The following is a 115,343-nucleotide window of genomic DNA, read 5'->3' as shown; positions in this document are numbered from 1 at the left end:
CATTGGAAAGGGATATTGCGGAAAGGCGAAATGCAGCGGATCGACGGCCACATTCATGCAACGGGTAAGAAGACATTGCAAATACGTTACGCAGGCCAGACGCTCGACAGCGTAATCCTGAACGCGGGCAGGAACAATTTCAGGCTCACGTTTCCCGCATTCAGCGAAGGCCGTACGACGACGACCTTGCATCTTGACGGGGAAGCCATCGACACCCTCCGCTTTTTCGCGCAGCCCGAACAGAAACTGACCATTCGCTTCCTCCTCGATAACCCTGATTTTGAAACGCGTAACCTGGCAACCTGGTTGGGTAAGCAAGGCCATGCCGTGCTGTATGAATCCTTACTGTCAAAAAATATCCGCACCAGACTCACGATCAATCGGGCCGCCGAACCTGACCTGCTCGTAACAACGGCTTCAAACGCTGCCGATGCGACTGTGAAGAAGGCGGTGAATGCGGGGAAAAGTGTACTTTTTATCCAGCTGGGCGACCCGGCTACCGAACTCCGGGCGATCAACAACGCATTGGACACGCGTTTTCAGGCGATGAAAATTGCTAATGAGGAATCGGTTGCCGTATCCAATTCCCTGACTGCATTACCTTTCCGCTTCGAGCTGCACAGTTTGCAGGTACGTGCGCCGCATTACCCGGTGGCAACTGAAGAGATGACCGGCAAAGTCGCGGTGAGCTTGTTGAATGAGACGTTTCCAATGCAGCTATCGGGCGATAGCATTGCTTATGGCAAGATTTGGAACGAAATCCTCGCATACGTGCGTCCACCGCAGGGAGGGCTGATCGAATGCGGTGCTCCGGTTTTTCAAAATGTGCCGGCTGAAATGCATTTGAACAACTTTCTGCCAGTTCGGCAATTCCTGACGATCGGTCAGGACACCGTTTCGACGACTACTTCCGCATTGAACGATCGCTCGGCAGTTGCTCATTTTTTACCGGTGCGTAGCGGCTGGCAATCGCTTCATGATTCAGCGGGTACCGAATTGTACGTACAGAACTACTCAGCGTTGCGATATGCCTCCCGCATGCAGCATTTTATTCAATCCACACAAAAAAATACCCCCAATCCCAATCCGAAAGGAGAGGCTGTCCCAACGAAAAAACTCCCTGGATGGGCTTGGTTCTCCTGGTTGATGCTCTGTCTGGCCGCGGTTTGGATCGAGCCGAAGCTGTGACAGTGTCGCCTCGCCAAGTTATTCTGATTTCAATGATTGTGTAGGGTTGGTTAGTGCCGCGCGGACGGATTGGAAACTGATGGTAGCTAGCGTAATAGCGATTGTTGCCAGCCCAGCCCCGATGAAGATGCCTGCCCCGATGGTGGTGCGATAAGCAAAATGATCGAGCCAGCGCGCCGTGAGCCACCATGCCAGCGGACAGCCAACAGCAATCGCGACCGCGACAAGCACGAGAAATTCACGCGAGAGCATCGTTACTACGCTGCCGGTGGTGGCGCCTAATACCTTTCGCACCCCGATTTCCTTGCGGCGACGTTCGGCCGTGAATGCGGCCAGACCGAATAGTCCCAAACAGGAGATCAATATCGCCAGAACGGCAAAATACCTGGCCAGTTGCGCCACAAGCTGCTCCGACGCATATTGAATCTGATAGTCGCGGTCGAGAAACGCATAGTCGAATGCGTAGCCGGGATTGAAGTTCGCGTAAAAGTCCTTCATTCGCGCAATGGTGGCGGGTACCTGTCCGGCCTGAATTTTGACGGTGGCGAGCATGGTTTCCTGCGGCGATAGCCTGAAAATGAAAGGCTTGATGGCTTCGTGCAATGAGTTGAAATGAAAGTCCTGGGCTACGCCAACAATATGGGTTTTTGAACCGTCGACCATAATCTGTTTGCCGATCGGATCGGTGATGCCCATCTGCCGCACGGCGGTTTCATTTAATACCACAGCCGCTGTATCCGATCCGAAATCCTTCGAAAAGCTCCTGCCGGCGATCATACGGATGCCCAGCGTTTCGGTCAGGCCGTAGTTGACGGGCATTTTATAGAAACGGATCTCGTCTTTCTGGTTTTTGCCGTCCCAGCGCACACCGGCCGACGGCAGGAATGCCGGCAGGATGATTTTTTGCTGGATACTCGACGCATTCACGATACCGGGCAGTGTTTTAAGCCTTGCCAGAAATGCCTCCGTTTGCGTTGCTGCGCGCCCTTCCATTTCAAAGTACACGATATTGTCCTTTTCGTAACCCGGGTTTTTGGACTGCACGTAATCGATTTGCTTGTATACGACCACAACCGAAATAATGAAGATCACCGAAACCGCAAACTGGAACACTACCAGCCCTTTCCTCACCCAGAGCTCGCCCATGCCATGCAATAGTTTGCCTTTTAAAGTGAGGGCGGGATTAAATCGGGACAGGTACAATGCCGGGTAGCTGCCGGCGATCAGGCCGGTGAGGAGCAGGATAATGGCCAATGCAGCGATAAACTGCCCGCTGAAATGTAAGGTCAGCTGTTTGTTAGTGATTGTATTAAAATAAGGTAATACTAGCCAAACAGCCCCCAGCGCGATGATCAATGTTATAAAACTCATCAGGATCGACTCGCCGAGGAACTGGAAGATAAGCGTTGCACGTCCGGCGCCCAATGCTTTTTTGACACCTACCTCTTTTACCCTTACGGATGCCTTGGCCGTAGAGAGGTTCATGAAATTGATGCAGGCAATGATCAGAATGAATACCGCAATCGCGCTGAACAGCCGTACATACTCGATCCGCCCGCCCGACTGCACGCCATTCTCATACTGGCCGTAGAGGTAGCCATCGGCGTATTTTTGGAGGAATAATATCGCATTGGGGTCATTGAAGCGCTTTTGGGCGTAATCCGCCAGTTTTGCTTCCAGCAGATGCTCGTCGGCGCCGGGTTTCAACACGAGGAAGTTACGGAACGGGCCGGTGGCGGTGTTGGGCATGCTGCCCTGGGGCAATATGTCGTCCCAGGCGCTCAGGGGAATCAGCAGCTCAGACTTTTCGCTGGAATTATGCGGCTGGTCCTGGAAGACACCGGTCACCAGGCATTTGCGGGAAAATGCCTGCCATTTCCATTCCACAACCTGGCTCATCGCTTTTTCGGCGGACCCGAACAGGCGTACGGCCATTTGCCGGGAAATCGTCACTGTGTTTTTGTCGGTGAGTACCGATCGGGCATCGCCTTGTATCAAGGGGAAGGAAAATGCTTTGAAATAATCGGGGCTTACGAAATTCCCCTCCGCGCTCACGGTGCGCCCGTCCGCTGAAAGGCTGAATTTCTGAAACCAGGCGGGAGGCGTTGTACAAACAGCCATTTCCACTTCGGGCATATCCCCGGGAAGGAATTCCCTCAGTATCCCACCGGTACCGTCGGAGGTTACCAGCTTGTCACCACTTTTTTCGTGGACCATCACTTTATAAAGGCGGGCTCCTTTTTCGTGAAATTGGTCGAAAGCGAGCTCATCGGCTACCCAGAGGTAAATAAGCAATGTGCACATGAGGCCGGTAGTCAGCCCGACGGCATTCAGGAATGTGAACTGGCGGTTTTTGGCAAAATGCCGCCAGGCATAGGTAAGGTAGTGGTTCAGCATGGCAGGACTCAGGTTGGAAACAGTCGGGTATGGGCCGGGACTTTTTTTCGTGAAATAGGGGGTGAGATGTCGCAGGGCCGCCCACGCATACTCGCGTCGCGCCCGCGCTACGCCCGCCTCATGTGCGCGGCGCAGGAAGATTTCTTCCAGGTTGCCCTGAATATCTTCCAGGAAACGCGGATTTACAAACTTTTCGAGCAGGTAATCTGCCCAGCGGGGCGGACGATGTGCAGGCATTTGAAAATTTTTTGAAATGATCCGATGGTTTGCGACAGCAATAAGGCACTATTCCGATCTCAGGCTACGGATAGGGTTTGTCGTAGCGGCTTTGATGGCTTGAAAACTGACCGTTAGCAGGGTGATCAGCAGCGTGCCGAGGCCCGTCAGCGCGAATATCCACCACGAAATGTTGGTACGGTAGTCGTACTTCTCCAGCCAGCCATTCAGGAAATAATAGGCGACTGGTGTCGCGAGGAGGAATGCAATGCAAACGAGTATGACAAAATCGCGCGATAGCAGGCCCCATACGCTCATTACCGTCGCTCCAAGCACTTTCCTGACGCCGATTTCCTTCGTACGCTGCTCGGCGATGAACGATGCCACGCCGAACAGGCCGAGGCAGCTGATCAGCACAGCCAGTACCGAAAAGAAAGTAGTGAGCTTGCCGATACGTACTTCGTCGGAGAATTTGCGGGCATACCTTTCATCTACAAATTCGTATTCGAACGGGGAGCCCGGATCGTATTTCTCAAAAATCGTTTTGATCTTTTCCAGGGACACCGACGGGCCCACCGCGGGGTTGAGGCGAATGTTGACCAGGCTTCCCTGACCGGCTGAAAGGCAGAAAAATTGCGGCCTGGCAGGTTGGTAAGGCGAGTTTACGACAATGTCTTTGATTACTCCGACGATCTTGTAGGGCTTTTTGAACCAGGTCAGCGGCTCGTCGACGGGATGCTGCAAGCCCATGAACTTGACGGCCGCCTCGTTGACGACCAAAGCCACCGAATCAGTCGCAAACTCCCGGGAAAAATCACGGCCCTGGGTGAACTGCCAGCCAACGGTTTTCCCGTAATCATAGGAAACCTCGTCGAAGGAGAAGTCGACAGACTGTTCCGGATCCTTGCCTTTCCATTCGAAACCGCTTGTGGATGACCACGTTTCGGTAGCAGGGCTGCCCGATTCGGCCATTTCAGTGATGGCGCCACTGCTTTTTAGTTCATGACGGACGGCTTCGAAATGCTTGTGAATATCGTCTGTCGCCATGAAGACGGATATGAGCCCGTCGCGGCTGTAACCTACCGGACGGTTCTTGGCAAACTGGATCTGGCGGAATACCACGGCTGTTCCGATGATCAGGATGATCGATACCGTAAATTGTATTACTACCAGTACTTTTCTTGGGATGGAGGCGAAACGACCGGCGCGGAAAGTGCCTTTCAATACCTTCACAGGCTGGAACGAAGAGAGGTACAATGCAGGATAGCTGCCTGCGATCACAGCCGTGACAATACTGAAACCGATGCCTGCCAGCCAGAATTCCGGCCGCGACCACGGCATAACGATTTTCTTATCGGCCACTTCGTTGAAAAACGGCAGGCACAGTACTACGAGCGCAATCGAAAACACGAATGCGAGGCCGACTACGAGAAAGGATTCGGAGAAAAACTGCGTGATCAGCTGGTTGCGCACTGATCCCACGGCCTTGCGGATACCTACTTCCTTCGCACGTTTTTCGGAACGGGCGGTGCTCAGATTCATGAAATTGATGCAAGCCAGTAATAAAACGAATAAGCCGATGGTGCCGAAAAGCCACACAAACTCAATGCGCCCGCCGACGCGATGGCCTTCCTTGAACTCCGAGTAGAGATGCCAGTCGCCCATCGGATTCAGGAACACGTCCGGTTTGTATTTCAATTGTTCTTTGTTGATATTTCTTTTCTTAATATCCCTGATGCGCGCAGTAGCCTGGTCGATATCGGCGTTGTCGATCAGCTGTACAAAGGTCTGGTAGGCGTTGGGACGCCAGGGGTCTTCCATGGTTTTAAGCCACGGATTGGCGATGATCATCAGTTGCCAGGGCATCATGAACGACATTTCGCGGAAAGTCGTATTGTTCGGAAAATCGGCGTAAACGCCTGTGACTTTCACATTCAGGTTGTTGTCTATCTTGATGGTCTTGTCGAGCGGATTGATATCGCCGAAATAGGCCTTCGCAACCGATTCGGAAAGCATGATCGAATAGGGGTCTTTCAAACCTGCCCTTGTGCCGTGGATCATACGCAAGCTTAGCATTTCGGGCGCATCGGGCTCGATATAGGCCCCGTTTTTATTAAATTTCCGATCGCCGGTAGCCAGAATATGTTTGCTGTTCGAGGAAGTCATGATCACGTATTTGAAATCGGCACCGTAATTGCGCCTGATCTCGTCACCGATGGGAAAGGGGAGGGAGGTTTGGGTACCAACGTGACCGTTGAACGTCTGATGCTGCCAGACCTGGGCAATGCGGTCGTGGTTTTCGAAATGCTTGTCAAACGAAAGTTCGTCGTAGATCCACAGGCCGATCAGGATAGCCACGGCCATTCCCATAGCCAGGCCAGTGATGTTGATGAAGCTGTAAGCCTTGTTTTTGCCCAGCGTGCGGAGCGAGATTTTGAGATAGTTTCTGATCATGGCAGGACTGAAAATATAAGTGGGGGAATAGGTACGGGGTTTACGTTTCATGAAATACGGGCGTAAGTAGCGCACAGAGGCAAGCAGGTACCGCAGGCGCGCCTTGCGTGTGCTTTCCTGCCGCGCCCGCGCCGCATACACTTCGTGCAGGTCGCCCAGGATGTCTTCCAGGAAATGCGGAGCGATGATGATTGTCAGCAGCCGGTCGACCCATCGGGGCGGACTGTTGTGTTTCGGCGTCTTTTCCATATCATGAAAAGCTGAGTTTGGGTTGCAGCTTTTCCGCTGGTATCGCCTGCCAAAGCTGCTGGCGGATCTCGTTGATCTCCTGTAATGCGCGGTTGCCATAATTGGTAATGCTGAAAAAGCGCTTGCGCCGGCCGCCGCGTTCGGCTGTGGCGCCGCCCATCTCGGAAGTAAGGAATCCTTTTTCTTCGAGACGGTATAAAGTGGCATGCACCGCGCTCAGCGAAATGGAGCGGCCCGTGTATTCCTGCACGCGCTCCCAGATCGTCACCCCGTAGGCTTCTTCGCTGCAACCGGCGACGACCAGCAGGACGATTTCTTCAAATTCTCCGAGAAAAGTTCTTTTCATAACCAGGCTGCTTATTAGTTATAATAATGCAAAACAAATACTTTGCCAGCGCTCAAAAACGCTCCTGTACCCCTTTGCGCCGCGTTTTAACGTGGCGACCCGTGTCCGATACCGGACAACAATGTTCGGAAATAAAATTTTTTTCGTAAATCCTGTAACGTTTCCGGAAGCCGGTCGTCTATGCCATTGAATATGGATTTACAAGCCTTCAACCAACGCATTCTGCCCGTTCAGGGGCGCCTGTTCCGACTGGCGCAAATGTTTCTTCGCAACCGCGAAGAGGCAGAGGATGCCATTCAGGACGTGTTCCTGAGACTTTGGACCAACCGGCAGCAGCTGGAAAGTTACCAGAGCGTGGAGGCGCTGGCGGTGCAAATGACTAAAAATCTTTGCCTGGATCGGTTGAAATCCCATCATAAGCAGAAAACGAGTCACGAAACGGATATGGTAACCATGCAGGCAGCGGACGTGTCGCCTTACCGGCAGGTCGAAAACAGCGACAGCGCGGGCCTGATGCACCGGCTCATCGGCGAACTGCCGGAGCAGCAGAAATTGGTATTGCACCTGCGCGACGTGGAGGAGTATACTTTGGAAGAGATCGAGGAGGTAACCGGGCTGAGCAATGCGAATATCCGCACGATCCTTTCGCGGGCACGGCAGAAGTTGCGCGAGAATTATTTAAAAGCAGAGAATTATGGCACTGGATATTGAAAAACTATTAGAAAGATATTACGACGGTGAAACGTCGTTGGACGAAGAGCGTGCATTGAAGCAGTTTTTCCAGAGCGGCGACGTGCCGGAGCACTTGCAGAGCCATGCGGCGCAGTTTGGCTATTTTGCCCAGGCACGAAAGGAGCAGCCTTCATTGAATTTTAACCATGAACTGGCATTAATGCTCGACCCGCCTAAGCAAGGTCCGGTGCGGCGGATCGGAACGTGGTTGTTGCGCATTGCAGCGGGCCTCGCGTTGCTGATCATTGGGTTTGGTGCAGGATGGGTATTTCAATCCCAATCTGAAAGCGGATCTGTAATGGCTGGTCTGGACGGCAAAGAGGCCGGTCAGGTGGCGGAGATGAAAAAGGTGCTTGCGTTCGAACAAATGAACAACACCTCAGCGAGCGAACGGATTCAGGCAGTGAACCATAGTTACGAGATTCCGGATGCAGACCAGGATATTACGCAGCTGCTGATTAATACCCTCAATTTCGACCCGAACGTGAATGTCCGGCTCGCAGCTTGCCAGGCATTAGCGCATTTTGCTGATGAAACGGAGGTGAAGGAAGCGTTGATCCAGTCGCTGGCGATCCAGACGGACCCTAATATTCAGATCTCGCTGATTGAAACACTGGTGGCGATTAAGGAAAAACGTGCGGTAGACCAGTTGCAGCAACTCGCCCGCAATCAGGAGGTGCTCGACGTGGTGCGGCTGAAAGCGACCGAAGGTATGGACCGTTTGAAAACCGACGTCTGAAAATGCCCTTTTTCCAGGGAATAAATTCCCAGGCCGGAAATGGTTCGGGCCGCTGGCCCTCCGCACAAATGTATTTTGGTCAGGGATTTCAATCCCTGGTTTTTGAAAAGCAAACAGTTAAAATGATATTTTAACCAGGGGTTTCAACCTCTGGGCCAACCAAGTAAATAAATCCTAATAATAAATAACCATGAAAAAAGTACTGTTAATCAGTGCGGGCTTCCTTTGGGGCCTGAGCATTGCGTGCGCCCAAAATCTCGAATACAAGGCCAAACTGGCCAATTCGAAGGATAAAAAAGTGGTGTTCGAACTTTCTTCGAGCACGGTCAAAATAGAAGGGTACAATGGCGACGAGGTGATTATCCAGGCGTCGTCGGGCTACGAAGCGCCGCCCGACCGCGCGAAGGGGCTGAAACCGCTCTATTACTCGGCTGTCGACAACTCCGGTATCGGGCTGTCGGTAACGCCCGACGCTTCGGGGCTGAAAATCGAGAAAGCGACGCGCAAGTCGGTCAAATACACGGTTAAACTGCCCCGGCAGGTAGCGGTGAAGTTTGTGGAAACCAACTGGCAGGGGGGATCAGGACTGTCGATCTCGAATATGGATGGCGACCTGGAAATCAAAACCAACAACTCGAATATTGTCCTGACCAACATCACCGGGCCTGTGGTAGCCAATACTACCAGCGGTGAAATAACCGCTACCTTCTCGAACCTCGCGCAAGGCAAGCCTACGGCCATTTCGTCGATCAGCGGGGATGTCGATATTACTTTGCCCGCGGCTGCGAAGTCGAACCTGAAACTGCGGTCGATCAACGGTGAAATGTACACGGATTTCGATCTCGGCGTGAAAAATACCAAGGATGGCATGTCGAAAGTCGGCGGGATGGCCAATGTCGACGGGGCGATCAATGGCGGGGGCGTGGAAATGACCCTGAACACGATCAGCAGCAATATTTATATCCGCAAGCAGAAATAACACCTAAACCTGCATCTATTACCATGAAAAAGCTATTGTTATCAGCCATTCTGGGCGTGATATGCGCGTCCGCTTTTGCCCAGAAAATCATCGATAAAAGCCTGCCGTACCAGCCGGGCAAGACTGTGAACCTCAATTTACGCTTCGGCGACAGCATTCGGGTGCGTTATTGGGACAAGCAGGAAGTGTCGGTGCGAATGTCCGTGAAAATCAATCAGAACAAACTGAATGACGCATTTCGGGTTACCGACATGACTACCGCCGACGAAATTGTCATTAAAACCGACATCGACAAGGAAAAGATAAAGGAGGGCAAAGGCGAGGATTGTCCGGGAGAGAAAAGCACGTGGAGCAGCGACGACGGCAAGAACCGCTATTACGTCTGCAGCGAGATCAATTACCAGGTAAACCTGCCCCGCCAGGCCAAGTTGAAACTCGAAACCATCAATGGGAATATCGATATTCAGGGCGCTACTGCCGCCGTGGCTGCCAAAACGATTAGCGGGTTTGTGGACATGAGCTGGCCGAAATCCAAAGGTGCCAATGTGGCCGTGAAAACCATTACCGGTGAAGTGTATTCCGACCTCGACATCGATTTCGGGAACAAAAAGGAAAAGAACCCGATTGTGGGCTATTTGCTCGAAGGAAAAATCAACGGCGGCGGGCCGGACGTGAAGCTGGAATCGATCAGCAACAATGTATACCTGCGCAGGAAAGACTAGTAAGGCTCGATCATGTTGTAGTATTTGAGAAGCGCTACCGGATTCCGGTGGCGCTTTTTTGGGTCGGGTGTGGTCTGGTCAGGTGTTGTCAGGTGTGGTCAGGTTTAGTCATGTGTGGGCGGATAGTGTCAGGTGTTGCTAGGCGCGTTTGATATATTATTTCAACTATTTTATAAAAATCATAATTATACTAATCTATTTGATAAAATGGCGAAATTAATCGTGCATCAAATTATAAAATCTTGAAATTTTAATGAATATGTACCTAAATTAGGGAAACAATATTTGGCGGTATAAAAGACAACCTCAACGATGGACGCGCTCGAAGAAACTGTTTTGCTGAAAGACCTGGCGTCGGGAGACAGCAAGGCTTTCGACGAGGTGTACCGTCATTACCAGGGGGAAATCAGCCGTTACGTTTTCAAATTTGTCAAATCCGCCGAGCATACCGAAGACCTCTGCCAGGAGATCTTCCTGAAAGTATGGGAAAAGCGGGAGACGCTCGCCAATCTCCAATCGTTCAGGGCTTATCTTTTCACGGTGTCCAAAAACCGTGTCCTCGATTTCCTGCGTCATGCCGCCACCGAGCGGTCGGTGCGGGAGGAGGTGATCCGCGCGTCGCTGCAACATGCCAGCCACGTGGAAGAAGCATTGCAAGCGGAAGAATACCAGCATTATCTGCAAAAAATACTCCACCAACTTTCCCCGCGCGACCAGGAGGTGTTTCGCCTTTGCCGGGAAATGGAACATTCCTATGACGAAGCCGCCGAAGTACTCGGTGTGTCGCGCAATGCGATCAAAAAGCACATGGTCAAGGCCATCAAATTCATCAAGTATTCTGCACACAAGAACTTTGGATTGTCTTTCAATTCGCTGGTTTTGTGCGTTGTTGCGGTTTGGTGAACTTAGCGGTCATGTATTGTCATTTGTGGTCATGTGTTGTGCGAAATGGGGCGAAGGTTCCCTTCGTGACTCTTTATTCGCAGGCCTCCGGCCGATTGATATCGCATGGTCGCCCTTGCCGTATGGATCGGCCGGAGGCCTGCGAATAGTGTGTGTGGATCAAGAGATTTGCACGAACGAGCAACAAATGACAACACCTGACTAAAATGACAAAGAATTTTTGACCGAGGGGGTACCCTAAAATCCGTATCGCCCGTCTTCACAATAAATAGCCGGAAAAATGGAGGACAAGAGATTCCTGGAAGAACTCGTCAAACGTTACGTCGCCAATGCATTGAGCAGGGAGGAGCTGGATATTTTCTTCCGTTTGCTGGCCGAAGGTAAACTCGACGAACCGCTTGCCAGCCAACTTGATGAAGAAGCCGCGCCGAAAACAGAAGGCGTGAAACCATTGCCGCAAAGGCCGTGGATGGCTGTTTCCCGGACATTCCGCATTGCTGCTTCGATACTGTTGGTAATGGGCATCGGGTTCTACGTCTGGAAACACCACGCCTCCGCAATCTTTGGAAATACCGTTTCTGTGATCACAGGGAAGGGCGAAAGAAAGGAAATAAGGTTACCCGACGGTTCGACGGTTTGGCTCAACGAATCGAGCAAAATGGAGTATCCCTGGCATTTCGCGGAACGTCAGCGGAAGGTCGTGTTGCTGGATGGCGAGGCTTATTTCGACATCAAACGGGACGAGGCAAAGCCGTTTTTCGTGGAAGCTTCCGGTACGACTACCCGTGTGTTGGGAACGGCATTCAATATCCGGTCGTATCATTTTTTGAAAAGTATATTGGTTACCGTTACTCGCGGGAAAGTAGAAGTGGAACGAGCGGATGGTGCAGCGGGACCGGAACGGAAGATATTGTTACCCAATGAGCAGGTGTCTTACGATGTTGGCACCCGCGAGATTAAAAAAGTAAATGTGAACAGCGCCAATGCCGTGGCGTGGAAGGAGGGCAGACTGCTGTTCGACAATGAGAGCTTCGCCAACGTAATCGCGATTCTGGAAAATAAATTCGATGTAAAAATTCAGGCAGAGGAATCGATACGGGAATACCACATGTCTGCCGAATTTGCCTCAACCGACTCCCTCCCCCGCATACTCGATCTGCTATCGCTTGCCAACAACCTGGAATACCATTTGGAAGACCATCAAATAACGCTCAGCAAAAAAAGAAGACCCATTTTGAACCCGGTGCCTATGTAATGAACGACTGCCCTTCAATGCAAAAAAATCCGGCAAGCCGAAGCCTGCCGGACTGAGTGATAGTGAAAATCAGAACGTAACGCCAATCACTGACTGATCTTGCTATCCGGAAGCTGGAATTCATGTTTCACGATTAACCCCAACTCATTCAAAGGTATGAAAAATTGTACCAGAAGTTTACTGTCCATACACAAATGGACATGCCTGACCACGTTCTTCTTACTTTTCGTGCTGCTGGTAACGCTGCCCTCCGTCCGGGCGGGAGCGGATGCCGGGCAGAGTCTTCAGGAAGTGACGATCGACCTCACGCTCCGCGACCGGAGCCTGAAAGAGGCGTTCAACCTGATCAAGAAAAAGACCGGCTTCAAGTTTGTGTATAATGAAGAACTCGTAGCGCCGTATCGCGTCAACATCGACGTGAGCCGCAAGCCGGTGGACGAGGTGCTCGACGAACTGCTCGGCCCCACGCGCCTCGACTACCGCGAGCAACGGGGCACGGTTGTAATCGTTGAAAAAGAGATCAAAACAACGGGCCAGATTCAGAAAACGGAAATCCTGCTGGCGTCGCTCGTGCGCCCGGCGGACCGTGAAATATCAGGTGTCGTGACCGACAATGACAATGGCGAGGCATTACCGGGCGTGGCGGTGCTTGTGAAAGGCACCTCGACCGGCACGATTACCGACATGAACGGCAAGTACATCATTAAGGTATCCGATTCCGGCGCGCCGGTGCTCGTGTTTTCGTATGTGGGCTATGTGGCGCAGGAAGTAGCGGTAGGCGGGCAGTCGGCGATCAGCATCAAGCTGGCGAGCAGTACGAAGCAGCTGAACGAGCTGATGGTCGTGGGATACGGTACGCAATCCAAGGAGGAGTTTACGGGTTCAGCGGCGCGGGTTTCGGGAGACAAATTGAAGGATATGCCGGTACAGAGTTTCGACCAGGGACTGGCCGGGCGTGCTACGGGGGTGAGTATCGGCCAGCCGAACGGCGTGCTGAACAACCCGCCCGTCATCCGCATACGAGGCATTAACTCGATCTCGCTCAGTTCGTTTCCATTGATCGTGGTGGATGGTATTCCTATTAATACGGGTGATGTTTCGGCCAACTCTACGGTGGCCAATAACCCGCTGGGCGACATTAACCCCGCGGATATCGAGTCGATTGACGTGCTGAAAGATGCCGCGTCGACGTCCATTTACGGGTCGCGCGCGGCGGCGGGCGTGCTCCTGATCACGACCAAAAGCGGTAAAACAGGCAAGGCGAAGGTGACTTATGAAGGCTGGACAGGTATGACCAAAGCTACCCGGTTGCCTACGATGCTGAACGCGCAGCAGTTTATGGATATCAAAAATGAGGGTGTGATGAATGCCAAGATCCTGGGCGGCAATGCGAACAACGACGCCGTGGCATCGGCGCTATTCTTTCCGATTATCCAGGAGGACGGCTCCATTGTGAACACGAACTGGTACGACAAGGTGTACCAGACCGGCGTTTCGCAAAACCACAGCATCAGCGTTTCCGGCGGTTCGGAATCAACGAAATATTACTTTTCCACGAATTACAGCAACCAGAAAGGGATTCTCAAAACCAATCAGTTTACGAGGAAAGCGGCCCGCTTCAATATCGATCACAAGCTGAATTCGTGGTTGTCGTTTTCAGGAAATATCAATTACAATACCAGCCTGAATGCGTCGCCCAACACCGGTTCGCTGAGCGGCAACGCGTTTGGATTGGTGGGTTCGGCGCGCCTGGCGTGGCTTTCCGCTCCGAACGTGTACGCGGTAAATCCCGACGGCTCCTACAACCTCAGCTCTTCCAACACGCTGGGCATGGGCAACAACAAAGTGGCGAGTAACTTTTACAATCCGGTCCCATTGCTGGATTTGAATAAGTATACCTCTGAAAACGATCGCATTATCGCGAATTTCGGTACGACGGTGAAGCTGTTCAAAGGCCTGCAATACAAGATGAGCTATGCGATGGACCGCCTGAAAGTCGAGAATGTGAGCTTCAACAGCCCCGTGCATGGCCCCGGCAATTCGTCCAACGGCAGCGCGACGAACAGCAGCAGGCTGATCAGCAACTGGAACTGGACAAATACTTTGAACTACCAGACCACCTTTGCGACCAAACATAACATTTCATTGCTGGCCGGCTATGATGTGCAGAAATTCGGTACATCGAGCTGGGGAGCGACCCGTACGCAGCTTTCGGACCCGTTCTTCGATGAGTTTCAGGGAAGTTACGGGCAAATCTCGCCGACCGCGAATGTGTTGACGGAGAGTGCGCTGGTGTCGGTATTTTCCCGGTTCACCTATGATTTTAGCAAAAAATATTTTTTCACCCTCAACTACCGTCGCGACGGTAACTCGGCGCTGGGAAGTGGCAAAAAATACGGAAACTTCGGAGGCGTTTCCGGCGGTTGGAGTGTTTCGGAGGAGGATTTTTACAAGAATTCCAAACTGGCCGACATCATGAGCAGTGTGAAGCTACGTGCCAGTTGGGGGCGTGTGGGTAACTCGGGCGTGAGCGCATATGGTTCGCTCGCGCTGTACGAATCGAACCTTTACGCTGCCGTGCCTACATGGAATTTCAGCCAGGGCGGCAACCCGGACCTGGGTTGGGAAACGAGTAACCAGACCAACGTAGGTGCCGATATCAGCTTCCTGAACGACCGCATTACACTCGAAGCTACTTACTATGCCAACAGCGTCAATGGATTGATCCTTAATGTGCCTCAGTCGCCCTCCAAAGGTATCCCTGGCGATGCGATATTCATGAACATCGGCGCGATGTATAACCACGGTATCGAACTGGGTGTGAATGCCAATATCATCCGTAAAGGCAAGCTGAGCTGGAATGCGAGTCTCAATTTTACCCATAATAAAAACAAGGTCACCGAGCTGTACGGGCAGGGGACCGAGCTGGTGGGGACGACTTCCACGGCGGCGGAGGCGACCAACATTACCCGCGTGGGCTATTCGGTAGGAAGTTTGTACGGAGCTAAAACGGACGGTGTGAACCCCGAAAATGGCCAACGCATCTTCATCAACAAGGCGGGCGAGCGTGTGCAGTATAGCCACGTGGTCCCTGCGGGTGGAAGCCGCTGGACCTATCTGGATGGCTCTCCTGCACCTGCTATCGCGGTGGACGACTACTATTTGCTCGGCAACGCGCTGCCAACATATTATGGTGGTTTTATCAATAATGTCAAATACGGGCAATGGGACCTTGGCGTGAACTTTACCTACTCGGGGGGAAACCTGGTGATGAATGGAACCAAGGCCACGTGGCGCGACCAGCGTTTTTGGAACAACACCACGGAGGTACTCAACCGCTGGACCACGCCGGGGCAGGTGACCAACATCCCGCGCGTCGTGTACGGCGACTTGCTTTCGAACGGTTCGTCGTGGCCGATCTCCGAGAATGCCGAGAAGGGTGATTTCCTTCGGTTGCAGTCGGTTTCGCTGGGGTATCGTGTGCCTGGGCCGATCCTGAGCAGGCTGGGGCTGAGTTCGGTGCGGTTGTATGCGCAGGTTTTCAATGCATTCATCCTGACAAAATACACCGGTACCGATCCCGAGATTTCGGTCAACGGTAACTCCAACACGACCCCGGGCGTGGAGAAAAACTCCATTCCGCAAGGCCGCACGTTCACATTTGGTTTAAACCTCGGTTTCTGATCATGAAAAATAGACTTAAAAACACTCCTATGAAGCCTGTGAATACCATGATGTTCCGGCTGGCCTGCATGGCATTGCCTATGATGGGCCTCATGACCTCTTGCGATGAAAAGGAACTGCTGAACCCCGTACCCAACATTGCCTTGCAGGATGCGTATATTTTCGATACCCCGGCCAGGGTACTGGGACAAGTGAATGGCTTGTATGGCGCCATGAAAAACGGTGGCCTGTACGGCGGGCGTTATCTGATGCTGGCGGACATCCGTGGCGAAGAGTTTATCAACCGCACCCAGAACGTATTCACAGGTTATGACGCCTGGAGCCATACCGTCACTTCCGGTTCCAACGATGCTTCTTCGGCCTGGGGCACGTCGTACACCGCCATTAACTCGGCGAACCTACTGATCGACGGCCTGCCGCTGCACCCCGATGTAGTGGATGCGGCGACTGCCGCCCAATACATTGCAGAAGCTAAGTTTGTGCGTGCATTCTGCTATTTCGGCCTGATTACCCGTTATGCGCAGCCCTATGCGAAGGATAAAGGCGCCTCGCCGGGGATCCCGTTGCGGCTGAAAGGCGAGAGTACACCCGCGAACAACGACCTGGCCCGCAGCACGGTAGCGGAAGTATATGCCCAAATCCTGAAAGATCTCGATGAAGCTGAGACAGGCCTGCCCGTCAATTATTCGACTGCGCTGCTGAACACCACCCGCGCCCATAAAAATACGGTCATTGCCCTGAAAACGAGGGTGTACCTGACTATGGGCGATTACGCCAAAACGGCGACGGAAGCGAAGAAGATCGTATCGGACGCGGCGCCGTTCAGCGCTCCGTCGGGCGTGAAGCACCAGTTGCAGCCGAACATTACTACCGTGTTTTTTACGGATTATACAACCAGCGAGTCGATCTTTTCGATGCCGATGACCGCCCTGAACCTGGTGAGCGGCCAGAATTCGCTGGCCTACGAGTATAATCTCAATTTAGAATACAACCTGAACCCGACGGGCATTCTGGGCGAGCCTTCCTGGGCGGCTACTGACGTCCGGAAAACGGCATTCACGCGGGTAGCAGGCGGGCTTACGTATTTGAAAAAGTACAATCAGACCAACCCGACGATCGATTATGTGCCGCTGCTGCGCTATTCGGAAGTGCTGCTGAATTATGCCGAGGCGCTTGCCAAAACCGGTGACCTCGCCAAATCGGTTGAATTACTGAAAGCGGTGCGCACGCGCTCGGATGCCGCCTATGCATTCCCGGCAGCGGACGTTGCGACGGCCGATGCGTTGGTGAAAACGATCTGGCTCGAACGGCGCATCGAATTCCTGGGAGAAGGCCTGCGCTCGAACGACTTGCTGCGTAACCTGCTCACCATTCCGGCCAAAGGCAGCGGCGGACTTTCCGCTCCGTCCATCGCGCCCACACAGCCCGAGTACATTTTCCCGATTCCCAATGCCGAGTTGTCAACCAATAAACTGATTTAGTACCGCGCCTTCGACTCCGCTCAGGCTGACAATGCTTGTGTCAGGCTGAGCGGAGTCGAAGCCCGGTGCGAAAACGATCATCCTATGAAAAGATACAAGTGTATACTAAACCATCTCGCAGCAATCATGCTGCTCCCCGGCCTCGCGAGCGCACAGGTAAAACTCACCCCTGCTAAAATCGACGCGCTCAAAACCGAGCTCGCGAAAGACATCGACGGCCGGAAGAAATTCACCCAGGAAATGGTGGACATGATTTTCAGCTTTGGCGAACTGGGCTTTCAGGAAGTGGAAACCTCCAAATACCTGACAGATATTCTGCAAAAGAACGGATTTACCATTGAACAGGGCATTTCGGGTATTCCCACTGCCTGGACGGCCAAATGGGGATCGGGAAAACCGGTGATCGCCGTTGGCAGCGATATCGACTGCATTCCTAAGGCATCCCAGAAACCGGGCGTCGCTTACCACGATCCGATTATCGAGGGCGCGCCTGGTCACGGCGAAGGCCATAACTCGGGTCAGCCGCTGAATGTGACCGCGGTACTGGCTTTGAAAAAAATTATGGAACGTGAAAAAATCCCCGGTACCATTATGCTCTGGCCGGGTGTGGCGGAGGAGCAGCTTGCTACCAAGGCCTATTTCGTCCGCGACGGTTATTTCAAAGATGTCGATGCATGCATTTTTACGCACGTAAGCAGCAACCTGGGCACCTCTTACGGTGATGGCGGTGGCAATGGCATGATATCGGTCCGCTTCGATTTCGAAGGGCAGGCTTCGCACGCAGGCGGCGCGCCCTGGCGCGGGAAGAGCGCATTGGACGCGGTGGAGCTGATGAATATCGGCTGGAACTATCACCGCGAGCACATGGAAACCACCCAACGTTCGCACTACGTGATCACCGACGGCGGCGATCAGCCCAATGTGGTGCCTTCCAAGGCGTCGGTATGGTACTATTTCCGTGAGCGTAGCTACCCGAAAATCACGCAGATGTATAAGGACGGTATCCGCATTGCCGAAGCCGCCGCGAAAATGACTGAAACCAAAATGACCTATGAAGTGCTCGGCAGCGCATGGCCGGGACACATGAACCAGCCGATCGCCGAGGCGATGTATGAGAATATCAAAAGCGTAGGCTTGCCGCAATGGAGTGAAGAGGATCAGAAACTCGCCCGTGCATTGCAAAAAGAAGTGGGAAGTCCCGCCATCGGTTTCGGAGGAGAGAAGGCGAACGATGGATTGAGCACTTCCCTCAGCCAGTTGAGGAAACCGATGGCGACCGCGTCCTCGGGTGGGGGAGGGTCAGACGATATCGCCGATATTTCCTGGAATTTGCCGACAATTGTCTTGGGGTACCCGGCCAATATTCCCGGACTACCCGGCCACCATTGGGCTAATGCGATTGCCATGGCGACGCCCATCGCGCATAAGGGAGTTACAGCGGGCGCCAAGGCCGAGGCGATGGCCTTGCTCGACCTTTTTGTAAAACCTGAAATCCTGACCAATGCCTGGAAGTATTTCAACGAAGTACAAACCAAGGATACCAAATACACGGCCCTTATTTCTAAAACCGACAAACCGGCTGTCCATCTCAATAAAAAGATCATGGAAGAATTCCGGCCGGAGATGAAGAAATACTATTACGATCCCGCCAAATATCCGACCTACCTCGAACAGTTAGGTATTAAATACCCGACGGTACGGGTGGAAGGTAGTTCAGGTACAGGTAAATAGGTTAATACTTAAACGTTTCCAGCTATGCTTTTAAAAACAAATGGGTTGTTCCGGAAAATGCGGCATTGGGGAATGGGCTGTGCAGCAGGTACGATGATGGCTTTGCCGATGAAAACCTCGGCACAGGTCAAAATGAACCCCGCTAAAATCGATGCGCTGAAAACGGAAATGGCCAAAGAAATCGACAGCCAGCAGAAGTTCACCCAGGAAATGGTCGATATGGTGTTCAGCTTCGGAGAGCTGGGGTTTCAGGAAGTGGAGACGTCGAAGTACCTGACGGACATTTTAAAGAAAAACGGATTTACGATCGAGCAGGGCATTGCGGGTATTCCTACGGCCTGGACGGCGAAATGGGGTTCCGGGAAACCGCTTATCGCCGTCGGCAGCGATATTGATTGCATTCCCAAAGCATCCCAGAAACCGGGTGTGGCCTACCACGACCCGATCATCGAAGGTGCCCCGGGGCACGGTGAGGGCCATAACTCCGGCCAGCCGCTGAACATTACCGCCGTGCTCGCACTGAAGAAAGTCATGGAACGCGAAAAGATACCGGGTACTATTATGCTATGGCCCGGTGTGGCGGAGGAGCAGTTGGGTACCAAGGCCTATTACGTCCGCGATGGATTTTTCAAAGGCGTGGATGCCTGCATTTTCACCCACGTAGCCAACAACCTCTCGGTTTCGTATGGCGACGGCGGCAATAACGGCATGGTGTCGGTGCAATTCAACTTCGAAGGGCAAGCCTCGCATGCGGGTGCGGCGCCCTGGCGCGGAAAGAGCGCACTCGACGCCGTGGAGCTGATGAATATCGGCTGGAACTTTCACCGGGAGCATATGGAACCCACCCAACGGTCGCATTACGTGATCAAGGACGGTGGCGACCAGCCCAATGTGGTGCCTTCCAAAGCGTCGGTGTGGTATTATTTCCGGGAAAGGACATACCCGAAAATCACGCAGATGTTCAAGGATGGTATCCGGATTGCCGAAGGCGCAGCGCAGATGACCGAGACGAAAATGGCCTACGAGGTACTGGGTAGCGCCTGGCCGGGGCATTTCAACCAGGCTATTGCGGAGACGATGTATGAAAACATCAAGCGGGTAGGCCTGCCGAAATGGTCGGAAGATGACCAGATCCTGGCCAAAGCGGCGCAAAAAGAAATGCAAAACCCGGAAGGCGGGGCGCTGGAAACGAACGGCCTGGCTACCACATTGAGCCAGCTTTCGAAACCATCGGCCACACCCAACACTGGCGGCGGTGGTTCCGACGACATCGCCGACATTTCGTGGAACCTCCCGACGGTAGTGTTACGCTATCCGGCTAACATTCCCGGTCTGCCGGGCCACCACTGGGCCAACGCGATTGCTATGGCGACGCCCATTGCACACAAGGGCGTTACAGCGGGGGCCAAAGTGGAGGCTATGACCTTGCTGGACCTCCTGGTGAAGCCGGAAGTGCTGCGTTATGCCTGGGATTATTACAATAATGTGCAGACCAAGGACGTCAAATACAAAGCGCTGATTTCGGATACCGACAAGCCGGCGATCCATCTCAACGAAAAGATCATGTCCGAATTCCGCCCGGAAATGAAGAAATACTATTATGACCCGACGAAATATGCCACATACCTCGAACAGCTGGGAATTAAGTATCCCACGGTGCGCGAGGCGGCCGGGACGGGGAAGTAGCGGGGCGTTTTGGTCGGGTGTTGCCACAGATTGCCAAGTGTTGCCACAGATTGCCAAGTGTTGTCAGGGATTGTCAAGTGTTGTTAGGGATTGTCAGGTGTTGTTGGGATTGTCGAGTGTTGTTAGGGATTGTCAGGTGTTGTCAAGTGTAGCCACGGAGTGGCTCCCTGTTTATAGCAAAACGGCAACAATATGAATGACAGACTCCGGTAGGAGTCGCCCGATTTCCGGCCAAGGCGGCTCCTGCCGGAGCCCGGGAATCGCGGTTTAATACGACGTTCCTATAAACAGGTCGCTCCTCCGGAGCCCATACCTGAATACAATAGACCCAACCTGACTATACTTGATTAAAACTGATCACGCCTTACCAAACCTGACTACTCATCACCAAAACCTGACTAAACCTGACAACACCTGACCAAACCTGACTACAATTGCCCAATCCGACTGTATCTGACAAAACCCGACCAAATGCTCCAAACCACCAACCTAACCAGAACTTTCGCTAACGGCCTGACGCTGCGCTTTCCCGACTGGACTGTCGAGACGGGCGGGCAATGGCTGTTAACAGGTGAATCGGGGAGCGGGAAAACGACGTTACTGCACATGCTGGGCGGTTTGCTGAAACCTTCGGAAGGGCAGGTAATGGTGGATGTTACGGACTTGTACGCCCTGCCCGCGCGTGCGCTCGACCGCTTTCGCGGCCAGCATATCGGCATCGTTTTTCAGCAGCCGCATTTGATCCGTAGCATGACGGTGGAAGAAAACCTGGAACTCGCACAAAGCCTGGCCGGGGTGCCCCGGGATATGCTGCGAATCCGCGAGGTGCTGGATGTGCTGGATATGGATCACAAAAGGCGGAGCTACCCACAGGAACTCAGCCAGGGCCAGGCGCAACGCGCAGGCATTGCCCGGGCGCTTGTGAACCGGCCTGCGTTGCTGCTGGCAGATGAGCCCACGAGTAGCCTGGATAACCGGAATGCGGATGCTGTGATCAGGCTGCTGTCCGACCTGGCGGAATCGCAAGGTTCCACGCTAGTCATTTCCACCCACGACGATCGGGTGAAGGAGGCTTTTTTCAAGGAATTTATGTTGGAACTACGCTATGAACGCATTTCAAATCAGCTGGAAAAATCTTAAAGCCAACCGGCTGACGCTCGCATTGAACTTGCTGCTGATCGCATTTGGGACAGGGATGCTGGCGATGCTCCTGGTGGGTATGAGGCAGGTGGGAGAGCGGCTGCGCGATAATGCCCGGGGAGTAGACCTGGTGGCAGGTGCAAAAGGGAGTCCGTTGCAACTGATTTTGAGCAGTATTTACTTTATTGACTTTCCCACCGGCAACATCAGCGAGGAAAACGCGCATTGGCTGGCCGTTCATCCGATGGTGAAAAAGGCCGTGCCGCTTGCATTAGGCGATAACTACGCCGGGTTTCGCATTGTGGGGACCGATACGGGCTATGTGAGTCTGCATGCGCTGGAACTCGCGGCGGGGCGTTTCTGGACGAAACCGTTTGAAATCGTGATCGGGGCGGATGTAGCGCAGGCGCAGGGGGTGAAGGTCGGTGATCGCATTTACGGTTCGCACGGGCTGGCATCGGACGAAGATATTCACGATGACCATGCCTACACGGTCACGGGGATATTGAAAAAGAAGGGGAATGCTGCGGACAACCTGGTGCTTACCAGTCTCGAAAGCGTCTGGGAAATGCACGGAGCGGGCGGTCCGCGCGAAATCACTTGCATGCTCCTGCAATACCGGTCGAGAATGGCGATGGTGGCATTGCCGGGGTTGATCAACCGCTCGACGGCCATGCAGGCGGCTTCTCCGGCAAAGGAAAGCGCGCGGCTGTTTGCGTTGATCGGAGTCGGTGTAGATGCGATACGCTGGTTTGCCGTGGCGTTGATGGCGCTGGCGGGTGTGAGCGTTTTCGTGAGCCTTTACGATTCGTTGCGCGAGCGTGTGTACGATCTCGCGGTGATGCGCGTGATGGGTGCGTCGCGAGGGGCAATTTTTGCCATGATCCTGCTGGAAGGTACATTACTGACCATTTTGGGTTCCCTTGCCGGGATATTGCTCGGCCACGGTGCACTGCATGCCATTGGGCATTGGCAGGGATCGCCCCAGGCGCGGGTGGACGGTCTCGTGTTTTTGCCGGAAGAAGGCTGGCTGCTTGTCGTGAGCCTGCTCATCGGGTTCGTGGCCGCATTATTGCCCGCCATACAAGCCTACCGGACCGATATTTCTGAAACCATGTCGAAAATTTGAAATGAATTTTAAACAAAAATGGCTTTTGTTGATTTTCTTGCTAGCGGGATATGCTGCTACGGCCCAACCGCCGGCACATATTCCGCTGATGAACGACACCTGGAAGCTCATCGCGCAACGTACCTACAAGAAGAACGCCGATTTTAAGATGGTCCCTGCGTTTCCGGCACGGCTGGAAGCATTGCAGAACAAGGCTGTCGAACTGCCGGGCTACATGATCCCGATCAATGCCGACCTGAACCACAAGGAGTTTATGCTCGCCGTGGTGCCGATGGACCAATGCCCGTATTGCGGGCAGGGCGACATTCCGTCGATGGTGGAGGTCAAAATGGTGAAGGAGCTCGGCTATACCGACAAGCCGGTGAAGATCAGGGGGAAACTGGTCCTGAACAAGACGGGCGACTATCGGTCGGAAGTGTTCCTGCTTCAAGCGGAGCAGGTAAAGTAGTATTTGAATCATTCATCCATAACCCGAATCCTATGAAGTTGAGATTCTATGCATTGGCTGTTCTGCTGACGGCCGGTACCCTCGGTTTTGCACAAAATCAAGGCGGAGCCGCCGGCCAGCGGACCGCTACGCCAATTGCGAGCATTGGTGCCGCTACACAGGGCATGAAGAAGTACGAAGGCTTTTTTAATTTTTATTATGATGAAAAAACGGGCAGGGTACTGCTCGAAGTGGATAAGCTCGACAGGGAGTTTCTCTATTTCGCATCGCTTTCGGAAGGCGTTGGAAATGGCGGGCCCGAACGCGGGCAGGCCTCTTCGGCGCTGGCCAAATTCATCAAAGTCGGCCCGAAAGTGCTGCTCGTAGAACCGGTAACGAACTACCGGGCCATTACGCAGAATGCGGACGAGCAAAAAGCGGTAGAAAACGCATTCGCCAAATCGGTGATCTGGGGCTTTGCGCCGGTGGCCGTGGAAGGCGAAAAGGTGCTTGTGGACCTGACGCCGTTCATTATCCGCGATAGCCAGAATATCGCTGCGCGCCTGGGCGTGCGGCGTGTGAGCGGGCCTGTGAGCGTGGCGCAGCCGAGCGGTGGCGGTGGTACCTACCGGTTGGACGAATCCCGCTCGGTGGTGTACCTGGAAAACACCAGGAACTTTCCCAAAAACACAGAATTCGAAGCGATGATCACGTTCACCGGCGGTTCGCCGAATGTGAACCGTTTCGGGGGCGGTGGCAGTAGCCTGGCGCCCGATCCCGGCGCGGTGACGATCAATATGCACCAGTCTTTCGTGGAATTGCCCGACGGCAATTATAAGCCCCGGCGTTTCGATCCGCGATCTGCATTCGGGATGTTCAGCTACATGGATTTTTCGGCGCCGATGACTGAGCCGATTGTGAAACGGTTCATCCGCAGGCATCGTTTGGAAAAGAAAAATCCGGGTAATGCGCCGAGCGAGGCGGTGGAGCCTATTGTGTATTACATCGACCGCGGTGCGCCGGAGCCGGTGAAAACCGCACTGATCGAAGGCGGGGCATACTGGAACGAGGCGTTCGAAGCAGCCGGTTTCAAAAATGCATTTCAGGTGAAGGAGTTGCCGGCAGGTGCCGATCCGATGGACATCCGCTATAATGTGGTGAACTGGATCAACCGCACCGGCGCGCCACGCGGGTTTTCATCCGGCGCTTCGTATATCGATCCCCGGACGGGCGAGATCATCAAGGGTGTGGTAACGCTCGGCTCCGACCGCCATCGCCAGGATTACCTCATTGCCGAAGGTCTTTTGCAACCTTATGAAGACGGCAAGAAAACGACCAATGCCATGCAGGAACTCGCGCTTGCGCGCGTGAGACAGCTTTCTGCCCACGAAATAGGGCATACGCTCGGTTTTAATCACAATTTCGCCGCCAGCCCGAAAGACCGCGGCTCGGTGATGGATTACCCGTTTCCGAGATTTTCCCTGAAAGCGGATGGAACAGTCGATATTTCGGATTCTTATGCGAAAGGCATTGGTGCCTGGGACAAGCGCGCGGTGATGTGGGGCTATACAGAGTTTCCCAAGGGGGCCGACGAGGAGGCCGGACTTGAAAAAATTATGCAGGAAACGCTGAAACAAGGCTTTTTGTACATTCCGGATATCGGTGGTAATGCGCACCCGACGTCGCATCAGTGGGACGATGGCGCCAACCCGATCGACCAGATGACGAATATCATGAAGGTACGGAGAAAGGTCCTGGACAATTTCTCCGAAAAGGCCATTCAAAAGGGCGAACCAATGGCGACCATCGAAGAAGTGCTGGTGCCGATCTATCTGCTTCACCGTTATCAGGTGGAAGCCGTAGCGAAGTCGGTGGGAGGCTTGTATTTTACCCATGCCGTGAAAAACGACGGCCAGGTGACGACGCGGATGGTGGAGCCTAAGGAGCAATGGCGTGCCCTGGAATCGCTGCTGGGCACGATTACACCGGATGCGCTGGCATTGCCGGACGCGCTGATCGCCAAGATTCCGCCGCGCCCGAGCGGTTATCCGGCCAGCCTGGAAACTTTCACCGGCCACACCGGCCCGACATTCGATCCTATTGCGGCTGCCGAAACGGCTGCCGGTACCACGCTTTCGTACCTGCTCAATCCCGAACGGGCCGCGCGCCTGATCGAGTACAATGCCCGCGACGCAAAGCAACCCGGACTAATGCCGGTGATTGACAGGCTCTTTGAAAAAACCTGGAAATCGTCCCCGCTGGACGGCTACAAGGGCGAACTGCAAACGCTGGTCAACAATCTTTCACTGAAATACCTGCTCATGCTCGCCGCCGACTCCAAAGCGCCGGAAAATGTGCGTGGCGAGGCGTTGCTGAAAGTAGGGGAGCTAAGCGACTGGCTGAAAGGGCAACTCGCCGCGGCCGCCCCCAAGCAAAAGGCGAATATGCTGTTTGCATTGGCACAGATCGACGAGTTCGGCAAAAATCCGGTCAAGTTTGAGGCCGGTTCGGTGCTCGACATGCCTCCCGGTGCGCCGATTATGGGACATATGGATTTTATGGGGTGCTCACAGACGCATTCCGATGCTATTTCGGAGTGAAATCGGCAGGCGGGGAACACTGGTTTTGTTTCCCGCCTGACCTCCCGCACTGCTTTCCGGCGGGTTAATATCCTGTTCCTGAACTCAGCTACAAGCTGGTATCGTAAACCCTATAAGCTTCCGGTAGCGTGCCTTGGGTAGTGCTTTGTAGTAAAAATTTAGTGGCCACTGAAGGGATTTGATAGGCCGGTTTCGTCCCCCCATCGAGGGCTCTTTACACCCTAGAATTCAGCGTTCTCACCCCAAAACCGGAAACGGATCGGCGGGAAAGGATTATGTTTGCACAGTGATACGAAAATCGCACACTTGATTGAGTATCAGAATAATTCTTTATTTGTAAAAACACAAAATCCTCTCATGAAGACGCAAAGCAAATATTTGGAAGAGATCAACAGGCTTCTGGCTGATTATCTTCTCGAAATCGAAAAATCAGATTTGAAACCTCTGTCAGCCCAGGTCTATCAGGTGCAATCTAAAAATTTTGTAAGATGGATTAACGGGGACTTTACACCAGGCGAAGTGAAGAAGTCCAAGAAACAAGCGCAGGACAAGCCGGGCAAGTAAAACCAGGTACGCGTAACCCACAAGTCGTTATTTACTACGTTCCTCTTTCATCATCATTCGGGCCACGGGCTCAACCAGATTACCCCATTAAAACATTGATAAACAAAACACCTTCTCGGTAGAACCGGAAGGTGTAAGTTATACTCAACGTTTATTAACGTACTTCATACGTTCAAATCCAGGGATCCTGCACACAGCACCGCAATCATTCATATGCAGGAATTTACAAATGTAGCATCACCCCCAAAAAGCCATTGTAGATTGCCATTGTTTTGCTTGTGGCAATTTCTCTACAATATCTGTTGCGTATTTTAGGTAGATTTGGATCTTATCGCATCGTCCGACCCCGAAGACGAACGGCGGTTTAGAAAACGTTAATACATGATCCGATCGATTCTGGAATGGCCTGTCCGAAAACAGTTACTAGGTGAAACGAGTATCCTTAACCGGGCGCGCATCAAAGTACTTTCTTACGCACTTAACCTGAAAATTCTTACCACCACGCTGCTGCTGATTTTCTACCAGTTGGAGCATTACCGTTTACAGGCAATACGGGCCGCCATCTTGCTGGGGATCGTGGTGATTTACTACATCGCGGTGGCGAGTGGTTTCCAATGGCGCAAAGCCGCCCACGCGGCCATGCTGATCTTTATGGTCATTATCTGGACCAACCTGTATTACTTTCAGAAGGGGTTCGACCTGGTGACGCTGCAATACCTTGTGGTGGTGACTGTGGCTGCCTTCTACGGCCTCGGCAACCGCTGGGGTGTCATTTACTCCACGCTCGCCGTGGTACCGTTCATTGCGTATGTGCTGCTGGGGCATCATTTGGCAGGATATATTTCCTGGGGGCCACAGGGCTCGGGCAGAATCACGATTGCCATACAGCTTTTTCAGAATTTTACCCTGATCGTGCTGATCAACTACTTTTTTTTCAGTTCGTTCTATGATACGATCAGTGATCTGGACGCGAAGACGGTCGAGTTGCGGTCGAGTCTCGAATACCTGGAAGATTCCCGGATGAAGCTGGAAAGGGAATACACGCATCAGAAACACCTGATCGCGAGTATTTCGCATGATATCAAAAGCCCGTTGCGTTTTCTGATGACCACCACCGGCCGCCTTGCGCGCAACCACCCCGACCTAACGACGGTGCGGGCGATCAGCCAGTCGAGCTACCGGCTGTATCATTTCATGAAAAACCTGCTGGAATATACCGAGTTCCGTTACAAGAACACGAACGTCCATTTTACCTATCTCGATGTGAATGAAATGGTGGAGCAAAAGTTTGCCATTTTTATGCAAGATGCGGAGGTGAATGCCAACCGGTTTGTGAACGCGGTTACGCCGGGCGTAATCATTAAAAACAACGCACAGCTGGTGAGTATTATCCTGCATAACCTGATCGATAATGCGAATAAGGCAACCAACGGAGGCACGATCAGCGTTACTTATCAGGATTTTCGCGAAGAGCTGCACCTGATCGTGAACGACACCGGGCCGGGGATGGAAAATAGGGTAAGCGACTGGATCAACAGCGAAGCGAAGCAGCTCCCTGCGGATGAAAATACGTCCCAGAACTTCGGAATGGGGCTATTGATCGTCAAAGAGATCAGTACGCTCATACGCGCGCGCCTGCATGTGAAGCCCAACCAGCCTGTCGGAACTTCCGTTCACATTATTTTTTCGAAATAATTTAGGCGTAGTCAATTTTCTACACAGAATTTCATTTATATTAAACTACTTTTAAAACTGATTTGAAGTAACGGTATCATTGAATGAAAACAGTTTTGCTGGTAGAAGACCATTCCATTGTGCGAATGGGCGTTAAATTGTTAATTGAAGATTTTTTACCCTCGGTAACGGTTATCGAGGCAGCTACTTTTAGTGAAACACTCAAACTTCTCCAATCCAGATTCTTTGATCTTGTTATTCTGGATATCAAAATTCCGGGCGGTGAGGCTTTTAATATGATCGGCAGGATCCGCGACATTCAGAACAAGGTGAAAATCCTGATCTTTTCGTCGCAGGATGAAGAATTGTACGCTATTCATTATGTAAAGGCCGGTGCGAACGGCTATTTGCCCAAAGATACCTCCAACGAAGAACTGGAAAAGGCGATTACTTCGGTGCTCGCGGGCGGGACTTACATCAGTAACATCATCCAGGACCAGCTCGTCAACAATACACTTCTCGAACGCGAGAGCAAAGAAAGCCCGCTGGAAATTCTCTCGAACCGCGAGCTCGAAATTATGGATATGCTGCTCACCGGCAAATGGACGAAAGACATCGCGATCGATCTCAATATCAAGGAAAGTACGGTGTCGACCTACAAGGCCAGGATCTTCGAAAAACTCGAAGTAACGAACATTCTGGAGTTGTTTAAAAAGGTGGAAATATACAAGCGACGCAAGACCGGATTCAACTGAGTAAATCGTTGATTGAAGTTGTACTATGTAAGCGTAGAAGTGCTACTAAATGCCGTCGATATATTAGTAAACTACAATTAAAGTCAGGCTACTTACCATTTCATTTTGAATATTTACTTTTACTGATGGAACTGCAACAGGCATGTCGCAGGGCTTAGACCTCTATCATAAAAAGTTGTTATTTAGAATGGAAAGATCGGTAAAACTTTCAAAATCAGCTGAATTGCCGTTTCTGTGTGGTGTTATCATTACCATTACCGCGGGTGCGATACTCTGGAGCTCTCTTATTTATGGCATTTCCCTGCTTTTCTAGTGCAAGCTGGCGAGTGATGCGCGCGTGGTGTTAAATAAAGTTAAAGCCTCATTATCAGCTATTTTTATTAACTTTTTTTAAGATCGCCCGTTTCATGCAAGCGTATCATGTTGAATAGTTTTGGTCCTTCATCCAAAACACCTTCAAACATGATATCCTTAAAGAAATGGAACGATCTGGCGGGGTGGACCGTACTGGCCGTCAGCTTCATTACCTATGTCCTGACGATGGAGCGGACCGCCAGCTTCTGGGACTGTGGAGAGTTCATCGCCTGCGCATTCAAATTACAGGTGCCGCACCCGCCGGGCGCACCGCTTTTCCTGCTTATCGGGCGGCTATTTGCTTTACTGGCGCTCGGTGACGTTATGCGGGTGGCCTATTGGGTCAATATGGTTTCTGTGCTGAGCAGCGCGTTCACCATCTTTTTTCTCTTCAAAACCATCAGTTTGATCGCATGGAAACTGGTAGGCAAGAAACCTGAGGACGGCACCACAGCGGACGTATTGCTGGTAACGGGGGCGGCGGTCGTGGGCGCGCTCGCGTACGCATGGTCGGATTCTTTCTGGTTCTCTGCGGTGGAAGCCGAGGTGTACGGTTTGTCGTCGTTTTTTACCGCGATAGTCATCTGGGCGGTGTTTAAGTGGGAAGCCATCGAGGACCCCGCCGCCGGCAACCGCTGGCTGATCCTGACGGCCTATCTGGTAGGTCTTTCTATCGGTGTTCACTTGCTGAACCTCGTGACCATACCGGCGCTGGCGTTGGTGTACTATTTTAAAAAATATCCGAAACCCGGCTTTTTGGGGGCTTCCATAGCCTTTCTGTCCGGCCTTTTGATTCTGGGTATTATCAATGCCGGCATTATTCCCGGGTTGCCTGAGCTTGCCGGGAAGTTCGAGATCTTCTTCGTCAACTCGTTGGGGTTGCCTTACAACACGGGTATCGCGTTTTTTACAGTCCTTTTTCTGGGCGGGCTTGTTTGGGGAATATGGTATTCGCACCGTACCCACCGTGCATTGTTGAACACCGGCCTGCTCTCGCTTGCGTTTATTCTCATAGGTTATGCATCGTACGCGCTCGTACTGGTGCGGTCGGGGTACAACACGCCGATTAATGAGAACAATCCCAGCGACGTGCTGCGGTTTGTATATTACCTCAAAAGGGAGCAGTACGAAAGCCGGCCGCTGCTATATGGCCCTTCATTCGTTTCGAGGCCTGTTAGCCAAAAGCGTGGAGCACCGGTCTATGCCAAGAAGGACGGTAAATACGTATTGATCGATTACAAACCGGTGTACGAATATGAGCCGGGCAGCAAAATGCTGTTACCGAGGATGCACAGCTCCAATCCGGGGCATCCGCAATTGTACCAGCAAATGACGGGCCTGGCCGAGGGGCAGAAGCCCACCATGCGGCAGAACCTGTCTTACCTGTTTTCACATCAGCTCGGGCATATGTACTGGCGTTACTTCCTGTGGAATTTTGTCGGGCGCGAAAGCGACCGGGAGGGCGCGGGCATTCTGATGCCCTGGCAAACCAGTCAATCGTTTCCGAAAAGCATCGGGCATAACCGCGGGCATAACAACTTCCTGATGCTGCCGTTTCTGCTGGGTATTGCGGGTATTATCTATATGTATTATCACCGCCGGAAGGACCTGCTCGTTCTCGGTTTTCTGTTCGTCCTCACAGGCGTTGCCCTGGTGATCTATCTCAATTCCCCGCCTAGCGAGCCGCGCGAGCGCGATTACATTTACGTGGGTTCGTTCTATATTTTCTGTATGTGGATCGGCCTGGGCGTTATGGCAGCGGCTAAGTTCCTCGAAAAGGTTATCCAGAAGCCGGCATTGCGGGCCGGAGTCGCGGGGCTGGCTTGTTTTTCGGTGCCGGCGATCATGGTAGCAAGAGGCTGGGACAATCATGATAGGACGGACCGGTACCATTCGGTGGACTTTGCCCGTAACCTGCTCAATTCCTGCGCGCCGAACGCGATCCTTTTTACCGGTGGCGATAACGACACCTTTCCATTGTGGTATGTACAGGAGGTGGAGGGCTTCCGCACCGACGTGCGCGTGTGTGTGCAGACGTTCCTTGGCGCGGATTGGTACATCGAACAATTGAAGAGAAAGATCAACCGGTCGGATGCACTACCGCTGTCACTGGACTCGGGTAATTACCAGTTGGGAAAAAATGAATACCTGCCGTTTTATGAAATTCCTTCTGTCAAAGGGGGCATTAACCTGAAAGAATACCTCGAACTGATCCGCCAGGATAACAAGGCGATCCAGGTGCCACTTACGAGCGGCGATATGACCTCGATCCTGCCGTCGGCGACGTTGTTCCTGCCGGTAGATACGAGAGCGGTCAGGAATATGAATATTGTCAAAACCGAGCTGACGCCCTATCTGAGTGATTCCATGAGTTGGAAAATAGGGGAAACGGATTTGCTGAAAGGCGACCTGGTCATGCTCGACATTATTGCGAGCAACAACTGGAAACGGCCGGTATATTTCTCTTCGACAATGGGGTCGTCGCACAACCTCGGTTTGCAGGAATATCTCCAGCTCGAAGGATATGCCTATCGCCTGCTGCCGGTACGGGTCGCCGGCGCGTCGGACGGTTATGTCAACTCGGACATCATGTACGACAATATGATGAACAAAATGCATTGGCGGGAAACCAGCAATCCCGAAGTGTACTATGACGACACCTACCGCGGATCGCCGGTGATTACGGCGAGGCTGTCATTCCTGCGCCTCGCGCAGCAGCTTATTGCGGAGAACAGGATCGACAAGGCGCGCAAGGTAGTGGACAAGGCAATGGCCGTCATGCCCGACGACAGCATTCCGTATGATCAGATTTCCGCGGGTTTTATCGGGGCGTTGTTTGATGTGGGAGAAAACGAAAAGGCATTGGATTCCGCACGCGCGATGGCCATTCGCTCTGACGAGAACCTTTCGTGGATCAGGGAGAAGGACAACGGGCGCAGCCGCGATGTGAATACCGATCTTTTTATCCTGCAAAGTATCGTCCGTGAATGCCGGAGGGCGAAGCAGGAGAAAGAAGCCGACCGTTTTGAGGCGATTTTTAAGAAACACCTGGTCGCGTTCAATATATACGGAGGATAAGGTTTTTTGGGCAAGGTCAGTACACTTAAGTAACCGTTTAGTAGAAACTTTACTGCCTCAGTGTGAAGCGATTATTAACTTTTTATATTTATATATTAATAAATTGTTAAGTTAATCGACGTTCGTTTATGGCCTCAATTCTACACTCGTTCCGGCTTCATTGCACCGGCTGCTTAATGCTGATACTTTACAGTATGGCCGGCCTTGCCCAAACCTCTATCACGTCCAATCTGCCCATCGTAGTGATCAATACAAATGGGGTTGTTATCGAGAATGACAACAAGATCACCGCGTCATTCAAGATCACCGCACCGGACGGCGGTGGTATTCACTCGTTCGATATGAACTCCGGCTCGAACGTGTTCCAGTTCGAAAGCAACATAGGTATCGAGATCCGTGGAAACACATCCATTTTCTGGGATAAGAAATCTTACAGTGTCGAAATCAGGGACGTCGGCGGTAATGGCGTGGACGCTTCGCTGCTGGGGATGCCCGCCGAGTCGGACTGGGTACTGAATGCCTGCTACGGGGATAAGTCGTTCATCCGCGATGTGTTTGCGCACGAAATGTACACGCGTACGGGCCGCTACTCGCCGCGCACGCGTTATGTGGAGGTTTTCAAGAATGAAATCGGCGGAATGTCCTACCACGGGGTGTATATCCTGATGGAGAAAGTCAAACGGAATTCGAATCGTATCAACATCAAAAAGCTTTCCGAAACAGACACCGACCCCGCGAAAATCAACGGAGGTTACCTGTTGCAGGTCGCGGAGGATGAAGACCTGAAATGGACGTCCGCTTTCGCGGGAAACAATGCACCCGCGCAGCCGCACCCTTTTTTCCATGTCGAATATCCCAAGCTGCACAACTACACCAATATCGCCAACCGGGATTTGCAATTCAATTACATCAAAAATCACATCGATAATTTCGAGCAGATATTGGCAGGGCCGAACTTCAAGGACGCTACCATTGGCTACCGGCCGCTCCTCGACGAAGATGCGGCGATCGATTACCTGCTGTTACAGGAAATCACTAAGAACTCCGACAACTGGCGGGCAAGTACGTTCCTGTATAAACAACGGGAAGACGAGGGCGGCCAGATCGTGATGGGCGCTCCCTGGGATTTCGACAAATCGATGGGGAACCAGCAGTGGTGCTACGAGCTTTCGGTGTTGCCGACCGGCTCGTGGGCCTGGCAATTCAATATCTATTGCCCGGATCGGCCGCCAATGACTATTTTCTGGCCTGCGCGCCTGCTTACCGATTGTTATTTCAAAGGCAAACTGATGGGGCGCTATCAGCAACTCCGGCAGACACAATGGAGCGATGCATCCATCTCCGCGTTTATCGATCAGAAACAGGCCGAATTGACCGCCCAGAATGCCATGCAACGTAACTTTTCGAAGTGGAATATCCTGGAAACCGCCGTGATGTTCAACGAGCATTACACGTTGCCCGGTAATACTTATGCCAAGGAGGTGCAATACCTGAAAACCTGGCTGCTCGACCATCTGGCCTGGATGGACGCCAACATCACCTCCATTTCAACGGAAGATTGCGCGATACTTCCCGTTACGTTCAAGGAACTGGAATTGAAAGAGGTGGAGCAATCGGCTGTTCGCGTGGGTTGGTCTACTTCCGAAGAGGTCCGCAACGATTACTTTGAAGTGGAGCGGAGTGCCGACGCACGCCATTTTAAAGCTTTGGGTAAAGTGAAGGGAAAGGGCGACACATCTATGGAACAGCATTATGACTTCCTGGATACCGCACCGCTTCCGGGAATTTCCTATTACCGAATCCGCCAGGTAGATACCGACGGCACGGTCAGTTTCTCGTCGATGAAGTCCATCACAAGGTCGGGGAACGAGGCGGCCATTGTGTTTCCGAACCCGGCTGGCGAGCGTGTTGTCCTTAGAAACATCCAGCCCGGCGCAATCATCCTGATTCGCGATAACAGCGGACGGACGGTGAAGCGTACCACCGCAACCGGGAAGCATGTGGAAGTGGCGACGAACGCGTTGCCGCTTGGTCATTATGTGATCACGGTCACAGGGTCCGACGGGAAGGTTGAGACCCAAAAACACCTGACTGTGGACCGGTAGACCGAAAAGTGCTCCGGGGTGATTCAGCGAATCGGGGGCTGACAAAGACAATCCGGAAAGGCACTGGTCTACTTGAAATGACCGGTGCTTTTCTGATTTTGAATACATCGAAGAAATGCAAATACGGTCAGTAACCGGATTTTGTATTTTATTCAAAAACATACTAATTGTCTTATGTTTCAGCTGCTACCAAACCGAACTTATGAACACGACCGATATCATCCCGCTCACCACCGATCCGGCCCCTGAGTACTACGAAAAACAAGCCGCCGCGCTGGCGGATGCCTGCCGGTCTGTCCATAAGGATTCTGCCAAACATATACGGAAATACCATCCCGAACCGGAGCGATTAACGCAGCTGAACCGCCCGGATACCAATTTCGGCCTTGATGATGCCCGCGTTGTGATAGCCCGGGAGCATGGTTTTGTGGATTGGCCGGCATTTCTACGGCACATCGCCGATCTGAAAGAGCCCGGGTCGCAGGTCGCGAAATTCGAACAGGCTGTGGACGCGGTCGTACAGGGCGATCTGCCCGTACTGCAATCCCTTTTGGAAGAGAACCCTGCCATCGTGCACGAGCGCTCGTCGCGGGGGCACAAGGCTACGTTGCTGCATTATATTGCGGCCAACGGGACGGAGAATTTCAGGCAGGTAACCCCGCACAATGGGCTCGACATTGCCGAAACGTTGCTTGCTGCCGGTGCGGTACCCGACGCGCTGGCGGACACCTATGGTAGCCAATGGGGGACGACACTGGAATTGCTCGTGTCGAGCGTCCATCCGTCAAAGGCAGGCTTGCAAGCCGCCCTGGCGGAAAAATTGCTTGATTATGGCGCGGCAATAAACGGTGTTCGCGACGACTGCGGTCCCCTGGTAACGGCCATTTATTTTCATTATCCCCAATCGGCGGAGGTGCTGGTGGAGAGAGGGGCCAGGGTCGACAATGTGGTGACCGCCGCTGCGATGGGGAAAACGACGCAGCTCGCTGGCTACCTCGGCGACGACGGCAAGCTGAAAGCCGGTACGCCCCTGGCGCGTGTGGAATGGCTGAAAATCGCGCCGACGCCCGAGGCCAATCTTGCGCTTGCATTTGTATGGGCGGCTATGCTCAACCGCGTGGAGACTGTTCATTTCCTGCTTGAAAAAGGCGTAAGCCCGGCTTCCAAAGACCACCGTGACTGGACTGCATTGCATTGGGCCGGCTACTTCGGCTATCCCGAAGTGGTAGACTTGCTGCTCTCCCGCAAAGCCCCGCTTGAAGCGCGCAATGAGTTTGGTGGTACCGTACTGGACCAGACGCTCTGGGCCACCGCCCACGAGGGCGCCCGTGAACACCACATCGAAGTAGTGCAAAAGCTTGTTGACGCCGGGGCTAAAATACACACCTGGTGGCTGCTCGCCGATCTGCACCCGCCGTTGCAGGAAAATGTGGCGAAGATTTTGCAGGAAAAAGTGTCATAAAAAGAGAAATGACGTTGCTTGGTAATTCATCCCGGTTACTTGATCATCGGCGTTCCCTTCCCAATTGATTTGAAAAAAATATCCATTTAATTCGAAGCACCATGGCCGGTGTACAGCCGGCCGCCCCTGGTCGGGCACCTACCTACTCCGTTCCTGTCGTGGCTTGCCACGGACCCATTCGATCAGTTTTTTCAGGAACTTAAACAGGTATGCCTATGGACTTTTTTCGGATTAATGGTGATGTATTGCGTTCCCGCTTTTTTGCGGTTTGGCTGGGCTGCATAGCCATGGCGGGCACCTCATTCACAAGCGCACGCGCGCAGGAAGCACGCACGGATCTTCTTTTACCGGATACACCGGACTACGCAAGTCTTTCTGAAAACGGGAAGCATTTATTCGACGGCCTGACTAACAACGGACAGTACCGCGGCGAAACGATCATTGTGCGAATGCGGCCGATTGCAGAAGTATTGTACAATAATCGCTTGCAAATCACGATTCCGGGCCGCGCCGAAGCGTATGACGTGCACGTTAAAACCATCGAGTACTCCGACGACAAGAATTACAAGGTTTACGGAACGGTAGGGGAAAGTCTGCTGTCGGTACTGCTTACATCCCGTAATGGCATGAAAGGCGGGATCATCCAGGGACCGGAGCGATCGTACGAAATCTGCGACCTCGGCGACGACGGTCAGCTTTTACTGGGACATGAGAACGACGCCGGTAAAGCGAACTTTTGCGCCTCAGGAATTGGTTCTGCCATTCAACAAATCCAACCTGAGCCCGATCCGGACAAAAGCGGAAGAAAACCGGGTGATAATGCGAAGATCGAGCCGTGCATAAATGGTATTCGCGTGCTTTTTTTGTATGGAAACAATGTAAGCCCAGTCTCCGCTACTAACCATGCCTATAATACCCTGGATGTTTTCAATCAAACCGTAACGAATAGTGGGGTTACTAGTACTGCTTATGTACAACTGGCGGGGGTTGTGCAGACGACGTTTACGACAAAGAATTATAAAATATATGAGGACGTACTAGCTCTCAGTAACACGGCCTCCGTTCAAAATTTGTGCAATCAGTACAAGGCTGATTTGGTGCTCTTGTTTATTTGGGAGCCTCATGATGATGCCGGAGGAGTGCCCGATCCAACAATTTATCACCATCCAAACAGCAGTAGAAGTTTCGCAATGGTTGTCTTGTCAAGTCCTAACATTCCTGTGATTGGGGCTCATGAGCTAAGTCATTTGTTCGGATGCAACCATGAGAATGAAAACTTCGGATTGCCTTACGCGCAAGGATATATATTCTCGGGTTTCAATACGTTGGTGGCGACAGGAACTGCGCCGGGAAGCAAAATACTTTATTACTCTAATCCGAACAAAACCTTTGCAGGATCTCCAATGGGTGATGCTACACATAACAATGCGAAGGTGGTGACGGACAAATCACCGATCGTTAAGGCATTGAGGCCGGAACCGAATGTTCTGAACGGATGGATCTCCGGGCCGACCAGCGGATATGAGTATCAGGTTTATACCTATGAGGCCATCGCAAAATGCGGGAGTCCGCCTTATACCTATCAGTGGAAGGAATCAACGGATGGTATCAACTATTCGGGTAACGGTACCGGGGAGTTTTACAATGTTGGGCTGTACCACAACGGCAATCATCTCTTTTACCTGAAATTGAAAATCACATCCGCGGACGGGCAGGTGGTAGAGCACTGGGCGCAAATCTGGGTGAACGACGATCCTAATGGAGGATATCGCAAGGGGCAAAAGGAGAATGATTCACTTCACACTGAAAGCGGTGACGTAGTGTTGCGACCTAATCCCACATCCGGCCGTGTGGAGCTTATTTTCAATGCTGAAAGGGACATGAAAGTTGAAGTGGACTTGGCAGATCTGAATGGGCGGGCACCTATGCAAGACCTGTCTTTCCAATGCACAACTGGGCGAAATGTGATTGCGCTCGATCTGGCGGGGAAGGGGCTGGCATCAGGCATATACGTGGTTACCGCTCGCGGCGGTAGCCGGGTTATTCGAAAAAAGGTTATATACCAACCCGCAATGAAGCCATGAAAGGATACAGTTATCTATTAATAACGTTGCTTTCTGTCCTGCTATCATGTGAAAAGCAACCACCTTTGATTCCAGGGATGGTGAACCAATTGGTCACCGGTGAGGTGAATGGAATGCCTTTTACAACCGGAATGACGGTTCAAAATGGTGCCATCGTAAGAACGGATCTTTGTGAAAATGATGTGATAGGGATGGGTTTGGTTAGAAAAATTGAGGAAGATGAATATCAGATTGCGTATCTGAATTATTTCCATGCTAAGCCGGGTAATTACCGGCTGACTGACAGCACGGTTAGCCATCGTAAAAGTGCTTCATGCACTTTAGATTCAATCAGTGCCAGCTTAGATTTTAAGTCTTTTCCAGGAGACGATGTGACGATGGACACTTACAGGCTTCTTGAGGGCCCGTGGAACTACTTCAAAATCTTGTACTACGACCCCAAGAAGAACGAGATTCAGGGGCAATTCGCCGCAAAATTTGTGCGGATCAACAAACGTCAGCGGGCGGAGGCAGCGGTGGATACAATTACCTATACAAATGGCAAGTTCGTCGTATCCAACATATATGTCCAGGAAGTTTTCACCGAACCGCGATAGGGCATTATTTGAAACAACTGCCAGTCGTCCGGTTGGTTCCGGGCGGCTGGCGGTTACATCTTCGGAAACGTTACCATCCAAATCCGGCACCAAGTCGCTTTGCGGCCTGCTGAACGGGAATAAACTGCGTCAAAACGATGAAACGATACAACTATATATTGATACTATTGCTCTCCGGCCTGCTGTCCTGTGAAAAGCATCCGCCCTTGAACCCAAGAATGGTGAACCAGTTTATTACTGGTGAAGTCAATGGTGTTCCTTTTAAGTCGGCAATGACGGTAGAAATGGGTGCATATGTGAACCAGGAATGGTGCGACAAAGTCGTGATAGACATGGGACTGATCAGAAAAATCAGCGAGGAAGAATATCAGGTGATCACTTTGAATTATTTCCATGCTAAACCAGGTAATTATGTGCCAACCGATACTATTGTTAGACACAAGAAAAATGCTGTATGCTCTTTGGATTCAATCAACATCAGTTCATACTTCCAGTCTTTTCCCGGGAACGATGTGTCGATGGATACTTATAGGCTGGTGGAAGGTCCGTGGAACTACTTCAAGGTTTTGTATTATGATCCTGATAAGAATGAGGTCCAGGGGCAATTCGCCGCAAAATTTGTACGGATCAATAAACACCAGCGGGCGAAGGAAGCAGCGGATACGATCACTTACACCAATGGCAAGTTCACCGTATCAAACATGTACGTGCTCGAAGTTTTCACCGAACCGCGATAGCATTTAATTGCTGCAACAACCGCCGCGCGGAGTGATCCCTGCGGCGGCTACTTGTATTCTCCATCATCATAATTCAAACCAACCGTATAGCCTTAAACGGTAATCATATGAAAACAGCCATTAAAGCTATGAAACGATACAGTTATATACTCATGCTATTGCTCTCCGGCCTGTTGTCCTGTGAAAAACAGCCACCTGTGGACCCGCATATGGTAAATCAGGTGTTTATGGGCGAAGTAAATGGTGTGCCTTTTAAAACCGGGATGACGGTTTGGAATGGTGCTATCGTGAGCAAGACTTTTTGCGAGAATGATGTAGTAGCTTTGGCTTTGGCCAGAAAAATTGAGGAAGATGAATATCAGATTGTGTATCTGAATTTTTTTCACGCCAAGCCAGGTAATTATACGCTGACTGACAGTACGGTTAGCCATTGTAAGAATACCCTGTGCACTTTGGATTCGATTAGTGCTCACGCTCGTTTCACGACCTATCCCGGGGACGATGCATCCATGAATAGTTACAGGCTCCTGGAAGGCCCATGGAACTACTTCAAGGTTTTGTATTATGATGCTGATAAGAACGAGATCCAGGGCCAATTCGCGGCAAAGTTTGTGCGGATCAACAAACATCAGTGGGCGGAGGCAGCGGTGGATACAATTACCTATACCAATAGCAAGTTCATCGTCTCGAACATATATGTCCAGGAAGTTTTCACCGAGCCGCGATAGCAGCCGATAGCAACGAAAAGGAGCTGCATGATTTGACGATCAGGCAGCTCCTCTTCATTTATTCTAAACTAATTACTCTACAATAACCTTCACACTTCCCGATTTACCGGAATTCGTTCTTTCGATAATCAAGTTGTACATTCCCGGCGCGGCTTGCCCTTTGATGTTTACTAAAAATAAACCTTCTGTGCCGATTGCTTTGACGTGGATCGGAACTTGCCGGCCTGCTGCATTGTAAAGTTCAAGCGTTGAAGCGCCCGGAGCGGAAACGGTGAAGTTTCCGGAGTTCGGGTTTGGATAAACAAATGCGGTAGTCCCGGCTCCTGCGTCTACGCGTGCGGCCACTATCCGCGAGAGGGTGGTGGTGCCATCCCAATCCCGCTGGCGAAGGCGATAATAGTAAAGTATACCCGCCTGAACGTCCGAATCTGTCCAAGCATATTCAGAGCGGGACGAGGTGGTGGCATTACCGGCTACAAATGCGATGGCCGAGAAATTGACGCCATCGGTTGACCGCAAAATGTCAAAACCTTCATTCTGCTCCTCCCAAGTGGTGGCCCATTGCAATGTCACATTCCGCTCTCCGGAAGTGGCCGTAAAGGAGATCAGGTGTACAGGTAAGGCGGGTTCGAGGTGGAGCCCTACGAGCACCGGATCATGATCGGACGCGCGGTATTGATCGGCACTGTAAAAGCTGGTAACCTGCCCGGCTGATTTGAATTCGGTGTTATAGTCGAGCACACTCGGTTCGTCGGCGTTGATGTGGTATTTGTCGGCGCCGGTAACCTGCTTGGCCAGGGATGAGGTTGCCAAAGCGTGGTCGAGCGAGCCGGTGAAGCCATCGAAAACGTACGAGTAGGAAGTGGCCGGCAGTACGCTGTTGTAGCCGGCATTAGCCAGGATCGTGAGTGGCTCCTCTTTTAGGTAAGCGTTGAGGTCACCCAGGATGAGGTAGTCCGTGTCGGTCGTGCCGGTAGGTTTCGTAGCGAGCCACGCTACCAGATCTTGTGCCTGGCGCACCCGTGTTCCGTTTGATTCTCCCTGGCCGTCGCCCGCGTCCGCGTCACCCTCGCCATTGGCACTTGAACTTTTGGATTTGAAATGGTTGACAACCACCGTGAATTTCTCGGTACTGGCTGTTTCGATGAAGGTCTGAGCCAGCGGTTTGCGACCTACCACGTCGAAAGCTGTCTGTCCGGTCGGGTAGCCAGGGCTCGTTTGTCCATAATGGTCGGGCATGGTCGCGGCAGCGCCATCCGGTGTTACTTTGCCGGGTTTGTAAATAAGTCCCACGGTAATTTCATCCGTTGCGATCGTACCCGGATCGATGAACGCATAAGTACCGCTCACACCGGCACGGGTATTAAGCCCGTTCACAAGGTCCTGAATGGCGCTGTTCGGGCCGTAATCGTCTCTTTCCAGCTCCATTAACCCGATCACATCCGCATCCGAAGTGTACAATGCCTCGATCACCTTCGCCCGCTGGCGTGCGAATTCCGCCTGGGTATCGGCCCCGCGCGAAGTAGGGAAGCCACCACCGGCACCGTTTCCATTGAAATAGTTAAGTACGTTGGCGCTGGCCACTTTCAGGGTGGCTCCTGTGCCGAGGGCAGGGGGCGCGGTTGGCCGCTCATTAGCTGCGATGAAGTTCACGCCGGAAGAGGTTTGAATGCGGTATCCTTCGAGCCGGTCGTCGAGGATACCAATAACGCTCGTTACCTGGTCGCCGCCGCGTAAGGTATTCGTGGCGCTTAGCGGGTTGCCGCCGCGACCGAAAATGACAGGGTCGGGATTCTGGGTCGTGCGACCGTCGTCCAGGTAAATCTTGCGCTTGGCGGCCTCGGCAACGTAAGCAGCGTATCCCGCCACGCTTGGGGCATTAAATTGGGTATATTGGTCTAAACGGCCATCTGTTCCTGCAGCGTTGCCGGGGCCGTCGGCCGACAATACAACCTGGCCGTAGCGGCCGAGCTGGAAATACTCGGTAACAAAAAGGTTGCCGCTCGTCGCGTTGAGGTTGACCAGCATGCCTTCGTAGCGTTCGAGGTCGGCAACATTAGCTACCGGGAGCGTTACATTGGTGATGGTCGGTAGCGGAGCGGTACCCAGTTTTTCGAATGCGCTGACCGTTTTCAATTCGGTAAGGCTGGTGGTAAAGCCGCTGGTAGTACTTACAAAATCAATTACTTCCCCTGAAATGCGGACCAGGTCGCCTTGTGTGACGGACACCACTCCTGCGGGATCGGCCGCCACATTGTATACGAAAATACCTTCCGAAGTAGTGGGATCGGCGTCTGCATCGGCGTCTTCTTCCTGCACATAAAAGCCGTTCAGGCCCGTGGAGCCGGTAAACGTGCGGGTGACAACCCCTTCAATGGTGAGCGGGCCGGTAAGCGCAGCGGTGTTGCCGGAACCTTGGATCTGGTGGATCCGGGTTGCCACTACCGGCGGGTTACCCAATACAATGCGTTCGCTTCTGAATTTCTTGTAGTTCGATTGGCCCAAATCCTTGGCAATGGTGCCATCATTGTAAAACACATCATCACCATTGTCTACCAAAACCTGGATTTCGCTGTTGTTGGCAAGCGGCGAAGGTAGGTCGACGATCGACTCGAAGCTACCCTGAGCATTGAGGGCCGTGAGGTTGGCGGAGCGAAGTACCGGTGCGTCCGCCGGATTGCCCGTCCAAGTGTAGAAGCGGAAATCCTTCGGAGCTGTTCCGGTAGCCGCGTCGGCGGGGCCTGCCAGGATGAGATATTCACCGGCAGCATTCTTTTTGATCTCGCGGATGCCTCTTCCACCCAGATCGAGCTGGATGGGCGCTCCGAATGTGGCCGGGCCTGATGTCGGGTTACCGGAAAAGAGCGAAGTGATGTTAGTCCACGGGACGATCAAAGCGAGCGTACGCGTGCTGGTGGACTGATACGGCGCGCGGAAGCCTATGTAGCCTGTCGTGCCATCGGGGCCTACGGTCAAACCCTCGATATTGAATCCGTCGAGGGCGGGGTCTTCCGGAATCTTACCGGCTGCTGCGCTCGCCGCCAGCCCCAAGACATTGCCGTTGGAGGCGTCCCAGGCGAGGAGGTCAGTCTTCAACGCATCATAACGACCTACGTACGACAGGGTAACAGCGGCGCCCGTGCCTGATAAATCGGTCGCGAAAACGCGGCTTCTGTTGGGACGGTTGTTGCCTCCCGATGCATTGCTGTGCGATCCCATCCAGTAAATCCGGTTACCGATCATCACCGACGACTCGATATCTACCTCGCGCGGGACGCCGCCCGAAATATCGGTGAGGCCCAGCGAGCCGGTGTAGTCAAATCCATTAACAGGTAATCCTGAATTCTGCCGGTTGTAAAGTCTCAAAACCTGGTTTTCATCATCGGCCACCAGCATATAATCACTGTCGATAGCCTGTGCTGTGGAAGCATCGCTCACCTGCGTGTGGAAGCGTGTGGACGAGGGTGTGCCCGAAGCCGCCGAAGCGGCATATTTGATCACATAAGCACTACTCAGGCCGCCATCCGTGACGGTTACCGTGATGTCCGCGTAACCTACGCCCACAGGGGTGATTTTCAGATTCCGGCTATTGGCATTACCGGTTGTTACGGAGAGATTGGCGTCGGGTACCACGGCCGTATTACTGCTGGTTGCGGTTACTACAAGCGCTGACGCGGCTGTTTCCACATCGCTCACATTGAATTCGATACCCAGCGTGCGTGCGGGATCGGTCGGATCGTTGATCACACCGCTGACAAATGCGGCCGGGTTTGCTACCGGGCTATTGTCGGGAACCGAGAGATAGGTGGTTGTAAGATCGGCGTCGGTCGTTGTTTCATTATCAGCCACGATTACCGGCGCATTGTCGTTTGGTGCTCCATCGTTGTCGGTAATGGTGATCGACTGTGCGGTGGTTGAACCTAATGTAATGCCGGCTGACGGGCTCGAAATGGTCAGGGTAGCCGTTTCGGTGTTCTCTGCATCGCTGTCGTCGGCAATGGTGAATGTTACCGAGCCGGTGGTAGCACCCGTTGGAATGGTAATGGTGCTGCCGGATAATACGTAGTCCGACGCGCTGATACCAGTTCCTGAAACGCTGAGATTGACGGTCTGATCGCCTGTTACCGGTGCGGATGCCGTGGCGGTAACGGTAATAACGTTTTGAGCTGCTTCGCTGCCGGCGTTGCTGCTCACCGAAAGATTCACGACCGGCAGTGAGGTACAGGAAGTCAGTGCGGCGTCTTCTGAGGCAATGGTCAAACCAGAGGTACCGGCCGTGGGATTGGCGGTGTTAACCGTCCCGGTTGGCCATACGCCGTCATCGTCGGTCGCGCAGCCAATCAAGCTGGCATTCGCGGAGCTGAGCTGTTCAATGCGTCTTACCCCGTTTGCATTGTCGTTGGGGACGATAGCATTCCAGCCGCCGGCAGAAGTGGTGTAGCCGGGTACTACGCTGGCAATAGTGGTACCGATCGATTCGGCAGGCGCTATGAAAAGTGGCCGGCCGGTTCCCGCGGTATTGTCGTAAATCGCGACCAGGTTTTTGCCGTTGGCCCCGGATGTGCTTTCTTTTAAAAATGATCCATTATTGGTCCCGGCGGATGTGCTGTATGCCAGTACGCGAATGGAAGCATCGAGCGCGCGGCGGGACAGGATGGTACCGGAAGTGTTTGCGATTACGATGGTGGGAAGAATCAGGTTTCCCGGATCGAACCGGGCATTACCAGTGTTGACGAACCCGAACCAGCCGGTATAGTTTCCGGAGGCATCCGTCGTGAAGGACTCGTAACCACCAGTGGTCGTAACCGAAGGGCTCGATGTGTACGTGTAGCTCGTGCCGGCAGTATTGACCAACAGCGGGTTGCCTGCGCCGGGATTGGTCCCGCCCAGGTTATCGGAGATTGCGGCCTGCGTATAAAACCGGTAGGTTGTGCCGGGCGTCAGACCGGTGACGGTAGCGCGGTACATCACCGGCAAGCGGGTACCTGTACCATTGGCCATAAACTGCGGCGTGAGTACCGAAATAAAACCGGATTGCGTAAGGTTTTGGGCCTGTACCGAAACGGAGATCAGCACGCATAGCCAAAGTAGCCCGGCGCGTACGTTTCGGAGCGGACGCCGATGAGTAGAAAGTTTCTTCATGTTTTGAAATTGAGTTGAATAATAGCCGTAACGATCGGAGAGAGTAGCCAGACTGGTACTTAAATACAGGCTTCAAATTTCCTTTAAAAGGTGTTAGTGGCCGGCCGGGGGAGGATCAACAATGTGTTATGATTGGGAGGGTGTACGAAACATTTGCTTAACGGGCATACCGTTTACAAAACAACACCTGCCTTTACCTTTCCTGCATGGGGAAAAATAATGCTGGCATTACATTTAATTAATAATCAATTACTTAGTTTGAGATCGCGGGATTCGAGGGGCTGGATGGTAAGATGTGAAGATAATTTTGAACTATCCTGCTGAAATGAGAATGACATGCCCTGATTGGTGGGCACCTTCGTCCATAAATGATATATTGCCGGCAGTTCTCTCAACGTATTTTAATTTTCTACACATGCTAACATACTCATTATCACTATTAAGGTCGGCTCTTGTTGGCATTTTAATCGCCGGCTCGGTCAACGCTTCCTTCGCGCAGGGATCGAACATTCCGAGTACGTATGAACTGGTTCAGGATGGGGTCAATAACAGTTATCAGCCGCCGGTTCCCAAAGGGCCTACTTCGATCCCTCAGACTATGTCTTTCTTTTTCAATAAAAACGGGAGCACCGACGAGGGGATCTATTTCCAGAAACTGAAATCAGAGTTGTCGGTAACGTTCAGTTTTGACGACCAGCCGTACATCAATGTGCCTCAGCACGTGACCGGTATGACTTTTGGTGCGGCGTCGGGCGCGAGCAGCACGCATGTGCGCGCGGTGCCGGTGATCAATACCAACTATTATTATGCGGATACTGCACGTAAAATATTCACGGCGCATCCGCAGGGGCCGGTGGGAAAGGGGGTCAACCTGTTTATGAATGCCGGATTGCAGGTGTTTCTCTCGGCGAAACCGCTGCTGGCGGCCAATGCGCCTAAAACCGATACAAGCCGCTACTATTACGGCAAGCTGCGGTTGCAGTTCAACAAGCCTGTGCAAGATCCGGTCATTTCGTTCATCGGCCTTGGTGCAACAACCAATTTCAGCGACAAACGCCTTGGTTTCGCCACGGAGCTCGAATTGCAGACGCCATCGCTAACGTTGACGAAGCTTTCGGGCAGTGACGAAATGCAGATTGACGTGACGAAAACCAAAATATTGCATTCCAAAACGCCGATTACCGGCAACTGCGACAATGGCGCCGCTTGCGGAAGCGTGCTCGTTAGAGGTTCGCAGATCAGTACGCTGGTGTTTAATGTCTACCTGCGGGCTGACGGCGGTCCCGGCGTTTGGGGGACTGAAAAAGTAAGCAATTCAGGCGATATGTGGCACGTCACAGTATCTCTGCCAGAGCAGTAGCAGTTTGTTCTTCTGCTTTCTCCGCATGCATAATCCGTTGGCGATGCATTTCTCCCCAATTGATCAGCGACTCGATCACCGGGGACAATGTGTCGCTGTATGGTGTCAGTTCGTATTCGATCGAAACCGGGAAGTCGGTATAGACCTTGCGGGTTACGAATCCGTTAATTTCAAGCTCTTTCAGTTCATTGGAGAGGACCCTGGCCGATATGCCGTTCATGGCCCGCTGAATTTCATTGAACCGTTTATGCCCTTCGGAAAGTGCGATGATGATCCGCAGTCTCCATTTGCCCCCGATTACATATAAGGCGTCTCCTGCCGCATTGAGTTTGTTATAGCACTGCGCAGGGCTGGGCCTTTCGCCGTTGTGATGAGTGAATGCCATGTTGATTTTTGCTAACTAAAAGGTTATTACTAACCTTTTGTATATTACTATCATTTGTATAGTAAAGGTACCTAGTTTTGACAAAAAATCAAAACAGACATGAAAGCAAAGAAAATCACCACAATCGTCCTCACTGCCCTGGCGTCGCTATTGCCGGTGCTCGGCGGCGTAATGAAGCTGAGCCAAAGCCCCGAAATGCTTGAAAAGCTCTCCGAAGTCGGGGTAGGGAGCTATCTCGTTCCGCTTGGCCTGATGGAAATCGGTTTTACAGCCCTTTTCGTTTACCCGAAAACCATGAAAATCGGTTTTATCCTGTTGACATGCTACTTTGCCGGTGCCATTGCTACGGAATTGTCGCACGGCACCGCATTCAACGCCGTACTCCCGCTAGCCCTGATCTGGATCGCAGCATTCCTGCGCGATGCTTCGATTTTTTTGCCTGGGAAAGTGACGGTTGCTAATTAATCGGTGTACTTCGAAAATCGAAGCTCGGTGGAGTGTTTATGATTGATATAGTAATGCATTTTATTGGTTAAATTTGAGATAGTTGTTTTGATTAAACACTATCACACAATGATAAGGACAATTGTCAGGCCGGATAAAGCATCCATTTCGTTCGATATTCCAGAAAAGTATATCGGGAAGGAGATCGAAGTGATCGCATTTGAAAAGAATCGAGCAGAGGAGGAAAAGATAAGAGGAAAGCAGTGACGTTCAACGCGGTTTCAATCGATACACGAGGGTATCAATTTAACCGCGAGGAAGCTAATGAATGAAAGGATATTTCTGGATAGCAATATTCTGATTTATTCTTATCCAGTACCGAATTTTGTAAATGCCCGGATGGATATAGTCCGGGCATTTACTATATCAAGGCAATCTGAACGCCATCACAGCGCCCGATGGGTTTTCCTTCGTGCCGCCGACGGAGAGTGCTACGTATTGCTTGCCGCCGCTCATGTAGGTACATGCGGTGGCGTTGGCAACACCCGGGAGCGTGGTTTGCCAGACGAGCTTACCGGTTTTTTTGTCGAAAGCGCGGAGTTTGCGGTCCTGGGTGCCGCTGATGAAGATCAGGCCGCCTGCCGTGACGATTGGCCCGGCGGAACCTTCCTGGCCGGTTTCCGGGCCGCCGTTTTCCTGACGTTTTTCGTCGTTACCCAGCGGTATCTGCCATTCATAGTCGCCCGTACTGAGGTTGATTGCATTGAGCGTTCCCCATGGCGGGCGCAAGGCGGGGTTACCCTGCGGATCCCGGAAATGGCCGTAGGCAGTCAGGTTCAGGTATTTGTCAGCGCCTTTTTGAGTTTGGCCCGTCTCTTGTTTGGTCACCTTGGCCGAATTCTGCGGGCGGTCGTAAAGGAATGCAATGATGCCCTTCTCCTTGCTCTTGATCGCCGAGGCGAACGCCGGCATCTTGCCACCTCCTTTTTTGATCTTGTCCAAGGCCGCTTCGCGCGTCATACGGTTGCGCAGGCCAATCAGCGACGGGTAATTGGGTTCATCCCCATTTTTATCCTTGCCGTGGCAGGCCACGCAGTAGGTCATGTACACTGTTTTGCCCTGGTCGTAAACGGTCTGATCTTTGGCCTCCTGTTCCGGATCCACTTTTTTCATCGACTGGATTTCAGGGGAGTCATTGGATTTGACGAAAAGTACTGTTGAGGCCGGGTCGTATGCGGCACCGCCCCATTCCGCACCGCCGCGGGAACCGGGGAGCATCAATGTACCTTTGAGATCCGGTGGCGTAAACAGGCCCTCATAGCGCATCGAGCGGAATTTTTTAACGATCGAGTCGTGGCCAGCATCGGTATAGTGCGTTAAATCCGATTCGGTCATCCATTGCCGCGCGAAGGGTCTGGGCTTTAACGGAAAAGGCTGGGTAGGAGATGTTTCTTCTCCCGGGATGCGGGAAGCGGGTACTTTCCGTTCCTCGATCGGGAACAGCGGCTCGCCGGTTTCGCGGTTAAAAACAAATATAAATCCATGCTTGGTGACCTGTGCTACGGCATCGATCTGTTTCCCGTCGCGGTTGACGGTTACCAGGTTGGGTGGCGCAGGCAAGTCATAGTCCCACAGATCGTGGTGGACGAGCTGGTAGTGCCAAATGTACTTGCCAGTCGCGGCATCGAGTGCTACCACGCTGTTGCCGTAGAGGTTATTGCCTTTGCGGTCGGCCCCGTAAAAATCATAGGATGGTGAGCCCAATGCCAGAAAAACGATGCCGCGGTGGGTGTCGAGGCTCATGCCTGCCCAATCGTTGACGCCCCCTGCATATTTGTAGGCGTCTTTCGGCCAGGTTTCGTAACGGGGTTCGCCAGGTAGCGGGATCGTGTGAAATGTCCATTCCAATTTGCCGGTTTTACAATTATAGGCGCGGATATAACCGGGCTGCGCGCCGTACAGTTCGGAGACTTCGGCCCCCATGATCAACAAATCCTTGTAAACAATGCCGGGTGAGGTCGGGATTACTGAAATGGTCGCGGGATCGTCGCGCAGGCCCACATTCATGCTTACGCGACCATTTTCCCCGAACCCCGGAACGGGTTTCCCCGTGCGTGCATCGAGCGCAAAAAGGTTGTCGCCGCCGGTGAAGAGAATACGTTTGTCCGGTGCGCCAGATCGGTCCACACCTTCCCAATAGGTAACTCCGCGGCTAACCCCGCCGCCCTCTGCCCCCTCAAACGGGTCGAATGACCAGAGCTGCTCGCCGGTTTGGGCATTAATGGCATAGGCCCAGTGTTTTGCGGACGTGGTGTACATGACGCCGTCGACGATAATCGGATTGCATTCGCTGCTGCCGGCCCGGCTACCGTCCTTCATGTCGGTGTAGGAATGCGTCCAGGCGAGTTGCAGGCGGTCTACATTTGAGGTGTTGATCTGATCTAATGCAGAATAGCTGGTGCTTTCAGCGTCGGCTTTGTAAATACTCCATGAGCGGTCGGTTTGCTCGCGGTTCTGATAGGCTACCAGTCCGGCAAATGCAGCGATAGCAGGAAGAATGATCAGGCTCTTCGTGTGTTTTGGGATTGGGTTAATTCCAAACATAAAGGGTGAAGCAACGCTTCTTCGTAAGGTTCAGGATGTGTGAGATAGCATTGATACTCATGCTGTAAAGTCATTTTGTGTTGCGTTTTACTATTGTCAGGGAGGAGGGAAAAAGGAGGAAGGAGGAAAGGGAGAAAGGAGGAAGGAGGAATAAATATGAATTAGGGCGCTCCTGTTATTTTCAGGAGCGCCTCGAGAGTTCTGACCATTAAGTAACGGAACAGACGCGGGAGACTGTTGTTAATGGCAGCAGCTGCCCTGATCGCCTTTGAAATCTTCATATTTGTCGTGGTGACGCATCCAGTCCATAATGCCGTCCTCGTTTCTTCCTTTTGGTGTGAGGTCTAGGTAGTTATGTGCGCCGATGAGTATGTCGCCGCCGCGGGAATAACTCGAATAAGTGTGGAAAATGTTGCCTGTCCGGTCCTTGTAAAACACGCTGGTCCCTGGTGATTCGGTGCCTTCATCATGTTTGGCATATTCGAAATTATAGTAGATCGTACCGTTTTTGAGTTGCTCACTGGTGAACGATGCCTGGTAATCGTAATTGAAGTCGCTGCCGTAGGACGAGACCCAGTTGAATTTCCATCCCATTCGCTTTTTGAATGCGAGCAGTTTTTCCAACGGGGCTCGGGAAACAACCACTACCGAAACATCGTGGTGTTGCAAATGCAGGTTGGCGCCGTCGATGTGGTCGGAAAGGAACGAGCAGCCCGGGCAGCCTTCTTCCCATTCCGGAGCGAACATGAAATGGTAAATGATCAGCTGGCTTTTGCCGTAAAAGAGGTCCGGCAGCCACAGTTTTCCTTCAGTGCTGTCGAAAATGTAGGATTTGTCGACCTTCACCCACGGCAGCTCCCGCCGCTGGCGGCTGAGCTCATCGTTGAGCCGGGTAAGTTCCTTTTCTTTTTTAAGCAGATCCTTCCGCGCTTTGGTCCATTCTTCCTGCGAAACGACCCTGTGCGTTGCGAGGCTTTCCTCCAAGCGGTTGGCCATGGTGTCCAATTGCTTTTCCATTGTTTCTGGATTTAGTTTCATACAAAACTCACGAATAAATCGGGGAAACAACGAGTGTAAAAACGTCTATTTCGGGGGGTGTTTGAGACAAACTGAAAGACCCCGCGATGCACACCTGCAAAGCATCAAATTTAATACCCGGTGTATACTTCTGGTACGATTCTTTTTCCGCTGTGACCACATAACGGAAAATGAATCATCAACTAAACATACATCGTCATGAAAGCTCTGAAGTTGAATATCATTGCATTGGCTGTCTTCGGTAGTGTTGTCTTCGGAAGTGCCGCAGCTTTTGCACAGACGACCACGCCGGCTACAACGCCTGGCGCTACCACGCCCACCAGCACACAGCCGGCCACGGTTCCGGGTACGACGCAGCCATCGACTTACCCGGGCAATACCACGCAGCCTAAAACGGTCCCCGGCGCCATCGTGCAGCCATCCGACCTGCCTGGTGCCGCGAAGCCGGGTAGCACCGTGACGCAGCCGTCGCCGACTACCGTGCCGAATACGACGACACAGCCATCGACCTTGCCGTCCAGCACCGTACCAAGCAGCGCTACCACGCCGGGCGCTACCACGCAGCCATCGGCCGTTCCCGTAACCCCGACCGACCCGAATGCCGTACCGCGGACAAATATGCCGGGAAATGTGCCGCAAAGCTCCAATCCCAACAATAGCAATGTACCGAGAAGCACGATCCCGGGTACAACCACCGAGCCGGCGCAAGTACCGCAGAGCACGACCATCCCGTCGTCGACAGTACCGGGCAGCTCTACCACGCCTGGTAAGATACCGTAATGCATTTCAAATCAGCGCAAGTGTAGCAGCCGGGCATTTGGTGCCCGGCTTTATTTAACGCCTGGGAAACTAGCCTGGCACAATTTTAAAGCAACTACCCCAACCAAAAAACAACTAACCATGCCAAGCATAACAAATCGTGATGAGACAGGACGGTTGGAACCGGGAGTGATTCTGACGGTGTCCGGGGCGGAGTCCGAGAATGATGCGGTACTCGCGATCGAAAATTACCTGCGTGTGAACCAGAAGGAGCACCTGGAACTGGCCATGCCCAAGAAATGCGAGAACGATACGTATGAAGTCAGGTTGGAATAGCAGCTGTGAAGAGGGAGATTCAGGTGTCCCTAAGGTTTGGAATTATCCCTGAAAGCAGATTCGATCTGCTCTTTTTCAAGATCCATTACCCCGAATTCTTTGGTTGGGTTGAACCAGTTATCGCCGGAGGTGTCAGCGATTGCTACCACCCTGCCGTGTTGAATTTCAACGAGTACTTTCGAGCTTTTTAGCTGATCCCAGTTGTCGACCCGGCACACCTGCATGCACCTGAACAAGAATCTGCCCAAATACGGCGAGTCCGAAGACTCACCACCATGCATACCCGACAGAAAGACGTCGTGCCCACCAAATGTGTATTTCACTCCTTTCAGGTTCAATTCCAGTTCGGCCGTAACATATAATCGTCGGTGGGTATAGATATGTACCGCCTTGATTGTTCCGATTTCCATCATTCGTTCCTTTGATGTAGGCCATTAATGGCACCAAAACCGTGCCGTTGACCTCATTTTGAATGGTTAAATAACGTTGGTTAGCAATACAACGCCGTTTGAACGGCAATATATACGTTTTGAAATCGATATGTAGTAGTAATATTACTAAAAATTTGAAATTTCGGTGAATTTTAAACAATAGGTTGTAGAAAAATTCTTCACAATGTCTACGGGCAGGTTCATAAAAGTCACTGTGGTGAACTTAGTATAAAAAATAGAAAACATCCAAGGGTATGGAAATGAGCTGATAGCATCTTTCATTCAGAAGTTGTATCACCGATGACTATCCCGGAACCGCTATGAAAACTATACTCCTTGCTTCTCTGTTGATCCATCCAATGCTATCGATGAACGTGCGGCTAAACGTCGCCGGACGAATGGCTCCACTCGTGTGCGAAAATGCCCAGGAAAAAAAGTCCGCTTACCTGTTTCCCACGTTTCTTAAAGGAAGGGTTTATTTCAGGAATGGCACAAAACGCGATGCATTCCTGAATTATCACTTTCAGAATGGTCAGGTGCAGTTTCTCAACCCGGATACGCTCCTGTTTACAGGCAAATACCTGATTGATTACGTCGAAATAGGAGAGCGCCGCTTTGTCCTGACCGAGACCCATTCGGATATGGAAGTGATCGGTATGGCGGGACGGGCCCAGCTGGCTGTGCGTACGCAGCCTAAACTTTTGGGGAACAGCCTCAGCTATTCGGGACAGCATTTTTCTGCTTCGGAAGGAAACGCTGCGCATGTGCAAATGGTAACCAATCAAGGCGGGCATGTTCAATGGGAAAACAATGCTTCCGGCCAGCGGTGGAGGATGAAACCCGCCTATTTTCTGATCGATCAGAACCGGGTTGTGCATCCCGCGTCGCGCAAGAGCTTCCTGCATGTGTACGGACGCAACCGGCGTCAGGTCGCCCGCTACCTGCGTGAGAACCGGGTCAATTTCGATAGTGCCGGCGACCTGCAAAGGCTGCTCGGATTTTGCGGTAACCTCGCCACCCTTTGACTGAAACCGGCCGTTTGCACATTTGACGGGAAAACGGGAGAGAATTGTCGGTAAATGGTTAAGTTAGCGTATTGACAGTGATGTACTTACAGAATAATACGCGCTATGAAAATATCTCTCCTGCCGTTGCTTTTGCTGCTCGCCGGATGGGCATTGGCCCAGGATCCCGCTTCGGATTTCTCCACAGCCGATATTGCTGCGCTCGAAAGCAGGAGCGCCGGCCTGCGGATGAACGCCCGGGGGCTGAGGGTAATGGCCTCCAACAACTTCGATGTGAAATACTATCGTTGTGAATGGGAGGTTGATCCGGCGGTGAATTATATCAAAGGTAATGTGACGTCCCATTTCGTGATGAACACGGCGGGGAACAGTATTACCCTGGATTTGTCGAGTGTGCTGACGGTTTCGACCGTGCAGCAGCGGGGGAGCAATGTCGGTTTTGTGCATGCCGGTGATGCACTGACGATCACATTGCAAACTCCTCTTGCACAAGGGGAAAGAGATTCGGTTACGATCAGCTACGAGGGGACTCCCACAACCATCAATACCCCGTTCGTAGCGACTACCCACGGTGCGTCTGCAACGCCCGTGATCTGGACTTTGAGCGAACCTTACGGAAGCCGCGACTGGTGGCCCTGCAAAAACGGGCTCGACGACAAGGCCGATTCGATCGACGTTTACATTACCCATTCTGCCATTTATAAAGCCGCTTCCAACGGGCTATTGAAAAGTGAGACCGCGATAGCCGGGTCGAAAACCCGTACGCATTGGAAGCACAGGTACGCGATCGCGAGTTACCTGGTAGCTTTTGCGGTTACGAATTACAACGTACTCGATAACAGCGTGCTGATAGGTAGTACAAATGTGCCTTTCAAAACCTACTGCTATCCCGAGAGCCAGGTTACTTTTCAGGGAGGTGTACAGAATGCCCTGAATGCGATGGTGCAGTTCAGTAACTTGTTTGGCGACTACCCATTTAAGAACGAAAAGTACGGGCATGTGCAATTTGGCTGGGGAGGCGGAATGGAGCACCAGACGTGCTCTTTCATGGTCAATATGGGCGAGACGCTCATCGCGCATGAGCTTGGTCATCAATGGTTTGGCGACAAGGTTACCTGCGGTAGCTGGCAGGATATCTGGCTGAACGAAGGCTTCGCGACGCACCTCGCCAGCATTTATACGGAGGCGAAATATCCGGCCAACACCAAAACGACCCGTACCAATGAGATCAATACGATTACGTCGCAGCCTGGCGGCTCTGTGTGGGTGGATAATGTCAATGATGTCAACCGGATTTTCAGCAATCGCCTGAGTTATCTCAAAGGCTCGCATTTGCTATACATGCTGCGCTGGATACTGGGTGACCCAACGTTTTTTACGGCGATCCATAATTATATCAATGACCCCGCGCTGGCTTATGGCTATGCAACCACTGCGAACCTGAAAAGTCACCTGGAAGCGACCAGCGGGAAAGACCTGACCTATTTTTTCGATCAGTGGTTTACCGGACAGGGGTATCCTTCGTATCAGGTGGAATGGTACCCCGTGGGCAATTCCGTGCAGGTGAAACTGAACCAGACGCAATCGCATGCTTCGGTGAGCTTCTTTCAATTACCGGTGCCTTTGCTGTTCCGGAATACCGCCACAAATCAGGAGAAACTCGTTGTATGCAACAACACGGTAAATGGGCAATTTTTTGCGGATAATCTGGGTTTTGAGGCGACAGAAGTGGTTTTTGACCCGGATGTGTGGCTGATCACACGGAACAATACGCTGACCAAGACTTCGGGGCCGCTGCCGGTAACATTCAGCAAGTTTGATGTCGAATGTCGTGGTAATAATGCGCGGCTGAGTTGGCAGACGACGGAAGAGGTGAATGCGGATTATTTTGAAATACTCGCAAGTAACGATGCCCGGCAATGGGAAGCCTTGGGCACAGTCGGCGCGCTTGGCAATTCAAACGCGACCAACGATTATTTTTTCGACGTAGAAGTCGCTTCTGCACTTAAATTCTACCGGATTAAAGAATATGATGTCGATGGCAAAACCCAGGAAACCCGGATAATGGTAGCGAAGTGTGGAGAGGGAAAGGGTAATTGGGTTGCGCACCCGAATCCGGCCGGCGATTTTTTTACACTTAGTAATTCCAATAATAATTTAATTTCTGATGATCTGTTGCTGTATGACATCAGGGGAAACCGCGTTTTTCTCGACGCGAAGCTATCTGGCGGAGCGAAAACATTCGATGTGCGGAACCTGAATCCGGGCCTCTATTCCATTGTATCCCAGAAAGGAGAAGTATTGTTTAAACTTCTCAAAGAGTGAAGTTGGTATCAATCAAAATCATAACTCACTTTTAACATGCACACTATCATTTTGTATGCGTGCCTGCTGGCACATATAACGCCAATTCTGCTCAGAGGCCCGTATCTTCAATCGGCGACATCGACGAGCATCGTCATCCGCTGGCGCACCAATGAACCCAGTGATAGCCGTGTTCTGTTCGGAGATTCACCTGTGGCGCTTTTGCAGAGTGTCGATAGCGCTTCCTCCGTCACGGAGCATGAAGTGAAACTGACGGGGCTCGAACCGAAAAAACGCTATTACTATGCTATCGGCTCTTCTCAGGCCATACTGCAAGGTAATGCCGAAAACTTCTTTGAAACGGCTTCTTTGCCAGCGCAACCGGGTAAATATACGATCGGCGTGATGGGCGATTGCGGAAACAATTCTATAAACCAGCTGAATACCCGTGATAAACTGCTTGACTTCCTGGGTAATGCGTATATGGGTGTATGGCTTTTGCTGGGCGACAATGCTTACCTCAGCGGTACCGATGCGGAATATCAGAGCGGATTTTTCAATATTTACAAAGACCGGCTCTTGAAGCAAACTCCGCTGTATCCAAGTCCGGGAAACCACGACTATGCCAATAATCCATCCAGGCAGGTGAATCACGCGGTGCCTTACTATGATATTTTTACCGTTCCCAGTGCCGGAGAGGCCGGCGGTGTTCCTTCCGGCAGTGAGTCGTTTTACTCGTTCGATTACGGGAATATCCATTTTCTATCGTTGGATTCTTACGGAATGGAAAGCGGCAATACGCGATTGTATGATACTTTGGGTACGCAAGTGCAATGGATTAAGGCAGATCTGGCGGCCAACACGAACAAGGGATGGGTAGTCGCGTACTGGCATCATCCGCCATATACGAAGGGTTCTCACGATTCGGATACTGAATCGGAACTCATTAATATCCGTAAGAATTTTATCAGGATTCTTGAAAGGAACGGAGTAGACCTCATCCTTTGCGGGCACAGCCACGACTATGAGCGATCGAAACTGATGAAGGGGCATTATGGTCTGGAAAACTCATTTGATCCCGCAGCCAATAATCTCAGTCAGTCTTCCGGGCGTTACGATGGTTCACCCGACTCCTGCCCGTACATCAAAAAATCATCTGATAGCGAGGGTACCGTGTATGTCGTAGCAGGCTCGGCGGGGCAGCTGGGCGCCACGAAAGCGGGCTATCCGCACGATGCATTGCCTGTTGCTGACGCTAGCCACGGAGGGGCGCTCGTGTTACAGGTGGAGGGGAATCGATTGGACGCGAGGTGGATAGCTTCGGATGGTGTTGTTCGCGACCAGTTTACGATTGTTAAAGATGTGAACAAGAATACTTCGGTCACGATCGATAACGGAGAAAGCATTACTCTGGCATCCTCCTATAATGGCTCTTACTTGTGGAGTACCGGTGAGGTGTCCAAAGAAATTACGGTAAACCCGGTCGTGACAACCGAATATGTAGTGCACGATCAATACTCGTGCCTCAGTGACACCGCGAAAGTCATTGTGAATAATCCTTTACCCGTAACATTAAGCCATTTCACTGGCTCATACCTCGACGGCAGGGTGACGTTGGAATGGCAAACGACGGAGGAGGTCAATGCCGGTTATTTTGAGGTCGAGCGCTCATCGGATGGCCATGTTTTTGAACCTATCGGCAAGGTCGACGCTGTGGGCGATTCCCGGATTGCACACTCATATCACTATGACGATGAAAATGTGACCGACGGCCTTGCTGCGAAAAACATCTTTTATCGCCTTAAAGAAGTCGATCGGGATGGAAAAACGCAATATTCACGAATTGTCGCTGTGAAACCGGAGAGCTTTGCCAATAATAAAATCCGAGTAAAACCGAACCCCTCTTCCGGAGAGGAAATATGGATTGAAATTATGGATGGGAAGGGTAAATGCAAGCTAATTATCAGTAATATGAACGGACAGATTTTGCGTGAAATGTCGCTAAGTCCGAAAGCTTTTCCCGCGACTTATCCGCTTGGTAAGATGAATGCCGGAACTTATATAATTAAAGTTTTATTCGAGAATCAAACCACTTCCCGGAAGTTTGTTATCCGTTAATTAAAAACCCGCTTCAAATTATTCAACAAAATATGATTAACCAGCGTAATGGATAATTGAAACAATTACCTTCAATAAACATCGATCCAATGCGCTCTTCAACCCTTTTCTTTCTGTTTTTTATTACGATTATTTTTCAATTGGTTGGATGTAATCAGAAGAAGAATAAATCGGTTAAGATCTCCATTCATCATCACAAGGCCGCGGGGGATACACTGAAGATTCTCACCACCAATATGGTAAACCTGGATACCATTGAACTGGGGAGGCTAATACTCGATAGTGCGGGAAAGGGCGTGTCGGAGTTCGAATTGGATGCGCCGGTATTTGCCTCTGCGACTGCCGGGCATTTGGCGACAAGTTTCTTTATTTCTCCTGGCGATGAGCTCGCTATCCTGCCGTCGAAGCCGGGCGCAAAGTTTTCGATAGGATATGAAGGAGATGGAGCAGCGTTTAATCAAATCCTCAATGAAGCATCCCAATTCAGGAATGGCCTCGAAAGGTGGAATGGTAACTATGCAATTCGGCTCAATCAGGACGAATTTTTAAAGGCTAAGGATTCATTGCAAAGAGGATATGATCAGTTATTAGCCAGGCTGAAACTGGAAAAGCAGGTGTCAGAAGAAATGGTTGATGTGTTTGCGCGCCAAACGAAAATGAGTGTTCTTTTCTACCAATTTAACTATGCAATCGGAAGAGATTCGTCGGAAATTCCTGCAACCGTCAGCGAAGCTATTAAAGAAATGCCGATAGATACCATTGCATTAAAAACGCGCATGTTTGATTACGCTTTGATTGCGTCGTTTTTCTATCAACACAGAATTAATAATGCTATTTACGAAGAAAACGAATCTATGGACGGCGATTCGTTGGATGCAATTTTTCCGCTGCTGGTGGAGAGAAAGATTAAATCGAGCAAATACCCGAAGATGATTGAAGATTATCTCCGTGTGAAAAGTGCTGATTATCAAATCAGATTGGACGGCATTACAGCCAGTACTACAAAACTCGTGAGATTGTTTGAAAAAGAAATTGCCTCCGATGAATTTAAAAGTACCATACGCAAAGACATTGCCCGGTGGGAAAAAATAGGACCCGGAAAACCGGCGCCGGAATTCTCCGGTACGACACCGGATGGAAAGAAAATTTCGCTGTCTGATTTGCGGGGGAAAGTCGTGTACGTCGATATTTGGGGGACCTGGTGCGGGCCATGCGTCGAGGAGTTCCCCGATTCAAAAAAGGTCATGGCTGATTTCGAGGGTAATGATAAAGTTGCATTCCTTTACGTTTCCATCGATCGCGACACGCTGGCCTGGAAAAAGATGGCGACAAGCAGTAAGGTGCCCGAGGGGATTCATGTCATTACCGGCACCGACTCGCCTAACTCGATCTGGAACCTATACTATGTTTGGGGAGTACCGCGATATCTGCTGATCGACGCGGATGGCCGCATGGTGGCGACGCACGCGGAACGACCGTCGTCCGGGAAGGTTACTGCTGAACTGCGAAAACTGTTGGGCGTGGAAAAGCTCGCTCAAAATTAACAAGCCGTCGCCAATCCGAACTCCGCCAGCGCCCGAGGGAAATTTCGCCCTTCGTGCCCGGAGCGGCTGAGCTTGACTAATGCGAAACGTTCAAGCACGTCGAGCTGCATCCATTGGCCGGTCGAAATGACGGGACAATTCCATTCCTGCGCCTTCTCGCGCACTTCTGCGGGTACATACAGGTGTGTCCACGCAGGGTCGAGGTTTTTGAGCAGGCTGGGCACGGTGCTTGTGTATTTCCAGACTAATTCATTGAGATAATCGGCATAGGCTTCGATTTCAGCCGGTGTGTGGCAGGGAATTTCGGCCAGAAAGTCCTTCTCGTCAAAACTGAACCGGGCCCAGTCGGAAAGTTGCAGCTTTACGCGGCAGGTGTCGAGTTTGTAGCGGACGATCATAGGAATGCAGCGGAGGCTGTCGACAAAATCGCTTTCGAATGCAAAGAACCGGGTTTCGATGGCTGGTGCGGATATCATGGTCAGGCTGGTTCGAGGGTGGATGATCGGGTCAGTTCGACGGGCAGGAAAACGGCCTTGCCGCTGTCGCAGGTAGGGCAGCAGTAAGCGGCCGGAAGGTCTTCGAAGGCGGTCCCGGGGGGGATATCGCCGAGTACGTCGCCATACTCGGGATCATAAATGGTCAGGCAATCAGGGCATTGGTGCGCCATCTTCGCCGCTTTGACAGCCGTTTTGGCTTCGTCGGGTTCGGACAGCATAGTTTTCAGAGTATCCCTTGATCGCTGATTGTTAAACCGCCTGCAAAGACGTTCCAGCTGGGCAGGCAAATGTATTTTGAACAACCCCTTTTCAAACAATACCAGTGCGCGGCTGTTGGGGTTGAAATTTTCGGTATAATAAAGGTCGTAAACACTGAATAACGGTAACTGTCCGATGCGCAACAGCGGGCGTTTCCGGATAAGCACCGAACCGAAAACCTCGGATTTAGGGCGGGTCTGGATGCCGAAACAAAGCCCGAAAGTGCGGGTATCGTTTTTGGAAAAATAGCGGATCAGTTCGTTTTTGAGCTCGGCCCCGTCGCCATTATGGTCCTCGGTTTGCCACGCGAGTTCGTTGGCGGCATGGCGGACGTTGATATTGTGTTTTCCCAGAATATTGCTCCAAGCCACACGGTACTGGTCTTCTATTCCTTTAATAACCAGCGATTTCCAGGGAGTGGCGCAAATCTCACCTACGCGTGTTTTGAGGCACAATGCACATACATCAAGCAGAAATTCGATCGAAAACTCCTCGTCGCGGCGGTAAAGGCCCAGCCAGGTACGGGATTCGTAGCGGTTGAAGCCTTCGTAATAGGGCAGGGAAAAAGAGGGTAGTTCCAGTTCCTGTTGTACCGGCTGCGAGACGTAACGAATGCGCCCGGCTGCAGCGGCTTTCAAGGTATGTTCCTCATTCAGGCCTTCATCGAGCATGCATTCTTCCACCACTTTCGACAGGCGCCCGATTTCATTTGTATAAATTAACCCGTCCCATTTGAAAACCGTGTTGGTTTGCTTCAAGCGCACATACAAATACCAGAAATGCGGTTCGGGTGAAGAAATGAAATTGAGGTTCCCGGTAAAAAACGGTGTAAAACTCTGATTGGAATCGGAAATATTGACCTTTAAACCCGGCTGGAAGTCGAAACTGTCGAGGACGGAGTGGTACTCGCTCGCATTGAGCCATTGCCCGGTCCTGAAAACCTCCTCACCACAGTAGGAGCTTACAATATTGGGCCGACGGTCGGTATTGACCTCGTAAAAGACGCCCAGGTTCTTGAAATCATTTTCCAGAAACCGCATATCCTCGTAATGCACGGTCATCAGCAGCTGCTGCCGCAATCCGAACCGGACCTTGCGGACGTTCGCATTCCACGCCGCAGAAAGAATGTCTTTCAGGTACCCCGGAGAAGCAATGCCCCCCGGCAGGTTGATTTTGATGTGGTAATAGTCGCGCATGGTTCGTTACGGTTTTGTGATCAAGTGTGGTAGGTTTGGTCAGGTGTTGTCAAGCGTTGTCAGGTGTAGTCAGGTGTTGTCATGGGTAGTCGGGTATTGTCAGGAATATAAAGTGTTGTAAGTGATTAGGTATGGAGAAAATTGTATCTCACAATGAATGACTTTACGACCATGCCTGACTAAACCTGACTGCCACTTGACCACACCTGACCTATGACTATTGATGACCATTCCTGACCCATTTCAATTCGTTACCAAATTTACCTCCAATGTTTTTTCCAGAATCGCACGGACCTCCGGCCGGCACGAGCCGCAGCCGGTTCCGGCGCCGGTGGTCTGGCAGAGCTTCTGGAAGTCGCCGCAGCCGCTGACAATGGCTTTTTCCAGGTTTCCTTGTCCCACGTTGTTACAAGAGCAAACCAGTTTCCCCATCATCGGTTCCGCTTTCTGACTGGCCCGCAGGAGTAGCAGGCGCTTTTCGGAAAGTTCCACACCGTTGGTGATCAGGTCACGGAATTCGAGGAATTCGTTTTTGTCGCCGATCAGGATTGCGCCCACCAGCTTGTCGCGGTGTACGATGCATTTTTTATAATAACGCTTTGATTTATCGATGAATACGATTTGCTCATAGGCCGGGTCATTGGCCGGCGCGTCGGTCATACCGATACTACACAGGTGCAAACCGTCCATTTTCAGGATGTTCATCGAGGTGCTGCCTTTGTAAGGTTGTGAGATGTCGCCTGCCAGGTAATGGGCGATCACTTTGGCCTGTTGCTCGGCAGCCAGGGTAATGCCCCACATCTGTCCGTTCCATTCGGCGATTTCTCCGGCGGTGTAAATATCCGGGTCGGAGGTTTGCATGTAATCGTTCACGACCACGCCACGCTTGCATTCGAGGCCGGCTTCCTGGGCGAGATCGATGGTCGGGACGGTACCTATGGCCAGTACAACCACCTGGCAGTCGATTTTCCGCCCCGATTTCAGCCTGATCCCTTCCACGGTATCCGAACCCGAGAAGGTAGCCACCTCATCGTTGAAATAACATTCGATTCCCCTGTCGAGCAGTTCCTGGTAAAGCAATTCGCTGGCCAGCGGGTCGAGCTGGCGCTCCATGAAACGGCCGCTGCGCTGGATGACGGTCACTTTTACATCCATTTCACGGAACGAAGCCGCGAGTTCGAGCCCTAGAATACCTCCCCCGACGATGACCGCGTGCGGTTCGGGTTGTTTTAAAAAGGGCAAAACCGAATCCGCGTCGAGGCGCGAGCGCATATTGAATATACCTGGCAGGTTAGGCACGCCTTTTGGCATGAATGCCTTACTGCCCATGCCGAGAATGAGTTTGTCGTAATGGTGCTCCGTGCCGTTGCTATCGATGACGGTCTTGTGTTTTCGATCGATGTGCATGATACTCACGCCCTTGTGTACGGTAATGTGGTTTTCAGCAAACTGGTCTTCTCGCAGCTTCACAAGCTGTTCCCAGGTTTGAGAGCCGCTGATATAGTCGGGCAGCATGACCCGGTTATAGAACGGATATATTTCTTTGGAAAAAACATGGATCTCATCATCGGCATTCAGCTGGCGGTAAGAGTTGATGAAACCCAACCCAGCCGATCCGGCGCCGACAATGATAATTTTCTCAAATGGTTTTTTATATAAAGCAACTTGTACGGCTGAGAACTTGAAATCGGGTTCTTTGGATTTAGGGTCCACCAGCGAATTGGTCAGGTTGTTGGCCCGGGCCAGGTTACTCCCCAATATTTTGCCCCAATGCATGGGCAGGAAGCAGAGGCCTTTCCGCACGTCTTCCGTAATCTGGGCCTTCACGCGCACTTCCCCGCGCCGCCCGCTCACCGTTACAAGATTACCTTCCTGAATACCTCGTTTACGCGCGTCGTCAGGATGGATTTGCAGAAAAGGCTGGGGGATATGCTTGTTCAATTTCGCTACACGGCCCGTTTTGGTCATCGTATGCCACTGGTCGCGGATCCTTCCACTCGTTAAAACCAGCGGGAAGTGTTCATCGGTGGGCTCGGAAGTGTTTTCGTCCGGAAGTGCGTGTATTTGCGCTCTTTTGTTTTTGGTATAAAACTGATGGTCAGTGAATAGGCGCTTCGTGCCATGGTCGGTCGACGCTTCACCGTTTGTCGCGGTATCAACCTGCTCTGGCTCCTTTTGACAGCCGACAGCCGACAGCCTACGGCCGATAGCCGATAGCGGCCATTGTACGCTGCGCTTTTCTTTCAGTAACTGGTGGCTCACACCGGTAACGTCGATAGTCGTTCCCTTGGTGACCTTCACATATTCGTCGTAAATCTCAGAGGTGGTTTTGTAATTAAATGCTTTTTCAAAACCCATTTTCCGGGCAAATCGCCACAGGATCTCCGAGTCGGGCAATGCCTCGCCGGGCGCATCGATCACTTTCGGCAAATAGGTAATGCGGCGTTCTGCATTGGTCATGCTGCCGTCCTTTTCCAGCCAGGCGGCTGCGGGCAGCACCACATCGGCGAAATGCACGGTGTCGGCGCGGTTGGAAACGTCCTGAACCACTACGAAGCGTGATTTTTTCAATGCGCTTTCCACAGCATTCATGTCCGGCATACTCACTATCGGGTTGGTATTGATGATCCAGATCGCTTTCAAACGGTCGTCGGCCAATGCTTCGAACATTTCCGTTGCCGTAAGCCCCGGCTTATCAGCAATGCGGACGGGCGTGTTCCAGAATTGTTCCATTTCTTCGCGGTGCGCCGCATTCACCACTTCGCGGTGGCCCGGCAGGATATTGGCAAGGCCCCCTGTTTCGCGACCGCCCATGGCATTCGGCTGGCCGGTGAGCGAGAATGGCCCATTACCGGGTCTGCCAATTTTTCCGGTAATTAAATGCAGGTTGATGAGCGAAAGGTTTTTGTTGACACCGATTACCGACTGGTTCAATCCCATTGTCCAGAACGAGAGAAAACCTTTCGAACGGCCGATCCATTCGGCGGCTAAGGCAATGTCGGCGGAAGGGACACCACAAATGTCGGCCGCTTCCGCCAATGTGCGCTGCATTACCTGTAGCCGGAATAATTCGAAACCATCGGTATGGTCAGTAATAAACCGTTCATCGAGATAATCATTTTCGATCAGCAAAAGGCCGATCGCATTGTTGAGGACGATGTCGGTGCCCGGGCGGATCTGCAAATGCAGGTCGGCCGAGCGGGCGGTGTCGGTCACGCGCGGGTCCACGCAGATAATTTTCGTATCCGGTTTCGCCGTTTTGTGCGCTTCCACACGCCGCCAGATAATGGGATGGCACCAGGCCGGGTTAGCGCCGGTTACGTACATGACATCGGCCGCCTCGATGTCGTCGTAGCAAACAGGAACGCTATCCTCGCCCAGTGACAACTTGTAACCCACCACCGCTGAGCTCATGCACAGGCGGGAGTTGGTGTCGATATTGTTGGACCCGATGAAACCTTTGATCAGCTTGTTTACCAGGTAGTATTCCTCCGTGAGGCATTGACCGGAGACATAAAACGCTACCGAATCGGGTCCAAATTTTTTGATTAATGTTTTAAAAACAGCGGCTGTGCGTTCCAGAGCCTCGTCCCAGGTCGCCCGTTGCAAGGGCATCGAGCGGTTGAGGCGCACCTGCGGGTAGAGCAGCCTGTCGGACTGGTCCATCACCGTGTAATGCAGATTCATGCCTTTGGAACACAGCATTCCTTTGTTGGAAGGGTGTTCTTTATCTCCTTCAAGGCTCAGTTGGCCATTACTTTCTTTCGTCACCACGACCCCGCAGCCTACGCCGCAGTAACAGCAGGTCGATTTGTAGGAATTGGGGGCGGGTTTCATGTTTTAATGACTGAATTAGTGAATGAGTGAATGAGTGAATGATCCGCCGTGGAACGGGGAATGAGTGAATGATTAATAATTGAAACTGAAATTCATCTTGATTTTTATTTGTGGCGTTTTTGGCCCGGAGGCCATCCTGTTTGTGGCAAATCAATTTTTGTTATCGTTTGGCCCCGGCGGGGCCTCCTTGTTTGTAATTAGGCGACTCCTCCGGAGTCTTACGATATTTGGTTTGTCGTTTGCTATAAACAGGTTGCCACTCCGTGGCATTTTGGGGAATCCATCGCCTATCCATTTCCGTTGATTTCATTCAACGGGCACCCGGCAATCATCGGAACCCATCGATTTTTTATCCATTTCCGTTGATTTCAATCAACGGGCGCCCGGCAATCATTGGGCTCCATCGATTTTTATCCATTTCCGTTGATTTCAATCAACGGGTACGCGGCAATCATTGGGCTCCATCGATTTTTATCAATTTCCGTTGATTTCAATCAACGGGCAGCGGTTCCAATTGGCCGGTTTCTGCCGTGATTGTTTGTACTTTTTCAAAATTGATCAATGCTACAATGGCGGCGACGCACGCGATCGCTACGCCTATGTACATGAATGCCTGCGAGTAGCTGATGGTCGTGGATTTGAACAGGAAGCCTGCGAGCACTGCGCCCACGTTACCGCCTGCACCTACGATACCGCTTACCGAACCGATAGCCTTTTGATTAATGAAAGGTACGATCGCATAGGTCGCGCCATTCGCCATTTTCAAAAACATCGCGAAGCAAAGCATCGTGATCACCGCGCCGACAATGCTGCCGCTCTGCGCGAACAATGCAATGCCGATTCCTTCGAGAACGAGCAGTAGTGCCAGCAGGCGTCCCTTGCCAAGCATTCCCCATTTGTTACCTACCTTATCGGCGACGATACCTCCCACGGCACGGGCGAAAATGTTCATAAAGCCGAACGTCCCAGCGAGGATCCCCGCCGTCGCGAGTGAGGTATTGAAGTTTTCCGAGAAATACAGTGCAGCTACGTTGTCGAAAGTGATCTCAATTCCAAAACATGCGCCGTAAGCAAGGAACAACGCCCAGGTGCGGGGATCGCGCATGGCAATACCCAATGTACCTTTCGCTTTGGCGGCTTTCGGGTTAACCACGGCCAGGTCTTCGAAGTTGCCGGCTGGGGTGTCTTTGGTAAAGAAGTAATATACGAACGCGAAGATCAGCAATGCGGCTCCCGGGATCACCATCGCGATTCTCCAGGCCGATTCAGGCAAATATCCCGCACCTACGAATGCTGCGAAAATCAACGGCATCACCATGTTGGTAATACCGCCACCAAGATTACCCCACCCGCCGGCTACCGCATTAGCCGTTCCGACGATCTTCTTGTCGAACATCACGGAAGTATGGTATTGCGTCACCACAAACGACGCGCCGATCACGCCGATAGCGAGACGGAAGAGCAAAAAGCCTTCGTACGAATTCACCAGGCCAACCGTCATCACCGGAATAGAGCCGAGCCCGAGCAATGCAGTATAAGTTTTGCGTGGTCCCCAGGAGTCGCAGAGTTTACCAATTGCGATGCGGGCGATCACCGTTGCCGCCACGGAAGCGATGATAATGTTGCCTATTTGCGGTTTGGTCAATCCCAGGTCGGTTTTGATCACCGTCATGAGCGGGGCCAGTCCGAACCATCCGAAAAAACAAAGGAAGAACGCCATCCAGGTCAGATGGAAGGTACGCATTTGTACGCCCTTGAAACTGAAAATATTGAGTTTTTCAAGCGGCTTATTGGTCGTTTCCATAGTAATAAGAGGTTTGAAATTGATGGTTATGACAGACTTATTTCAGGAATTCAGGTTTGATATTGATCATCAGGTACGCCCAGTTGGACATTTTTTGCGGATTTTTTACACCCTTTACCTGTGCGAGACTGTTGGTCGAGAAGAATGCGCAGTAGCCGCCCTGGAAGCTGATGGTCTTTGTCAGATTGTAGTTGGCGATAATGTCGAGTTCTTCGCCGAAGCTGGATGAAAGCTTCTGGTTATCAGAAACCCGGACTGCCGCCGCGCTCGCGAAATGGTGGAGATCGGTATTGATCGAGAGTTTTTCGGAAGCCTTGATGGTCGTATTAATGTAAAGGTCCGAAAGCCCGCCCTTGCCAAAGCCGTTCGCGGCATAGAAGTAGTCCATTTGCCCCCAAAACTTGTGCGGCGTGCCGTAAAGCGGGTCGAAAGTGTGGTTTTTGGCCGACCCGGTAGCTGTTCCGGAGGTGTAGTCAAAGCCGGGGCCAATGGAAAATACCCGGTTCATTGCATACATCCCCCGGACAGAGTACATATAGGCGCTCAGCGACGCACCGTCTTTATCTTTACCGGTTTGGTAAAAAGCATTCGCAGTCAGCGTCCAGCTCTTGCCCAATTTGGTTTGTAAATACGGCCCGATGGTAACGCGGCTCCGTACGCCGTTGGCCAGCTTCTTCACGCCCGCCGTATCTAACGTATATTTCTGAAAATCATCTTTTACAACGAGAAACGATGCATTTCCCTGCTTTAACTTTTTACCCAAATAGAGAAATTGCAGCGATTTATACATCGTCCCGATCCCGTTCGTACCGGCTGGGTAGCCTACGGGTACGCCGTCATACAAAGTACCCGTTTTGAGCTCACGGTTTTGGTTATACGCAACGCCGAGGTGAGCTGTAAAGCCATTGTTGCCGTATTTAACGAGCGCCGCATCATGGCGTCGTGCCTGTTGCAGCCAGTCGAGGTTGCCGAGTACACGGCTGTCGTCGTAGAGAAACTCCTGCCGGCCGATCTTCAATGCAAATTCTTTCCCGAGTTTGGTCTGGTTGGTATCCAGCAGGCTGATCTCTCCCCAGGCTTCGTGCAGCATCAAACCATTCAGCGATGAATTGGTGATGCGGTTGTTGGTCGAGGCGTCCTGTCCCCAAACGCGCACATCCTGAACGGCTACGAAAAACTGTGTCCGGTAACCTTTGTAGCCCGCATTCAGACGGGTACGCTGGGAAGTGAAAAAGGCAGGCTTCTCACCTTTGGAAAGCATGGTGCCTTGTCCGTCAAGCAATTCCGTCCGGGTCCGTAATTGTCCCGAAAGGCTAAATTGGGCCATTGTCCGCGTCGGGCCCAGCAAGCCGGTCCCGGTGATACCCAGCAAAATGAGGTAAACAGCTTTTCTCATTGTGATTATGTTTAGGTTGGAGTGGAAGCTAAGCAAGTCAAAATGCCATCTGCATGTTTTGCAGGTATTCCAATGCGTAAGCGGGGCTGAGGGCTACTACTTCGCCCATGACCATGATAGCCGGCGTGCCGATTCCGTGCTCGCGTACGAGCCGGGGCATTTCCCAAACCTGCCCCACCACGCTCTTCTCATCCGGCCGGGTGCCGTTCTGGATCACCGCCATAGGCAAATGGCCGCGTCCGAAGTGTTTGTATAGTGCGCAAATCTCTTCCAGTTTATTCAAACCCATTAATACGATTACCGTCGCTTTCGATTGCGCCGCCAGCCGGAGGTCGTCCGAAAGCTCGCCGTTCTGCGTTGTGCCGGTGATCACCCAGAAACTCTCGCTCAGGCCCCGGCGGGTAACCGGTACGCCCAGGGAAGCAGGCACTGAAATGCTGCTGGAAATGCCCGGTACCATTTCGCAGGGGATGTCGTGGTCCTGCGCATATTCGATTTCCTCATGCCCGCGACCGAACACAAAAGGGTCTCCGCCTTTCAGCCTTACTACATGGCCGCGCTTGCGGGCGAGGCGGACGATCAGGCCGTTGATTTCGTCCTGCGAGAAGGAAGGGTTCCCCACTTTCTTGCCTACATACATCTTCAATGCGTGGGCTGGCGCAAATTCCAGGAATGCCGTGTTAGCGAGCTCGTCGTACAGCACCACATCCGCGGTTTGCAATGCACGCATTCCTTTCAATGTGATCAGTTCGCTGTCTCCGGGACCGGCTCCTACCAGTGTCAGTTTTGCTTCCATCTCTTATATATAATAGGGTGAATATTAGAAATATACTATATATAGTATTTTATAACTATATTAATTATTGGTTCAAATTTACTAGTCAAATTTTATAAAACAATCATTTTACCAAAATTTATGTTTGTTTTTAATCATAAATGCGAATTAAAAATTAGGAAAATCAGAAAACACGATTTACTTTTGACTTATTAAAAAAGTGATAACACGCACATAATATTAGAATAGTACAACAAAATAATTATGTTTTCACAAATCAATAGTTATTAATTACTATGAAAGCTGTTTCAAACACCCGGGTCGTCGTGGTTGGCAATGGTATGGTGGGCTACAAATTCTGTGAAAAGCTCCTCTCGAGAAAAAAGGATGGACAGGATTTTACCATCACCGTATTCGGCGAAGAGCCTCGTGCTGCCTACGACAGAGTACATTTGAGCGAGTTTTTTGCAGGGAAGACGGCAGATGACCTTTCCATGGCCGGTGTAGAATGGTATGTGGAGAATGGGATACGGCTGTTTTTGTCCGACCCGGTGGTGGATATCGACCGGGAAGAAAAACTGGTGCGTTCACACCATGGGTACATAGTATATTATGACTACCTTGTCATGGCGACCGGCTCCGGGGCGTTCGTTCCGTCGATTCCGGGAGTTGAAAAGGATGGGGTGTTTGTGTACCGCACGATCGAGGATCTCGAACTGATCCAGTCGTATGCCAAAAAGGCCCGGAAAGGTGCCGTGCTTGGCGGCGGTTTGCTGGGGCTGGAAGCGGCAAAGGCATTACTGGACCTCGGCCTGGAAGAAGCACACGTGGTGGAATTCGCCCCACGGCTCATGCCAAGGCAGATCGATGATGCCGGCTCGCGCATGCTGCAAAGCCAGCTCGAATCCCTCGGTTTACAGATACATCTTTCAAAAAGCACGCAGGAGATCAAAGGCGACGACCGTATCGAAGGAATGCAGTTTGCCGATAATACCTTCCTCGACGTGGATATGCTCGTCATTTCCGCAGGTATCCGCCCACGCGACGAAGTGGCGAAAATTGCAGGCCTTGAAACGCACCCACGTGGTGGTATCGTCGTGAATAACCAATTGCAAACCTCCGATCCGTCGATTTTCGCGATCGGGGAATGCGCATTGGCCCACCATATGATCTACGGACTCATCGCGCCGGGCTATGAAATGGCCGACGTGGTGGCTACCATGCTGACAGGCGGCGAAAAGGAGTTCCTTCCTTACGATATGTCGACCAAGCTGAAACTGATCGGTACCGACGTGGCGAGCTTCGGCGACCCGTTTGTGGAGGAGCCTGCTTGCCGGACAATACGCTACGAAAACAAAGCCAAAGGCATTTATAAACGCATTAATGTAAGCACCGACGGCAAAACACTTTTGGGCGGAATCCTGGTAGGAGAGGCAGAGCAATACAATATGCTCCTGCAAACCTGCAAGAACAAAACGATCCTGCCTCCTGACTCGGAGGATCTGATCCTGGGCTCCCGCGGGGGCGAGGAAGCGGGTGCGGGCGTCATGAGCCTGCCCGACGACGCGCTCATATGCTCGTGCGAGGCCGTTACCAAAGGCATGATCTGCCATGAAGTAGGCGAAAACGGCCACCATACCGTGGATGCACTGAAAAAATGCTGCAAAGCTGGTACGGGCTGCGGCGGTTGTATCCCGATGGTGAAAGACCTGATCGCCGGCGTGATGAAGGAGAAAGGCGTGTACGTCCGCAATGTGATCTGCGAGCATTTTGACTACTCACGGCAGGAACTGCTGGATTTGGTGAAAATGAATGGGTTGAAAACGTACGGGGCCGTGCTCGATCATCACGGTAAAGGTGATGGCTGCGAAGTATGCAAGCCGCTTGTATCCTCGATTCTGGCCAGCCTCTGGAATGAAAATATCCTCGAAAAGGACCGTGCGGTGGCGCAGGACTCGAACGACCGGTACCTGGCAAACATTCAGAAAGGCGGCACATACTCTGTAGTTCCGCGGATTCCAGGTGGAGAGATTACACCTGAGAAACTGATCGTGATCGGTCAGGTGGCACAGAAATATAATTTGTATACCAAAATCACCGGTGGTCAGCGAATAGACTTGTTTGGAGCGCATCTGGGCGACTTGCCGGATATCTGGGAAGAACTGATTAATGCAGGTTTTGAAAGCGGCCACGCCTACGGAAAATCGTTACGTACCGTGAAAAGCTGCGTAGGCTCTACCTGGTGTCGTTTCGGAGTACAGGATTCGGTATCGTTCGCTATCGAAGTGGAAGATCGTTATAAAGGTCTGCGTTCGCCGCACAAGCTGAAATCGGCGGTATCGGGTTGCGTCCGCGAATGCGCGGAGGCACAAAGCAAAGACTTTGGCATTATCGCTACCGATAAGGGCTGGAACCTGTTTGTATGCGGCAATGGTGGGGCCAAGCCGCAGCATGCGCAGTTGCTGGCCAGCGATGTAGATAAGGAAACTTGCCTCCGCCTGATTGATCGTTTCCTGATGTTCTATATCAAAACAGCTGATCCGCTGACGCGTACCGCCACCTGGCTGAACAAAATGGAGGGTGGGATGAACTACCTGAAAGCTGTGGTCGTGGACGACGTACTGGGTATCGCGGAAGAGCTCGAACGCGATATGCAAAACCTGATCGACGTATACAAATGCGAGTGGCGCGAAGTGGTAGAAAGTCCCGAGCTTCGCAAACGTTTCACACACTTCGTGAACACGCCCATCAAGGACCCAAGCATCACGTTCGAGGGCATGCGCGACCAGAAGCGGGCCACGGAATGGGTGTAAGGCAGCGGACATTCCGCGGCCCGCTTCCGTCGGCTGAAGCCAACGGAAATGGATTGAAAATTGAAAATCCAATTGCCCCGCGTCCGTCGGCCGAAGCCAGTGGAAATGGATTAAAAACTGAAAATCCCATTGCCCCGGGTTCGTCTGCCGAAACCAGCGGAAATGGATTAAAAATTGAAAATCCCATTGCCCCGGGTTTTAACCCGGGGATACAGTATCAAAAGAAAATAAATCTCTTCCCCTGGGTTTCAACCCGGGGTGGCACAACGATCAATCTTATAGCAAAAATGGAAACGCTCACAGACACAATGAACGAAGTAACCTGGCACATGGCATGCTACGTCGACGATATCCCTGAGGACGGCGGTGGTTGCGCGTTTATCAGCGGCCGGCAAATTGCCATTTACAACTTTGCAAGAAGGGGGGAATGGTACGCGACCGATAACCAATGTCCGCATCGCCAGCAGATGGCCCTTTCACGCGGAATGATCGGCAGCCACGGCGAAGAACCGAAAGTCGCTTGTCCTTTTCACAAAAAAACCTTTTCATTGCAAACCGGACAGTGCCTGAACGACGATGAGTACCGGATCAACACTTTCCCGGTAATGGTGAAAGAGAACCGCGTCTACGTCGGCTTGTAAGATATGCAGTCGATATAGCCTGTAAGCGGGCAGCCGCAGGCGTACCTGCCAAACGGCAGCGCCGTCCGGTCAAAGACCGATCTTTAACCAGGGGTTTCAAACCCTGGCTGTTAGCAAATGGAAAGACTCGACAAACGCGTAGCGGGCAGCCTCACCCGGTTTTATGTAGTGGCATTGTGTGTGGTGGCTTTGCTTACGGTGAGTGGTCTGTTTCTGATCAGGCGTACGATCCGGAATCTTAACCACGACAGCCGATTGGTAAATGTCGCCGGCCGGCAGCGTATGCTCAGCCAGCGCCTTACTAAACTGGCCGTATTGAAAATCAACGGTATCGAGCATCGCGACTCCGTGAGTTTTAATTCGTTGCTCACGTTGTGGAAAGACAGCCATGAAGATCTGGTATCCAGGAAATTACCGGTAGAAAAAGGTTTTGTAACCTGGAAGAGTCAGCCGCTGGATACCATGTTCCATGAGCTGGATCCCGTTTTTGACCGTATTTATCAAAATTTACTAATTATCAGTCGCGACGACGCCGATGTGGCTGCGAAACAGCGCGCATTAGCACAAGTACTCGCCAACGAGCCGCAGTTTCTGTCGCAGATGAACCGCATTGTGTTCCAGTTCGATAAGGAGAGTTTTGAGAGGCTCCAAAACCTGGAACGCATCGAATGGATACTCGATCTGATGACGATCCTGGTGCTCGTGGCGGAAGGTTTGCTGATATTCAGGCCGGTGGTGAATACTACGCGCCGTGTGGTGCGGATGCTGACGGAATCGGAAGATGCGTTGCAACTGTCCAATCAGAGACTACAAGAGGCTAATAGTCAGCTTGTCGAGACGCAGAAAGAACTGCTGCGTCTCGAAGAGGAAAAATACGCACTGCAGCTCGCCGAGGATCGCGTCAGGGCAGGGGCGTTGATCGAAGGGCAGGAAGAAGAGCGGAAACGTTTTGCGTTGGAACTGCACGACGGGATCGGTCAAATGCTGACGGGCCTGAAATTGCATGCGGAGAAACTGAAAGCCGTGCAATTTCACGATGAGAAACACCAGAAGCGCTTCGAACAGCTGGTAACGCTGATCCAGGATATCATTCAGACAACACGGCAGGTATCGTTTAATTTGATGCCTTCGGTGCTCAGCGATTTTGGGCTGGCCTCTGCATTGAAGCTGCTTTGCCAGCAGACGTCGGATGTGTCGGGGATCAAAATTTTGTTTGAAGGCGAGACCGGCGAGCGGATCATGATGGCGCGTCCCACGGAAATCGGGCTATACCGCATTGCTCAGGAAGCACTAAACAACGCCGTGAAACATGCGAATGCGGATCTGATCAAGATAAAATTGGAACAAAATAAGAATCGCATCGTTTTGGAAATTGCGGATGACGGAAAAGGATTTTTAATTAGTAATTTAAAGTCAGAAGGACAGTTCCTGACCCGTAACGGGATGGAGAATATCCGTACGCGCACCCGGCTGCTGAATGGTGAAATAGAGATTATTTCCAAAGTGGATAGCGGTACGAGATTGGTCGTTCAGGTTGATTTATAATGACTTATTGCTGATTAGCTGACCACCACGTATGCCTATTCGGATTTTAGTTGTAGACGATCATTCGGTAGTGAGGCAGGGCATTATCACCTTGCTCGAAGATGAAGAAGACCTGATTATCGCCGGCGAAGCCGCGGACGGCGACGAGGTATGGGATATGGTCGAGAAAGTGAAGCCCGATGTAATCCTGCTCGATCTGACGATGCCCCGTATGCCGGGTTTGGACGTGATCAAGCAGATCGTGCCGGTGTTCCCGTCTGCGAAAATCCTGGTATTCAGCATGCACAACAACACCGATTATGTGCTTTCATCAGCGCTGAATGGTGCTTCGGGATATCTGGAAAAGGATACCAGCCGGGACGAAATGCTCCGGGCGATTCGCGCCATTGCCAAAGGAGAGCTCTATTTTCCGCCTTATGCGTCGTCGGTGATAATCAAAAATCTCCTCAAACAGCTGTCACGCGTGTCGGACGTACGCCCCATGCAGGAGGAAGTTCAGGAAAAATCGATCTGGAAAATTATAACCCCGCGCGAGCAGCAGATCCTCAAATGCCTCACCGAAGGGATGAGCAGTAAGGATATAGCCGAAAAGTTCGATATCAGCTCCAATACCGTTGCCAACCAACGCGCCAGCATCATGAAAAAGGCCAACGTGAAAAACACCGCCGAGCTCATCAGTCTCGCGATGAAGTAACCCATGGCTTGATTTTTATACAATTCCTGCCAGCTACCGGTCCCGAAACGGGCCATCCATTAAAAATTGGAAGAAATGGACAGGATATGCATGCTCATTTTGGGCTTCGTACTGTTTTTGACAGTGGCCGAAGCTCAGGTTAAATCTAACGCCAATACTGTACTCAGGAAAAAGATCGTCTTCATTGCCGGGCCCGACAGCCATGGGAAAGGCGAGCACGAGCACAATGGCGGCTGTACTTTGCTCTCGAAAGCGTTAAACGACAGTTTGCCGGGTGTTGAGGCGATAGTCGTGCGCAACGGCTGGCCTAAGGACGAATCCGTACTCGATAATGCAGCTGCCATCGTTTTCTACCTCGATGGCGGGGGTACCGATCACCTGGAACTGGTGCATGCGGCCAAAATGGATGAACTTGTTGCACGTGGGGCCGGTATCGTCAACCTGCATTTTTCCCTTGAAGTGGATGCCAGGGCGGGCGGAGAAAGCTTTATGAAATGGATAGGGGGGTATTTTGAAACCAGTTGGTCAGTAAATCCTGTGTGGGAAGCCAGTTTTGCCCGATTCCCTGATCATCCCGTCGCACGCGGCCTGAAACCTTTCAGCATACGCGATGAGTGGTATTATCACATGCGTTTTGCACCTGGCATGAAAGGAGTGACACCCATTTTGCAGGCATTACCACCGGAATCCACGCTGAATAAGCCCGATGGGACGCATTCCAATAACCCTGCTGTCCGCGAGGCGGTCATTGCCAGAAAGGAAATGCAAACGCTCGCCTGGGCTTTCGAGCGGCCCGACGGAGGCCGGGGGTTTGGGTTTACCGGAGGCCATATGCACAAAAACTGGCAGAATGATAACTTCCGCAAACTGGTGCTGAATGCGATCGCATGGGCGGCCAAAATCGATATCCCTGCCGGTGGCATCCCTTCGGCCACGCCCACTGATAATGAACTGAATGCGCTTACGAAGCGGGTAAATTGAGGTTCGCGGATTAAATTTTTTTAATCCGTAAATTTCTTTCGCCGGTTTTGCGTTACTTCATGCAATACTCCCGGTGGGCCTGATAAGATGAAAAGCGAAGCAGGCCTATTGCCGTTTTGTTTTGAAGTCGAGATGAAATACGGTTTCCAAGAACCGCGTAAGCGCCCTAACAAGACTATTTTTTTACTGTTGCCGCTGCTACTGGCAGGACAAGTGGCCGTTTACGCCCAAACCGATTCCGTTGCTGTTGCAAAAAAAGCGGCTGCCGCACAGGATACCCTCACCGTGAGGAACACTGCTGCCACCGAAACTACTGCTGCACAAAACAAGGTCAAGCTGTTCTTTAATTTTGACGCGCGGGGAACATTTATCGAGCGGAAACATATTAATATTTTCGGCGTCAATGCGGGTATTACCTTCGGGGAGAAACGTAACCGTCTCACGGCCGGCTACTACTGGCTGGGCTACAATGCGGCCCGGAGGCTTGTGAACTGGCATAACATATTCCCCAATCCGCTCAACCTCTCATACTACACGGCCACAGATGTCCGTTTCGCTAATTTTGCCTACTGGCACACGGCCATCCGAAACAAACGTTGGGTATTATCTACGCCCCTCGAAGTAGGTATCGGCAACCAAAGTACCCGTTTCCGCGACTTGTTCGACGGCCTCAAGTCCGGTTCTCGGAAAGATTACTTCATTCCCCTGCAAGTAGGCGTATACGCCGAGTACCGGGCGCTGCGCTGGGCGGGTATCAACTCGCAGATCGGCTACCGCAATGCACTCTCCTCCGGCGAATTCCGCGAGCGATTCAGCGGATTTTATTACAGCTATGGGATAAACCTCTACCCCGAGGCGATTTGGAAGGATTTTAAGAAATGGAGTAAGAAAAAGGCGAAGTCTCAGACGGTTGATAATACGGTGGTACCGTTGGGACATTAGGTATGTTTTTGCTAGTGGATGGTTTGTAAATGTCGTAAATTGGTTCAAACATTAAACACAGACGTACGATGACCATTAGCGCAGATCAAATCGAAGCAAATGCCTCAGCAGTCCTTTTGGAACTCAGAAAAGGAGAAAGAGTGGGGGTTACTTTCGGGGAGGAGCAGGCAGTTCAGGCATATCTTGTTCCCGGGAGTTTAGTTCAAAGAGGTAAAGGACCCAGAAAATTGGGAGGCCTGAAAGGTAAGGTTAAAGTTACATTTGCAGACGATTTTAAAATGACGACAGAAGAGTTTCTTGGCCTATGACCTATCTGCTCGATACACACACATTAATTTGGGCACTCACGGATTTTGAAAAGCTCCCTGCTAACGTTCAGCGTATTTTAAGAAATAAAAACAATGATATCGTTGTTAGCGCACTGAGTTTTTGGGAAATGTCCATCAAACGTTCGATAAACAAGCTTAATCTGGATGGTGCAAATCCCGAGGATTTCGTGAAGGAGGCACTTAAAGCACACTTTGACATATTGCCGCTCTCCGTTGAACTGTGTTCCACCTTCTTCAAACTCTCGGCCTCCCACCACAAAGATCCGTTCGACCGAATGCTCATTTGGCAGGCGCTTCATCAGAAATGTGCGCTCATCACAATAGATAGAAACATCCGGAAGTACGCCAGCGAAAGCCTCCAAGTCGTCTGGTAATCTTTCCATAACCCCAATTTTCCAGGAATTTCAACCCAACCCCTTGCGTTTCTGAATTCTTTAAACTTACTTTGTCTATCAAATTAGTAGATTTTATCTGTTAACCACCAGCAGACGAGATCAATACCAAAATCTTTTTCAAACATGAAATCGATGGATCGTTATTCTTCGCGCAGTAGTATTGTGCCTATGGTGGGCCCTTCCGGCTATTCCTTTGCTATCGCATCTTGTTGCTGTTGTTGAGCTCCTTTTGACAGCGGTTCATGTCGCCGTTCTCTGATTTTCACTCTGTTTACATATCATTTATTATGCTGTGGGGCCAGCAGGCTCACGCTTCCAACCACTTTTTACATCATGAAAAACTTTAAGAGAATCTTTCTGGCAGCAGGTCTGGCGTTGGCTGCCTTTCCCCATGCATTCGCACAAGAAACCAACGACAATAAGGTAATCATTACCGGCGTGCGTTTCGCTTACCCGCTGGTCGACAAATGGATCAAAGAATACACCGCGACCAACCCCAAGGCCCAGATCGTGATCGAAACGCGCACAATTACGGATCCGGCGAAATATGACCTGCTGATCGAGGCCTATGACCAGGAAAAGGAAGTGAAAGATACGCGCGAATACATTTCGATCGGCCGTTATGCATTACTGCCGGTAGCAAATGCGAAATCGGCGTTTGCGAAGGAATATGCCGACAAAGGGCTGAATGAGAAGACTTACAAGCAGATATTCTTCCACGATATTTATGCCGAAAAAGACAAGTCGCTAACGACCCAGTACACCATTTACACACGCTTGCAGAAAGCCGGGGCGCCGCTTACTTTCGCCAAATATTTTGGTTATGAACAGCAGAATATCAAGGGGAAAGCCATTGCGGGTGCCGACGAGCATTTGATCAAGGCACTCCTGAAAGATGAAACGGGGATTACCTACACCACCCCGGGCCTCGCGTACGACCTGCAAACCCGCAAGCCGGTAGATGGACTGACGATCATCCCCGTCGACCTGGATGGCAACGGCCGCGTTTCGAAAGAGGAAAAAGCATTGGAAAGCCTGGATCAGGTGATTGCTACGCTCGAAGCCGAAAAAGTGAAAAATGTGCCGGTTGAAAACATTCACTTTTCGATCGCTAAAAACAATTCCAACCCGGAGGCCAAAAAATTCCTGCTTTGGGTAGCGGCGAATGCGGATAAAGACCTGCACCAATTCGGTTACCTGAAAGCCGATGCGAAGCGCCTGGCCGATGAAAGAGAGAAGCTGGAAAGATTTCAGGCTGTAAAGTAAGGTTTGCACGCCAGCGGGCACGACATCCGTGGTGCCCGCTTTCTTCTGCCCCATTCATTTCAAAACCTTTATGAAAAAACGACTATTATCCGCCCTGACCAGGCAGCGGCTGGGCCTTTTTGTGCTCAGCACTGCCGTTTTTGGCCAGGCATCGGCCCAGCATGACCCTGTTCAGCCCTTTCAGGGAAAGATAGGCAAGACAATCGAAGAGACCGAGCAATGGTGGCAGGAGCAACCCAAAGCCCCAAAAGGTGCACCCAACGTGGTATGGATCCTGCTCGACGACGTAGGGTTCGGAGCAACGTCGGCATTCGGCGGGCTGATCGACACCCCCAATTTTGAAAAGCTGGCCAAAGGCGGCTTGCGCTACACGAACTTTCATACAACCGGCATTTGCAGTCCCACACGCGCATCCCTGCTCACGGGCAGGAACCCGCACGCGGTGGCGATGGGCCACCACGCCGAACTGGGCATTGGAGCACCGGGTTACAACGGTAATATCCCTTTCGAAGCGGGAACGGTGGCCGAGATTTTCAAGGAAAATGGCTACAACACATTCGCATTGGGCAAATGGCATGGCAATCAGCCGCGCGACCTCACGATCGCCGGGCCGTACAACCGCTATCCGACCGGTCGTGGCTTCGAGCATTTCTACGGCTTCCTTGGCGGGGCTACCGATCAGTGGCACCCGCAGCTGGTGGAGGAAACTTCGCCGATCGATATCGAACCGAATACCAAACATTTAAATCAGCTGCTCTCCGATAAGGCTATCTCCTACATTGCCAATCAGAAATCGGCCGATCCCGAAAAGCCGTTCTTTCTCTATCTGGCCACCGGCGCGGCACATGCGCCGCATCACGTAGCGCGCGAGTGGAGCGATAAGTACAAAGGGAAGTTCGATGGCGGCTGGGACGAATACCGCGAAAAGGTATTCCAACGGCAGCTCGCCGGCGGACTCGCGCCCAAAGGCACGCAATTGCCTCCGCGGCAGACGGGTATCAAACCCTGGAATTCGCTTTCGGCCGATGAAAAGAAGATTTACGCCCGGTTCATGGAAGTATATGCCGGGTTTCTTTCCTATACCGACTACGAGGTGGGCAGAGTGGTGGATTACCTGCAACAGATTGGTCAGCTGGATAACACGCTGATTTTCCTGGTGGTAGGCGATAATGGCGGTAGCAAGGAAGGAACTTACACGGGTACTGCGGGTACAGCCGAGAAGTCGGCGGGAGACGATATCAAATTCCTCTTATCTCAATATGATAAACTGGGCACTGAATACAGTTATCCCAACTATCCGCTGGGCTGGTCACAGGCTACCAACACGCCGTTCAGGTACTGGAAAAGTGATGTGAATGCGGAAGGCGCGTCGCATACCACGCTCATCGTCCACTACCCGAAGGGTATTGCCGATAAGGGAGGGCTCCGTGCGCAGTATGCACATGTGACCGACATTCTGCCTACGACCATCGAACTGACGGGCGTGAAGGTGCCGGATGAAATCAATGGCTACAAACAATGGCCGTTCCACGGTACTTCGCTGGCCTATTCGCTCAATGACGCGCAGGCTGCGGCACGACATACGCAGCAGTATTACGAGCTGCACGGCGGCCGGGCTATTTACAAGGATGGCTGGAAAGCAAGTGTCTACCACCCGCGGAACACATTCGGCGAGCAGACGACCGATATCAATTTCATCGCGGATTTCAAGCGCGACAAATGGGAGCTTTACAATATCAATGAAGACTGGAACGAGATCAACGACCTCGCCGCCCAATACCCTGAAAAACTGGAAGCATTGAAAAAACTCTTCGACGAGGAAGCGGAGAAGTACAACGTGTACCCGTTGAAAAACTTCCGTGCCGGACTTACCCCGCCGCAGATCCGCCCCAAAACGGTGATTTATGAAGGTACGACCATCAAAACGAGGGTTTACATCGGCAAAGGGCCCGTAGCTATCACAGCTGAAATAGAGGCAGGTAAGCATACGGAAGGCGTGATTTTCGCCAATGGCGGGTTGCTGGGCGGAACGAGTCTCTATATCCGGCAGAACAAACTGCATTACCTGCTTAACGACGGTCTGAAACCCGTCGTGCTGACATCTTCCAAAGCATTGAAAGAGGGCCGGAATACTGTCCGCCTTGAATTTGCCGCCGATCAAAAGGTGATTTTGCTTGTGAACGGCGAAAAGGCGGCCGAGCAGGCGGGTATCGGAACTAAATACCTCGCCTCGGCTTCTTCCGACGGGTTCAGCGTCGGGAAAGACCTTAATTCCCCGGTTACCAAAGATTATCCCGGCACTTTTGCTTTCAATGGAAAAGTGAAGCAGCTGGTGATCGACCAACACGAGGAGAATCAGGAAAAAGTGGGTTTAATACAAAAGGAAAAGTAACATTTAAATATCCTTCCATGAGAAGATTACTAATAGGTGCCGCGCTGCTCCTGGCAACGCTGACGACGCAGGCTCAGCGTAAGCCCAACATTGTCGTGATCCTTGCCGATGATCTCGGGTACGGCGATATCGGCACATTCGGCGCTACGGATATTCGCACGCCGAATATCGACGGCCTGGCCACTAAGGGCATTAAACTGACATCGTTCTATTCGGCCTCGCCCGTGTGCAGTCCTACGCGCGCGGCGCTCATTACGGGCCGGTACCCGCGCAGGCTGGGGATCGATCATGTGTTTTTTCCTGAAAGCTTTACCGGTATTCCGGCCGGAGAGGTGACCATCGCCGAGGCGTTGAAAGGCAATGGCTACCGAACTGCGATATTCGGGAAATGGCACCTGGGGCACCATAGGCAGTTTTTGCCTTTGCAGAATGGTTTCGATGAATATTACGGCATTCCTTACAGCAACGACATGATGGGCGTAGTGTACCTGCGCGGCAACGATGTGGACAGCATTAAGGTAAACCAGAAATATATCACGCAGACGTACACCAAAGAGGCAGTCCGTTTCATTGACCAGAATAAGGACAAGCCGTTTTTCCTCTACATTACCCATAACATGCCCCATGTGCCGATTTACGCTTCCCCGAAATTTGAGGGTAAATCCCAAAGAGGATTGTATGGCGATGTGATCGAGGAACTGGACTGGAGCGTGGGAGAGGTGGTGAAAGCGTTGAAAAAGAATGGCCTGGAAGAAAATACGCTGGTAGTTTTCACGAGCGACAATGGCCCCTGGCTGATTTTCGATGTGGAAGGCGGCTCAGCCGGACCATTACGGCAGGGCAAGGGTACCACGTTCGAAGGGGGGCAACGTGTGCCTGCCGTAGCTTACTGGCCGGGTAAAATCAAGCCGGGCACGGTTTATGACGATCTCGCATCGCAACTCGATCTTTATCCGACCATTATCAGCCTCACAGGCAGTCAGAAAACGCAAACCCAAAAGCCGCTCGACGGCGAGGATATCAGTCCCGTGCTCTTTGGTACTGCGAAGCGGAAAGGCGATGAATTTGCCTACTATTCCAACGGCATTATCGAAGCGTACCGCAAGGGCGACTGGAAGATCCGGCTGCCGCAGAAAGATGTAAAAGTAGGGAATGCAGTGATCGTTCCAGCCGCGGATACATTATTGTTTAACCTCAAAACAGACATTGGTGAGCAGTATAATCTCCTGAAATCCAACCCCGCGAAGGCAAACGAACTGCTTACCTCGCTGGAAGCCTACAAAAAGAAAATAGGTGATACCCCGCCGCCACTCGTGCAGCGGATGCCGTCGGACGACAGCCACATTAAAAAAAGAGCTGAGCGGGCCGCTGGAAAAAGCACAGGCAAATAAGTAGTTTTGGAATGGTTATGCATTTGATAACCATTCCAAAAATTACTTTATAACAGCCATGAAAAAAATCACCACCACTGCGCTAGGGCTTTCATTCGCCCTGTCTTGTCTGCTCACTTCTGCCAAAGCGCAGAATATCGCGCTTAAACCCGCTTTGCTTACGCCTTTTCAGGTGACCGTCGCGGCTACCGAATACAAAGGGAAATCAGGCGTTGCATTGGAAATGCCCAAAATGGCCGTGAACGAAAAGACTGTGGCCGTGCTGAAAGACATCGATTTTCACAACGGCACGATCGAAGCCACGATTTCGGGCCAGCCGCAAGCGAATGCAGGCGAAGGGGCGCGTGGCTTTGTCGGGATCGCATTTCGGATTGCCGCGGATACTTCCAAAATGGAGCTTTTCTACATCCGGCCGACTAATGGTCGTGCCGACGACCAGGTACGCCGCAACCACTCGACGCAATACGTTTCGATGCCCGGATACCCCTGGGAAAAGCTGCGTAAAGAAACACCGGAAAAATACGAGGCCTATGCCGACATGGTACCGGCCGAATGGACCAAAGTGAAGATTGAAGTGAAGGACGAAACCGCCCGGTTTTATGTCAACGGCGCTTCGCAGCCCACATTGGTCGTCAATGACCTGAAACAAGGGAAAGACCTGCGCGGAAGCGTGGGCTTGTGGATCGGGCCGGGCTCGCTGGGGCATTTTACCGATCTGAAAGTAACCAAAATAGACTAATCCGTTTCCTATTGTAAGTCACCGGCTTAAAATATCCCAATAATGCAGGAATAGCCTTGCATTATTGGGATACATAATTTTACTTTGCCCACAGAATTTATAGAGTAAGTATTTTATTGAAGCCCTGTCGACCGGAAATAACCACCATTTCCAGACGGTACATTTACAAATGCCTGCCATACTTTGAACACAGGGTCAGGGCTTCGCATATGCGCTGGGTTGCGTATATGGATTAAGGTTCACGTAGCGAGGTCGCCATTTCGGCAACCGGCGACGACACTTGTTTTTCATCATCAGCAAATTTCAAAGTTCAATCAAGGCTGTTTTATTTAATAATTACTAAACCCGCTTAGTACTGATAATGAGAAAGTACCTCTACGTGGTCCTGTTTCTGACAGGCTTTTTGAGTTATTCCTATGCCCAGGAAACCGTCACCGGTGTGGTGAAGGATGCCTCCGGGCAAACCATTCCCGGAGCGACGGTCGTCCTCAAAGGCACAGCACGCTATGCCGCCACCGACCTCGACGGCAAGTTTTCCATTCCCGCCCCCGAAGATTTTCCTTTCACCCTGCAAGTGAACCTGACCGGCTACCAGCAGCAGGAAATCGATATTTATGAACTCACCGGCGAACCCGCCGAGGTTGTCCTGAAAACGGCCAACGTGCTCGACGAAGTGGTTGTGATCGGTTATGGGACGCAGAAAAAAGGCGATATTACCGGCTCTGTGGCTTCGGTGCCTCAATTGGCTTTGAAACAGCCCATCAGTTCATTCGACCGCGCATTGCAGGGGGCAGCGGCGGGTGTGCAGGTAACGCAAACGTCGGGACAGCCGGGCGCGGCCGTGAGCATACGCATACGCGGGGGCAACTCCATTACCGGCGGTAACGAGCCGCTGTACGTGATCGACGGTTTTCCGGTGTACAACAGCAATGCCGACGCCAGTGCGGGCGTGACCGCGGGGCCGAGCATCAACGCGCTGTCCAGCCTGAACCCGAGCGATATTGAATCCATCGAAGTGTTAAAAGACGCCTCAGCCACGGCGATTTACGGCTCGCGCGGTGCCAACGGGGTAGTGATTATCACGACCAAAAAAGGGAAAGCCGGGCAGAATACCCTGACGTACGACGCCTACTACGGCACCCAGAAGGTCCTGAAAAAAGTGGATGTGCTCACCAGCGCCAGAGATTGGGCATTGCTCAAAAACGATGCGCGTGCCAACTCCGGAAAAGCACCTTATTACACGCAGGCGCAAATCGATGCATTAGGGGAAGGTACCGACTGGCAAAGCGAAGCATTCCGGGCGGCATCGATCCAGAACCACCAGCTGTCCTTAACCGGCGGCGATGACCGTACGCGCTATTCTATTTCGGGGAATTATTTCAAACAGAATGGCGTGCTGCGCAATACCGATTTTGAGCGGTATTCGGGGAGGATCAATCTCGACCGCGATTTTTCCTCCAAATTCAAAGTGGGTGTCAATCTGACCGCGAGCAAAATCACTGCGCAGGTGGCCAACAATGGCGTAGTAAATGCGCTGCTGGCAATGCCGCCGACCGTGCATGTGTACGACGCGAATGGCAAATACACCTATCAAAGCGAGTTCGAGACGCCACTGGGTAATCCGATCGCAACTTTGGAAAAAGAAGTGAATCAAACCAAAACCTATCGCGTGCTCGGCAATGTGTACGGGGAATATACCTTCCTGGAAGGCCTGGTAGGAAAGGTTTCGTTCGGCGCGGATGTGATCAACAACAAGCAGAACCGGTATGTGCCGTCGGATATTTACCAGGGCGCCAACTCCAACCCGACGGGCAAGGCTTCGGTGGGGACGAAGTTTTCCTCGACGTGGCTGAACGAGAACACATTGAGTTATTCCAGAACTTTTAACCAGAAGCATTCACTCAACGTTGTAGTCGGCTACACGCAGCAGGCATTTGAAACCGAAAGTGCCATTGCTGCATCCGAGGCATTCGTAACCGACCAGTTGGAATACAACGACCTCGGGAGCGGTTCGGTGTACAGCCAGCCGTCGTCCGGCTCTTCGGCCTGGGCACTGAACTCCTGGCTGGGACGTATCAATTATTCGATCGACCAGAAATACATTTTCACCGTGAGCGGCCGTGCCGATGGCTCTTCCCGCTTTGGGAAGGATAAGAAATGGGGCTATTTCCCTTCTGCCGCATTTGCGTGGAATATTTCGAGGGAAGATTTCCTGGCCAACTATAAATCCATCAGCAACCTGAAACTCCGCCTGAGCGCGGGGGTGACGGGTAACCAGGAAATCGGACAGTATCTTTCGCTGGCGACATTGAATTCCAATACCTATTTCTTCGGCGGGCAGACTTACATTGGTTTTGCACCGAACCGCATCGCCAACCCTGATCTTGGCTGGGAAACGACCGCGCAATACGACGCGGGTATCGATCTTTCACTGTACAAAAACCGCATCAATTTCGTGTTGGATGCCTATTACAAAAAGACGACAAACCTGCTCCTGAATGTGCCGATCCCTTATACAACCGGCCAGTCCACCGCTTTGCAGAACTACGGTTCGGTGGAGAACAAGGGGATAGAGCTCGGGATTAACACCGAGAACTTTACCGGTGCATTTACCTGGAATACCCATTTTGTGTTCTCCATTAACCGCAATAAAGTGCTGACCCTCGGCGACGGCGCCAATTACATCATTTCGGGTGCCAATATTGCCAAAGTAGGCCAGCCCCTCGGCTCATTTTATGGTTACCAAACCAATGGCCTCTTCCAGACCGGCGACGATATTGCGAACCTGCCGACCATTAACCCGGCGACGACCAAACCGGGCGACCGCCGCTATGTCGATATCAATGGCGATGGTAAGATTACACAGGCAGACGACCGGGCGCTCATCGGTAATGCGCAGCCGAAATTTCAGGGAGGGATTACCAATACCTTGTCCTACCTCAACTTCGATCTGAGCTTTTTCTTTCAGGGGACTTATGGCAATAAGCTTTTCAACCAGAATAAGCAGCAGCTCGAACTCCTGACAGGCCAACAGAATGCCTCTATAACTGCATTGGAACGCTGGACACCGACCAACCCGACCAATGTGGTCCAGCGAGCATTCGAGGACCCGGCCGCTGTGAATACGAGCCGTTACGTGGAGGACGCCTCGTTCCTGCGCCTGAAAAACGTGACGTTGGGCTACAATTTGCCCAAAGCCATTGCTGCGAAAATTCACGCAAGCCAGATCAAGGTCTATGTGTCGGCGGCCAATCTCCTTACCTGGACCAAGTACACCGGATTCGACCCCGAGGTAAGCCGCAACGAGCAGAGCACGCTCACGCAGGGAATCGATTACAGCGTGTATCCCGGCAGCAAGTCGTTCCTCGGCGGTCTCAGTATTTCATTCTAAGTATTCTTTGTAATGGGTCAGGTGTTGTCAGATGTAGTCATTTGTTGTCAAGTATTGTCATGAATGGTCATTTGTTGTCAGGCGTAGTCGTTGTCGTCCGGTGTAATCATGAATGGTCATTGAAATAAGAGAACTAACCCATTGCCCACATTTGACAATACCTGCCCACACCTGACCACATCTGACAATACCTGACTATAAATGACAATACCTGACAATAAATGACAATACCTGACCACAAATGACCACGCCTCACCATACTTGACAATACATGAAAAAGATATTATTCCTGTTCTTCGGCATTTTCAGTTTTACGGCCTGCACCGACCTGAACGAAGCACCCTCATCCCTCATTACCACCGAACAATTTTACAAGACCGAAAGCGACGCACTCGCTGCGGTGACCGCTGTGTACAATGCCGCATTGAACAACGGCGGGCTTACGATGTACAACCGGCTGTTTCACCTCGCATTCGAAATCATGTCGGACGATGCCATCGCGGGCCTGCGGGTGACGAATGCCGACGTGCGCACGATTTCCGTGCTGGCGCATTCGACGACCAACGACCGCGTGGATGAATTGTGGAGAGAAAGCTATGTGGCCATTAACCGGGCGAACATCGCCATAGCACGTATTCCGGGTATTGAAATGGACGCGACTCTGCGTACCCGGCTTGTGAACGAAGCGAAGTTTCTGCGTGGGTTACTGTATTTCAATTTGGTACGGCTTTGGGGTGACGTTCCGCTGATCCTCGAAGAAAACGGCTCGCTGAGCAACGAGGCCATTCAGGTTGCGCGCACACCTAAAGAGGATGTGTACAAGCAGATTATCCAGGACCTGACAGACGCGGAGGCGTTGCCCAACTCTTTCGCGGGTGCTGATGCCGGCCGGGCCACCGGTGGTGCCGCCAAATCCATTCTGGCGAAGGTGTACCTCACCCGCCAGGAATGGGACAAGGCTGCTGCAAAAAGCCTCGAAGTGATCAACGGCCCTTATGGCTACGATCTGTTCGAGAATTTTGCGGATGTTTTCAATGTCGCTACCAAGAACGGGAAAGAGCATATTTTCTCGGCACAATGTAAATCCAATGTCAACGGGCAGGGCAACCGCCTGGCTTCGTCGGCGACGCCGGTAGGGATACCCGGTGTGGCTTCGGCGGGTACGGACGAGCCTCATGCGGACGTATATAAGTTGTTCAGCGAGAAGGATAAACGGCGCGACGTTACCTTTTTTACATCGCTCGTAAGCCCCACGACCGGAAAGGAGATCACGTTCCCGCCACGCTTTTTTAAGTATTTCGATCCGGCGCAGATCGTAAACCCGACCGAATCGGCCAAGAATATCCCGGTGATCCGGTTTGCGGAAATATTGCTGATTTATGCCGAAGCATTGAACGAACGCAGCGGCCCGACGACCGACGCGTTCGCGGCCGTGAACCGCGTCCGCAAGCGCGCAGGACTGGACGCATTGTCCGGTTTGAGTAAGGACGAGCTCCGTGAGGCGATCTATTTGGAGCGCCGGCTGGAACTGATGTTCGAGTTCCAACGCTGGTTCGACCTGATCCGGACCAAACGGATGATCACCGCATTGCACGCCGCCGGCAAGACCAACGCCGCCGAGAAACATTACCTGCACCCGATTCCGCAACGGGAAATGGATTTGAACCCGAAACTGGTACAGAATCCGGGGTGGGAGTAAGGGTTTTAAATATTGGAAATAATGCAAAGGACCATTCTGAAAATAGCTGTTTGGCTGAGTTTACTACCCGCCTATGCCTTCGCGCAGGCGAAAGACAAACCCAATATCCTCTTCATCCTCGTCGACGACTGGGGCTGGACCGACCTGAGCTCGGCGGGGAGCAAATATTACGAAACGCCGAATATCGACCGGCTACGGAAAGAGGGTATGTGGTTTTCGCAGGCCTATTCCGTGGGCCCGAATTGCGCGCCCAGTCGCGCGTCGCTCATGACGGGCAAGTACACGCCGCGCCATGGGATTTATACCGTGGGCAATGCCGACCGTGGTAACTCGGTGGACCGAAAGCTGATCCCGATCGAGAATAACACCGTTTTGAACCCTTCGTTCGTGACTATCGCCGAGGAGCTTCAAAATGCGGGATACAGCACCGGGTTGATCGGCAAATGGCAGTTGGGTGGGAAAGGCAAGGGAGCTGATGCCCATGCGCAGGGGTTTGAGCACGTGGTGGGCGGTACGGGCGGCACGAGTGCCTATTTTTACCCGTATAATAAAGATGGGAAAGCATCGCCGCACGAGGGCATTACCAGCGGCCGGGAAGGGGAATACCTTACCGATCGGCTTACCGACGAGGCATTGAAATTCCTCGATACCAACAAGCAGAAACCGTTTTTTCTGTACCTGTCGTACTTCGCCGTGCATACGCCCATCGAGGCCAAAGCGGATATTATTGCTAAATACCAATCCAAAAAGGGCGACGCCTATCACCATAACCCTGTTTACGCAGCGATGATCCAGAGTGCCGACGAGGGTATCGGCCGCGTTTTGAAGCAACTCGATGCCCTGGAACTGACCGAAAATACGCTCATCGTATTTTTCTCGGACAATGGCGGGATGGGCGCTGTCACTGCCCAGCATCCGTTGCGAGGTTCGAAGGGGATGCTTTATGAGGGTGGCGTACGCGTGCCGCTGATCGTGAAATGGCCGGGCAAAACCAAGGCGGGCTCGCAGACCGATTCGCCCGTTATCGGTATTGACTTTTACCCGACCCTGCTGGAAGCGGCCCGTGTTTCCAAACCCCTGAATGCAGAAGTGGACGGACAGAGCTTTGTGCCGCTTCTGTCCGGCAGGCCGGCCGCGCAGCGCGATATTTTCTGGCATTTTCCGGCTTACCTCGAAGCGTACAAAGGTGACAAGCGGAACAAAGACGCGTTCCGGACACGCCCGGCGAGCACCATTCGTTCCGGCGATTTCAAACTGCACCAGTTTTATGAAGACGGACATGTGGAACTGTATAACATCCGCGCAGATATCGGCGAAACGAAAGATCTGGCCAAAGCTAATCCTGGCAAAACGAAGGAGTTGAAAGAAAAGCTCGAAGCCTGGAAGTTAAAAACCAATGCACCGGTACCGACGCAGCTGAATCCGGAGTACGCTCCGGGCAGCTCGCCGCGCAGCAATGCTTCAAATGACGTATCGGCGCCGGGCGACCGAAGCGGCGCTTCAGAGGAATAATCATTTTTTATATATCCCAATAAAATGAAGAACTTGTTCAAAATCAGTGCGATAGTGCTGGCCGGTGGCCTGGCCGTTCAGCCGGTGGTGGCGCAGCATAGTCCGCAGCAACCATGGAACGGCAAAGCAGGCAGGACGCTGCAGGAATCGACGCCGTTTCATATTGAATACAACAAAAAGGCGGCCAAAGGTGCACCCAATGTGGTCTGGATACTGATCGACGATGCCGGTTTCGGCGCAACGACCGCATTCGGCGGGTTAGTAGAAACACCGAATATCGAGAAGCTGGCCAACAACGGCTTGCGTTTTACCAACTTCCATACGACCGCCATTTGTTCACCCACGCGCGCGGCGCTGCTCACGGGCAGGAACCATCACTCGGCGCATGTGGGTTTGCTGACGCCGGCCGCGGTTGATTTTCCGGGATACGATACCTACATCCCTTTCGAGAAAGGTACTGCCGCGGAGGTGTTGCGGGAAAACGGTTACGCGACTTTCGCGTTAGGCAAATGGCACCTTACGCCCGTGGCCGAAAACTCGCAGGCCGGGCCCTTCAACCGCTGGCCGACCGGGCGCGGCTTCGATCATTATTACGGCTTCCTGCCCGGCGCCACCGACCAGTGGCACCCCGAGCTGTGGGAGGATGTGACGAAGCTCGACATCGAGCCGAATACCAAACATCTGAACGAACTCCTGGCCGACAAGGCGATCAAATACATTGCCAACCAGAAGTCGGTGGATGCCGACCGGCCATTCTTCCTGTACCTCGCTACCGGCGCCACGCATTCGCCGCATCAGGTTGCGAAGGAGTGGATCGACCAGTACAAAGGCAAGTTTGATATGGGTTGGGACAAGTACCGCGAGATCGTGATCGAAAAGCAAAAGAAACTCGGCATTATCCCGCAAAACGCGGTGCTGCCCGAACGTAACCCCGGCGTGAAAGAATGGGCGGCGCTTTCAGAAAAGGAAAAGAAGGCCTACGCACATTTCATGGAGGTGTACGCGGCATTTTACACCTACACCGACTATGAGATCGGCCGCATTATAAATTACCTGGAACAGATCGACCAGCTCGATAACACGGTCATTGCAGTGATCCTGGGTGATAATGGTGCGAGCAAAGGCGGTACCCAGCATGGTACCATCAGTCCGCAGATCAACCGCCTGCAAGGAGAGGCGCGGATCGACGCTATTCTGAATGCCCGGGATCTGATCGGTACCGACGAATCGAGTACCGATTACCCCATCGGTTGGGCAGCCGCTGCCAATACACCGTTCCGCTACTGGAAAGGCGATGCCAATACCGAAGGCGGCACACGCAATCCGATGATTTTGCATTATCCCAAAGGCATTAAGGAGAAGGGCGGAGTTCGTAACCAGTATGGGCATGTGAACGATATGCTACCCACAACGCTGGAACTGGTGAAGGGCGAAGCGCCGCAGGTGATCAACGGCTACAAGCAGGAACCTTTTGAAGGAACGAGCCTTGCCTATGTGGTAGACCAGAAGAATGCGCCTTCGCGGCATACGGTGCAGTATTACGAGATCGCAGGTGCATTATCCATTTACAAAGACGGCTGGAAGGCTTCGAAAGGGCATTCGGTTTGGGAGGGATTCGATGCGGGAAGTAAGGCCGATCCTTCGGGTAAGTCGGTGGATTTCAGCAAGGATGTCTGGGAATTGTATAATTTGAATGAGGATTTCAATGAGCGCATTGACCTGGCCGCTAAAAATCCGGAGAAGCTGAAAGCGTTGCAGGCCGTTTTCGATCAGGAAGCGAAGAAATACAACGTGTACCCGCTGAAAGATTTCACCGCGCATGATATGCCCGCAGGGCGGACGGTTTATGGCAAAGTACCGGAAATTACGCTCTTCCCGGGTGTCGATAATCTTGTAGGTGTGAGCAGCCCCCTGTATGACGGACGGTCGTTCACGGTGGATGCCGAAGCGGATATCGCTACCGGCAAAGAGGAAGGTGTGTTGTTCGCCGTGGGAGGGGAGAAGAGTGGTATCAGCTTGTTTGTGAAGGACGGAAAGCTGCATTATGCGCACAAGACCGCCCGGGACTCCTACCATTTGGCTTCAAGCGGCGCTATACCAACCGGCCGGGTGCATTTCAAACTGATTTATGAGTTTACGGGGCCGTCGGAAGGCAGCAAGTCGGTGGGGAAAGAGACGGTGTACATCAACGACGAAAAAGTAGGTGAACGTAACTTTGCAGCCACGCAGGCGCAGGTGCAGGGGCCGCGCCAGATCGATGGGACGGACGTGGGCCGGGATCAGAAATTCGCGGTTTCCGACCAGTACCAGGCGCCATTCGCATTCACGGGCAAGTTGAAGAAGGTCACGATCCGGTATCAATAGGTTTTTGAATTAATCATTCATGTATATGCTAAAAAGACGAATCAGCTGGCTCGTGCTGGCCGTCGCGCTTACCGCGCAGAATGTTTTTGCCCAAAAGAAACCCAATGTGATCGTGATCCTGGCCGACGACCTGGGCTATGCCGATCTGGGTTGTTACGGCAGCGAAATCACGACGCCTAACCTCGACGAACTCGCCCGGAATGGCGTAAGGCTGACCAATTTTTACAATACCGCCCGCTGCTGTCCCACGCGCGCGGCCCTGCTCACGGGGGTGTACAGCCATCAGGCGGGGATCGGGCATATGATGGACGACAAAGGTGCCGACCATCCTGCCTACCGCGGGCAACTGAACCATAACAGCGTGACCATCGCCGAGGTCATGAAAAGCGCTGGCTATTTTACGGCCATGACCGGTAAATGGCACGTCGGCCACCAGCACGGCGTGTACCCTTCGAACCGCGGCTTCGATCGCTCGCTACATGCGCCTGCGGGAGGCTTTTATTATGCCAATGGCGCCAATGCGAAACTGTTCCTGAACGGGCAGGAAATCCCCAACGACTCGGACAAGCTGCCGAAAGATTGGTACTCGACCGATCTCTGGACGGATTACGGCCTGCGGTTTATCGACGAAGCGGCGGCTGAGAAAAAGCCGTTTATGCTCTATCTCGCACACAATGCGCCCCATTTCCCATTGCAGGCGCCCGAAGCGGATATTGCGAAATTCCGAGGTAAATACCTGAAAGGCTGGGAGAAATTACGCCAGGAGCGGTATGAGAAACAAATCAAGCTCGGCTTGGTGGACCCGTCGTGGAAACTGCCGCCCATTAACCCGAATGTGAAGCAATGGGACAGTCTGAGCGACGCGGAAAAGAAACGGTATGACGACATGATGGCGATTTACGCGGCGGTGATCTACCGGCTCGACAAAAGCATCGGCGACCTGGTAGCGGGCCTGAAAAAGCGCGGGGTCTTTGACAACACGGTCATTCTTTTTGTATCCGACAACGGCGGTAATGCCGAGCCCGGTATCGAAGGCCGTTACGAAGGTGAGCAACCGGGTACCGCAAAATCGTCCGTTTTCCTGGGGCAGGGCTGGGCGGAAGCGGCTTGCACGCCGTTTTGGGCTTACAAACACCATACGCACGAGGGCGGCATTTCGTCGCCGGGCATTATCTCGTGGCCCGCGGGCATCCCGGCATCGCGCAATGGCCAATTCGAACGCCAGCCGGCGCATATTATCGACATTATGGCCACATTGGTAGATTTGGGGAATGCAAAATATCCCTCCAATTACGCAGGTAACACCATCCAGCCGCTGGAAGGAGCAAGCCTGAAACCCGCATTCGCCGGAAAGCCCATCAACCGTAAAAACCCGATTTTCTGGGAACATGAAGGGAACCGCGCTGTCCGCGAAGGCAAGTGGAAACTCGTGGCCGAAAAGACGGAGAAATGGCAATTGTACGATGTAGAAAAGGACCGTACGGAACTGCACGACCAGTTCGACAAGCAGCCTGAGATCGCCCAAAAGCTCGTTGCCCAATATGAAGCGTGGTACAAACGCGTCGGCGCCGAGGATTATGACAAGACTTTCAAGTGGTTTTATGATTACGATAAAGCCAAAAAAGAAGCCAGCGCCGGCAGCGGAAAATAATCCCGACAATACCTGACCATTCATGACAACACCTGACTACCCATGACCATTAAAAAACATCTGACCCTACTTCTGACGCTCTTTACACTGGCGACTGCCTGGGCGCAGAAGCAATCGCCCAACATTGTCCTGATCCTGGCCGATGACATGGGTAAGGAATGCATTGGAACGTACGGAAGTACCTACCGGACCCCGAATATCGATCAGCTTGCGAAAGAGGGTTTGAAATTCAACTACGGTTTTTCCCAACCGCTTTGCACGCCTTCGCGTGTGCAGATCATGACCGGGAAGTATAACTACAAGAATTATTCTGAATTCGGATTTCTGAACCAGGATCAGAAGACTTTCGCGCATCTGGCGAAAGAAGCGGGTTACGCCACGGCAATCGCGGGGAAATGGCAACTCGGCGCCAATCAGAAGTTGCCGAAACACTTTGGTTTCGACCAATATTGCCTCTGGCAGCTCAGCAAGCCGCGCCGCGAGGGCGAACGTTATGCCAAGCCGCTCATCGACCGCGACGGTGAAATCCTGAAAACGGACGCCGACGATTACGGCCCCGATATTTTCACCGATTATATGCTCGACTTCATCGAAAAGAACAAGGACCGCAAGTTCCTGGCTTATTTCCCGATGGCGCTCGTGCACGACCCTTTCTTGCCGACGCCGGACAGTAAAAGCTGGAAATCGGATGTGGAAGGGCGTTTCAAAAAGGATACGGCCAATTTCAGGGATATGGTTTCCTATCTTGACAAGAATGTCGGCAAGATCGTGCAGAAGCTGAAAGACCTCGGATTGTACGAGAACACGATTATCATTTTTACCGGCGATAATGGCACCGGCAGGCCCATCGTGACGCAACTGAAAGATGGCAGCAAGCTGCAAGGCGGCAAAGGGTTGACGATCGACCGGGGCCACCACGTGCCGCTGATCGTGAACTGGGGCTCAGGGCGCTACAAGACCCACGAAACGAACGACCTGGTAGATTTCACCGACATCCTTCCGACCATCGCACAAGCCGCGAACGTGAAAGTGCCGGCGGGCTGGAATACAGATGGTACGAGCATTCTGCCGCAGATTAAGGGTGAAAAAGGCACGCCCCGGAAATGGATTTTCTCGCATTACCAGCCCATCCATTCCGAAGCGGCCAACAGGCAGTCGGCGCGGTTTTTCAGGGACAAACATTACAAGCTCTATTCCGACGGCCGCTTTTATGATTTGCAAAAAGATATTGAAGAGAAAAATCCGATTGCAACGGGTAAAGCCGGTCCGGAAGGGGAGAAGATCAGGAAGGTATTTCAGGCAGAGATGGATAAGCTGCCGGCCTGGAAATTCGGCGATCCCGGCGTAGCGAAGGTAATATTGCCGGGCTTGGAGCCTGATCCGGCATTTGCGGAAAAGGGAGATTAATTTATTGGCGTCATAGCCAGCGAGGCACCTGCGGAGCAGCATGCCGGATGACCACCTTTCTACAAACAGGGAACCGCTCCGCGGTAATGGCGCTACGCAAGCTCCGGAGGAGCAACCTGTTTGTAGCAAAAGTGAATATCAAAGAAATGTAAGACTCTATCGGAGTCGCCTTTTTAACAGACAATTCAAAAAAATGCTTAAAAACTATCGCTTTGTTTTTGGAACAATGTGGCTGGCGATCTGGACGCTGGCTCAACCTGTATGCGCCCAAAACACGAAATACAACGTCCTGTTTATCGCGGTCGACGATATGAACGACTGGATCGGGCCGTTTGGCGGGTACCCGGGCATTAAAACACCGAATATCGACAAGCTGGCGAAAAAGGGAGTGGTTTTCAAAAAAGCCTATTGTTCTGCGCCTGCGTGCAACCCGTCGCGCGCGAGCCTGCTCACGGGCGTGAGGCCTTCCAGTTCCGGGGTTTACCATAACAACCAGCCCTGGCGGCCCGTTTTGAAGGACGCTGTCACCATTCCGCAATACTTCACGGCCAACGGGTACGAGGTAAAGGGAGCCGGCAAAATTTTTCACAACGCATTCAACGACGACGCTTCGTGGCCTTCCTATTTCGACATCCCCAAATCTCCCGAGCCGCCCAAGGCGCCTGTTAATGGCTTCGCGCATTTCGATTGGAGCCCTGTGAATGTGCAGGATGAGGATATGGGTGATTATAAGGTTGTGAATGAAGGCATTGGTTTCCTGAACGATAAACATGAAAAGCCGTTCTTCCTGGCTGTCGGTTTTACACGGCCGCACTTGCCCTGGTATGTACCGCAAAAGTATTTTGACCAGTACCCATTGTCTTCTATCCAACTGCCTAAAACCATTGCCAACGACTTGCAGGACGTGCCGGACGCAGGCGTGAAAATCGCCAAGCCGAAGGGAGACCACCGGTTTATCGTCGAACATAAACAATGGGAAAAGGCTGTACAGGGATATCTGGCAAGCATTACGTTTGCCGACGGGCAGATCGGCCGCTTGCTGGATGCATTGGAAAAAAGTGACTATGCCAAAAATACGGTCATTGTTTTCTTCGGCGACCACGGCTGGCACCTGGGCGAGAAGGAGCATTGGCGGAAGTTTGCCTTGTGGGAAGAGGCTTCACGTGTGCCCTTCATTGTTTATGCGCCCGGCTTATCGAAAGCCAATGGCGTTTCGGAACGTACTGTGAACCTCATGGATATCTACCCGACGCTTACCGAATTGTGTAAATTACCTGCGAAAAAAGGAGTGGAGGGCAACAGCATTGTACCGCTGCTGGAAAATCCGGCCCTGGCTTGGAACCATCCGTCGGTTACCACCCATGGCTTGGGCAATCACGCGGTGCGTTCCGAGAAATACCGTTACATCCGCTACCAGGACGGATCGGAGGAGCTTTACGACCACGATACCGACCCGCAGGAATGGAAGAACCTGGCTACCGATGCGAAATATGCATCTGTGAAGGCGGAACTGGCAAAGTCTTTGCCTAAAACTGATGCAAACGACGCCCCGACAGTGAAAGAGGGCAAGGAATAATTTAAACCACAATCTATGATGAAAAAATATGCATTGCTGGCGCTGGCGGCGCTTTCACTTACCCCGTTCGCTGCGTCGGTAGCCGCGGATGGAGACGACAAGGCCAAACCGAAGTACAACGTCCTGTTTATCGCGGTCGACGACCTTAACAACGACCTGGGTACTTACGGGAATACATTCGTGAAATCCCCGAATATCGACCGTCTGGCCAAACGGGGTGTACGGTTCGACAGGGCTTATACGCAGTTTCCGCTTTGCAGTCCGAGCCGTTCGTCGCTGCTGACCGGCCAGCGGCCCGATGTGACGAAGATCTACGAATTGCAGACGCACTTCCGCAAAAATCTGCCGGACATTGTGACGCTGCCACAACTTTTCAAGAATAACGACTATTACAGCGCCCGCGTCGGCAAAATATACCATTACGGTGTGCCGGGACAGATCGGTACCGACGGGCTGGACGACCCGGATTCATGGAACTATCGCGTGAATCCGAAAGGGCGTGATAAAACCGAGGAGCCGTTGATCAAAAATCTCACGCCCGACCGCGCACTCGGAAGCGCATTGGCATGGCGCGCGACGGAGGGTGCCGACGAGGAGCAGACCGACGGGATGATCGCCAGCGAGGCCATCAAAATCATGACTGAGAAAAAGAATGAGCCGTTTTTCCTGGCAGTGGGCTTTTTCAGGCCGCATACACCTTATGTCGCACCTCAAAAGTACTTCGATATGTATGATGTGGACAAGGTGCCGCTTCCCAAAGAAGTCCCGAACGACCTCGACGACGTTCCCGAAGCTGCATTGTTCACCAAACCACCGCACTGGGGCCTCGACGAAGCCAAACGCCGCGAGGCATTGCGGGCTTATTATGCGACGATCACCTTCATGGATGCGCAGGTGGGCCGGTTGATCGACGCTGTCGATCAATTGAAACTGGCTGAGAAAACAATTATCGTGCTTTGGAGCGATCACGGCTATAACGTGGGGCAGCACGGACAATGGATGAAGCAGAGCCTTTTTGAAAACTCGGCGCGCGTACCGCTCATTATTACGGTTCCGGGTGGTACCAGGGGAAAAGCCTCGGGCCGTACGGTGGAGCTGGTCGACATTTATCCTACGCTCGCCGACCTCTGTGGCCTGGATCCTAAACAGAATCTGCAAGGCAAAAGCCTTACACCATTGTTGAAAAACCCTTCGGCCGTTTGGGATAAACCTGCCTATACTCAGGTAAGAAGAGGCCAGATTTTCGGCCGCAGCGTGCGTACGGAACGCTTCCGTTATACCGAATGGGACGGCGGGAAGGCTGGTGTGGAGTTGTATGACCACCAGAAGGACCCGGGAGAATTTACAAACCTGGCGAAGGATAACAATTTCGTCATTACAGTTAATGAATTGGCTGTTTTGCTAAAAAAAGGTTATCCGGAAGCGCAGCAAGAAGCAGGAAAATGATTTCAAAATATCGATATGCGATCCGTTTATCTATGGTTGGCATTGTGCTGGCCATGGCAACCGGATTTGCCTGGCGAGCCGGCCAGCCACTTGCGCCACGAAAGCCTAATATCGTCATCGTGCTCGCCGACCAATGGAATGCACAGTCGCTCGGATATGCCGGTAATACGGATGTGAAAACGCCCAATCTCGACAAGCTGGCGAAACGCAGCGTAGTTTTTACGACAGCGGTGTCGGTGATGCCGGTATGCAGCCCGGCACGTGCGAGCCTGCTCACAGGCCAGTACCCCCTTACGCACGGCGTTTTTTACAACGACCGCCCCTTGCGGAACGAGGCGCTCACCATGGCCGAGATTTACAAGGCTGCGGGTTACGCGACCGGGTACATCGGCAAATGGCATATTAACGGGCAGGCCAACTATGAAAAGCAATTCGCCGCCCGCAACCGTGCCGTCCCCCGCGATCGCCGGCAGGGGTTCGATTACTGGAAAGCCCGGGAAGTGACGCACGATTACAACAGCTCATTCTATTTCGATGAAAATGATGTGCGTTATGAATGGGCGGGTTACGATGTATTTCCTCAGACCGACAGCGCCATTAGTTTTATTGACAGAAACAAAAAAAGGCCATTTCTGCTGGTACTTTCATGGGGACCGCCGCATGATCCTTACCAGACCGCACCCGAGTCCTACCGCAAAATGTACGATCCGGCGAAGCTGAAACTACGCCCGAATGTGCCCGATTCACTCGAATCGAAAGCCCGGAAGGACCTGGCTGGATATTATGCCCACTGCACCGCACTCGATAAATCGGCAGGTGATTTGCTGGAAGCGTTGAAAAAGGCAGGTGTAGAGGAGCATACGGTCGTGCTTTTTACTTCCGATCACGGTGATATGCTTTACTCGCAAGGTAAAATCAGGAAGCAGAAACCCTGGGACGAATCGGTATTGGTGCCGCTGCTGGTGCATTATCCGGCAGGTTTGGGAAATACCAAACGTGAGCTTGCAATGCCGTTTTCGAATGTAGATATACTTCCTACTCTGCTGGGCATCACCCAAATAAAAATCCCGAAAGGGGTGGAGGGGACCAACTACGCCGCTATCCTCGCCGGCAAACAAAAGCCAACCGGTAACGAGGCCGCATTGATCCAGGTGCCGGTTCCGTTTCATGAAAACAATTTCATGAATGGCGGTAAGGAATATCGGGGCATTCGGACGAAACAATACACCTATGTGAGAGATTTGAAAGGTCCGTGGCTTTTGTATGATAATGCAAAAGATCCTTATCAAATGAAAAATCTCGTCGGTTCACCGGCCTACGCTAACCTACAGGCAAAACTCGAAAAAGCGCTCCGCACGAAATTGGCTGAGGCAAAAGACAAATTCCTGACCGCCGACGAATATATGCGGCAATGGAATTACCGGTACGACGGCAAGGATAGTCTCCGCGTGAGCGGTTTGTAATATGCAAAAGACGTTGATCATCACCGTGCTCGTGCTGGCGTGTACCTGCGCGGCGCTCGCGCAGCAGGCCAAAAGGCCGAACATCATCTTCCTCCTTACCGATGACCACCGTTGGGATGCGTTAGGTGCAATGGGCAATAAGATCATCCAAACCCCACACCTCGATGCACTGGCGAAACGGGGCATTCTGTTCAGGAATGCGCATGTGACCACTGCCATATGCATGGTGAGCCGGGCCAGTTTACTGAGCGGGCAATATATGTCGCGGCACGGGATCAATGATTTTAACACGGATTTCAAACCGGAGGCGCTCGCTCGAACCTATCCCGCATTGCTCAAAAGGGCGGGGTATAAGATCGGTTTTATCGGGAAATTCGGGATAGGGGTGAAGAACCAGCCCGATACGCTGTTTGATTACTGGGCGGCCAGGAAGGAAGGGCAGCCGCCCTATGAATTGGTCAATCAAAGCGGTCACATCATTCACCACACCGATAGCGTAGGGAAGGATATTACGCAATTTCTCGATCGTTTCGCAAACCAGGAAACCCCTTTTTGTCTTTCCGTGAGTTTCAAAGCGCCGCACGAACTCGATGGTAACCCTCCGCAATACCCGGTGCAGGAGCGTTTTAAGTCTTTGTATGAGCATGTGAAGATCCCGGACCCGCTCACGGCCGCGCCGCAATATTGGGATAGCCTTCCCGCGTTCTTCCGCACCGACCAGAACATCGGCCGTGACAGATGGAAGCCCCTGCTATCCACGCCCGAATTGCGCCAGCAAACTACCCGTGACTACTATCGCCTTATTACCGGCGTGGACGAAGTAGTCGGCAAGATGGTAGCCCAGCTCAAAAACCTGCAAATCGATCAGAACACGGTCATTATTTTCATGGGTGACAACGGTTTTTCGCTCGGAGAGCACGGCTTGGAAGGGAAATGGTTTGGTTTTGAAGAATCCATCCGCGTACCGCTGATCATTTCCGGCGGCGCATTGCCTAAAAGTTTACAAAACCGTTCGTCCAATCAGCTGGCACTCAATATTGATATTGCGCCTACTATTCTTTCGTTCGCAGGCATAGCCGCTGCACCTGCCATTCAGGGTTACGACCTGCTCGCGGTCGAACAAAAGAAGCTACCGGCCCGCAAGGATTTTTTCTATGAACACACCTATTTAGGAAGCCCGCGCTTGCCGAAAGTCGAAGGCGTTGTGAGCGGGCATTGGAAGTACATGCTTTACACCGAGCATGGGTATGAGGAGCTTTATAACAACGCAAAAGATCCGTATGAAACGGTGAATCTCGCGAAGCGGCCTTCGGCGAAATCCACGCTGAAAAAGCTACGGAAGCGGTATGAAGAGTTGAAGAAGGAAGTGAAATGACAAGGACAAAAGTTACCTTCGGTACTCGGACGAGGGTGAAAAACGTCGATTAAACGCCCCCGTTTGGAGGGCGTTTAATCGACTGGATATAATTGAGGCAATTTTCGTTGAATGCCAACGTAACCTTCGTAAGGGTAATCTGCAAAGTCATTGTATTTATGGTCATCGAGGTCTTCTATATTGTTAAATACCCTGACCCGGTTTATCATCCTTCGTTGTTCTGGTGTTACACGTTGCCACAGTAATTTTAGGATGATCTCCATACTTTCATACTCATGTACTTCCGAGAGTGATGGCGCACTGACACCGAGCACGTAGCTGTCTTTTCCCATTCCGTGAAAGGCGGGTGCTAGGCCGATTGCATCTATGATTAGACCGTCTTTTTTTGCTTCCTGAAACACTTTTTGCAGTGTTTCTACCAATGCTGTTGCAACCATTGCATAACAATTTTTAGAGAAATAACAAATACTTCGACTTTTGTAGCCGAACAGCCCAGTTCGTATCTGCGTTGTTCCGACCATATCGCTATCCGGGTCCAGCTTACCTGAAAGACATAGTCCTCTATACAGGCGTTTTCCAAATCGTTCGTCAGCCCAGACAGAATTAAAAGGTCGAGGAGGTCATGAATCATAAATGACTTGGCAATATGCCGTGGCACCACCTCTCTTTCAAATATTTCGATGTTCAGTCTTTTACAAACCACGGCTTTGAGGGCTAATTCAATCGCATACCCACCAATGTAATACGCCGCGCCAGCATGACCGTTCGCGATGAGGCATTCCGCATCGCGCAGCCGCTCGAATGCCAGTAATTTCAATGTTGCAGCACTTGCCAAAGTTTGAAAAGGTTAGCTTGATGATGAATTTTTTCCGCAAACTAGGCTCTGTCCAGCTTAGGTAATCAATCAAATGAGCAAAGTCGAGGGATTGATATGCAAGCGGTCTTAGTAGCATATATTAGGTTATCCCTGATTTTTCAAAATCTCCATTAACCTGAAATTGAGGTAAAGCTTCTCCTTCCCAACCGTCACACTTCGCAGGAAATTCTTCTCTTCGAGCGTTTTCAGGTAGTTTCCAACCGTTTTGATATTACCTAATCCCGCATTTTCCAGTGAACTTCTTTTGGTATAGGGTAACCTGAAAAGCACTTCCAGTAGATCTTTGGAATAGATTTTCGGAAGGATCTTCTGGATTTCTTCACCCATTTCCTTCATTAACAGGGCAATGTGCTCGATTCTGGTGCGGCTCTCGCGCGAAGTGACCTCAATCATATCCAGCATATAAAGGACCCAGTTCTCCCAGTTACCTTTCTCTGTGACATTGCGGATGTTGAGATAGTAAGCGTTCTTGTTTTTGAGAATATAACTACTCAAATAAAGCGCAGGCAGGTCGAGCAGGCCGCATTGTTTCAGGTAAAGCAGTAAAATAATCCGGCCGGTGCGCCCATTGCCGTCAAAAAACGGGTGGATGGCTTCAAACTGGTAATGTATTAATGCGAGTTTGATGAGCGGATCCAGGTCATCGTCGATATTAATGAAGTTTTCAAGTGCCGCGAGCTTTTTCCGGATCACTTCTGCGCTGTCCGGCGGTGTGTAAATAACTTGTCCGCTTGCCGGGTTTTTCAGCTGGGTTCCCGGGATGTTTCGTATGCCTGACTGGTTTTCTTTGATGATCTGCATAATGGCAATGAAAAGATTGGTCGTCAGGACGGGCCTTTTTCTGATTTCTTCCAGGCCATACCATAATGCATCTTTATAATGGATTACTTCTTTGGTGGGAGCGTCGTCGATATTCTTTTCAACAATGGATGCCTGAAAAAGCGCATCCTGAGTGGTGATGATATTCTCAATGGCCGAACTCGCCTGCGCTTCCTGTAAATTGATCGTGTCGATAAACAGGAGCGGATTGGGAAGATTTGTGATAGCACCTTTCAGTTCCGACAGTGCCCTGCTAGCCGAAATCACCTTTTTGAAGACAGTTTTTGTTTCTATTTTACCCTTGGGAGGCAAATCAGGCAGATTATTGTACGGTTTTAACGGGCTGTATTTCATGGTAAGGACGAGGACGTTTTTTACCTTCGTTTTCCAAACGAGAGTAAAAATATCAAAAAAACGCCCTCGTTCAAATTTCGAAAGTAAAAAACGCCCCCGTTTTTTTGCATTCTTAAAATCTTTTATCAATCTTTGTCCATCGAATTTATAGATTTATTGAGAACGAAGGGAGAGGTTAGGCTCTATGATCTTCTGGCAACCTGTGACTCGTCAAGGTGCCCCAACCTAATTCTATTGATAAATCTGAAAATCCAACCACAGTAGTAAACTGGTATTGCGCAGTGGATCAGGCTGGTCAGGCCTCCGGAAACCTGTGTCTTGCCGAAAAAACTTTGATCAACAACAAACCAGAGACACATGGAAATTTATCTGGATAACGCGGCTACAACCGCCCTGGACCCGGAAGTGATAGAGGCGATACTGCCGTTTTTGACTACCCATTATGCCAATCCTTCGTCGGCGCACGGTGCGGGAAGAAGGGTAAAGGAAGCCGTAGACCAGGCGCGCCGTTCGGTAGCACATCTGCTGAGTGCTTCGCCGGAGGAAATTTACTTTACAGCCGGTGCGACGGAGGGGATCAACCTTGTGCTATCGGGCGCGATCCAGGCTTATGACCTGAGCCACGTGATCACCAGTCGGATCGAACATAAGGCGGTGTTGCAAACATTGAAACGCCATGAGAAAGAGGGTGATATTGAAACAAGTTTCGTGAAGCTGGATGAACGCGGTAACATAGACCTGTACCATCTGGAAAACCTCCTGCGGGCGAACCCGCGCACGCTCATCGCGCTCATGCACGGGAACAATGAGATCGGCAACCTGACTGACATCCATGCGATCGGTGTGCTGGCTAAGCGGTATAATGCGGTGTTTTTTACCGACACGACGCAAACAATGGGTAAAGCGAATTTCGATTTACAGGAGGCCGGAATCGATTTCCTGGTGGGCTCGGCGCATAAGTTCCATGGGCCGAAAGGCGTTGGATTTGTTTACATCCATCAAAAACACCACCTGAAACCGCTGATTTACGGCGGCGGGCAGGAGCGGGGCCAGCGTGGCGGCACCGAAAATGTGGTGGGCATCGTCGGGCTGGCCAAGGCACTGGAAGTAGCTTGCCGCAACCTGGAAGCGAACCGGAGCAAAGTCTCCAAGCTGAAACAATACCTGGTGTCGAAACTCGCGATCAGCGGGATAGAAGGCATTTGTTATAACGGCGAGAGCAAATCGATTGAAAATAGCGTGGTTAATGTGCTGAACGTGTCGTTTCCCTGTTTGAGCACGGGGAGCCTGGTGACCAAGCTGGACCAGGTCGGGATACAGGTTTCGGGCGGGAGCGCGTGCCAGGGAGGCGGCGCATCGCATGTGATACAGGCGCTGGCGTGTGAAGCCGACAAGGAAAACGTCAGGTTTTCGTTCAGCAAGTTCAACACTTTTGAGGAGCTGGACCTGGTAGTGGATGCCATTACAAGGATCTACGAATCGGACCCCGTCATTTCGACGCGGGTGGGATGGAAAAGGATCGCCAGCTGGGCCTAGCACAGAAATAACCCGAAAATAGCGGCGGCAGCCGTTGGAATTAGCAGGGTTATATTACATTTGTATATTAAATCTATAAAATAAATAGAGTAATAATTGATTCACAAACATTTAAGCTGTCCCTAACTTCCAATCCACATCATGAGAAGAAATTTAGTACTGATTTTCCTCCTTTTCAGCGTCGCCTGGCTGCAACCGGCGCGGGCACAAACGATCCCGGTTACCGGTAAGGTGACCTCCACCAGCGGTGAAGCGCTTCCCGGCGTGACCGTCCTGATCAAAGGTACCTCCAAAGGCACCTCTACCAATAGCGACGGCAGCTACGCGATCGACGCCGACGCCGGTTCGATATTGAAATTTTCGTTTATCGGTTTAAAATCCATTGAATTACCTGTCCCGCGCGACGGAAAGCTCGACGTCCGGCTGGAAAGCGACGAGACGATTTTGCAGGAAGTGGTCGTGACGGCGCTCGGCATTGCCAAAGAGAAAAAATCGCTCGGTTATGCGGTGCAGGAGTTGCAAACCAAAGACGTCGCCGAGGCGCGGGAGGGCAACCTCGTGAATGCGCTCTCGGGCAAGATCGCGGGCGTAAACATCACCAACAGCCAGGGCGGGATGGGCTCGTCGCGGATCGTGATCCGGGGCGAAACGTCTATCGCCGGTAATAACCAGCCACTTTTCGTGGTGGACGGTATTCCGGTCGATAACTCACAGCTCGGTGCGGGTGCCAACGGCTCACGCGATTTCGCGAATGCGATCGCCGACATTAACCCGAACGACATCGAGTCGATCAGCGTGCTGAAAGGACCGAATGCAGCTGCATTGTACGGTTCCCGCGCTTCCAACGGGGTGATTTTGATCAAAACCAAGAGCGGCAAAGGGACGCAGCGAGGCCTGGGAGTAAATGTGAATTTTGGCTATTCTTCGGAAAAGCTGCTGGTATTGCCCGAGTATCAGAATGTTTTCGGGCAGGGAACCGGCGGTGCATTTTCCTATGTGAATGGTAAAGGCGGCGGGATCAACGACGCTACCGACGAAAGCTGGGGCCCGAGAATGGATGGCCGGCTGATTCCCCAGTTCTTTTCGAATGGCGAGGCTGTACCGTTTGTGGCGCATCCGGATAATGTCAAGAACTTTTTCGTAACGGGCCATACACGCACCACAGGCGTATCGGTGGCAGGCTCGAACGATAAGGTAGACTACCGCTTTTCATTCAACAACAGCAAGCAAACCGGTGTGATCCCAAACACGGATATCTCCAAAAACTCATTCGGGGTGAATACGACATACCGGCTGAACGATAAGCTGACGTTGTCGACCAGCGCGAATTTTGCACGGAACAGCTCCGATAACCTGCCGGGTACCTCCGGACGGGGCAGCAGTGTGATGTTGCAATTCCTGTGGTTCGGGCGGCAGGTGGATACCGAGTTGTTGAAGGATTACAATAAAGGCGGTTTCGATTATAACTGGAACCACAGCTATTACAGCAACCCCTATTTGCTGCAATACGAAAACACCGCCCAGCAACGCCGCGACCGCTTTTTTGGTAATGTGAATTTGAATTACAAAATTACCGACTGGCTCACGGCCAATGTGCGGACAGGAAACGACTACTATAATGACAAGCGCAAGTTTAAAGTCGCTTACGGTACCAACGGCACACCTTATGGTTCCTATACCGAGGATAGCTACGTGGTGAACGAGAACAACACCGATTTCAATTTCAATTTCCACAAGAATGTAAGTACCGACTTTGAAATCGACTGGCTCGTCGGCGGTAACCTTCGCAGCAATTTCAACGAACAGAACTACCAGCAGGCACCGCGCCTGGCCGTGGCCGACCTGTACACGCTGAATAACTCGCGCGACCCGCTGGTATCCTATAATGTGTTGCGAAAGCAGAAGGTTTACAGTGCATTCAGCTCCGCGCAGGTGGGTTTCCGTAACTATGCGTTCTTGAACCTCACGGCGCGTAACGACTGGTCTTCGACATTGCCTACCGGCAACAATTCGTACTTCTATCCGTCGGTGAATGCCAGCCTTGTGCTGACCGACGCATTCGATATCAAGAGCAATGTGCTGACGTATGCCAAACTTCGCGGCGGCTGGGCCGAGGTAGGCAAAGACACCGATCCTTATCAGCTTGTGAATACTTTTCCGTTTAACCAGCCATTTGGCAGTGCGCCTTTACTGACGGTTTCGGATGTGTTTTTGAGTGAGAATTTGAAACCGGAAATCACACAGTCGACCGAGATCGGTGCGGATGTGGCGTTGTTCCGTAATCGCGTTCGGTTGGATGTGAGTTATTACAACACGGATAGCTATAACCAGATTTTGCGTGCGGACGTAAGCCCTGCGACCGGTTATAAGCAGAAACTCCTGAATGCGGGCCATATTAACAACCGGGGCGTCGAGGCGATGCTGAATGTGAAGCCGATTGAAACGGAGTCGGGTTTTAAATGGGATATCGGGATCAATTTTTCAAGAAACAGGAGTAAGGTAGTGGAGCTCGACGACGAGGGTTTTCTGAATGATTACAAGCTCGGTACCAATGGTGTGACGGTTTATGCCAGCAAAGGGCTTGGCTACGGCGCGATATTCGGATCCGCATTTGCACGGGATGAAAATGGCGAGCAGATTATCGGCCCCAACGGATTGCCCGCCAAGAACCCAAGTCTGCAAGTGCTGGGCCATTACACGCCGAAATGGATGGGCGGAATCAGCAACTCTTTCTCCTTCAAAGGGTTCAACCTGAGCGTGCTCATCGATACCAAGCAAGGGGGCTCCATTTATTCCGCCACCAATGCCACCGGCCGTTATACCGGCGTGTTGAAATCGACTTTGCCTGGTCGCGATGCCGATCACGGCGGCTTGACCTACTATTACCCGGGTAACAACAAAGCGGGCGTGGCTGTACAAGTTGCGAATGCCGCCGCAGCGCCCTCGGGCGCGGTTGTGTACGACGACGGCATCATTGCCAGGGGCGTAACCACCGATGGCAAGCCGAATACGGTGATTGTTCCCGCGGAGCGCTATTACAAGGGCGTTTACAGTAACAGCGCAGGCATCAACGAGGCCAGCGTTCTCGACGCGTCGTTCATCAAATTACGCGAAGTGAAACTCGGCTACACCGTTCCCCAGGCATTTATTTCCAAATTCAAACTGCAAAGCCTGATCCTCTCGCTGTACGGCCGTAACCTCGCATTCCTGCAAAAGAAAGCGGATAATATCGATCCCGAAACGGCATTCAACACCGGCAACACTGGTCAGGGGCTCGAATCGTTGCAGCTGCCGACGACCGCTTCTTACGGCTTCAATCTTTCAATAGGCTTTTAAATTGACCCATATTCATGTATACCCATAACATTACCAAAGGACTTGTGATCGCCGCCGCCGGTCTGCTACTGACGGCTTGCCAGGATCAGCTCGAAGAAACCAATACCAACCCGAATGAGGCGATTAAGGCACAGCCGGAGTACCTGCTTGCGAATGCGATCAAATCGAACGCGGATCTGACGCTCGGTTCGGACGCTTCGATGGAGACTACCACGCTGTTTATCCAGCATTGGGCGAAAATCCAGTATACCGACCCGGATAAATACACGGTCAGCATTGCCAATGTGCAGAATGTCTGGACGAACCTGTATTCACAAGGGCTGACCGATTTTGCGGCCATTATCAAACTCGGAGAGGAGAGTGGCAATACCAATTACCAGGCCGTGGGGTTGATCCTGAAATCATGGTCGTTCCAATTGCTGACAGATCTTTACGGCGATATCCCGTATAGTCAGGCGCTGAAACTGGACGAAACGCTCACGCCGAAGTACGACTCGCAAAAGGACGTCTACATTGGTCTTTTGGCTGACTTGAAAAAGGCTACGGAGCTGATCAACACCAATGGATCGCCGATCGGCGGGGACCTTGTTTACAATGGCAACCTCACCAAATGGAAGAAGTTCGCGAATGCATTGCGCTTGCGCATCGCATTGCGCATTGCCGACAAGGAGCCCGAAACGGCGAAAGCGGTGGTGGCGGAACTGGCCAGAGACAAAAGCGCCCTCATTGCCTCCAATGACGAGATCGCGCAGCTGATTTACCTCGCATCGCCTAACCAGAACCCTGTTTCCCGCGACCGTGAAACCCGCGACGATTACCGCGTGAGCAAATCGGTCATCGATAAGTTGCAGGAACTCAAAGACCCGCGCCTGGCTGTTTTTGCGAACAAAACCGTCGACGCGACGCCTACCGGCTATATTGGTGTGACAAATGGCCTTCCTGCCGATTCGGCCGCAAAACTGGGTTTTACCAAAACCTCGAAACTAGGCGATTACTTCACAGCGCCGGCTTCACCAGCGGTTTTTGTGAGTTATGCCGAAGTTTTGTTCAACCTCGCAGAAGCTGCACAGCGCGGTTTTATTACGGAAAATGCGGCCGAGTTGTACAAAGCGGCCGTGACGGCCTCTTTGCAGCAGTTCAAAGTAAGCAATGCGGATATTGCGACTTACCTGGCCCAGCCGTCGGTCGCTTACAATGCAGCGAATTATAAAAAATCGATCGGGGAGCAGAAATGGCTGGCGCTGTTCAGCCAGGGCCTGGAAGCATTCGCGGAATGGCGCCGCCTCGATTATCCGCAGCTAAAACCGGCCTATGCAGGCGTTTTAAACGGAAAATTACCGCTCCGCCTCACATACCCGACCGGTGAACAGGCACTCAATGCAGCCAACTACAAAGCGGCCGTCGCAGCCCAGGGGGAAGACCGCCTGACGACGAAGCTTTGGTTCGATGCATTCTAATTTTAACAAAATTTAATGTGCCCTTTTGGCACCAAATGGAAGCCGGGGGCGTAAAGGTAGTAGGGACCACTGACGGCCGGCCGCGGACCGCCGATCACAAAAGCAAAAATCGGCGGTCGGTTGTCAGCCGTCGGTGGTCAAATCATATTCTCAACAAACCACATAAACGTCAACACAATGAGCAAAACCTTTTTTCTCCGGATCATTTACCGGAATGCCGGGAACCTGCACAAAATCACTTCCAGTGTGGAGTCCGTAAACGGGGCGAAGATCAAGCATTTGAATTTTATCAGCAGAGGCAAAAGTTTCGTAGGGGTGATCGCTTTTGAGGCTTCCCAACTGATCGACTTCGAAAAAATCATGACGCTGATCCGCCGTAACCGCGACATTTCAGAAGTTGAACGGATCATGGACGGCTCCCTGTGTTGTTGAGCGTGATCAGAATGTGATTCCAAACTGAAATCCTATCGTGACGGACGCCGGATGCCCGTTCCCGAAGCGGAATGGCACCGGTACCGCTACAAAATAGCCGCTGTTCTTATTTTTCTTCACGATTTTATTCAAAACCGGCGTGAAGCCGTACCTCCCGGCCGTTTCGAAAGCGGCGCGGCCGGCGAAGGTAAGCCCGGGTGCTAATGTCACGAGAATGCCTGGGTGGAAGAGGAAATTGGCCATCTTGCTCGTTCCTTTCTCAGCCCTTACCAAAGGCACAAATTCCGCTGAAAAGCCGATTTTCGGGCTTTTCCATATATTAATGCCGGTGGGGAGCCCAACTACATAATAGCTATCGAAATTGGTCGTAGTGCCTTCGTCGCTGAATGTCACGATCGGGTGCAGAATGCCTACGTAACCGGCTACACGCGGGTACGAGGGGGCGGGTGCAGGCGCGGGAGCGACTGTGTTCGCGGGTGCGGGCTGTGCCTGCTGTTGTGCGCGCAAGGCATGGGTAAGCAAAACAAGGATACAGAGCGTAACAAGGAGTTTTCCGGTAAAATAACGGAGCATGGTATGGGATTTTAGATGAAAGCGGCAAACCGCCATGCAATTCTAAAAACCAATGGGCCGACAGGATAGAACCGTTTTAACGTTTTGTATTTCCTTTACTTTTTCGGACAAATTTTCTGTATTCCGACGGCGTTTGACCGGTATGCGCCTTGAAAACGCGGTTGAAATGGCTCTGGTCGGAGAAACCCGTCAGGTACGCGATCTCGGCAAGCGTGTCCTCCGAAGATTCGAGCAGCTGAATGGCCTTTTCGATACGCAGTTTCCTGATGTATTCCCCGAAAGAAAGGTTATCAAAATACCGCGAGAATTCCCGTGAAAGATAGGCGGGATTGACGTCGAGTTCCTCAGAGGCAATTTTTAAGTTCAGGTTCAAATTGGTGTCGATATGGTCCTGGATCATGTTTTTGAGATCTTTCGTCCAGGCAGGTACTTTCGTCTTCTTTTCTCCTTTGTTACTGATATAGGTTTTGTAAATCTGCAAAAGCAAATGCTCTGTCGGGCTTTGCGTGTGCTTTTCCTTGCGCAAATGCGTGGCCCAGCTGTACAATGCATCGTAAATCAGCATGCCCTTTTCGAGCAGTTCTCTGTCGTCTGTGGTATTATAGGCCAGCCCGGCAGAAATGGCCCACAACCCTGACGACTGCAGTGCCAATGTATGATCGTCGGTGTCAGCTCCGCGAACGATCGGCGCCATGACGGCCAGTGCAGGGTCTTTTAATTGGTATTTTTTGATAAAATAATCGAATGTGCATTGGTCGTCATAATGGGTGAATTCGACGCCGGGAATATCGAAAGGCGTGGCATTGAGCGCTGCTGCCTGGCTCAATACCTCGCTTTCGGGCACATAAATGATTTCCGCGTTTGCGTCGATAAACCGCAGGATAAGCCACGGACAAGCGAGACGGTCAATTTTCGGGCGCTCGCGCGTGATCCATTTCATTGATTTTAGGTAGATGTTAGGGACCAAATATAGTGATGCAAGTCGACAATATGGGCGTAATATGAGCGCAGGAGGCCCCCCGGGGCCGACATTTGGAGGTGATGCGGTTTGCTAGAAACAGGTGACCGCTCTGCGGTCGCGCGAATGCATACGGCAGCCTGTCCTGGGCTCCGGAGGGGCCTCCTGTTTATAGCCAACCAAATGGCGCAAAGTCTTCCGAGCTCCATTGGAGCTTCCCTAACAAAGCAAAAAGACCAGAAAGATGCATGTCCCTGGTCTTTTTTGCACGGAAAAGAGGCTGTCACCTAAACGGTAGCAGCCACCTGCTTTGGTTTTCTGTATTTGTGCAAATTGATCAACAAAACACTTCCCAGGATCACGATCAAACCGGAAATCTGCAAGGGCGTGATGGATTCATGGGCGAAGAAAACGCCTAAGAGTACTGCCACGACGGGATTAACATATGCATAAGTACTTACCTTGGTGGCGGGCTGCACCTTCAAAAGCCATACATAAGCACTGAAAGCCGCAATCGAGCCGAATATGATCAGGTAACCGGTCGCAAGCCAGGCGTTGGCTGGAATTGTTGACAGTTCAACGGATGCGAATTCGCCCGAAAAAAATGCACCGGGAATGAATGCGATGCCTGCTGCGAGCATTTGCCAGGTAGAGTTGACGGTGGCGGAAGTGGACACCGAGTTATATTTGGAATACAGCGAGCCACCTGCCCAGGCCATCGAACCTATTACCACGAGGGTCATCGCAAAAAGGTCGCGACCGCTGTTCAGGGACGACATTGTATCCACTATTTTCTCATAAAACAGCAGTATTACACCCGCAAAACCAACAACAAGCCCCAGAATAGTGGATTTGTTGCTCAAATTCTCCGACCATTTCGGTTTATCCAGCAGTACAAACCACAGCGGCGACGACGACACCATGATCGCCACCATCGCGCTCGGCAGGAACTGTTCCACCCAAATGACCACTCCGTTGCCGACGAACAGCAACAATAAACCCGTCAAAATGGCGGGTTTCATCACATTCCAGGAAAATATCTTTTCGCCTTGCATCAGGCTCCAGCCCAGCATGAGCAAGCCGGCAATAATGAAGCGAAATGCGCCCAGGAAAAACGGCGGAAAGCCTTCGAGGGCTCTCTGAATAAAGAAATAGGTGGATCCCCAAACGATGTACACGGTGGCAAATGCCAGTACCACCATTAAAGTTGACGGAGTTTTTGTTGATGTTTGCATGGCGATTTCATTTTTGTGGTATAACTATTTGTTGCTCTTCCTTGACCGTTTCGAGGACGATCGTGGTGCGGGTGGATGTGATACTTTGTATTTTACTGAATTTGTTGCGCATCAGGTCCATGAGCGACGCCGAGTCGGCCGTGCGGACTTTCACCATGTAACAATCCTCGCCGGCAATGTGGTGAACCTCTTGTACTTCCGGTATTTTGGCCAGCTCCTTCGCGGTATTGTTGCTGCCCATGCCCTCCGACGATTTCATCGCGATGAATGCGAGCAATGTCTGACCCAAAGCCACCGGACTGATCCGCGTCGTGTATTTGACGATCACCTGCTTCTGTTCTAGTTTCTTGACCCTTTCGAGCACTGCCGAGGGGGCCATTTCCAGTTCGCGCGCAAGGTCGGCATTGGTGATGCGCGCATTCTCCTGCATGAGGCGGAGAATGCTGAGGTCGGTTTTATCTAAAACGATATCTGTTCCGTTCATGATGCTGTGAGATGGGGGCTGAATAGAATTATATTCAAAGAAATGACTTATATTTTGAATATAGTTCACGTATTACAATGGTAACGCTATAAAAGTTCGTTGTAATGGTGGTATTTTCGAATTTTATTCGAAATAATCGAAAAATAAATGGCGATCGTACGGAATACGATTATTTTCCATCTTTGCATTGGCTCGAATCCTGAACCATATACGCATGAAAAGACTTGTAGTGAGCCTGTTAAGTGCATTGCTCTGTGCCACGGCCGCAAATGCGCAAATCGATACCAAAGCGACGCCGGAGACCGCCGCGCTCTACCGTAACCTCAAAAAGCTGTCTGAACAGTACATTCTTTTCGGTCACCAGCACGCGACGGAGTACGGGCACGGCTGGTCGGGCGACGCCGAGCGATCTGATGTGAAATCGGTGACGGGCTCGCACCCCGCCGTTATCGGGGTCGATTTCATGGGGCTTTCAGGCCGGCCTGCGGACGAGATCGCTAAAACGGCCGAAGCATTGCGGAAAAATGTGGTGGCTACTTATAACCGCGGCGGCATTACTACCGTGGCCTGGCATTTTTCCAACCCGGCGTCGGAGGGTGGTTTTTACTGGAAGGACGACGTTTCAAAGCCCGCGATGGCGCTCATCAAACCCGGCGGTTCGCATCACGAGCAATATAAGCTGATCCTCCAAACACTCGCCGATTTTGCCCATTCGGTCAAAGGCAAAGACGGCACATTGGCGCCGATGATTTTCCGGCCGTTCCATGAGTTTGATGGGGACTGGTTCTGGTGGGGTAAGGGACACACTTCGAAGGAAGACTTTATCGCTGTCTGGCGGTTCACCGTTTCCTACCTGCGCGATCAATTGGGCGTTCATAACTTCCTGTACGCATTTTCTCCCGACAACAAGTTTACTTCTGAATACGAGTTCCTCGAACGCTATCCCGGCAACGAGTGGGTGGATATGGTAGGGATGGACAACTATGGCGACTTCGGCCGCGATGGCAAATACAACCTTGAGGCCGGATTGAAAAAACTTAAAATTGTTTCAGATTATGCGCAAAAAGCCGGTAAATTGGCCGCATTCACCGAAACTGGCCTCGAAAGCATTCCTAACCCGACCTGGTGGACGGAAACACTGCTCAAAACACTGAAAGCCGGGAAATTGCAGCTCGCTTACGTGCTCGTGTGGCGCAACGACACGAAAAGTCCGACGCATTACTACGCTCCGTATCCCGGGCAGGTGAGCGAAGCCGATTTCGTGAAGTTTTACCACGATCCTTATACAATATTTGAAAAGGATTTAAAGGAAGTTTATAAATAGATGTGCCGGTCCATAATAACCAGCGGTTGCCTGATCGTTATCGTGCTGTTGCAGCGTAGCATAAGGGCTAAGATTTAAATAAAATTGTTGTAGAAAACATTATGACTTTCATTCAAAAACTCATCAACTGTAAAACCCTTTTCCATTTGACCGGTGCGCTGGTGATTTTCGTTGCCGTTTCCTGCGCGCCCAAGTATGAGCCCAAACCTGCGCCGGACAGGTTACTTCCGGAATTAACGACGGGTACGGCCACTTTTAAAGGCGACGCGATCGAAAAATTCTACCTCAATTTTGTAAGCCTTGGAAATGTGCCGATCGAAGAATACGGCATTGTATATGCGTTTTTACCCGATACCACCGCAGTAGACCTCTCAATCGGCGGCTCTTATCCGGCGGCAAAGTTCACTGATGCTCCGAGGATGGGTGCAAATTCAAAGACATTCAATATCGCGGTTCCCGCTGGTACGCACGCATTATCCTACCGCGCCTACGCAAAAG

The 115,343-nt window shown here is 51.8% G+C and carries 83 protein-coding genes and 1 riboswitch (2 of these 84 cut by a window edge); of the genes, 62 read left to right on the top strand and 21 right to left on the bottom strand.

Features of this window, described 5'->3' with window-relative positions; genetic code table 11:
- Nucleotides 1-1,188, top strand: partial view of a hypothetical protein gene (locus J7619_RS03060; RefSeq protein WP_291193835.1) — the 3' portion only. The gene continues 447 nt to the left of window position 1, outside the view; the window shows 1,188 of its 1,635 coding nt (coding positions 448-1,635); the start codon falls outside the window, past its left edge; the stop codon is at nt 1,186-1,188.
- A gap of 18 nt (nt 1,189-1,206) precedes the next feature.
- On the opposite strand, the gene J7619_RS03055 is transcribed toward J7619_RS03060, so the two are convergent.
- The 3 genes from J7619_RS03055 to J7619_RS03045 are packed head-to-tail and all read right to left on the bottom strand — an operon-like array spanning nt 1,207 to nt 6,850.
- Nucleotides 1,207-3,822, bottom strand: a complete 2,616-nt coding sequence (locus J7619_RS03055) for an FtsX-like permease family protein (RefSeq protein ID WP_291193831.1) — start codon at nt 3,820-3,822, stop codon at nt 1,207-1,209.
- A gap of 48 nt (nt 3,823-3,870) precedes the next feature.
- Complete coding sequence (locus tag J7619_RS03050; RefSeq protein WP_291193828.1) at nt 3,871-6,504, bottom strand: ABC transporter permease; 2,634 nt, start codon at nt 6,502-6,504, stop codon at nt 3,871-3,873.
- 1 nt (nt 6,505) lies between these two features.
- Nucleotides 6,506-6,850, bottom strand: coding sequence for a PadR family transcriptional regulator (locus J7619_RS03045; protein WP_291193825.1), 345 nt, complete (start codon nt 6,848-6,850; stop codon nt 6,506-6,508).
- Nucleotides 6,851-7,042: 192 nt separating this feature from the next.
- Here J7619_RS03045 and J7619_RS03040 point away from each other — a divergent pair, with 192 nt between their 5' ends.
- From J7619_RS03040 to J7619_RS02925, 24 genes are all read left to right on the top strand, one after another.
- On the top strand, nt 7,043-7,561 hold the full coding sequence (locus J7619_RS03040) for an RNA polymerase sigma factor (protein ID WP_291193822.1): 519 nt from the start codon (nt 7,043-7,045) through the stop codon (nt 7,559-7,561).
- Entirely contained in the window at nt 7,545-8,321 is a 777-nt protein-coding gene (locus tag J7619_RS03035; protein WP_291193819.1) for a HEAT repeat domain-containing protein, read from the top strand. The genes J7619_RS03040 and J7619_RS03035 overlap by 17 nt, the downstream gene beginning before the upstream one ends.
- A gap of 190 nt (nt 8,322-8,511) precedes the next feature.
- Nucleotides 8,512-9,300, top strand: coding sequence for a DUF4097 family beta strand repeat-containing protein (locus tag J7619_RS03030; protein WP_291193816.1), 789 nt, complete (start codon nt 8,512-8,514; stop codon nt 9,298-9,300).
- 23 nt (nt 9,301-9,323) lie between these two features.
- The gene (locus J7619_RS03025) at nt 9,324-10,022 is read left to right on the top strand and encodes a hypothetical protein (protein WP_291193814.1); all 699 of its coding nucleotides are present in this window, start codon (nt 9,324-9,326) and stop codon (nt 10,020-10,022) included.
- 312 nt (nt 10,023-10,334) lie between these two features.
- Nucleotides 10,335-10,925, top strand: coding sequence for an RNA polymerase sigma factor (locus tag J7619_RS03020; protein WP_291193811.1), 591 nt, complete (start codon nt 10,335-10,337; stop codon nt 10,923-10,925).
- Nucleotides 10,926-11,205: 280 nt separating this feature from the next.
- Nucleotides 11,206-12,180 carry a FecR family protein gene (locus tag J7619_RS03015; RefSeq protein WP_291193808.1) on the top strand — a complete coding sequence of 325 codons (975 nt, stop codon included), beginning with the start codon at nt 11,206-11,208 and terminating at the stop codon, nt 12,178-12,180.
- Nucleotides 12,181-12,336: 156 nt separating this feature from the next.
- A complete protein-coding gene (locus J7619_RS03010; RefSeq protein ID WP_291193805.1) occupies nt 12,337-15,864 on the top strand; it encodes a SusC/RagA family TonB-linked outer membrane protein in 3,528 nt (1,175 codons plus the stop codon).
- A gap of 2 nt (nt 15,865-15,866) precedes the next feature.
- The gene (locus tag J7619_RS03005) at nt 15,867-17,345 is read left to right on the top strand and encodes a RagB/SusD family nutrient uptake outer membrane protein (protein ID WP_291193802.1); all 1,479 of its coding nucleotides are present in this window, start codon (nt 15,867-15,869) and stop codon (nt 17,343-17,345) included.
- Between the two features lie 84 nt (nt 17,346-17,429).
- A complete protein-coding gene (locus J7619_RS03000) occupies nt 17,430-19,076 on the top strand; it encodes an amidohydrolase (RefSeq protein WP_291193799.1) in 1,647 nt (548 codons plus the stop codon).
- A gap of 93 nt (nt 19,077-19,169) precedes the next feature.
- Nucleotides 19,170-20,762: an amidohydrolase gene (locus tag J7619_RS02995; protein ID WP_291196453.1), complete on the top strand. Its 1,593-nt coding sequence runs from the start codon at nt 19,170-19,172 to the stop codon at nt 20,760-20,762.
- A gap of 471 nt (nt 20,763-21,233) precedes the next feature.
- Nucleotides 21,234-21,902, top strand: a complete 669-nt coding sequence (locus tag J7619_RS02990; protein ID WP_291193796.1) for an ABC transporter ATP-binding protein — start codon at nt 21,234-21,236, stop codon at nt 21,900-21,902.
- A complete protein-coding gene (locus tag J7619_RS02985) occupies nt 21,868-23,031 on the top strand; it encodes an FtsX-like permease family protein (RefSeq protein WP_291193793.1) in 1,164 nt (387 codons plus the stop codon). Before J7619_RS02990 ends, J7619_RS02985 begins: the two co-directional genes overlap by 35 nt.
- A 1-nt stretch (nt 23,032) precedes the next feature.
- The gene (locus J7619_RS02980) at nt 23,033-23,479 is read left to right on the top strand and encodes a hypothetical protein (RefSeq protein ID WP_291193791.1); all 447 of its coding nucleotides are present in this window, start codon (nt 23,033-23,035) and stop codon (nt 23,477-23,479) included.
- A gap of 32 nt (nt 23,480-23,511) precedes the next feature.
- Complete coding sequence (locus J7619_RS02975; protein WP_291193788.1) at nt 23,512-26,058, top strand: zinc-dependent metalloprotease; 2,547 nt, start codon at nt 23,512-23,514, stop codon at nt 26,056-26,058.
- 357 nt (nt 26,059-26,415) lie between these two features.
- The gene (locus tag J7619_RS02970; protein ID WP_291193785.1) at nt 26,416-26,622 is read left to right on the top strand and encodes a hypothetical protein; all 207 of its coding nucleotides are present in this window, start codon (nt 26,416-26,418) and stop codon (nt 26,620-26,622) included.
- A 381-nt stretch (nt 26,623-27,003) separates the two neighbouring features.
- Nucleotides 27,004-28,317 (top strand): HAMP domain-containing sensor histidine kinase, encoded by a 1,314-nt coding sequence (locus J7619_RS02965; RefSeq protein WP_291193782.1) that lies wholly within the window; start codon nt 27,004-27,006, stop codon nt 28,315-28,317.
- Between the two features lie 83 nt (nt 28,318-28,400).
- Nucleotides 28,401-29,051, top strand: a complete 651-nt coding sequence (locus J7619_RS02960; protein WP_291193779.1) for a response regulator transcription factor — start codon at nt 28,401-28,403, stop codon at nt 29,049-29,051.
- Between the two features lie 462 nt (nt 29,052-29,513).
- A complete protein-coding gene (locus J7619_RS02955; protein WP_291193777.1) occupies nt 29,514-32,483 on the top strand; it encodes a DUF2723 domain-containing protein in 2,970 nt (989 codons plus the stop codon).
- A 176-nt stretch (nt 32,484-32,659) separates the two neighbouring features.
- Nucleotides 32,660-34,588 (top strand): CotH kinase family protein, encoded by a 1,929-nt coding sequence (locus J7619_RS02950; RefSeq protein ID WP_291193773.1) that lies wholly within the window; start codon nt 32,660-32,662, stop codon nt 34,586-34,588.
- Between the two features lie 202 nt (nt 34,589-34,790).
- Entirely contained in the window at nt 34,791-36,050 is a 1,260-nt protein-coding gene (locus J7619_RS02945) for an ankyrin repeat domain-containing protein (RefSeq protein ID WP_291193770.1), read from the top strand.
- Between the two features lie 215 nt (nt 36,051-36,265).
- Nucleotides 36,266-38,134, top strand: a complete 1,869-nt coding sequence (locus tag J7619_RS02940) for a T9SS type A sorting domain-containing protein (protein WP_291193767.1) — start codon at nt 36,266-36,268, stop codon at nt 38,132-38,134.
- The gene (locus tag J7619_RS02935) at nt 38,131-38,730 is read left to right on the top strand and encodes a hypothetical protein (RefSeq protein ID WP_291193765.1); all 600 of its coding nucleotides are present in this window, start codon (nt 38,131-38,133) and stop codon (nt 38,728-38,730) included. Before J7619_RS02940 ends, J7619_RS02935 begins: the two co-directional genes overlap by 4 nt.
- A gap of 137 nt (nt 38,731-38,867) precedes the next feature.
- Complete coding sequence (locus J7619_RS02930; protein ID WP_291193762.1) at nt 38,868-39,467, top strand: hypothetical protein; 600 nt, start codon at nt 38,868-38,870, stop codon at nt 39,465-39,467.
- Nucleotides 39,468-39,574: 107 nt separating this feature from the next.
- Nucleotides 39,575-40,195: a hypothetical protein gene (locus J7619_RS02925; RefSeq protein ID WP_291193759.1), complete on the top strand. Its 621-nt coding sequence runs from the start codon at nt 39,575-39,577 to the stop codon at nt 40,193-40,195.
- Nucleotides 40,196-40,267: 72 nt separating this feature from the next.
- Here the strand turns inward: J7619_RS02925 and J7619_RS02920 are convergent, their stop codons facing one another.
- A complete protein-coding gene (locus J7619_RS02920; RefSeq protein ID WP_291193756.1) occupies nt 40,268-45,337 on the bottom strand; it encodes an ExeM/NucH family extracellular endonuclease in 5,070 nt (1,689 codons plus the stop codon).
- A 415-nt stretch (nt 45,338-45,752) separates the two neighbouring features.
- Here J7619_RS02920 and J7619_RS02915 point away from each other — a divergent pair, with 415 nt between their 5' ends.
- Nucleotides 45,753-46,697: a hypothetical protein gene (locus J7619_RS02915; protein ID WP_291193753.1), complete on the top strand. Its 945-nt coding sequence runs from the start codon at nt 45,753-45,755 to the stop codon at nt 46,695-46,697.
- On the opposite strand, the gene J7619_RS02910 is transcribed toward J7619_RS02915, so the two are convergent.
- Nucleotides 46,672-47,082 (bottom strand): helix-turn-helix domain-containing protein, encoded by a 411-nt coding sequence (locus tag J7619_RS02910; protein ID WP_291193749.1) that lies wholly within the window; start codon nt 47,080-47,082, stop codon nt 46,672-46,674. The two genes, J7619_RS02915 and J7619_RS02910, sit on opposite strands and share 26 nt — an antisense overlap.
- A 99-nt stretch (nt 47,083-47,181) precedes the next feature.
- Between J7619_RS02910 and J7619_RS02905 the strand changes: the two genes are divergently transcribed.
- Nucleotides 47,182-47,547 carry a DoxX family protein gene (locus tag J7619_RS02905; protein WP_291193746.1) on the top strand — a complete coding sequence of 122 codons (366 nt, stop codon included), beginning with the start codon at nt 47,182-47,184 and terminating at the stop codon, nt 47,545-47,547.
- A 108-nt stretch (nt 47,548-47,655) separates the two neighbouring features.
- Nucleotides 47,656-47,793 (top strand): hypothetical protein, encoded by a 138-nt coding sequence (locus J7619_RS02900; RefSeq protein WP_291193744.1) that lies wholly within the window; start codon nt 47,656-47,658, stop codon nt 47,791-47,793.
- Between the two features lie 159 nt (nt 47,794-47,952).
- On the opposite strand, the gene J7619_RS02895 is transcribed toward J7619_RS02900, so the two are convergent.
- Together J7619_RS02895 and J7619_RS02890 are read right to left on the bottom strand one after the other, a co-directional pair.
- On the bottom strand, nt 47,953-50,130 hold the full coding sequence (locus tag J7619_RS02895; protein ID WP_291193740.1) for a PQQ-binding-like beta-propeller repeat protein: 2,178 nt from the start codon (nt 50,128-50,130) through the stop codon (nt 47,953-47,955).
- Between the two features lie 240 nt (nt 50,131-50,370).
- Complete coding sequence (locus J7619_RS02890; protein WP_291193737.1) at nt 50,371-51,147, bottom strand: thioredoxin family protein; 777 nt, start codon at nt 51,145-51,147, stop codon at nt 50,371-50,373.
- A 219-nt stretch (nt 51,148-51,366) separates the two neighbouring features.
- Here J7619_RS02890 and J7619_RS02885 point away from each other — a divergent pair, with 219 nt between their 5' ends.
- Together J7619_RS02885 and J7619_RS02880 are read left to right on the top strand one after the other, a co-directional pair.
- Entirely contained in the window at nt 51,367-51,948 is a 582-nt protein-coding gene (locus J7619_RS02885) for a hypothetical protein (protein WP_291193734.1), read from the top strand.
- Between the two features lie 120 nt (nt 51,949-52,068).
- Nucleotides 52,069-52,263 (top strand): hypothetical protein, encoded by a 195-nt coding sequence (locus J7619_RS02880; protein ID WP_291193731.1) that lies wholly within the window; start codon nt 52,069-52,071, stop codon nt 52,261-52,263.
- A gap of 29 nt (nt 52,264-52,292) precedes the next feature.
- Here the strand turns inward: J7619_RS02880 and J7619_RS02875 are convergent, their stop codons facing one another.
- Nucleotides 52,293-52,676: a hypothetical protein gene (locus J7619_RS02875; RefSeq protein ID WP_291193728.1), complete on the bottom strand. Its 384-nt coding sequence runs from the start codon at nt 52,674-52,676 to the stop codon at nt 52,293-52,295.
- Nucleotides 52,677-53,014: 338 nt separating this feature from the next.
- On the opposite strand from J7619_RS02875, the gene J7619_RS02870 reads away from it, so the two are divergent.
- The 4 genes from J7619_RS02870 (at nt 53,015) to J7619_RS02855 (ending at nt 59,685) form a co-directional block, all read left to right on the top strand.
- On the top strand, nt 53,015-53,719 hold the full coding sequence (locus J7619_RS02870) for a hypothetical protein (RefSeq protein ID WP_291193726.1): 705 nt from the start codon (nt 53,015-53,017) through the stop codon (nt 53,717-53,719).
- A 105-nt stretch (nt 53,720-53,824) separates the two neighbouring features.
- Nucleotides 53,825-56,044 carry a M1 family aminopeptidase gene (locus J7619_RS02865; RefSeq protein WP_291193723.1) on the top strand — a complete coding sequence of 740 codons (2,220 nt, stop codon included), beginning with the start codon at nt 53,825-53,827 and terminating at the stop codon, nt 56,042-56,044.
- A 36-nt stretch (nt 56,045-56,080) separates the two neighbouring features.
- Entirely contained in the window at nt 56,081-58,141 is a 2,061-nt protein-coding gene (locus J7619_RS02860; protein ID WP_291193720.1) for a metallophosphoesterase, read from the top strand.
- Nucleotides 58,142-58,230: 89 nt separating this feature from the next.
- Entirely contained in the window at nt 58,231-59,685 is a 1,455-nt protein-coding gene (locus J7619_RS02855; RefSeq protein ID WP_291193718.1) for a TlpA disulfide reductase family protein, read from the top strand.
- Here the strand turns inward: J7619_RS02855 and J7619_RS02850 are convergent.
- The 6 genes from J7619_RS02850 to cobA form a co-directional block, all read right to left on the bottom strand.
- Nucleotides 59,682-60,161, bottom strand: a complete 480-nt coding sequence (locus tag J7619_RS02850; RefSeq protein WP_291193715.1) for a nitrate reductase associated protein — start codon at nt 60,159-60,161, stop codon at nt 59,682-59,684. The genes J7619_RS02855 and J7619_RS02850 overlap by 4 nt on opposite strands.
- A gap of 2 nt (nt 60,162-60,163) precedes the next feature.
- Complete coding sequence (locus J7619_RS02845; RefSeq protein ID WP_291193712.1) at nt 60,164-61,636, bottom strand: rubredoxin; 1,473 nt, start codon at nt 61,634-61,636, stop codon at nt 60,164-60,166.
- Between the two features lie 243 nt (nt 61,637-61,879).
- Nucleotides 61,880-65,473 (bottom strand): nitrate reductase, encoded by a 3,594-nt coding sequence (locus J7619_RS02840; RefSeq protein WP_291193709.1) that lies wholly within the window; start codon nt 65,471-65,473, stop codon nt 61,880-61,882.
- A 490-nt stretch (nt 65,474-65,963) separates the two neighbouring features.
- On the bottom strand, nt 65,964-67,277 hold the full coding sequence (locus J7619_RS02835; protein WP_291193707.1) for a NarK family nitrate/nitrite MFS transporter: 1,314 nt from the start codon (nt 67,275-67,277) through the stop codon (nt 65,964-65,966).
- A 37-nt stretch (nt 67,278-67,314) separates the two neighbouring features.
- Nucleotides 67,315-68,673 (bottom strand): alginate export family protein, encoded by a 1,359-nt coding sequence (locus J7619_RS02830; RefSeq protein WP_291193704.1) that lies wholly within the window; start codon nt 68,671-68,673, stop codon nt 67,315-67,317.
- Nucleotides 68,674-68,710: 37 nt separating this feature from the next.
- Nucleotides 68,711-69,469, bottom strand: coding sequence for a uroporphyrinogen-III C-methyltransferase (cobA, locus tag J7619_RS02825; RefSeq protein ID WP_291193702.1), 759 nt, complete (start codon nt 69,467-69,469; stop codon nt 68,711-68,713).
- A 275-nt stretch (nt 69,470-69,744) separates the two neighbouring features.
- Between cobA and nirB the strand changes: the two genes are divergently transcribed.
- From nirB to J7619_RS02715, 22 genes are all read left to right on the top strand, one after another.
- The gene (gene nirB, locus J7619_RS02820; protein ID WP_291193699.1) at nt 69,745-72,261 is read left to right on the top strand and encodes a nitrite reductase large subunit NirB; all 2,517 of its coding nucleotides are present in this window, start codon (nt 69,745-69,747) and stop codon (nt 72,259-72,261) included.
- A gap of 287 nt (nt 72,262-72,548) precedes the next feature.
- Complete coding sequence (gene nirD, locus J7619_RS02815) at nt 72,549-72,902, top strand: nitrite reductase small subunit NirD (RefSeq protein ID WP_291193695.1); 354 nt, start codon at nt 72,549-72,551, stop codon at nt 72,900-72,902.
- Nucleotides 72,903-73,019: 117 nt separating this feature from the next.
- Nucleotides 73,020-74,447, top strand: coding sequence for an ATP-binding protein (locus J7619_RS02810; RefSeq protein ID WP_291193692.1), 1,428 nt, complete (start codon nt 73,020-73,022; stop codon nt 74,445-74,447).
- Nucleotides 74,448-74,478: 31 nt separating this feature from the next.
- Nucleotides 74,479-75,141: a response regulator transcription factor gene (locus tag J7619_RS02805; protein WP_291193689.1), complete on the top strand. Its 663-nt coding sequence runs from the start codon at nt 74,479-74,481 to the stop codon at nt 75,139-75,141.
- 75 nt (nt 75,142-75,216) lie between these two features.
- On the top strand, nt 75,217-76,122 hold the full coding sequence (locus J7619_RS02800; RefSeq protein WP_291193686.1) for a ThuA domain-containing protein: 906 nt from the start codon (nt 75,217-75,219) through the stop codon (nt 76,120-76,122).
- Nucleotides 76,123-76,209: 87 nt separating this feature from the next.
- Nucleotides 76,210-77,064, top strand: a complete 855-nt coding sequence (locus J7619_RS02795) for a hypothetical protein (protein ID WP_291193683.1) — start codon at nt 76,210-76,212, stop codon at nt 77,062-77,064.
- Between the two features lie 68 nt (nt 77,065-77,132).
- Nucleotides 77,133-77,372 (top strand): prevent-host-death protein, encoded by a 240-nt coding sequence (locus J7619_RS02790; protein ID WP_291193680.1) that lies wholly within the window; start codon nt 77,133-77,135, stop codon nt 77,370-77,372.
- The gene (locus tag J7619_RS02785; RefSeq protein WP_291193677.1) at nt 77,369-77,767 is read left to right on the top strand and encodes a type II toxin-antitoxin system VapC family toxin; all 399 of its coding nucleotides are present in this window, start codon (nt 77,369-77,371) and stop codon (nt 77,765-77,767) included. The genes J7619_RS02790 and J7619_RS02785 overlap by 4 nt, the downstream gene beginning before the upstream one ends.
- A 354-nt stretch (nt 77,768-78,121) precedes the next feature.
- On the top strand, nt 78,122-79,054 hold the full coding sequence (locus J7619_RS02780; RefSeq protein ID WP_291193674.1) for a hypothetical protein: 933 nt from the start codon (nt 78,122-78,124) through the stop codon (nt 79,052-79,054).
- A 70-nt stretch (nt 79,055-79,124) separates the two neighbouring features.
- Nucleotides 79,125-81,446 carry an arylsulfatase gene (locus J7619_RS02775; protein ID WP_291193671.1) on the top strand — a complete coding sequence of 774 codons (2,322 nt, stop codon included), beginning with the start codon at nt 79,125-79,127 and terminating at the stop codon, nt 81,444-81,446.
- Nucleotides 81,447-81,463: 17 nt separating this feature from the next.
- Nucleotides 81,464-82,837, top strand: a complete 1,374-nt coding sequence (locus J7619_RS02770) for a sulfatase (protein ID WP_291193668.1) — start codon at nt 81,464-81,466, stop codon at nt 82,835-82,837.
- Between the two features lie 58 nt (nt 82,838-82,895).
- Nucleotides 82,896-83,576, top strand: coding sequence for a hypothetical protein (locus J7619_RS02765; RefSeq protein ID WP_291193665.1), 681 nt, complete (start codon nt 82,896-82,898; stop codon nt 83,574-83,576).
- A 361-nt stretch (nt 83,577-83,937) separates the two neighbouring features.
- Nucleotides 83,938-86,967, top strand: coding sequence for a TonB-dependent receptor (locus tag J7619_RS02760; RefSeq protein WP_291193663.1), 3,030 nt, complete (start codon nt 83,938-83,940; stop codon nt 86,965-86,967).
- Nucleotides 86,968-87,238: 271 nt separating this feature from the next.
- On the top strand, nt 87,239-88,666 hold the full coding sequence (locus tag J7619_RS02755; protein WP_291193662.1) for a RagB/SusD family nutrient uptake outer membrane protein: 1,428 nt from the start codon (nt 87,239-87,241) through the stop codon (nt 88,664-88,666).
- 21 nt (nt 88,667-88,687) lie between these two features.
- Nucleotides 88,688-90,178: a sulfatase gene (locus J7619_RS02750; RefSeq protein WP_291193661.1), complete on the top strand. Its 1,491-nt coding sequence runs from the start codon at nt 88,688-88,690 to the stop codon at nt 90,176-90,178.
- A 24-nt stretch (nt 90,179-90,202) separates the two neighbouring features.
- Entirely contained in the window at nt 90,203-92,542 is a 2,340-nt protein-coding gene (locus tag J7619_RS02745) for an arylsulfatase (RefSeq protein ID WP_291193659.1), read from the top strand.
- A 25-nt stretch (nt 92,543-92,567) separates the two neighbouring features.
- On the top strand, nt 92,568-94,193 hold the full coding sequence (locus tag J7619_RS02740; protein WP_291193657.1) for an arylsulfatase: 1,626 nt from the start codon (nt 92,568-92,570) through the stop codon (nt 94,191-94,193).
- Nucleotides 94,194-94,235: 42 nt separating this feature from the next.
- The gene (locus J7619_RS02735) at nt 94,236-95,600 is read left to right on the top strand and encodes a sulfatase-like hydrolase/transferase (RefSeq protein ID WP_291193655.1); all 1,365 of its coding nucleotides are present in this window, start codon (nt 94,236-94,238) and stop codon (nt 95,598-95,600) included.
- A 193-nt stretch (nt 95,601-95,793) separates the two neighbouring features.
- Nucleotides 95,794-97,176 (top strand): sulfatase, encoded by a 1,383-nt coding sequence (locus J7619_RS02730; protein WP_291193653.1) that lies wholly within the window; start codon nt 95,794-95,796, stop codon nt 97,174-97,176.
- 15 nt (nt 97,177-97,191) lie between these two features.
- Entirely contained in the window at nt 97,192-98,622 is a 1,431-nt protein-coding gene (locus tag J7619_RS02725) for a sulfatase (RefSeq protein WP_291193651.1), read from the top strand.
- Nucleotides 98,619-100,085 (top strand): sulfatase, encoded by a 1,467-nt coding sequence (locus tag J7619_RS02720; protein ID WP_291193649.1) that lies wholly within the window; start codon nt 98,619-98,621, stop codon nt 100,083-100,085. The genes J7619_RS02725 and J7619_RS02720 overlap by 4 nt, the downstream gene beginning before the upstream one ends.
- Before the next feature lies 1 nt (nt 100,086).
- Nucleotides 100,087-101,460 carry a sulfatase gene (locus tag J7619_RS02715; protein WP_291193647.1) on the top strand — a complete coding sequence of 458 codons (1,374 nt, stop codon included), beginning with the start codon at nt 100,087-100,089 and terminating at the stop codon, nt 101,458-101,460.
- Between the two features lie 74 nt (nt 101,461-101,534).
- On the opposite strand, the gene J7619_RS02710 is transcribed toward J7619_RS02715, so the two are convergent.
- The 3 genes from J7619_RS02710 to J7619_RS02700 form a co-directional block, all read right to left on the bottom strand.
- A complete protein-coding gene (locus J7619_RS02710; RefSeq protein ID WP_291193645.1) occupies nt 101,535-101,897 on the bottom strand; it encodes a hypothetical protein in 363 nt (120 codons plus the stop codon).
- On the bottom strand, nt 101,876-102,295 hold the full coding sequence (locus J7619_RS02705) for a hypothetical protein (protein ID WP_291193644.1): 420 nt from the start codon (nt 102,293-102,295) through the stop codon (nt 101,876-101,878). The genes J7619_RS02710 and J7619_RS02705 overlap by 22 nt, the downstream gene beginning before the upstream one ends.
- A 126-nt stretch (nt 102,296-102,421) precedes the next feature.
- Complete coding sequence (locus J7619_RS02700; protein ID WP_291193642.1) at nt 102,422-103,510, bottom strand: Fic family protein; 1,089 nt, start codon at nt 103,508-103,510, stop codon at nt 102,422-102,424.
- Nucleotides 103,511-103,660: 150 nt separating this feature from the next.
- Nucleotides 103,661-103,754, top strand: a riboswitch (SAM riboswitch).
- A 113-nt stretch (nt 103,755-103,867) separates the two neighbouring features.
- Here J7619_RS02700 and J7619_RS02695 point away from each other — a divergent pair.
- The 4 genes from J7619_RS02695 to J7619_RS02680 all read left to right on the top strand — a co-directional run bounded on the left by J7619_RS02695 (nt 103,868) and on the right by J7619_RS02680 (nt 110,271).
- Nucleotides 103,868-105,046: a cysteine desulfurase family protein gene (locus J7619_RS02695; protein WP_291193639.1), complete on the top strand. Its 1,179-nt coding sequence runs from the start codon at nt 103,868-103,870 to the stop codon at nt 105,044-105,046.
- A gap of 141 nt (nt 105,047-105,187) precedes the next feature.
- Nucleotides 105,188-108,382: a SusC/RagA family TonB-linked outer membrane protein gene (locus tag J7619_RS02690; protein ID WP_291193637.1), complete on the top strand. Its 3,195-nt coding sequence runs from the start codon at nt 105,188-105,190 to the stop codon at nt 108,380-108,382.
- Nucleotides 108,383-108,396: 14 nt separating this feature from the next.
- The gene (locus J7619_RS02685) at nt 108,397-109,839 is read left to right on the top strand and encodes a SusD/RagB family nutrient-binding outer membrane lipoprotein (RefSeq protein WP_291193635.1); all 1,443 of its coding nucleotides are present in this window, start codon (nt 108,397-108,399) and stop codon (nt 109,837-109,839) included.
- A gap of 177 nt (nt 109,840-110,016) precedes the next feature.
- Nucleotides 110,017-110,271, top strand: a complete 255-nt coding sequence (locus J7619_RS02680; protein WP_291193633.1) for a hypothetical protein — start codon at nt 110,017-110,019, stop codon at nt 110,269-110,271.
- Nucleotides 110,272-110,277: 6 nt separating this feature from the next.
- On the opposite strand, the gene J7619_RS02675 is transcribed toward J7619_RS02680, so the two are convergent.
- The 4 genes from J7619_RS02675 to J7619_RS02660 all read right to left on the bottom strand — a co-directional run bounded on the left by J7619_RS02675 (nt 110,278) and on the right by J7619_RS02660 (nt 113,521).
- Nucleotides 110,278-110,844, bottom strand: a complete 567-nt coding sequence (locus tag J7619_RS02675; protein WP_291193631.1) for a hypothetical protein — start codon at nt 110,842-110,844, stop codon at nt 110,278-110,280.
- 76 nt (nt 110,845-110,920) lie between these two features.
- The gene (locus tag J7619_RS02670) at nt 110,921-111,784 is read right to left on the bottom strand and encodes a chromate resistance protein ChrB domain-containing protein (RefSeq protein ID WP_291193629.1); all 864 of its coding nucleotides are present in this window, start codon (nt 111,782-111,784) and stop codon (nt 110,921-110,923) included.
- A gap of 305 nt (nt 111,785-112,089) precedes the next feature.
- Nucleotides 112,090-113,037 carry an EamA family transporter gene (locus tag J7619_RS02665; protein WP_291193627.1) on the bottom strand — a complete coding sequence of 316 codons (948 nt, stop codon included), beginning with the start codon at nt 113,035-113,037 and terminating at the stop codon, nt 112,090-112,092.
- Between the two features lie 7 nt (nt 113,038-113,044).
- Nucleotides 113,045-113,521, bottom strand: coding sequence for an Lrp/AsnC family transcriptional regulator (locus tag J7619_RS02660; RefSeq protein WP_291193625.1), 477 nt, complete (start codon nt 113,519-113,521; stop codon nt 113,045-113,047).
- 214 nt (nt 113,522-113,735) lie between these two features.
- Here J7619_RS02660 and J7619_RS02655 point away from each other — a divergent pair, with 214 nt between their 5' ends.
- Nucleotides 113,736-114,845, top strand: coding sequence for a glycoside hydrolase family 26 protein (locus J7619_RS02655; protein ID WP_291193623.1), 1,110 nt, complete (start codon nt 113,736-113,738; stop codon nt 114,843-114,845).
- 101 nt (nt 114,846-114,946) lie between these two features.
- Nucleotides 114,947-115,343, top strand: the 5' portion of a protein-coding gene (locus J7619_RS02650; RefSeq protein WP_291193621.1) for a hypothetical protein. Its footprint extends 53 nt past the window's final position; only the first 397 of its 450 coding nucleotides appear in the window; its start codon is at nt 114,947-114,949; the stop codon falls past the right edge of the window.

This window comes from Dyadobacter sp., assembly GCF_017744695.1.
Lineage (GTDB): Bacteria > Bacteroidota > Bacteroidia > Cytophagales > Spirosomataceae > Dyadobacter.
This window is presented reverse-complemented; position numbering and strand designations above follow the sequence as displayed.

Bases quoted from the DNA above. Each gene is read 5' to 3' on its own strand.
- J7619_RS03055 (WP_291193831.1), bottom strand. From the start codon at position 3,822: ATGCCTGCACATCGTCCGCCCCGCTGGGCAGATTACCTGCTCGAAAAG.
- J7619_RS03050 (WP_291193828.1), bottom strand. From the start codon at position 6,504: ATGGAAAAGACGCCGAAACACAACAGTCCGCCCCGATGGGTCGACCGG.
- J7619_RS03045 (WP_291193825.1), bottom strand. From the start codon at position 6,850: ATGAAAAGAACTTTTCTCGGAGAATTTGAAGAAATCGTCCTGCTGGTC.
- J7619_RS03040 (WP_291193822.1), top strand. From the start codon at position 7,043: ATGGATTTACAAGCCTTCAACCAACGCATTCTGCCCGTTCAGGGGCGC.
- J7619_RS03035 (WP_291193819.1), top strand. From the start codon at position 7,545: ATGGCACTGGATATTGAAAAACTATTAGAAAGATATTACGACGGTGAA.
- J7619_RS03030 (WP_291193816.1), top strand. From the start codon at position 8,512: ATGAAAAAAGTACTGTTAATCAGTGCGGGCTTCCTTTGGGGCCTGAGC.
- J7619_RS03025 (WP_291193814.1), top strand. From the start codon at position 9,324: ATGAAAAAGCTATTGTTATCAGCCATTCTGGGCGTGATATGCGCGTCC.
- J7619_RS03020 (WP_291193811.1), top strand. From the start codon at position 10,335: ATGGACGCGCTCGAAGAAACTGTTTTGCTGAAAGACCTGGCGTCGGGA.
- J7619_RS03015 (WP_291193808.1), top strand. From the start codon at position 11,206: ATGGAGGACAAGAGATTCCTGGAAGAACTCGTCAAACGTTACGTCGCC.
- J7619_RS03010 (WP_291193805.1), top strand. From the start codon at position 12,337: ATGAAAAATTGTACCAGAAGTTTACTGTCCATACACAAATGGACATGC.
- J7619_RS03005 (WP_291193802.1), top strand. From the start codon at position 15,867: ATGAAAAATAGACTTAAAAACACTCCTATGAAGCCTGTGAATACCATG.
- J7619_RS03000 (WP_291193799.1), top strand. From the start codon at position 17,430: ATGAAAAGATACAAGTGTATACTAAACCATCTCGCAGCAATCATGCTG.
- J7619_RS02995 (WP_291196453.1), top strand. From the start codon at position 19,170: ATGATGGCTTTGCCGATGAAAACCTCGGCACAGGTCAAAATGAACCCC.
- J7619_RS02990 (WP_291193796.1), top strand. From the start codon at position 21,234: ATGCTCCAAACCACCAACCTAACCAGAACTTTCGCTAACGGCCTGACG.
- J7619_RS02985 (WP_291193793.1), top strand. From the start codon at position 21,868: ATGAACGCATTTCAAATCAGCTGGAAAAATCTTAAAGCCAACCGGCTG.
- J7619_RS02980 (WP_291193791.1), top strand. From the start codon at position 23,033: ATGAATTTTAAACAAAAATGGCTTTTGTTGATTTTCTTGCTAGCGGGA.
- J7619_RS02975 (WP_291193788.1), top strand. From the start codon at position 23,512: ATGAAGTTGAGATTCTATGCATTGGCTGTTCTGCTGACGGCCGGTACC.
- J7619_RS02970 (WP_291193785.1), top strand. From the start codon at position 26,416: ATGAAGACGCAAAGCAAATATTTGGAAGAGATCAACAGGCTTCTGGCT.
- J7619_RS02965 (WP_291193782.1), top strand. From the start codon at position 27,004: ATGATCCGATCGATTCTGGAATGGCCTGTCCGAAAACAGTTACTAGGT.
- J7619_RS02960 (WP_291193779.1), top strand. From the start codon at position 28,401: ATGAAAACAGTTTTGCTGGTAGAAGACCATTCCATTGTGCGAATGGGC.
- J7619_RS02955 (WP_291193777.1), top strand. From the start codon at position 29,514: ATGATATCCTTAAAGAAATGGAACGATCTGGCGGGGTGGACCGTACTG.
- J7619_RS02950 (WP_291193773.1), top strand. From the start codon at position 32,660: ATGCTGATACTTTACAGTATGGCCGGCCTTGCCCAAACCTCTATCACG.
- J7619_RS02945 (WP_291193770.1), top strand. From the start codon at position 34,791: ATGAACACGACCGATATCATCCCGCTCACCACCGATCCGGCCCCTGAG.
- J7619_RS02940 (WP_291193767.1), top strand. From the start codon at position 36,266: ATGGACTTTTTTCGGATTAATGGTGATGTATTGCGTTCCCGCTTTTTT.
- J7619_RS02935 (WP_291193765.1), top strand. From the start codon at position 38,131: ATGAAAGGATACAGTTATCTATTAATAACGTTGCTTTCTGTCCTGCTA.
- J7619_RS02930 (WP_291193762.1), top strand. From the start codon at position 38,868: ATGAAACGATACAACTATATATTGATACTATTGCTCTCCGGCCTGCTG.
- J7619_RS02925 (WP_291193759.1), top strand. From the start codon at position 39,575: ATGAAAACAGCCATTAAAGCTATGAAACGATACAGTTATATACTCATG.
- J7619_RS02920 (WP_291193756.1), bottom strand. From the start codon at position 45,337: ATGAAGAAACTTTCTACTCATCGGCGTCCGCTCCGAAACGTACGCGCC.
- J7619_RS02915 (WP_291193753.1), top strand. From the start codon at position 45,753: ATGCTAACATACTCATTATCACTATTAAGGTCGGCTCTTGTTGGCATT.
- J7619_RS02910 (WP_291193749.1), bottom strand. From the start codon at position 47,082: ATGGCATTCACTCATCACAACGGCGAAAGGCCCAGCCCTGCGCAGTGC.
- J7619_RS02905 (WP_291193746.1), top strand. From the start codon at position 47,182: ATGAAAGCAAAGAAAATCACCACAATCGTCCTCACTGCCCTGGCGTCG.
- J7619_RS02900 (WP_291193744.1), top strand. From the start codon at position 47,656: ATGATAAGGACAATTGTCAGGCCGGATAAAGCATCCATTTCGTTCGAT.
- J7619_RS02895 (WP_291193740.1), bottom strand. From the start codon at position 50,130: ATGTTTGGAATTAACCCAATCCCAAAACACACGAAGAGCCTGATCATT.
- J7619_RS02890 (WP_291193737.1), bottom strand. From the start codon at position 51,147: ATGGAAAAGCAATTGGACACCATGGCCAACCGCTTGGAGGAAAGCCTC.
- J7619_RS02885 (WP_291193734.1), top strand. From the start codon at position 51,367: ATGAAAGCTCTGAAGTTGAATATCATTGCATTGGCTGTCTTCGGTAGT.
- J7619_RS02880 (WP_291193731.1), top strand. From the start codon at position 52,069: ATGCCAAGCATAACAAATCGTGATGAGACAGGACGGTTGGAACCGGGA.
- J7619_RS02875 (WP_291193728.1), bottom strand. From the start codon at position 52,676: ATGATGGAAATCGGAACAATCAAGGCGGTACATATCTATACCCACCGA.
- J7619_RS02870 (WP_291193726.1), top strand. From the start codon at position 53,015: ATGAAAACTATACTCCTTGCTTCTCTGTTGATCCATCCAATGCTATCG.
- J7619_RS02865 (WP_291193723.1), top strand. From the start codon at position 53,825: ATGAAAATATCTCTCCTGCCGTTGCTTTTGCTGCTCGCCGGATGGGCA.
- J7619_RS02860 (WP_291193720.1), top strand. From the start codon at position 56,081: ATGCACACTATCATTTTGTATGCGTGCCTGCTGGCACATATAACGCCA.
- J7619_RS02855 (WP_291193718.1), top strand. From the start codon at position 58,231: ATGCGCTCTTCAACCCTTTTCTTTCTGTTTTTTATTACGATTATTTTT.
- J7619_RS02850 (WP_291193715.1), bottom strand. From the start codon at position 60,161: ATGATATCCGCACCAGCCATCGAAACCCGGTTCTTTGCATTCGAAAGC.
- J7619_RS02845 (WP_291193712.1), bottom strand. From the start codon at position 61,636: ATGCGCGACTATTACCACATCAAAATCAACCTGCCGGGGGGCATTGCT.
- J7619_RS02840 (WP_291193709.1), bottom strand. From the start codon at position 65,473: ATGAAACCCGCCCCCAATTCCTACAAATCGACCTGCTGTTACTGCGGC.
- J7619_RS02835 (WP_291193707.1), bottom strand. From the start codon at position 67,277: ATGGAAACGACCAATAAGCCGCTTGAAAAACTCAATATTTTCAGTTTC.
- J7619_RS02830 (WP_291193704.1), bottom strand. From the start codon at position 68,673: ATGAGAAAAGCTGTTTACCTCATTTTGCTGGGTATCACCGGGACCGGC.
- cobA (WP_291193702.1), bottom strand. From the start codon at position 69,469: ATGGAAGCAAAACTGACACTGGTAGGAGCCGGTCCCGGAGACAGCGAA.
- nirB (WP_291193699.1), top strand. From the start codon at position 69,745: ATGAAAGCTGTTTCAAACACCCGGGTCGTCGTGGTTGGCAATGGTATG.
- nirD (WP_291193695.1), top strand. From the start codon at position 72,549: ATGGAAACGCTCACAGACACAATGAACGAAGTAACCTGGCACATGGCA.
- J7619_RS02810 (WP_291193692.1), top strand. From the start codon at position 73,020: ATGGAAAGACTCGACAAACGCGTAGCGGGCAGCCTCACCCGGTTTTAT.
- J7619_RS02805 (WP_291193689.1), top strand. From the start codon at position 74,479: ATGCCTATTCGGATTTTAGTTGTAGACGATCATTCGGTAGTGAGGCAG.
- J7619_RS02800 (WP_291193686.1), top strand. From the start codon at position 75,217: ATGGACAGGATATGCATGCTCATTTTGGGCTTCGTACTGTTTTTGACA.
- J7619_RS02795 (WP_291193683.1), top strand. From the start codon at position 76,210: ATGAAAAGCGAAGCAGGCCTATTGCCGTTTTGTTTTGAAGTCGAGATG.
- J7619_RS02790 (WP_291193680.1), top strand. From the start codon at position 77,133: ATGACCATTAGCGCAGATCAAATCGAAGCAAATGCCTCAGCAGTCCTT.
- J7619_RS02785 (WP_291193677.1), top strand. From the start codon at position 77,369: ATGACCTATCTGCTCGATACACACACATTAATTTGGGCACTCACGGAT.
- J7619_RS02780 (WP_291193674.1), top strand. From the start codon at position 78,122: ATGAAAAACTTTAAGAGAATCTTTCTGGCAGCAGGTCTGGCGTTGGCT.
- J7619_RS02775 (WP_291193671.1), top strand. From the start codon at position 79,125: ATGAAAAAACGACTATTATCCGCCCTGACCAGGCAGCGGCTGGGCCTT.
- J7619_RS02770 (WP_291193668.1), top strand. From the start codon at position 81,464: ATGAGAAGATTACTAATAGGTGCCGCGCTGCTCCTGGCAACGCTGACG.
- J7619_RS02765 (WP_291193665.1), top strand. From the start codon at position 82,896: ATGAAAAAAATCACCACCACTGCGCTAGGGCTTTCATTCGCCCTGTCT.
- J7619_RS02760 (WP_291193663.1), top strand. From the start codon at position 83,938: ATGAGAAAGTACCTCTACGTGGTCCTGTTTCTGACAGGCTTTTTGAGT.
- J7619_RS02755 (WP_291193662.1), top strand. From the start codon at position 87,239: ATGAAAAAGATATTATTCCTGTTCTTCGGCATTTTCAGTTTTACGGCC.
- J7619_RS02750 (WP_291193661.1), top strand. From the start codon at position 88,688: ATGCAAAGGACCATTCTGAAAATAGCTGTTTGGCTGAGTTTACTACCC.
- J7619_RS02745 (WP_291193659.1), top strand. From the start codon at position 90,203: ATGAAGAACTTGTTCAAAATCAGTGCGATAGTGCTGGCCGGTGGCCTG.
- J7619_RS02740 (WP_291193657.1), top strand. From the start codon at position 92,568: ATGCTAAAAAGACGAATCAGCTGGCTCGTGCTGGCCGTCGCGCTTACC.
- J7619_RS02735 (WP_291193655.1), top strand. From the start codon at position 94,236: ATGACCATTAAAAAACATCTGACCCTACTTCTGACGCTCTTTACACTG.
- J7619_RS02730 (WP_291193653.1), top strand. From the start codon at position 95,794: ATGCTTAAAAACTATCGCTTTGTTTTTGGAACAATGTGGCTGGCGATC.
- J7619_RS02725 (WP_291193651.1), top strand. From the start codon at position 97,192: ATGATGAAAAAATATGCATTGCTGGCGCTGGCGGCGCTTTCACTTACC.
- J7619_RS02720 (WP_291193649.1), top strand. From the start codon at position 98,619: ATGATTTCAAAATATCGATATGCGATCCGTTTATCTATGGTTGGCATT.
- J7619_RS02715 (WP_291193647.1), top strand. From the start codon at position 100,087: ATGCAAAAGACGTTGATCATCACCGTGCTCGTGCTGGCGTGTACCTGC.
- J7619_RS02710 (WP_291193645.1), bottom strand. From the start codon at position 101,897: ATGGTTGCAACAGCATTGGTAGAAACACTGCAAAAAGTGTTTCAGGAA.
- J7619_RS02700 (WP_291193642.1), bottom strand. From the start codon at position 103,510: ATGAAATACAGCCCGTTAAAACCGTACAATAATCTGCCTGATTTGCCT.
- J7619_RS02695 (WP_291193639.1), top strand. From the start codon at position 103,868: ATGGAAATTTATCTGGATAACGCGGCTACAACCGCCCTGGACCCGGAA.
- J7619_RS02690 (WP_291193637.1), top strand. From the start codon at position 105,188: ATGAGAAGAAATTTAGTACTGATTTTCCTCCTTTTCAGCGTCGCCTGG.
- J7619_RS02685 (WP_291193635.1), top strand. From the start codon at position 108,397: ATGTATACCCATAACATTACCAAAGGACTTGTGATCGCCGCCGCCGGT.
- J7619_RS02680 (WP_291193633.1), top strand. From the start codon at position 110,017: ATGAGCAAAACCTTTTTTCTCCGGATCATTTACCGGAATGCCGGGAAC.
- J7619_RS02675 (WP_291193631.1), bottom strand. From the start codon at position 110,844: ATGCTCCGTTATTTTACCGGAAAACTCCTTGTTACGCTCTGTATCCTT.
- J7619_RS02670 (WP_291193629.1), bottom strand. From the start codon at position 111,784: ATGAAATGGATCACGCGCGAGCGCCCGAAAATTGACCGTCTCGCTTGT.
- J7619_RS02665 (WP_291193627.1), bottom strand. From the start codon at position 113,037: ATGCAAACATCAACAAAAACTCCGTCAACTTTAATGGTGGTACTGGCA.
- J7619_RS02660 (WP_291193625.1), bottom strand. From the start codon at position 113,521: ATGAACGGAACAGATATCGTTTTAGATAAAACCGACCTCAGCATTCTC.
- J7619_RS02655 (WP_291193623.1), top strand. From the start codon at position 113,736: ATGAAAAGACTTGTAGTGAGCCTGTTAAGTGCATTGCTCTGTGCCACG.